At 45.7% G+C, this 112,804-nt stretch carries 136 protein-coding genes, 5 tRNA genes, 2 rRNA genes and 1 pseudogene (2 of these 144 running past the window's edge); 66 read left to right on the top strand and 78 right to left on the bottom strand.

Annotated features, from left to right (window positions below; genetic code table 11):
* Both argS and prf1 read right to left on the bottom strand, forming a co-directional pair.
* Nucleotides 1-1,178: the 5' portion of an arginine--tRNA ligase gene (gene argS / locus KRP56_06760; GenBank protein UAL07509.1), read on the bottom strand. Its footprint begins 541 nt before the window's first position; 1,178 of the gene's 1,719 nt are visible here — the first part of the coding sequence; the start codon lies at nt 1,176-1,178; its stop codon lies off the left edge, out of view.
* A gap of 2 nt (nt 1,179-1,180) precedes the next feature.
* Nucleotides 1,181-2,416 (bottom strand): peptide chain release factor aRF-1, encoded by a 1,236-nt coding sequence (gene prf1 / locus KRP56_06765; protein UAL07510.1) that lies wholly within the window; start codon nt 2,414-2,416, stop codon nt 1,181-1,183.
* Between the two features lie 54 nt (nt 2,417-2,470).
* Here prf1 and pyrH point away from each other — a divergent pair, with 54 nt between their 5' ends.
* Nucleotides 2,471-3,160 (top strand): UMP kinase, encoded by a 690-nt coding sequence (pyrH, locus tag KRP56_06770; GenBank protein ID UAL07511.1) that lies wholly within the window; start codon nt 2,471-2,473, stop codon nt 3,158-3,160.
* On the opposite strand, the gene KRP56_06775 is transcribed toward pyrH, so the two are convergent.
* Nucleotides 3,147-3,848 carry a D-aminoacyl-tRNA deacylase gene (locus KRP56_06775; protein UAL08498.1) on the bottom strand — a complete coding sequence of 234 codons (702 nt, stop codon included), beginning with the start codon at nt 3,846-3,848 and terminating at the stop codon, nt 3,147-3,149. The genes pyrH and KRP56_06775 overlap by 14 nt on opposite strands.
* 202 nt (nt 3,849-4,050) lie before the next feature.
* On the opposite strand from KRP56_06775, the gene KRP56_06780 reads away from it, so the two are divergent.
* Entirely contained in the window at nt 4,051-5,280 is a 1,230-nt protein-coding gene (locus KRP56_06780; GenBank protein UAL07512.1) for a hypothetical protein, read from the top strand.
* Here the strand turns inward: KRP56_06780 and KRP56_06785 are convergent, their stop codons facing one another.
* The gene (locus KRP56_06785) at nt 5,281-6,801 is read right to left on the bottom strand and encodes a phenylalanine--tRNA ligase subunit alpha (GenBank protein ID UAL07513.1); all 1,521 of its coding nucleotides are present in this window, start codon (nt 6,799-6,801) and stop codon (nt 5,281-5,283) included.
* A gap of 4 nt (nt 6,802-6,805) precedes the next feature.
* On the bottom strand, nt 6,806-7,927 hold the full coding sequence (locus tag KRP56_06790; GenBank protein UAL07514.1) for a tryptophan--tRNA ligase: 1,122 nt from the start codon (nt 7,925-7,927) through the stop codon (nt 6,806-6,808).
* A 97-nt stretch (nt 7,928-8,024) separates the two neighbouring features.
* Here KRP56_06790 and KRP56_06795 point away from each other — a divergent pair, with 97 nt between their 5' ends.
* Entirely contained in the window at nt 8,025-8,456 is a 432-nt protein-coding gene (locus tag KRP56_06795; GenBank protein UAL07515.1) for a hypothetical protein, read from the top strand.
* A 3-nt stretch (nt 8,457-8,459) separates the two neighbouring features.
* Here KRP56_06795 and KRP56_06800 read toward each other — a convergent pair whose 3' ends face one another.
* The 32 genes from KRP56_06800 to KRP56_06955 all read right to left on the bottom strand — a co-directional run bounded on the left by KRP56_06800 (nt 8,460) and on the right by KRP56_06955 (nt 27,112).
* The gene (locus KRP56_06800; GenBank protein UAL07516.1) at nt 8,460-9,563 is read right to left on the bottom strand and encodes a hypothetical protein; all 1,104 of its coding nucleotides are present in this window, start codon (nt 9,561-9,563) and stop codon (nt 8,460-8,462) included.
* Nucleotides 9,560-9,898 (bottom strand): hypothetical protein, encoded by a 339-nt coding sequence (locus KRP56_06805; GenBank protein UAL07517.1) that lies wholly within the window; start codon nt 9,896-9,898, stop codon nt 9,560-9,562. The genes KRP56_06800 and KRP56_06805 overlap by 4 nt, the downstream gene beginning before the upstream one ends.
* A 46-nt stretch (nt 9,899-9,944) precedes the next feature.
* Nucleotides 9,945-10,940 (bottom strand): RNA-guided pseudouridylation complex pseudouridine synthase subunit Cbf5, encoded by a 996-nt coding sequence (locus KRP56_06810; protein UAL07518.1) that lies wholly within the window; start codon nt 10,938-10,940, stop codon nt 9,945-9,947.
* Entirely contained in the window at nt 10,934-11,470 is a 537-nt protein-coding gene (locus tag KRP56_06815; GenBank protein UAL07519.1) for an AAA family ATPase, read from the bottom strand. The genes KRP56_06810 and KRP56_06815 overlap by 7 nt, the downstream gene beginning before the upstream one ends.
* Nucleotides 11,471-11,480: 10 nt before the next feature.
* Nucleotides 11,481-12,104, bottom strand: coding sequence for an EMC3/TMCO1 family protein (locus KRP56_06820; GenBank protein ID UAL08499.1), 624 nt, complete (start codon nt 12,102-12,104; stop codon nt 11,481-11,483).
* A gap of 58 nt (nt 12,105-12,162) precedes the next feature.
* A complete protein-coding gene (secY, locus tag KRP56_06825; protein UAL07520.1) occupies nt 12,163-13,701 on the bottom strand; it encodes a preprotein translocase subunit SecY in 1,539 nt (512 codons plus the stop codon).
* 23 nt (nt 13,702-13,724) lie between these two features.
* Nucleotides 13,725-14,147: a 50S ribosomal protein L15 gene (locus KRP56_06830; GenBank protein UAL07521.1), complete on the bottom strand. Its 423-nt coding sequence runs from the start codon at nt 14,145-14,147 to the stop codon at nt 13,725-13,727.
* 11 nt (nt 14,148-14,158) lie between these two features.
* Entirely contained in the window at nt 14,159-14,623 is a 465-nt protein-coding gene (locus KRP56_06835; protein UAL07522.1) for a 50S ribosomal protein L30, read from the bottom strand.
* Nucleotides 14,624-14,625: 2 nt separating this feature from the next.
* Nucleotides 14,626-15,306 carry a 30S ribosomal protein S5 gene (locus KRP56_06840; GenBank protein ID UAL07523.1) on the bottom strand — a complete coding sequence of 227 codons (681 nt, stop codon included), beginning with the start codon at nt 15,304-15,306 and terminating at the stop codon, nt 14,626-14,628.
* 1 nt (nt 15,307) lies between these two features.
* Complete coding sequence (locus KRP56_06845; GenBank protein ID UAL07524.1) at nt 15,308-15,808, bottom strand: 50S ribosomal protein L18; 501 nt, start codon at nt 15,806-15,808, stop codon at nt 15,308-15,310.
* Nucleotides 15,808-16,269: a 50S ribosomal protein L19e gene (locus KRP56_06850; protein UAL07525.1), complete on the bottom strand. Its 462-nt coding sequence runs from the start codon at nt 16,267-16,269 to the stop codon at nt 15,808-15,810. The genes KRP56_06845 and KRP56_06850 overlap by 1 nt, the downstream gene beginning before the upstream one ends.
* Before the next feature lie 2 nt (nt 16,270-16,271).
* Nucleotides 16,272-16,967 (bottom strand): 50S ribosomal protein L32e, encoded by a 696-nt coding sequence (locus KRP56_06855; GenBank protein UAL07526.1) that lies wholly within the window; start codon nt 16,965-16,967, stop codon nt 16,272-16,274.
* Nucleotides 16,964-17,515 carry a 50S ribosomal protein L6 gene (locus KRP56_06860; GenBank protein ID UAL07527.1) on the bottom strand — a complete coding sequence of 184 codons (552 nt, stop codon included), beginning with the start codon at nt 17,513-17,515 and terminating at the stop codon, nt 16,964-16,966. Before KRP56_06860 ends, KRP56_06855 begins: the two co-directional genes overlap by 4 nt.
* A 9-nt stretch (nt 17,516-17,524) precedes the next feature.
* Nucleotides 17,525-17,914: a 30S ribosomal protein S8 gene (locus KRP56_06865; GenBank protein ID UAL07528.1), complete on the bottom strand. Its 390-nt coding sequence runs from the start codon at nt 17,912-17,914 to the stop codon at nt 17,525-17,527.
* Nucleotides 17,915-17,924: 10 nt separating this feature from the next.
* Complete coding sequence (locus tag KRP56_06870) at nt 17,925-18,071, bottom strand: 30S ribosomal protein S14 (GenBank protein ID UAL07529.1); 147 nt, start codon at nt 18,069-18,071, stop codon at nt 17,925-17,927.
* Entirely contained in the window at nt 18,068-18,577 is a 510-nt protein-coding gene (locus KRP56_06875; protein ID UAL07530.1) for a 50S ribosomal protein L5, read from the bottom strand. The genes KRP56_06870 and KRP56_06875 overlap by 4 nt, the downstream gene beginning before the upstream one ends.
* A complete protein-coding gene (locus KRP56_06880; protein UAL07531.1) occupies nt 18,574-19,281 on the bottom strand; it encodes a 30S ribosomal protein S4e in 708 nt (235 codons plus the stop codon). Before KRP56_06880 ends, KRP56_06875 begins: the two co-directional genes overlap by 4 nt.
* A complete protein-coding gene (gene rplX / locus KRP56_06885) occupies nt 19,278-19,652 on the bottom strand; it encodes a 50S ribosomal protein L24 (protein ID UAL07532.1) in 375 nt (124 codons plus the stop codon). Before rplX ends, KRP56_06880 begins: the two co-directional genes overlap by 4 nt.
* A 9-nt stretch (nt 19,653-19,661) precedes the next feature.
* Nucleotides 19,662-20,060 (bottom strand): 50S ribosomal protein L14, encoded by a 399-nt coding sequence (locus KRP56_06890; GenBank protein ID UAL07533.1) that lies wholly within the window; start codon nt 20,058-20,060, stop codon nt 19,662-19,664.
* A 7-nt stretch (nt 20,061-20,067) separates the two neighbouring features.
* Nucleotides 20,068-20,400 (bottom strand): 30S ribosomal protein S17, encoded by a 333-nt coding sequence (locus KRP56_06895; protein UAL07534.1) that lies wholly within the window; start codon nt 20,398-20,400, stop codon nt 20,068-20,070.
* Between the two features lie 4 nt (nt 20,401-20,404).
* Nucleotides 20,405-20,659, bottom strand: coding sequence for a ribonuclease P protein subunit (locus tag KRP56_06900; protein ID UAL07535.1), 255 nt, complete (start codon nt 20,657-20,659; stop codon nt 20,405-20,407).
* Between the two features lies 1 nt (nt 20,660).
* The gene (yciH, locus tag KRP56_06905; protein ID UAL08500.1) at nt 20,661-20,960 is read right to left on the bottom strand and encodes a stress response translation initiation inhibitor YciH; all 300 of its coding nucleotides are present in this window, start codon (nt 20,958-20,960) and stop codon (nt 20,661-20,663) included.
* Nucleotides 20,957-21,160: a 50S ribosomal protein L29 gene (rpmC, locus tag KRP56_06910; protein ID UAL07536.1), complete on the bottom strand. Its 204-nt coding sequence runs from the start codon at nt 21,158-21,160 to the stop codon at nt 20,957-20,959. The genes yciH and rpmC overlap by 4 nt, the downstream gene beginning before the upstream one ends.
* Nucleotides 21,160-21,852: a 30S ribosomal protein S3 gene (locus tag KRP56_06915; protein UAL07537.1), complete on the bottom strand. Its 693-nt coding sequence runs from the start codon at nt 21,850-21,852 to the stop codon at nt 21,160-21,162. Before KRP56_06915 ends, rpmC begins: the two co-directional genes overlap by 1 nt.
* 1 nt (nt 21,853) lies before the next feature.
* Nucleotides 21,854-22,306: a 50S ribosomal protein L22 gene (locus KRP56_06920; GenBank protein UAL07538.1), complete on the bottom strand. Its 453-nt coding sequence runs from the start codon at nt 22,304-22,306 to the stop codon at nt 21,854-21,856.
* Nucleotides 22,307-22,317: 11 nt separating this feature from the next.
* The gene (locus KRP56_06925; protein ID UAL07539.1) at nt 22,318-22,785 is read right to left on the bottom strand and encodes a 30S ribosomal protein S19; all 468 of its coding nucleotides are present in this window, start codon (nt 22,783-22,785) and stop codon (nt 22,318-22,320) included.
* Between the two features lie 5 nt (nt 22,786-22,790).
* Nucleotides 22,791-23,480, bottom strand: coding sequence for a 50S ribosomal protein L2 (locus KRP56_06930; protein ID UAL07540.1), 690 nt, complete (start codon nt 23,478-23,480; stop codon nt 22,791-22,793).
* Nucleotides 23,481-23,489: 9 nt separating this feature from the next.
* A complete protein-coding gene (rplW, locus tag KRP56_06935; protein ID UAL07541.1) occupies nt 23,490-23,771 on the bottom strand; it encodes a 50S ribosomal protein L23 in 282 nt (93 codons plus the stop codon).
* Nucleotides 23,768-24,538 (bottom strand): 50S ribosomal protein L4, encoded by a 771-nt coding sequence (rpl4p, locus tag KRP56_06940; protein UAL07542.1) that lies wholly within the window; start codon nt 24,536-24,538, stop codon nt 23,768-23,770. Before rpl4p ends, rplW begins: the two co-directional genes overlap by 4 nt.
* A 5-nt stretch (nt 24,539-24,543) precedes the next feature.
* Nucleotides 24,544-25,542: a 50S ribosomal protein L3 gene (locus tag KRP56_06945; protein UAL07543.1), complete on the bottom strand. Its 999-nt coding sequence runs from the start codon at nt 25,540-25,542 to the stop codon at nt 24,544-24,546.
* A 245-nt stretch (nt 25,543-25,787) separates the two neighbouring features.
* Complete coding sequence (locus KRP56_06950; GenBank protein UAL07544.1) at nt 25,788-26,114, bottom strand: DUF5611 family protein; 327 nt, start codon at nt 26,112-26,114, stop codon at nt 25,788-25,790.
* A gap of 5 nt (nt 26,115-26,119) precedes the next feature.
* A complete protein-coding gene (locus KRP56_06955; GenBank protein UAL07545.1) occupies nt 26,120-27,112 on the bottom strand; it encodes an archaeosine biosynthesis radical SAM protein RaSEA in 993 nt (330 codons plus the stop codon).
* Between the two features lie 116 nt (nt 27,113-27,228).
* Between KRP56_06955 and KRP56_06960 the strand changes: the two genes are divergently transcribed.
* Together KRP56_06960 and KRP56_06965 are read left to right on the top strand one after the other, a co-directional pair.
* Nucleotides 27,229-28,578: an FAD-dependent oxidoreductase gene (locus KRP56_06960; GenBank protein ID UAL07546.1), complete on the top strand. Its 1,350-nt coding sequence runs from the start codon at nt 27,229-27,231 to the stop codon at nt 28,576-28,578.
* Between the two features lie 6 nt (nt 28,579-28,584).
* Nucleotides 28,585-29,355 (top strand): C15orf41 family protein, encoded by a 771-nt coding sequence (locus tag KRP56_06965; GenBank protein ID UAL07547.1) that lies wholly within the window; start codon nt 28,585-28,587, stop codon nt 29,353-29,355.
* Nucleotides 29,356-29,358: 3 nt separating this feature from the next.
* Here KRP56_06965 and mptA read toward each other — a convergent pair whose 3' ends face one another.
* Nucleotides 29,359-30,249 carry a GTP cyclohydrolase MptA gene (gene mptA / locus KRP56_06970; protein UAL07548.1) on the bottom strand — a complete coding sequence of 297 codons (891 nt, stop codon included), beginning with the start codon at nt 30,247-30,249 and terminating at the stop codon, nt 29,359-29,361.
* Nucleotides 30,250-30,345: 96 nt separating this feature from the next.
* On the opposite strand from mptA, the gene rnhB reads away from it, so the two are divergent.
* The 3 genes from rnhB to KRP56_06985 all read left to right on the top strand — a co-directional run bounded on the left by rnhB (nt 30,346) and on the right by KRP56_06985 (nt 31,454).
* Nucleotides 30,346-30,987: a ribonuclease HII gene (gene rnhB / locus KRP56_06975; protein ID UAL07549.1), complete on the top strand. Its 642-nt coding sequence runs from the start codon at nt 30,346-30,348 to the stop codon at nt 30,985-30,987.
* A 4-nt stretch (nt 30,988-30,991) separates the two neighbouring features.
* A complete protein-coding gene (locus KRP56_06980) occupies nt 30,992-31,324 on the top strand; it encodes an SCP2 sterol-binding domain-containing protein (GenBank protein ID UAL07550.1) in 333 nt (110 codons plus the stop codon).
* Nucleotides 31,325-31,376: 52 nt separating this feature from the next.
* A tRNA-Met gene (locus KRP56_06985) sits at nt 31,377-31,454 on the top strand.
* 89 nt (nt 31,455-31,543) lie between these two features.
* Here the strand turns inward: KRP56_06985 and KRP56_06990 are convergent.
* The 4 genes from KRP56_06990 to KRP56_07005 all read right to left on the bottom strand — a co-directional run bounded on the left by KRP56_06990 (nt 31,544) and on the right by KRP56_07005 (nt 34,704).
* Nucleotides 31,544-31,864, bottom strand: a complete 321-nt coding sequence (locus tag KRP56_06990) for a P-II family nitrogen regulator (GenBank protein ID UAL07551.1) — start codon at nt 31,862-31,864, stop codon at nt 31,544-31,546.
* Between the two features lie 10 nt (nt 31,865-31,874).
* Entirely contained in the window at nt 31,875-33,131 is a 1,257-nt protein-coding gene (locus KRP56_06995; protein UAL08501.1) for an ammonium transporter, read from the bottom strand.
* Nucleotides 33,132-33,361: 230 nt separating this feature from the next.
* Nucleotides 33,362-34,075: a TetR/AcrR family transcriptional regulator gene (locus KRP56_07000; GenBank protein UAL07552.1), complete on the bottom strand. Its 714-nt coding sequence runs from the start codon at nt 34,073-34,075 to the stop codon at nt 33,362-33,364.
* A gap of 104 nt (nt 34,076-34,179) precedes the next feature.
* On the bottom strand, nt 34,180-34,704 hold the full coding sequence (locus KRP56_07005) for a hypothetical protein (GenBank protein ID UAL07553.1): 525 nt from the start codon (nt 34,702-34,704) through the stop codon (nt 34,180-34,182).
* A gap of 104 nt (nt 34,705-34,808) precedes the next feature.
* Here KRP56_07005 and KRP56_07010 point away from each other — a divergent pair, with 104 nt between their 5' ends.
* The 4 genes from KRP56_07010 to gatB are packed head-to-tail and all read left to right on the top strand — an operon-like array spanning nt 34,809 to nt 38,367.
* Nucleotides 34,809-35,357 (top strand): DUF2284 domain-containing protein, encoded by a 549-nt coding sequence (locus KRP56_07010; GenBank protein UAL07554.1) that lies wholly within the window; start codon nt 34,809-34,811, stop codon nt 35,355-35,357.
* A 36-nt stretch (nt 35,358-35,393) separates the two neighbouring features.
* Nucleotides 35,394-35,687, top strand: a complete 294-nt coding sequence (locus KRP56_07015; GenBank protein UAL07555.1) for an Asp-tRNA(Asn)/Glu-tRNA(Gln) amidotransferase GatCAB subunit C — start codon at nt 35,394-35,396, stop codon at nt 35,685-35,687.
* Nucleotides 35,684-37,012, top strand: coding sequence for an Asp-tRNA(Asn)/Glu-tRNA(Gln) amidotransferase subunit GatA (locus KRP56_07020; GenBank protein ID UAL07556.1), 1,329 nt, complete (start codon nt 35,684-35,686; stop codon nt 37,010-37,012). Before KRP56_07015 ends, KRP56_07020 begins: the two co-directional genes overlap by 4 nt.
* Nucleotides 37,009-38,367: an Asp-tRNA(Asn)/Glu-tRNA(Gln) amidotransferase subunit GatB gene (gatB, locus tag KRP56_07025; protein UAL07557.1), complete on the top strand. Its 1,359-nt coding sequence runs from the start codon at nt 37,009-37,011 to the stop codon at nt 38,365-38,367. The genes KRP56_07020 and gatB overlap by 4 nt, the downstream gene beginning before the upstream one ends.
* 57 nt (nt 38,368-38,424) lie before the next feature.
* Here gatB and aspS read toward each other — a convergent pair whose 3' ends face one another.
* Nucleotides 38,425-40,248 carry an aspartate--tRNA ligase gene (gene aspS, locus KRP56_07030; GenBank protein UAL07558.1) on the bottom strand — a complete coding sequence of 608 codons (1,824 nt, stop codon included), beginning with the start codon at nt 40,246-40,248 and terminating at the stop codon, nt 38,425-38,427.
* Nucleotides 40,249-40,325: 77 nt separating this feature from the next.
* Nucleotides 40,326-40,793, bottom strand: a complete 468-nt coding sequence (locus tag KRP56_07035) for an Lrp/AsnC family transcriptional regulator (GenBank protein UAL07559.1) — start codon at nt 40,791-40,793, stop codon at nt 40,326-40,328.
* Between the two features lie 75 nt (nt 40,794-40,868).
* On the opposite strand from KRP56_07035, the gene KRP56_07040 reads away from it, so the two are divergent.
* The 8 genes from KRP56_07040 (at nt 40,869) to KRP56_07075 (ending at nt 46,113) form a co-directional block, all read left to right on the top strand.
* Nucleotides 40,869-42,038: an alanyl-tRNA editing protein gene (locus KRP56_07040; protein UAL07560.1), complete on the top strand. Its 1,170-nt coding sequence runs from the start codon at nt 40,869-40,871 to the stop codon at nt 42,036-42,038.
* A gap of 35 nt (nt 42,039-42,073) precedes the next feature.
* Nucleotides 42,074-42,436, top strand: coding sequence for a nascent polypeptide-associated complex protein (locus KRP56_07045; protein UAL07561.1), 363 nt, complete (start codon nt 42,074-42,076; stop codon nt 42,434-42,436).
* A gap of 4 nt (nt 42,437-42,440) precedes the next feature.
* Nucleotides 42,441-42,671 carry a HypC/HybG/HupF family hydrogenase formation chaperone gene (locus tag KRP56_07050; GenBank protein UAL07562.1) on the top strand — a complete coding sequence of 77 codons (231 nt, stop codon included), beginning with the start codon at nt 42,441-42,443 and terminating at the stop codon, nt 42,669-42,671.
* A gap of 71 nt (nt 42,672-42,742) precedes the next feature.
* Nucleotides 42,743-42,864, top strand: a 5S ribosomal RNA gene (gene rrf, locus KRP56_07055).
* A gap of 225 nt (nt 42,865-43,089) precedes the next feature.
* A 5S ribosomal RNA gene (gene rrf / locus KRP56_07060) occupies nt 43,090-43,211 on the top strand.
* 87 nt (nt 43,212-43,298) lie between these two features.
* A complete protein-coding gene (locus KRP56_07065) occupies nt 43,299-44,078 on the top strand; it encodes an isopentenyl phosphate kinase family protein (protein UAL07563.1) in 780 nt (259 codons plus the stop codon).
* The gene (gene fni / locus KRP56_07070) at nt 44,078-45,151 is read left to right on the top strand and encodes a type 2 isopentenyl-diphosphate Delta-isomerase (protein ID UAL08502.1); all 1,074 of its coding nucleotides are present in this window, start codon (nt 44,078-44,080) and stop codon (nt 45,149-45,151) included. The genes KRP56_07065 and fni overlap by 1 nt, the downstream gene beginning before the upstream one ends.
* A complete protein-coding gene (locus KRP56_07075; GenBank protein ID UAL07564.1) occupies nt 45,130-46,113 on the top strand; it encodes a polyprenyl synthetase family protein in 984 nt (327 codons plus the stop codon). Before fni ends, KRP56_07075 begins: the two co-directional genes overlap by 22 nt.
* Nucleotides 46,114-46,115: 2 nt before the next feature.
* Here the strand turns inward: KRP56_07075 and radB are convergent, their stop codons facing one another.
* The 3 genes from radB to KRP56_07090 all read right to left on the bottom strand — a co-directional run bounded on the left by radB (nt 46,116) and on the right by KRP56_07090 (nt 47,891).
* Nucleotides 46,116-46,772 (bottom strand): DNA repair and recombination protein RadB, encoded by a 657-nt coding sequence (radB, locus tag KRP56_07080; GenBank protein ID UAL07565.1) that lies wholly within the window; start codon nt 46,770-46,772, stop codon nt 46,116-46,118.
* Nucleotides 46,773-46,843: 71 nt separating this feature from the next.
* Complete coding sequence (locus KRP56_07085) at nt 46,844-47,203, bottom strand: hypothetical protein (protein ID UAL07566.1); 360 nt, start codon at nt 47,201-47,203, stop codon at nt 46,844-46,846.
* Between the two features lie 7 nt (nt 47,204-47,210).
* Nucleotides 47,211-47,891, bottom strand: a complete 681-nt coding sequence (locus tag KRP56_07090) for a TIGR00266 family protein (protein ID UAL07567.1) — start codon at nt 47,889-47,891, stop codon at nt 47,211-47,213.
* 59 nt (nt 47,892-47,950) lie between these two features.
* Here KRP56_07090 and KRP56_07095 point away from each other — a divergent pair, with 59 nt between their 5' ends.
* The 3 genes from KRP56_07095 (at nt 47,951) to KRP56_07105 (ending at nt 49,237) form a co-directional block, all read left to right on the top strand.
* Complete coding sequence (locus KRP56_07095) at nt 47,951-48,571, top strand: Kae1-associated serine/threonine protein kinase (GenBank protein ID UAL07568.1); 621 nt, start codon at nt 47,951-47,953, stop codon at nt 48,569-48,571.
* Nucleotides 48,568-49,125 (top strand): RdgB/HAM1 family non-canonical purine NTP pyrophosphatase, encoded by a 558-nt coding sequence (gene rdgB, locus KRP56_07100; GenBank protein UAL07569.1) that lies wholly within the window; start codon nt 48,568-48,570, stop codon nt 49,123-49,125. The genes KRP56_07095 and rdgB overlap by 4 nt, the downstream gene beginning before the upstream one ends.
* Before the next feature lie 39 nt (nt 49,126-49,164).
* A tRNA-Pro gene (locus tag KRP56_07105) sits at nt 49,165-49,237 on the top strand.
* A 206-nt stretch (nt 49,238-49,443) separates the two neighbouring features.
* Here the strand turns inward: KRP56_07105 and KRP56_07110 are convergent.
* Nucleotides 49,444-50,106 (bottom strand): hypothetical protein, encoded by a 663-nt coding sequence (locus tag KRP56_07110; protein ID UAL07570.1) that lies wholly within the window; start codon nt 50,104-50,106, stop codon nt 49,444-49,446.
* Between the two features lie 180 nt (nt 50,107-50,286).
* On the opposite strand from KRP56_07110, the gene KRP56_07115 reads away from it, so the two are divergent.
* From KRP56_07115 to KRP56_07135, 5 genes are read left to right on the top strand one after another with little or no spacing between them, the layout of a single operon-like run.
* Nucleotides 50,287-51,141, top strand: a complete 855-nt coding sequence (locus tag KRP56_07115) for a phosphate ABC transporter substrate-binding protein (GenBank protein ID UAL07571.1) — start codon at nt 50,287-50,289, stop codon at nt 51,139-51,141.
* A gap of 10 nt (nt 51,142-51,151) precedes the next feature.
* On the top strand, nt 51,152-53,107 hold the full coding sequence (gene pstA / locus KRP56_07120; protein ID UAL07572.1) for a phosphate ABC transporter permease PstA: 1,956 nt from the start codon (nt 51,152-51,154) through the stop codon (nt 53,105-53,107).
* 6 nt (nt 53,108-53,113) lie between these two features.
* Nucleotides 53,114-53,872, top strand: coding sequence for a phosphate ABC transporter ATP-binding protein PstB (gene pstB, locus KRP56_07125; GenBank protein ID UAL07573.1), 759 nt, complete (start codon nt 53,114-53,116; stop codon nt 53,870-53,872).
* A 4-nt stretch (nt 53,873-53,876) separates the two neighbouring features.
* Entirely contained in the window at nt 53,877-54,527 is a 651-nt protein-coding gene (gene phoU, locus KRP56_07130) for a phosphate signaling complex protein PhoU (GenBank protein UAL07574.1), read from the top strand.
* A gap of 59 nt (nt 54,528-54,586) precedes the next feature.
* Nucleotides 54,587-55,579: an AbrB/MazE/SpoVT family DNA-binding domain-containing protein gene (locus tag KRP56_07135; GenBank protein UAL07575.1), complete on the top strand. Its 993-nt coding sequence runs from the start codon at nt 54,587-54,589 to the stop codon at nt 55,577-55,579.
* Here the strand turns inward: KRP56_07135 and KRP56_07140 are convergent, their stop codons facing one another.
* From KRP56_07140 to KRP56_07180, 9 genes are all read right to left on the bottom strand, one after another.
* Entirely contained in the window at nt 55,580-56,104 is a 525-nt protein-coding gene (locus KRP56_07140; GenBank protein UAL07576.1) for a hypothetical protein, read from the bottom strand. It abuts the gene before it with no gap.
* Nucleotides 56,105-56,110: 6 nt separating this feature from the next.
* Nucleotides 56,111-57,604 carry a DHA2 family efflux MFS transporter permease subunit gene (locus KRP56_07145; protein ID UAL08503.1) on the bottom strand — a complete coding sequence of 498 codons (1,494 nt, stop codon included), beginning with the start codon at nt 57,602-57,604 and terminating at the stop codon, nt 56,111-56,113.
* 276 nt (nt 57,605-57,880) lie between these two features.
* Complete coding sequence (gltS, locus tag KRP56_07150; protein ID UAL07577.1) at nt 57,881-59,077, bottom strand: sodium/glutamate symporter; 1,197 nt, start codon at nt 59,075-59,077, stop codon at nt 57,881-57,883.
* 180 nt (nt 59,078-59,257) lie between these two features.
* Nucleotides 59,258-60,001, bottom strand: a complete 744-nt coding sequence (locus KRP56_07155; protein UAL07578.1) for a hypothetical protein — start codon at nt 59,999-60,001, stop codon at nt 59,258-59,260.
* Nucleotides 60,002-60,370: 369 nt separating this feature from the next.
* Nucleotides 60,371-60,443, bottom strand: a tRNA-Pro gene (locus tag KRP56_07160).
* Nucleotides 60,444-60,492: 49 nt separating this feature from the next.
* On the bottom strand, nt 60,493-60,684 hold the full coding sequence (locus KRP56_07165) for a DNA-directed RNA polymerase subunit N (protein ID UAL07579.1): 192 nt from the start codon (nt 60,682-60,684) through the stop codon (nt 60,493-60,495).
* A 9-nt stretch (nt 60,685-60,693) separates the two neighbouring features.
* Entirely contained in the window at nt 60,694-61,092 is a 399-nt protein-coding gene (locus KRP56_07170) for a 30S ribosomal protein S9 (protein ID UAL07580.1), read from the bottom strand.
* A gap of 4 nt (nt 61,093-61,096) precedes the next feature.
* A complete protein-coding gene (gene rplM, locus KRP56_07175) occupies nt 61,097-61,522 on the bottom strand; it encodes a 50S ribosomal protein L13 (GenBank protein ID UAL07581.1) in 426 nt (141 codons plus the stop codon).
* Between the two features lie 5 nt (nt 61,523-61,527).
* The gene (locus KRP56_07180) at nt 61,528-61,887 is read right to left on the bottom strand and encodes a 50S ribosomal protein L18e (GenBank protein UAL07582.1); all 360 of its coding nucleotides are present in this window, start codon (nt 61,885-61,887) and stop codon (nt 61,528-61,530) included.
* Between the two features lie 312 nt (nt 61,888-62,199).
* Here KRP56_07180 and KRP56_07185 point away from each other — a divergent pair, with 312 nt between their 5' ends.
* The gene (locus tag KRP56_07185; GenBank protein UAL07583.1) at nt 62,200-63,246 is read left to right on the top strand and encodes an endonuclease IV; all 1,047 of its coding nucleotides are present in this window, start codon (nt 62,200-62,202) and stop codon (nt 63,244-63,246) included.
* A gap of 56 nt (nt 63,247-63,302) precedes the next feature.
* Nucleotides 63,303-63,788: an SIS domain-containing protein gene (locus KRP56_07190; protein UAL08504.1), complete on the top strand. Its 486-nt coding sequence runs from the start codon at nt 63,303-63,305 to the stop codon at nt 63,786-63,788.
* On the opposite strand, the gene KRP56_07195 is transcribed toward KRP56_07190, so the two are convergent.
* Genes KRP56_07195 through KRP56_07210 form a run of 4 tightly spaced genes read right to left on the bottom strand, consistent with a single transcriptional unit; the run spans nt 63,789 to nt 65,784 of the window.
* A complete protein-coding gene (locus KRP56_07195; protein ID UAL07584.1) occupies nt 63,789-64,295 on the bottom strand; it encodes a Mov34/MPN/PAD-1 family protein in 507 nt (168 codons plus the stop codon).
* Nucleotides 64,288-64,773, bottom strand: coding sequence for a ubiquitin-conjugating enzyme E2 (locus KRP56_07200; protein ID UAL07585.1), 486 nt, complete (start codon nt 64,771-64,773; stop codon nt 64,288-64,290). The genes KRP56_07195 and KRP56_07200 overlap by 8 nt, the downstream gene beginning before the upstream one ends.
* Nucleotide 64,774: 1 nt before the next feature.
* Nucleotides 64,775-65,017, bottom strand: coding sequence for a hypothetical protein (locus KRP56_07205; GenBank protein ID UAL07586.1), 243 nt, complete (start codon nt 65,015-65,017; stop codon nt 64,775-64,777).
* Nucleotides 65,014-65,784, bottom strand: coding sequence for a ThiF family adenylyltransferase (locus KRP56_07210; GenBank protein ID UAL07587.1), 771 nt, complete (start codon nt 65,782-65,784; stop codon nt 65,014-65,016). The genes KRP56_07205 and KRP56_07210 overlap by 4 nt, the downstream gene beginning before the upstream one ends.
* A 59-nt stretch (nt 65,785-65,843) precedes the next feature.
* Here KRP56_07210 and KRP56_07215 point away from each other — a divergent pair, with 59 nt between their 5' ends.
* On the top strand, nt 65,844-66,041 hold the full coding sequence (locus KRP56_07215) for a DUF2116 family Zn-ribbon domain-containing protein (GenBank protein ID UAL07588.1): 198 nt from the start codon (nt 65,844-65,846) through the stop codon (nt 66,039-66,041).
* Here KRP56_07215 and folP read toward each other — a convergent pair.
* From folP to larA, 3 genes and pseudogenes are all read right to left on the bottom strand, one after another.
* Nucleotides 66,027-66,824, bottom strand: coding sequence for a dihydropteroate synthase (gene folP, locus KRP56_07220; protein ID UAL07589.1), 798 nt, complete (start codon nt 66,822-66,824; stop codon nt 66,027-66,029). The two genes, KRP56_07215 and folP, sit on opposite strands and share 15 nt — an antisense overlap.
* A 4-nt stretch (nt 66,825-66,828) precedes the next feature.
* Entirely contained in the window at nt 66,829-67,923 is a 1,095-nt protein-coding gene (locus KRP56_07225) for a (Fe-S)-binding protein (GenBank protein ID UAL08505.1), read from the bottom strand.
* 9 nt (nt 67,924-67,932) lie between these two features.
* Nucleotides 67,933-69,165, bottom strand: a pseudogene (gene larA / locus KRP56_07230) (nickel-dependent lactate racemase).
* A 92-nt stretch (nt 69,166-69,257) separates the two neighbouring features.
* On the opposite strand from larA, the gene thiL reads away from it, so the two are divergent.
* Both thiL and amrS read left to right on the top strand, forming a co-directional pair.
* Nucleotides 69,258-70,196, top strand: a complete 939-nt coding sequence (gene thiL, locus KRP56_07235) for a thiamine-phosphate kinase (protein ID UAL07590.1) — start codon at nt 69,258-69,260, stop codon at nt 70,194-70,196.
* A complete protein-coding gene (amrS, locus tag KRP56_07240) occupies nt 70,183-71,196 on the top strand; it encodes an AmmeMemoRadiSam system radical SAM enzyme (GenBank protein UAL07591.1) in 1,014 nt (337 codons plus the stop codon). The genes thiL and amrS overlap by 14 nt, the downstream gene beginning before the upstream one ends.
* Here amrS and KRP56_07245 read toward each other — a convergent pair.
* Nucleotides 71,186-72,049: a hypothetical protein gene (locus tag KRP56_07245; protein ID UAL07592.1), complete on the bottom strand. Its 864-nt coding sequence runs from the start codon at nt 72,047-72,049 to the stop codon at nt 71,186-71,188. The two genes, amrS and KRP56_07245, sit on opposite strands and share 11 nt — an antisense overlap.
* A 56-nt stretch (nt 72,050-72,105) precedes the next feature.
* Here KRP56_07245 and KRP56_07250 point away from each other — a divergent pair, with 56 nt between their 5' ends.
* From KRP56_07250 to KRP56_07285, 8 genes are all read left to right on the top strand, one after another.
* On the top strand, nt 72,106-73,701 hold the full coding sequence (locus KRP56_07250; protein UAL07593.1) for a mechanosensitive ion channel family protein: 1,596 nt from the start codon (nt 72,106-72,108) through the stop codon (nt 73,699-73,701).
* Nucleotides 73,702-73,847: 146 nt separating this feature from the next.
* Nucleotides 73,848-74,270, top strand: a complete 423-nt coding sequence (locus tag KRP56_07255; GenBank protein UAL07594.1) for an Lrp/AsnC family transcriptional regulator — start codon at nt 73,848-73,850, stop codon at nt 74,268-74,270.
* Nucleotide 74,271: 1 nt separating this feature from the next.
* Nucleotides 74,272-75,141: a 4-hydroxy-tetrahydrodipicolinate synthase gene (gene dapA / locus KRP56_07260; GenBank protein UAL07595.1), complete on the top strand. Its 870-nt coding sequence runs from the start codon at nt 74,272-74,274 to the stop codon at nt 75,139-75,141.
* Nucleotides 75,142-75,150: 9 nt separating this feature from the next.
* Nucleotides 75,151-75,930: a 4-hydroxy-tetrahydrodipicolinate reductase gene (gene dapB / locus KRP56_07265; protein UAL07596.1), complete on the top strand. Its 780-nt coding sequence runs from the start codon at nt 75,151-75,153 to the stop codon at nt 75,928-75,930.
* On the top strand, nt 75,927-77,291 hold the full coding sequence (locus tag KRP56_07270) for an aspartate kinase (GenBank protein ID UAL07597.1): 1,365 nt from the start codon (nt 75,927-75,929) through the stop codon (nt 77,289-77,291). The genes dapB and KRP56_07270 overlap by 4 nt, the downstream gene beginning before the upstream one ends.
* Nucleotides 77,288-78,544, top strand: coding sequence for a diaminopimelate decarboxylase (lysA, locus tag KRP56_07275; protein ID UAL07598.1), 1,257 nt, complete (start codon nt 77,288-77,290; stop codon nt 78,542-78,544). Before KRP56_07270 ends, lysA begins: the two co-directional genes overlap by 4 nt.
* Nucleotides 78,541-79,368, top strand: coding sequence for a diaminopimelate epimerase (gene dapF / locus KRP56_07280; GenBank protein UAL07599.1), 828 nt, complete (start codon nt 78,541-78,543; stop codon nt 79,366-79,368). The genes lysA and dapF overlap by 4 nt, the downstream gene beginning before the upstream one ends.
* Nucleotides 79,369-79,373: 5 nt before the next feature.
* Nucleotides 79,374-80,540, top strand: coding sequence for an aminotransferase class I/II-fold pyridoxal phosphate-dependent enzyme (locus tag KRP56_07285; protein UAL08506.1), 1,167 nt, complete (start codon nt 79,374-79,376; stop codon nt 80,538-80,540).
* 67 nt (nt 80,541-80,607) lie between these two features.
* Here KRP56_07285 and KRP56_07290 read toward each other — a convergent pair whose 3' ends face one another.
* From KRP56_07290 to KRP56_07300, 3 genes are read right to left on the bottom strand one after another with little or no spacing between them, the layout of a single operon-like run.
* Complete coding sequence (locus KRP56_07290) at nt 80,608-81,252, bottom strand: hypothetical protein (protein UAL07600.1); 645 nt, start codon at nt 81,250-81,252, stop codon at nt 80,608-80,610.
* A complete protein-coding gene (gene pgk / locus KRP56_07295; GenBank protein UAL07601.1) occupies nt 81,245-82,489 on the bottom strand; it encodes a phosphoglycerate kinase in 1,245 nt (414 codons plus the stop codon). The genes KRP56_07290 and pgk overlap by 8 nt, the downstream gene beginning before the upstream one ends.
* The gene (locus KRP56_07300; protein UAL07602.1) at nt 82,489-83,511 is read right to left on the bottom strand and encodes a type II glyceraldehyde-3-phosphate dehydrogenase; all 1,023 of its coding nucleotides are present in this window, start codon (nt 83,509-83,511) and stop codon (nt 82,489-82,491) included. The genes pgk and KRP56_07300 overlap by 1 nt, the downstream gene beginning before the upstream one ends.
* A gap of 106 nt (nt 83,512-83,617) precedes the next feature.
* Between KRP56_07300 and ilvB (KRP56_07305) the strand changes: the two genes are divergently transcribed.
* The 4 genes from ilvB (KRP56_07305) (at nt 83,618) to KRP56_07320 (ending at nt 88,546) form a co-directional block, all read left to right on the top strand.
* Nucleotides 83,618-85,285, top strand: coding sequence for a biosynthetic-type acetolactate synthase large subunit (ilvB, locus tag KRP56_07305; protein ID UAL07603.1), 1,668 nt, complete (start codon nt 83,618-83,620; stop codon nt 85,283-85,285).
* Between the two features lie 97 nt (nt 85,286-85,382).
* A complete protein-coding gene (gene ilvB / locus KRP56_07310; protein ID UAL07604.1) occupies nt 85,383-87,053 on the top strand; it encodes a biosynthetic-type acetolactate synthase large subunit in 1,671 nt (556 codons plus the stop codon).
* Between the two features lie 105 nt (nt 87,054-87,158).
* Nucleotides 87,159-88,145: a ketol-acid reductoisomerase gene (gene ilvC / locus KRP56_07315; GenBank protein ID UAL07605.1), complete on the top strand. Its 987-nt coding sequence runs from the start codon at nt 87,159-87,161 to the stop codon at nt 88,143-88,145.
* A gap of 23 nt (nt 88,146-88,168) precedes the next feature.
* Nucleotides 88,169-88,546, top strand: a complete 378-nt coding sequence (locus KRP56_07320; GenBank protein ID UAL07606.1) for an AfsR family transcriptional regulator — start codon at nt 88,169-88,171, stop codon at nt 88,544-88,546.
* 1 nt (nt 88,547) lies between these two features.
* Here KRP56_07320 and KRP56_07325 read toward each other — a convergent pair whose 3' ends face one another.
* Together KRP56_07325 and nadX are read right to left on the bottom strand one after the other, a co-directional pair.
* Complete coding sequence (locus KRP56_07325; protein UAL07607.1) at nt 88,548-89,636, bottom strand: Xaa-Pro peptidase family protein; 1,089 nt, start codon at nt 89,634-89,636, stop codon at nt 88,548-88,550.
* A gap of 38 nt (nt 89,637-89,674) precedes the next feature.
* Nucleotides 89,675-90,481, bottom strand: a complete 807-nt coding sequence (gene nadX / locus KRP56_07330; GenBank protein UAL07608.1) for an aspartate dehydrogenase — start codon at nt 90,479-90,481, stop codon at nt 89,675-89,677.
* A 174-nt stretch (nt 90,482-90,655) separates the two neighbouring features.
* Between nadX and KRP56_07335 the strand changes: the two genes are divergently transcribed.
* The 4 genes from KRP56_07335 (at nt 90,656) to KRP56_07350 (ending at nt 93,578) form a co-directional block, all read left to right on the top strand.
* Nucleotides 90,656-91,063 (top strand): archease, encoded by a 408-nt coding sequence (locus tag KRP56_07335; GenBank protein UAL07609.1) that lies wholly within the window; start codon nt 90,656-90,658, stop codon nt 91,061-91,063.
* 38 nt (nt 91,064-91,101) lie between these two features.
* Nucleotides 91,102-91,920, top strand: coding sequence for a phosphoribosylglycinamide formyltransferase (locus tag KRP56_07340; protein ID UAL07610.1), 819 nt, complete (start codon nt 91,102-91,104; stop codon nt 91,918-91,920).
* 10 nt (nt 91,921-91,930) lie between these two features.
* Nucleotides 91,931-93,043 carry a hypothetical protein gene (locus KRP56_07345; GenBank protein UAL07611.1) on the top strand — a complete coding sequence of 371 codons (1,113 nt, stop codon included), beginning with the start codon at nt 91,931-91,933 and terminating at the stop codon, nt 93,041-93,043.
* Nucleotides 93,044-93,134: 91 nt separating this feature from the next.
* Nucleotides 93,135-93,578, top strand: a complete 444-nt coding sequence (locus KRP56_07350; GenBank protein UAL07612.1) for a PH domain-containing protein — start codon at nt 93,135-93,137, stop codon at nt 93,576-93,578.
* Nucleotides 93,579-93,730: 152 nt separating this feature from the next.
* On the opposite strand, the gene KRP56_07355 is transcribed toward KRP56_07350, so the two are convergent.
* The 4 genes from KRP56_07355 to KRP56_07370 all read right to left on the bottom strand — a co-directional run bounded on the left by KRP56_07355 (nt 93,731) and on the right by KRP56_07370 (nt 95,741).
* Nucleotides 93,731-94,000 carry a hypothetical protein gene (locus tag KRP56_07355; protein ID UAL07613.1) on the bottom strand — a complete coding sequence of 90 codons (270 nt, stop codon included), beginning with the start codon at nt 93,998-94,000 and terminating at the stop codon, nt 93,731-93,733.
* A 245-nt stretch (nt 94,001-94,245) separates the two neighbouring features.
* Nucleotides 94,246-94,569 (bottom strand): hypothetical protein, encoded by a 324-nt coding sequence (locus KRP56_07360; protein UAL07614.1) that lies wholly within the window; start codon nt 94,567-94,569, stop codon nt 94,246-94,248.
* 335 nt (nt 94,570-94,904) lie between these two features.
* Nucleotides 94,905-95,408: a hypothetical protein gene (locus KRP56_07365; protein UAL07615.1), complete on the bottom strand. Its 504-nt coding sequence runs from the start codon at nt 95,406-95,408 to the stop codon at nt 94,905-94,907.
* Nucleotides 95,409-95,665: 257 nt separating this feature from the next.
* Nucleotides 95,666-95,741: transfer RNA gene (locus KRP56_07370), tRNA-Glu, on the bottom strand.
* A gap of 169 nt (nt 95,742-95,910) precedes the next feature.
* On the opposite strand from KRP56_07370, the gene eif1A reads away from it, so the two are divergent.
* The 8 genes from eif1A to rsmA are packed head-to-tail and all read left to right on the top strand — an operon-like array spanning nt 95,911 to nt 100,846.
* Nucleotides 95,911-96,243, top strand: coding sequence for a translation initiation factor eIF-1A (eif1A, locus tag KRP56_07375; GenBank protein UAL07616.1), 333 nt, complete (start codon nt 95,911-95,913; stop codon nt 96,241-96,243).
* Between the two features lie 14 nt (nt 96,244-96,257).
* The gene (locus KRP56_07380; GenBank protein UAL07617.1) at nt 96,258-97,061 is read left to right on the top strand and encodes a serine protein kinase RIO; all 804 of its coding nucleotides are present in this window, start codon (nt 96,258-96,260) and stop codon (nt 97,059-97,061) included.
* Nucleotides 97,058-97,603, top strand: coding sequence for a KH domain-containing protein (locus KRP56_07385; protein ID UAL07618.1), 546 nt, complete (start codon nt 97,058-97,060; stop codon nt 97,601-97,603). Before KRP56_07380 ends, KRP56_07385 begins: the two co-directional genes overlap by 4 nt.
* An 11-nt stretch (nt 97,604-97,614) precedes the next feature.
* Nucleotides 97,615-98,853, top strand: coding sequence for a tRNA pseudouridine(54/55) synthase Pus10 (locus KRP56_07390; GenBank protein UAL07619.1), 1,239 nt, complete (start codon nt 97,615-97,617; stop codon nt 98,851-98,853).
* 1 nt (nt 98,854) lies between these two features.
* Entirely contained in the window at nt 98,855-99,148 is a 294-nt protein-coding gene (locus KRP56_07395) for a 50S ribosomal protein L21e (protein UAL07620.1), read from the top strand.
* Nucleotides 99,149-99,170: 22 nt separating this feature from the next.
* Nucleotides 99,171-99,488 (top strand): hypothetical protein, encoded by a 318-nt coding sequence (locus tag KRP56_07400; GenBank protein UAL07621.1) that lies wholly within the window; start codon nt 99,171-99,173, stop codon nt 99,486-99,488.
* 24 nt (nt 99,489-99,512) lie between these two features.
* Nucleotides 99,513-100,055, top strand: coding sequence for a DUF655 domain-containing protein (locus tag KRP56_07405; protein UAL07622.1), 543 nt, complete (start codon nt 99,513-99,515; stop codon nt 100,053-100,055).
* Nucleotides 100,052-100,846, top strand: a complete 795-nt coding sequence (gene rsmA, locus KRP56_07410) for a 16S rRNA (adenine(1518)-N(6)/adenine(1519)-N(6))-dimethyltransferase RsmA (protein UAL07623.1) — start codon at nt 100,052-100,054, stop codon at nt 100,844-100,846. The genes KRP56_07405 and rsmA overlap by 4 nt, the downstream gene beginning before the upstream one ends.
* Nucleotides 100,847-100,849: 3 nt before the next feature.
* Here rsmA and KRP56_07415 read toward each other — a convergent pair whose 3' ends face one another.
* Nucleotides 100,850-101,641, bottom strand: coding sequence for a hypothetical protein (locus tag KRP56_07415; protein UAL07624.1), 792 nt, complete (start codon nt 101,639-101,641; stop codon nt 100,850-100,852).
* 123 nt (nt 101,642-101,764) lie between these two features.
* Here KRP56_07415 and KRP56_07420 point away from each other — a divergent pair, with 123 nt between their 5' ends.
* The 5 genes from KRP56_07420 to KRP56_07440 all read left to right on the top strand — a co-directional run bounded on the left by KRP56_07420 (nt 101,765) and on the right by KRP56_07440 (nt 108,520).
* Complete coding sequence (locus KRP56_07420) at nt 101,765-103,207, top strand: MFS transporter (GenBank protein ID UAL07625.1); 1,443 nt, start codon at nt 101,765-101,767, stop codon at nt 103,205-103,207.
* A 138-nt stretch (nt 103,208-103,345) separates the two neighbouring features.
* On the top strand, nt 103,346-104,122 hold the full coding sequence (locus KRP56_07425) for an epoxyqueuosine reductase (GenBank protein UAL07626.1): 777 nt from the start codon (nt 103,346-103,348) through the stop codon (nt 104,120-104,122).
* A 39-nt stretch (nt 104,123-104,161) separates the two neighbouring features.
* A complete protein-coding gene (locus tag KRP56_07430; GenBank protein UAL07627.1) occupies nt 104,162-105,349 on the top strand; it encodes a redox-regulated ATPase YchF in 1,188 nt (395 codons plus the stop codon).
* 8 nt (nt 105,350-105,357) lie between these two features.
* The gene (locus KRP56_07435; protein ID UAL07628.1) at nt 105,358-107,787 is read left to right on the top strand and encodes a DNA polymerase II; all 2,430 of its coding nucleotides are present in this window, start codon (nt 105,358-105,360) and stop codon (nt 107,785-107,787) included.
* Between the two features lie 112 nt (nt 107,788-107,899).
* Nucleotides 107,900-108,520, top strand: coding sequence for a 50S ribosomal protein L15e (locus KRP56_07440; protein ID UAL07629.1), 621 nt, complete (start codon nt 107,900-107,902; stop codon nt 108,518-108,520).
* A 127-nt stretch (nt 108,521-108,647) separates the two neighbouring features.
* Here the strand turns inward: KRP56_07440 and KRP56_07445 are convergent, their stop codons facing one another.
* Nucleotides 108,648-109,487: a hypothetical protein gene (locus KRP56_07445; protein UAL07630.1), complete on the bottom strand. Its 840-nt coding sequence runs from the start codon at nt 109,485-109,487 to the stop codon at nt 108,648-108,650.
* A 75-nt stretch (nt 109,488-109,562) separates the two neighbouring features.
* Between KRP56_07445 and KRP56_07450 the strand changes: the two genes are divergently transcribed.
* The 3 genes from KRP56_07450 (at nt 109,563) to KRP56_07460 (ending at nt 111,066) form a co-directional block, all read left to right on the top strand.
* Nucleotides 109,563-110,384: a sulfite exporter TauE/SafE family protein gene (locus KRP56_07450; protein UAL07631.1), complete on the top strand. Its 822-nt coding sequence runs from the start codon at nt 109,563-109,565 to the stop codon at nt 110,382-110,384.
* Nucleotides 110,381-110,650, top strand: coding sequence for a DUF1634 domain-containing protein (locus KRP56_07455; GenBank protein UAL07632.1), 270 nt, complete (start codon nt 110,381-110,383; stop codon nt 110,648-110,650). The genes KRP56_07450 and KRP56_07455 overlap by 4 nt, the downstream gene beginning before the upstream one ends.
* Before the next feature lie 140 nt (nt 110,651-110,790).
* Nucleotides 110,791-111,066: an N-acetyltransferase gene (locus KRP56_07460; protein ID UAL07633.1), complete on the top strand. Its 276-nt coding sequence runs from the start codon at nt 110,791-110,793 to the stop codon at nt 111,064-111,066.
* An 88-nt stretch (nt 111,067-111,154) separates the two neighbouring features.
* Here the strand turns inward: KRP56_07460 and KRP56_07465 are convergent.
* Both KRP56_07465 and KRP56_07470 read right to left on the bottom strand, forming a co-directional pair.
* Nucleotides 111,155-111,238: transfer RNA gene (locus tag KRP56_07465), tRNA-Leu, on the bottom strand.
* A gap of 92 nt (nt 111,239-111,330) precedes the next feature.
* Nucleotides 111,331-111,543 carry a hypothetical protein gene (locus tag KRP56_07470; protein ID UAL08507.1) on the bottom strand — a complete coding sequence of 71 codons (213 nt, stop codon included), beginning with the start codon at nt 111,541-111,543 and terminating at the stop codon, nt 111,331-111,333.
* A gap of 188 nt (nt 111,544-111,731) precedes the next feature.
* Between KRP56_07470 and KRP56_07475 the strand changes: the two genes are divergently transcribed.
* Nucleotides 111,732-112,804, top strand: the 5' portion of a protein-coding gene (locus KRP56_07475; GenBank protein ID UAL07634.1) for a hypothetical protein. It continues 271 nt past the right edge of the window; the window shows 1,073 of its 1,344 coding nt (coding positions 1-1,073); the start codon lies at nt 111,732-111,734; its stop codon lies beyond the right edge, outside the window.

Genomic DNA, 112,804 nt, shown 5'->3' on the forward strand with positions numbered 1-112,804 from the left:
ATAAGATCGTCCAAATAGACAACGACGCCTCTTCTGGTGGACATCTTTCCCTCAGGAAGTGAAACGAATGAATAGAACATTGCCTCTGGCATCCTTTCGCATCCCAGGATCTCCAACGCGGAACACAGCTGTTTGGAACCGAGCTTCTGATCCTCACCGAGGACATCTATCACAATATCTGCCCTGCTAAACTTATCAAGATGGTACGCAAGGTCCCTGGTGGTATACAATGTGGTACCATCGGACCTCGTGAATGTGAATTTGGTATTCTTTCCCTGCACACCGAAATCCTTGAGATCTAGGAACCAGGCTCCGTCTTCCGACTGACCGGCATATTTGGATGTCTTGAGTCTCTCGACAATTGCCCTTGCGGAACCATCCGCTATGAAATCCGATTCCCAGGTATATTTGTCAAGAGTAACATTTATGTATGCCAGTGTATCCTTCAAGCCACCGAGCATTATCTCCGCAGTCTGTCTTACCATGGTGATGGTCTCTTGATCTCCAGCCTCGAATTTCCTCAGAAGCTCCGATATGTGCTCCTGTACTGCTGGATCTTCCTCCATCATCTTATTCGCAAGACGGTAATTTGCAACCAATTGATGGTCTGGCTTATCGCGCTCTTCTTTCTTCTCGACCTTTTCTGCAGGAATGTTGTTCACACCCCATGCGAGTATTACCACTTGCTTACCCACGTCATTCACGTAATACTCGGTCTGTATCTCATACCCGCATCTTGCCAGACATCTTGCCAACGTATCCCCTATGATGGGATTTCTGGCCCTTCCAACATGAATGGGGCCGGTGGGATTTGTCGAAGTATGTTCGACATTGATCTTTTTACCTTTGGACGGCAGGGTGCCGTAATCGTTCCCCTTCTCCACTATGTCTTGAAGTGTAGCTTTTACCAGTACATTCTGGTCCATCATGAAATTGAGATACCCGTTCAACGCGGATATGCCTGTTATCAACCCATGCGGAACGATCGCTTCCGAGATCTTGATGGCTATATCCTTTGGAGGCATCCTCATCTCCTTGGACATGGTAAAACAGGGAACAGACAGGTCTGCCATTTCTGAGACCTCTGTTACAAATTGAATTCCTGGAAATCCCATATCTGAAAGTACTTCACTCACAGCCTCTGAGACCTCATCGCTAAACTGATTCTGGACCTTCATATTCATGCCACCTTGTACCTTAGAAGTGCAGCTACACCGCCGAACGCCTTAAGGAGCATATCTCCCTCTTCCGAATCTCCGGAGATCAACTGTAAACGTGCATTGAATGAATCTGCGATCTCAAAGAAGTTGTCAATGAGATCTTCCGAATTGGTTATCTTGACAAGCTGTTGGCACTCTGGACAGACAATGGACTCGTCCGTATTGGCCACGGTCATTACATGAGTGTGCCCGTTAGAACAGACCACCGTCACGCGACTTTTCTTGAGGGTCTCGGATATCAGCAGTACATCCACAGCACCCAGTTCTGCAGCGGCCCTTACCTCAGCCTCTCCGTATGCGGAAAGGCCCCCGTCTTGTTTCCTGATCTCTCTAAAGAGTCTCTGCATGTAATCTTTCTCTATTGTAAGTTGCATGTCCTGTATTGCATCCTGCGCATCATCCACAAGTTCCTTGAGTCCTGATTCGTCGGTATATCCTGTATCGAATAGGGGACTTACGACCTTTTTCTGAAGTTCGTGATGAAGATAATTCTCTTTAACAAAGAAATCCTTTGTAGCGCCTGGCCCTCCAACTAGGATGCCTTGCATCTCCAATATGCTGTCAAGGAAAACAGTGGTCGCATTGTCCGCAACCTTCTTGTAGAATTCGTGAGCCGCGATCTCGATCAATCTTTCAAAACGGACGGACGACTGACCTCCTTGGTGATGCTTTGATGGAACTAATGAATCGAAATGCTTCAATACAGTTATCTTGCTGCCCGAAAGCATACCTATCGTGGCCTCTTTCCTGTCGATAACAATGAGACCGTAGTATTTTTTATCTAAAAGCATACTCTCTAGAGGTTCAGTAAAGAATGTTGAGTCACATCTGTAAAGGAATGCCGTTATCGCCTCTGGGGGTTCTATTACGTATTGGACCATCTTTGTCTGGTCACCTGCGCGAGGTACTTCTCCGCAGAATATGACGACACCATTCGCAGGTGCAGCTTTGTATGTCTTCAAACGTGACATAATGGAGTCTATCGCTCCTGTCACATTCTTCAAGGTTGTCTTTGATTTTATATTGGACGCCTGGGACTGCTCTTCCCTCAAATAGGCCATTACATCGGATATCAATTTGGTCTGTGGGACATAAACAGAAATCAGCTCTGTTCCCCTTCCCTTATAATCTGTGATCTCCTGCATTGCCTTCTTGAAGTCGTATCGTGCTCTATCCACAGTATTTGTTTCGCCCATTTGGCTCACCAATATATTTATCTAAATTGCGCATATGTATTAAATGTATTGTATATGAGCAAAAATAAGGTTGTGGTATCGATCGGAGGATCGATTTTGATCCCTGACAGCAACGATTCTGTTTTCATTAGAAGCTTGGCTGATATGATTAAAGAATTGAACAAAGAGGTTCAGATCGTGATCATATGTGGAGGCGGTAAGATCGCAAGATATTATGCGAATATCTCGTCGGAACTTGGAGCCACCACGTACCAACAAGACATGCTTGGCATAGGTACTACCAGGCTTAACGCTGAACTTTTAGCGATTGCTCTTGGAGATATATCTTCCACAGAGATCCCCCTTACGGCAAAGGATGCCGCCAAAATAAGCGTCCCTGGAAAAGTTGTGGTCATGGGAGGAACAGAACCTGGACACACTACCGATGCCGTCGCAGCCATGGTGGCCAAGGAAATTGGAGCTGATCGCGTCATAAATGCGACATCTGTTGATGCGGTGTATTCAACAGATCCTAAGAAGGACCCAAATGCCGTAAGATATCCCAAATTGACGATCAAGCAACTTGGAGAACTCATATACAAAGATCACGGCGCTGGAAAGTCCAGTGTCTTCGATCCTCTCGGCATAAAGATCGCCACTGAGAATAAGATAGATATCTTGATCGTCAATGGTAGAGACCTGAACGACCTAAGAAACGCCATTTTAGGAAATAATATACATGGAACGTTCGTCAATTCCCATTGATCGGTTCTAGATCTGCAGACCTTATCATATCATAGCCTGCGCCTTCAATGAGATCCACTAAATGGTGTTGCAGAGGCTTCCTGAGAGAATTCCTATGCAGATATACCATATTTGTACCAGTAGAACTAGTGGCATCGTGGAGAATTCTCAATACATCTTCGTCATCCCTGCCTTCGATCTGGTAATTGGGAACCATATGTCCAAAATTCACCTGATATGATAACGCCACCTCGGTAAAACGAGGCGCATAATGTCCTCCGGCAACCCCTACGACATTCGGATAATCGTTCTCACCCATATCTGTAAGGACCTTGGCCAGGATCTCGGCCGCATGTATATTGCCCCAGTTGCGTTCATCCGAACCTATCTCTATGAAAAATGTCGGTTTTTCTAACCAAGGACCGTGATGAGTGACCTCAAAACACTTCTGGAATTCCGGCATATCACAATATTTCGAGATGCATCTCATCGCATCGGTCATCAAGGACGGACAAGGTCTTACCAATCCTTTTTCCTTTCCGCCATAAAGATTCTCGTGATAATTACCTATAGGATGTACAGTAAGTGCTGGGTCTCCCGAAGCGGCAGAATGTTTTGACATAAATATCACTACATCGACATTTATGCCGAACCCACTTGCAACATCATCTAGACCATCGGTAAATATATGCAGGTCCGGCGTAGACAGGATATAATCCTCGCCATTATAGTGGAATTTGTATTTGCCCTGAGTTCCCGCATCTTCCCATCCTCCAATCTTTAGAAGCTGATCCCTCATATTGACTGAGGGGAGGTCGGGTTCACTGCATACGAAGACCTTTGACATGGCACCACTTAATGGTATAGCAATTGCGAAGATGATATAAATCCATGTTCTGATGCTCCGCTCGATGCCGACCGAGAACATAACGATCAGAGAACGTCTCCTTCTTCACCTCAACCGTTTTCCGGAATACAGCCCGGACGAGATTTATAACATACCATTCGACCTGACACAGGATGGGATCGCATCCGTTCTTGGCATATCGCGCGCACATGCATCCCTGGAACTAAAAAAGCTAAGGGAAACGGAAAAGGTCTATGAGTGGCTGGCACATATAAAATCATCAGGTTCCAAACGAAAAGCCTATTGCCTCTCACCTGACGGTATGAGAGATGCGAATCTACTGAAAGAAAGATTCATCTCAGAAGGAGTGTCGATTGGAAGTCTACTTGATATGAAAAGATGCGACCCCAATGTGATGTGGGATGCATTGAGCGCAGAAGATCGCGAGACATTCGGATTGGCCTGCACATTCAGAGAACCGATACCCAGAAGAACAATACCTGATACAAATACTGGAATAATACCTGCTGATTTTGAAGGCATGGTACGGATATCTGAAGAAGTTCGCCGTAAATACCTAGGTGTTGCGAGCAAAGAAAAAATAAAAGACTGGCACAGTCGTGCCGCAGACTGGTATATCGACAATAGTGATAATGAACAGGAAAAATTATTTCATTTATCCTCTGCAGGCAGAGATACTGAAGCCACAAAACTTTTGATCAAAAACGCAGAGAAGTTTATTGAAAATCCCAATGAAGACCTTTTAGAGATCGTTAAAAACATAAATGTACCACCGAAATATAACGAGACGGTACTTGGTATCCGCGCGGTCATCGCTCTGGACTGCCTAAATACCCAGGATGCAGAATTCTGTGCGGACAGACTAGAAGAATACGGATCTATCGACTCGACGATAATACGCTCAGAATCCGATATGATCAACAACGATCCCTACAAAGCCTACGAACGTTCCATTGAAACTTACAAGTCATCACAAACACCAAGTCTTGCACTTGTCACTGCAAAAGCACTTTTCAAAATGAAAAAATACGATGAGGCCGAGAAATTCATTTCAGAGGCCGTAAAAACATTCACCGACTCCGGAGATGTGAGTCATCTGGATGAGATAATGGTCCTCAGAGCAGGTATTGCGCATGCACATGGGAAGAACGATGACTGCATCAGCTACCTGAACAAAGCATTGAGATCTTGCAGAAAGGACTCTTACAGATCGAAGGTCAAGGACATCATATCCAGCATCAATGATGGTAAAGATGATGTCCATTTCCTCTGATCAAAGGATCGGGTTCTTCTTCAAAGTATCCAGATCAGATATGTAAAGTTCCCTAATGTCCTTGATGTTCCATTTTAGCATGGCCAATCTCTCGAATCCGAATCCCCATGCGAGTACTGGACATTTAACTCCGAATGGTTCCACCACTTCAGGCCTGAATATACCGGCACCACCGAGCTCCATCCACTTCCCATTGAAGAAGACCTCCAATTCCAGAGAAGGTTCCGTATATGGGAAATATGCTGGCCTTATCCTTATTTGATCGAATCCCATCCTGGAATAGAACTCTTTGATCATGGATATCAACATGTCAAAATCGGCGTTCTCATCTATCACGAGCCCCTCGATCTGAGTAAATTCCGGGAGATGAGTAGCATCTATGGATTCATTCCTGAATATCCTGGAAATTGAGAATGCCTTTTGTGGCGCATCAGGATGCTCTGCGATATATCTGATGCTGCTGACGGTACTGTGTGTCCTAAGCAATGCCAGTTCCGCCTTATCTCTTGACCAGGTTCCTCCCCATCCGGTAGAACCGGTGTTACCTCCGTGCTCGTGCTCGCATTTCACCTTCATGACGAGTTCCTCGTCATCAATATGGATCGATTTAGGATTCTCTAGATAGAATGTGTCCTGGAGATCCCTTGCAGGGTGGTCCTGAGGTGTGAAAAGAACATCAAGGTTCCAGAATGCTGGCTGAACATATTCAGACGCCATCTCGGTGAATCCCATGTCTGTAAAGAGCCTCCTGACCTCGAAACCCAATCTCGAAAGAGGATGTTTCTTTGCAGGCACCATTGAAGGTGCGAATGTCTGAACATCGTATTTACGGAAATCAACACTCTCCCATTCCCTGTTTTGAATGATACGATCCGTAACATCGGTGATCTGCTTCTTCAGTTCGATACCAGATCTGACGGCCTTATGCCCGTCCGATGTAAGTGTTATCTCTCTGAGGGTTATCATCCTCTCCTGGATCATGCCCTGACGACCTTTTAGGTCTTTTATTATCCTCGGATCGGCGTCCTTTTCCTCCAAAGGCCCCTTTGAAAGAGCTTCGAGTAAAAGCTCGTCCGGCATATTGGATCCTAATGCGGTCTTGCCTGCTGCAGTTAAGATTAGGTATTTGCCGTCACCTTCTTTGACGATCTCCGCAAGACCCTTTCTCTTGAGCCATCCAACAGCGATCTTGTCATCTCCGTTGAGCATTTTCTTAGAAAGAAGATCTAGGTCCATCTTTCCGCCATTCGCAGATATGAATGAAATAGCACGTCTTTCCGGAAGACCCTCGCAAACTATCTTTGGATCTGAGATCTCGAAGAATTTGAAGGATTCTTCCTTCATCTTGACAAGTCCTTTGGACGATAGCCAAGAAGCAGCTCCCATTATCTCTACCTCGAGATCGAATTTACCTGCCGAAATAAGATCCGCTGGAGTACTGCTGCCTCCTGCCTCTTCGAGTGCCAATAACAGTCTTTTCTCATTATAGCTAAGTCCTTCGAGGACGTCCATCATATCCATTTTATCACCATTTGAAACCTTCGAAGGTCATGGAATCCACGACCCCTCTGGCTTCCTCTCTCTTCGCCTGGTGTTCCTCAAGGAACACATTTATCTTGTTCGTAAGCACCATCTTGCATTCGCCACAAAGTATCTCGCCGCGTCTGCATTTTTCAGCCATCTCATTGACCTTTGAGTCATCCTTCTCAAAAAGATAGTAATTGTACTTGAATACTGCACAGACCTCGGGATTACCGCCTTTGGTCTTCTGTTCTTCGACAGTGACACACCCTCCAGTGAATGCTTTTCCAACCTTTTTCTTTACCTCTTTAGGCTTATCGGTCGTATATATCGTGGCCATCGGGTCTGAGGATGACATCTTGTCACCACCGCTTAAACCGGGGAACATCTTGCAATAAAGCATCGCGGGTTTAGGATAGTTGAGTCCTGGTGCCACATCCCTTGCGACCCTGAAATGAGGATCCTGGTCGATTCCGCACGGAATAAGGCATGGAACCTGTTTTCCAGACTGTTCTGTGGGAAGGAACGCGGGTGCAGCCTGTATCGTGGTAAAGAATATTGAACCGATATTGGTAGAATTATCAAATCCGAATACAGCCTTTGCCGTTGAAAAAGTGACCTTCTTTGCCACCTTCAAAGATATTGGATATAGTGTCTTTATACACTCGGAATCCAAGATTATCTTTGTATTGTCCGGATCGAAACCCAAAGCTACGAAATCCAAGGCGTTCTCATATGCAAGACCCCTTGTTTCCTGTAAGGTCAGATCTTTGAAAAGGAACTTTTCATCATCGGTCATTTGAAAAAGCATCGGTACCTTGAACGTATCCTGTATCCATTTGTTGAAGATCCAAGGCATCAGATGTCCCAAATGTGTATTACCTGAAGGACCTCTTCCGGTATAGAGGAAGAACTTATTCCCCTTATCATACTGGTCCAGCAATTGGTTCAGATCCCTATGGCAATAGAATATTCCCCTCCTGAGCATTGGATGGATCTCTCCATATCCTCCAAGTCTTTTCAGTAGACCTTCGTCTATAGGCGTCGTTCCGAAATTCTGCATCAGACGCTCATAGTCGATGTCTCCAGTGACCTCCCAGGGCGTGACCTTGAAATCCTCTGCCATATTTGACCTGGGACGAGTAGCGATAACATCGTTTTTAATGTTTCGAGTGGACTCGCACGATAAATCCCTTTATATGGGAATAACATTCACAATGACCATGTGGAAGATACTCGGCAAGGACACCATCTATCTGGATATCGGAAAGACGGCAAGAGATAGATTTGAGGAATTGGCAGGCAAGGATGACAAAGCCAAGGAATTCAAAGACCTACTTGATAGATCCGAGATAAACTTCATGATCAATGGGGCCACTGAGTACAATACCTTCTTCTTCAAGGTACCGGACGAGTTCACCCCAGAACAGATCCAATTTATGGCCGACGTTACTCTCTCCATCGTACGTGAGAGTACAGTCCCCATGATAGAGGTGGAAAACGTAGAACAAAGGTTCCTGATAATATTCACCAATGATAAGGAACCCGAACTTCTTGGTATCCGTAAGACACCTGGAATGTCATCCGGAGCGATATTCAACCCCATAATTCAATCTTTAGATTCACCTGGAAAATTGAACAGACAATTTGAATGAATCTCATTTACCCGGAAAATTCAATTTTCCAAAATCGGTCTTATCTCTCATGGGGGTGCCTGGAACCTCATCGAAATCTGACCTTTCCTTTTTTTCCAATCCAACAAACAACGGTGCAGGACGTAGGACCATCCACTTGGACTTGATATCGTCGACTATTATGGGCTCGAACATGACATAATAAATCACAGACGTAAAAACGATGACCAGTGCGATCGTCACCCCTGACGTGATGATGTATGCCAAAACAATGAATATATTCGTATTGTTGATCGCGATGACGACAAAAAACAATGTTGCGAATACAGGAAGTGCCATCCTTATGAGCGTTGCCTTTATCCCGTCATAAAATCTGTAATCACGATAATTGGTCTGTATCCTTACATTCAATGATTTGAAAATGGACCATGGAAGTACAAACAATGGTATCAACAACACCAGAGAAAAAACGTACATGGGAATGTTGTAGTTAGAAGAATTACCCATAAAGGCTGGATTCATCGATATGTAGATCCATAACAGCATACCGACCATTAGGGCCAGGAATATCGTCTCCCCCATCTCCCTCCATGGAAGTTTATCCCTGCGCAGATCATAATCCAAGACTATGTTCCTGGTGTCGAGATCTCCGGGAACATTGAACGCAAAAGCGAGAGCTCTGTCCCAAAAACTCAATTTCTTCTTTATATTGATGTACTCAACAATACGGATTATCCTATAGAACATCCACCTCTGTATCGCATTCACCAATGCCACACACCCTGCTGCACCGAGAGTTATGAATAGGACAAGATAGAACAACATGTCAGGTAATTTCAACATCAATATCGCTATTATCACCAGCATGACCGAGATGAACATCCACAACTTGTTGCGGATCATATAGAACGCCCCACAAAAGAAAAAGAGAGATGTAAGCAAAGGTATGCTATTGTACAGAGAATCACCGATCAGGAACTTGTACGCAATTAGTATGACAGACCCCAAAAGTACAATAACTGCGATTATCAGAGTCATCCTGTCAGAAGGGCGAAGGAGTGAGAGACCGTCCGGTATGCTGTCCTTCCAATATTTTCCGTTCCTTCCTTGCTCAAGATGAAAACTCATGATCTTTCCATCCATACATCGAGATCCACTTTAGCCTTATCGCCTGGATAAACACCCAAGATAAGACCGATCTCCTTATTGTCATTGGTCGGGATTGGTCCGTAGCTGAACTCTTTGATGTCCTCTTTATGATATATCGAGGAATTGTCACTATTAGCAAAAACGATTGAAACTGGAATTTCAGATTTCAATTCGAAAAAGATGTATCTCTTTGGTTTAACCTCTATAGTAAATGTTTTAACATTGTCATAACAACCGGGTTTTGTTGGATCGAAATCCCCGATATGTATCTGTTGAACATTGAACACCTGCGTACGTTTCTCAAAGAGTGCCAATTTCCCACCTATTTCCCGATTAACATTCCGATAGATAGGAATTTCGTCACTCTATCGTTATATCTTCTTGAAGTTCATCAAGATCTGTAGAAAATTTCCACATCTTGGGATAATGCCCGCGTTCCATGAAAACACGCTCCGTAGAAACCGCTTTGCCCTGCTCAGTTGCCATTATCTTTGCGGATGACATCTGCATTTTACCTAAGGCGATAAGTTCACCTCTGGCTGTGATCATAGCTACCAACGCATTCTTTCTGATCTCGTCATCGAGCATGTGTATTCCCTGTATGTTAAGATCGGCACCATGACAAACAGCATCTACTGCGGTAGGTTTGACAATGACCTTTGGCAAAGGTTCCACAAGGACCTCCATTGGTTGGATGAGACTCCTAAGCCACTCTTCGCGTCCATCTTGTTGCCAGAATACATACGCATCCGTAATGTCCTGCAATGTCGCTGCTTTCTCCTCTGTCATGATACCAGAACGAGAACGTCTTAGTTCCTCCATGTTCGCACCGCAACCGAGAACTTCGCCAACATCTGTGCAAAGTGTGCGTATGTAAGTACCTGCGTCGCATGAGACCCTAAAAAGCACCTGTCTATCCTTGATCTCCAATATATCTATCTCTTTTATCGTCCTGATCCTGAGCTGTCTTTTCACAGCAGATCTTACCGGTGGAAGCTGATAGATCTTCCCTTGGAATCTTGACATGACATCTCTTATACGTTTCTCGGACCTGTCTGCGTGTATCCTCATCAAGCACACGTATTCCTTATCTGAGGACAATACTACATCCGTCAAACGAACGGCCTTACCTGTGCATATGGGAAGAATACCGCTCACGTAAGGGTCCAACGTACCTCCGTGACTTATCTTATCCGCATGTATAACATCCCTTGCCCATGCAGTTACCTGGTGTGATGTCGGTCCAGAAGGCTTATCCAATGCGATGACGCCGGCACCCAGCAATTCCCCTACGGAACGGTCGGAAGGTCTCTTGCCCCATCTATCGGGTATCGTCTTTGGGTCTTTTATCAACATCTATGGTCCTTTAAAGAATCGAGTATCTTGCGAGTGACCTCTTTAGGGGTCATGTTATCTGTCAAAATAACGAGGTCGTAGACACTGAGGTCTTCGACATCTATATCATAATACATTTTGTAACGTTTTGCCTCGGATGCTTGACGCTCCGCGGTCTTCTTTATCGCTTCGTCAAAAGATTCCCCCTCACGAAGGCCGACCCTCATCATCCTGACCTTCGGGCTTGCACCCAAATATACTTTATAAGCAGGAATATTGTTTCTTGAGAGCATATAAGCGGATAATCTCGATTCCAAAATGATATCCGGATTCGCACGTGCGATCTCCAATATCTTAGAATCGATCGTTTCGTCGATCTTCGGGTCTTTCTCCGCGACCGCACTGAACTCAGCGAGTGTAAGTTTTCTTTCGGCAGCCATTTCACGGAAGAACTGTCCGAAGACCACGGCTTTAAGGCCGAGGGCCTCGGACAGCATCTTACACGTGGTGGTCTTCCCCGATCCGGGAGGACCACTTATGGTTATCCTCATTTGAAGGCCTTCAATATACGACATCCAGTTCCTTCAGACGTTTTTTCAGGAGATAGTATCTTACGAATCTATTCTCCAACTGTCCGATGGGTAAGCTGATCATCGTGTAGATGACGATCCAATACGGCATGAATCCCATTACTGAATTCGCAAGGTTCAACACTCCCCACGGCATATTAATGTAGAGATCCACAGGGTCCACAGTATATGATATGAAGTAATAGACCCAGGCATACACCGGGAGGATGATGACCATGGTGACGGGCATGATCTTCATTTGATCGGTGCTCATCTTCATGGATTTTCCCATCATCTGCGGCTGCTGTTCTTGGAGCTTTTTCAGTTTGAATAGATTGTTCTCTATTCTTGCCTGACGAAGTTCTGCGTTGAACCCCGACTGCTCCTGTTGAACTTTTGCCTGTTCTATTGGATCGGTGATGAATCCCCTGATCACCGTGCTTAGGGTGATCATGATTATACCTGAGATGATCAGAGTGAACACAGGCCATTGACCACCAAAGTCAATGTACTGGAACACTACATTCAACGCTTTACCGATCGGGTCTCTGAACATCATGACGACCATCATGACGACCAGGGCGATCATCATGCCGATCAGGGTGCCCTTGGGCATGGCCGGCACGGCCTGTTGCGATCTCTGCATTTGTTCGGGTGATCCGGGGTTTGCCATCTTAACTCTCTCCTCCGAAGAATCCTCTCATTACTGGATTCATCTCCATCATCTGTTCACGACCGACCGCCTCATAGAAGTGGATCATTATACCCACCGCTAACAGCAATCCTGTACCTGAAGCATTTCCTGTTGTACCTATCATGTCGGCACAAGCCGCCAGAGCTCCTATCAGAGCTCCAGATAGAACCGTGATCGTCGGAATATACCTTTCGAGCACACGTTTCAGTACACGAGGATCCCTACGGAATCCTGGAATCTGCATACCACTCTTTTGGATCTGATTTGCCACTGCTTCCGGACCGAGATTTGTCGTTTCGACCCAGAACTTAGCGAACATTATCGATCCCATCACCATGACCGTACCGTATATCGATACACGACATAGATTCTCCAACGCTCCATGGTCATTACCGTAACTTGCTGGGTCTAGTATCGGCATAAGCCAATCAGTCAGACCTTGCGGGGCCGACAGATACCATGCTATCCCTCCAGACGCCGTAGTGGAATCATCAGCGAAAGATCCGATTATATCGTTATGTCCGATCAATGGAATTCCGCTAAGGAAATCATTGGTATAGAGGAGTAACGCGATCATGCTGATGTTTGCCAACAACGCGGACATCAATATGACCGGGATGTTACTTGAATACATCAATTTGATCGGATACCTTCCTCTGGCACCTCTCGCATTACCGTGTGATAGCGGCAATTCGATACGACTCGATTCTAGATAGACCACCACAAGGAAGATCACTATCGTCCCCACTAGTGCTATCATAGGATTCGGTTGTCCAAGGAATATCGACTCATACCCACCGCTTGCCATCTCCGATGAACTGGTGTTCATCAAGATGTAGATGGCCTTGGGAATTGTTCCAGCAGGCGGATTCGATACGCTCATTACTTCGCTTGCGTCCACCGCATACCAGTTCAATGCTCCTGTGAACACGGCCTGGGAAACTCCCGCGGCGATGAACAAAGAGATACCGCTTCCGATACCCCATTTAGATACCACCTCATCGAACAAGAACACCAGATATGATCCGATGCAGAGCTGCAGGATGATGAGCAGTTTAGATCCGTTCGAACCGAAGGTCGAAACGAAATCATCGGACGGTACCAGGTATCCAAATACCTGAGGTACCGCCTCGACGACTATCATTACTATGACCAACAGTTTCAAAACGGATTGGTAACACGCTTTGTCTTTTTTGTTCGTGAGATCGAGTTTGATTATCTTCGCTCCCACGAACAATTGCATGATGATTGAGGCTGTGACGATGGGCCCAATACCCAGCTGCAGGATCGTACCAGACGCTCCTGCCATGATGGTCCTGTACTGTGCGAACAGATCAAGCGATTCCGACTGATCCAGGCCGTATATGTACACGTTGGTCATTATGAAGTATACGACCAACACGACAATGACCCACATCATCTTCGTCCTGAAGTGCACATGGCCTTCAGGACGCTTGACTGCGGGGAGCCTGTCGCCTAGAGGTTTTACCTTGTACAACAGGCTAGGTTGTTCATCCATCCCAATCTAACTCCTCGATTTGCTTACTCAACAATACTTCCACCAGAGGCCTCGATCTTCTCGCGAGCTTTCGCGGAGATCTCGGCCACTGTGACGTTCACAGCCACGCTGATGGTTCCGTTTCCGAGCAGCTTGTCTATGCCTGCATCAGTTAGGTTGATATTATAGATATCCCCATTCTTCGCTCCGAAGCCCATTTCTACGAAATGGTCAGCCTGCTCCTCGAGTTCCGCAATGTTGAGGGTCGTGTTTGCCTCGACCATGCATTGGGGTCTCTTGAAACCGTGTCTTCCGAAGTGGTCCCTGTCATACTTCAGCATACCGATCTTGCCTGTCTTTCCGAGACCGGCCTGACCGCGTCCACCGATTATACCAGCTCCACGTCCAGATTTCTTTCCACGGCCGTGCGTCCTAGATCCTCTCATTTTTTTGGTTCTGCTTGGCATTTCTTTACACCTCACAGCATCCTGTTGATGAGATCGTTGATGGCCTCTGCCCTGTAACCGAGTGCCCCACCGTTCTGGTAGGAACGCTTGTTGCCTTCAAATCCCTTTACAGGGGGGTGAAGACGGAACACAGGCTTTGCAGCCTCAACATCTCTCAGTTTGTAATCATTCTCAATTATTGCCTTCGAAAGTTCCTCGACTGAGGTGAATTCTGATTTCTCCTTGAGATAATCGTCGGTGATCTCCTTGTCGCCTGCAAGTCTTCCGCGTGCGCGGATCATCGCAGTGAGGGTCTCCTCGCTGATCTCTCCCCAGGTACAGTAATCCTTAACTTTCTGAAGCATTCCATCCGTAGATCCGTTCTCGGGAACAACCACGCAGTGGTTGACCCTTGTAAGGCCTAGAAGGTCCATCGTGTAAGCAATGTTGTAATTGACATCAGGCTGTCCACGAACACGAATTATTGCGTATGTCATCTTCAGTCCTCCTTGTCAAAGTTAACGTCGGTCTCTTCTATCGACAGACCGACTGGTCCCGATACGATACGAAGTCTCTGGATCTGCTCAGCAGTGACTCTCATACGGGACGTCTCTTTGAGCGCCTCGAATGTTGCCATCGCATAGTTGACCTTGGTCTTCGTATTTCCTGTCGCAAATCCCCATGCATCCTTGACACCGGCAAGCGTTAGAAGACTCTTTGCGACATCTCCGACAGCTAATCCGATACCACGTGGTGCAGGTTTCAAATAGACAGTTACAGACCCTGTACGTCCAATGACCTCGTATGGGAACGAGTGAGGCTCACCGCAACCGCACTCCCATGAACCGCATCCTCTTTTGATTTCGATGATGTTCAGTTTTGCGTTGTCGATGGCCTTCTTTATAGAAGGTCCGACCTCCTTTCCTTTCGACCTTCCGATTCCGATGAATCCATCGCCGTTTCCAACGATACACGTCACCGCGAACCTGACCCTCCTTCCGGAGTCGGTCATCCTCTGGACCATGTTGAGGTCGATGACCTCATCCTTCATGTCCGGGAGTAGGATGTCCACGATCTCTGCCTCACGAAGGGGCAGTCTTGTGGCCAATGCGTCGCTCATGGTTGTGATCTCACCGTTGAGCACCATCTGGCCCAATCTTGTCTTAGGGACCCAATCCATTTCACTCAGCCTCCATCTTGTCTTTCAGACCGTTAACTGCGGCCTCGATCGCATCATCGATGTGTTTTCCGTAGAGCCTATCCTCAGTGGGAAGGACATCCTCGGAAACAGGTACTTCAAGTCCCGCATCGACCATACCCTTTACAACTGCGAAGAGAACTCCGCCGCGCTTGGGGTTTTGCATGCCGATGTCGAGAACAGCGTACTCGATTCCTGCTTTGATTGCTCTTTTGCCTGCAAGGTATCCAAGGAGATACGCCGCGGGAATGGTTGAACATGAGTTCTCCCATCCCATCTTGACGAGGTCTTTGGTACTTGCCGACATAATGATTCTGTCGCCCTCCATCCCGAACTCTACGAACTGGACGTTGGTGTTCTTGTTGGACCTTCTGACGACTGCCCTCGCTTCGCGGCTCGTAAGGAGCTTGCGGCGAACGTAGTAGTCAGTACGGCACTCTCTTCTTCTGCGGAACGCAACTTTATATCTTGGTCCTGTAGCCATCAGTTCTCCTCCTCCTTGAGGCAACCTTCGGCGATCATGTGCTGTTTGAGGTTCCTACGAGATTTGTAAACTCCTCCCTTGGCCCTTCTATAGTACAGCCTGTATACGGAGGGAGTGATCTTGCCATCGGCCCTTAGGGTCTTAAGCTCGTCACGGATTGGCCTGATCGTGGCCATCCACCTGCTCTTGTCGGAAACGCGTGCGTTGGCTGTTCCCTTCCTTGAACCGGGTCCCTTCCTCTTTCCACTTGCCTTCTGACCTGCGGCGTATCTTATCCTTCCTTTGGAAGTGCCATTCTTTGCCTTTGCCTTGATAAGGCCGGAATCAATGGCCGTGCGAATATCGCCGCGGGTGATACAGTCTTCGACATCCTCGATCTTATCGGGGTTGATCCAGACTCTATTCTCACCACAGTTCAGAATGTCAGCTGCCATTCTTCTCTGGTTTCTAAGATCGGACATGTTCACACCATCCTGTTGAGAACCCTTATACCGAGCTCTGCAGCCCTGTCCTCTATGACGATTCTTTTCTTGGTCCCTACTGTTCCGCCTATGCGGACAGCCTGAACCTTAGGATTGATGTTCTCGAGACCGTCTACATTGTAGATCAGAACCTCTTCGAACCCTGAGGGGTGAAGTTCCCTTGTAGAGACTGGCCCACGGTAACCGATATCGACCATCGGGGGACGCCTCTTGAGCTGTCTCTTCATCTTGGAGTGAATACCTTTCGGCTTTCTCCATTTCTCTCCGAGTTTGGAGTATCTGAACCACTCCTGTCTCTTGAAAGCAGGCCTACGTCCAGAGATTAACGCTCTTTTAGCCAATGCATCGGCCATCTCTTCGCTGATCTCGGGCTTAGCCTTTACGACATATCCTTCGTTCTCAACGACCTCGACGACTTCTACAGTCTTCTCCTTGGACTCTGACCTCTTGGTCTCCTTCTTTACCTCTGTGGGTACTATTTCCCCGCTGAGGGTCTTTTTCCAGTTCTCCACGGTCTTTGGACCGACACCGGAAAGCGCCTTGATTATCTCCTTGACCTTTGCATCGTCCGACAAGGCTGCCTTGAGCTCATCGACGCTTGTGATGCCGATGCTCTTCAGCTCGGCCACGTTGGCTTCTTTGAGGCCTGTAAGGTCCGTGAGTGTTTTTACGGTCATTCTTTCACCTTGTGGGATTTGTGGACGATATATATTCCGTCCTGGAACGTTCTCTTGTCGAAACCGGGCCTGGAGGTTGCTTTCTCTAGGTTGGCTGCGGTCTGACCACAGGCCTCGATGCTTATTCCCTCTATGGTAACATCAGCACCGCTGACCTTTACCTTACAGTTATCAACTATCTTGGCGTAACGCGGAGCGTGTCCTCCCATGTAGTTGTTGATCTCGACCTGATTTCCTTTTACAGTCACTTTCATCGGGAAGTGGGAGAATACGACCTTAAGACCGTATGTGAATCCTATTGTGACACCTTTCATCATGTTATTGATGTGTGCCACAAAGGTTCCGACCATGGCCTTTTCCTTGATCCTGGGGTACTCGCAGCTAACGCTGATTTGTCCCTCTCCAACTTTCACGATGACGCGAGGGTGCGCGAAGTTTCTGCTCAATTCTCCCTTAGGTCCCTTGACCTTTACTATGTCGCCGTCCCTAGAGACAGTGACACCGCCGGGGATGGCGATAGTGCTTTCGATTTTCCCTGCTATTGTCATTTTTATTCCTCAATAGATGTATGCTAACAACTTTCCGCCTATTCCGAGCTCTTTGGCACGTTCCTGGGTGATAACACCTGCGGTAGTGGTCATGACGAGAACTCCGAAGTCCTGTGCGGGGAGGAACCTCGCTTCGAACTTCTCGATTTCTACGATTTTGACCGAATACCTCGGCTTGATAACACCACAGTCGTTGATTGCTCCTTTGAGCATAACGCGGAATTTACCTGCTTTTCCGTCCTCAATGTACTCGAACTGATTGATGTATCCGTGGTCCTGCATTACTTTCAGCACGCGGCCGATAAGTTTTGAGGAGGGCTGGATAACACATTCGCTCTTTCCGTTGAGAGCTGCATTCTTCATGACGCACATTGCGTCGTTCAATGGATCGCACTGCATTTCTCACACCTCACGAATACTTCTTGAACCCGAGTTCCGGGGCCATATCTCTGAAGCACTGGCGGCAAAGATGCATTCCATATCTTCTGATGATTCCTCTTCTGCGTCCGCAGCGGGTACATCCAATAGATCTGCCAAACTGTTTCTTGGGCTTCACTCTACCACCTCTACTTCATAATTGTCTTTCATATACTGGATCGCCTCATCGCGATCCACACGGTGACCTTTGGAGGCCTTCCTTTTAAGGAGTGCCCTCGTCGAGATCCTACCGCCCTTTCTTCTGAGAACTACGCTTACATCCATTCCAAAGATACCGACATCAGGATCATATTTCATTCCTGCGAAATCAGTATAATCGGAGATACCGAAGGACATGTTTCCCTCTTTATCGAACGAATACTCGTAAACGCGCTGTTCTCTGATAGCAAGAGACTTTCTAAGAAAATCTTCTGCGGCCTCTCCCCTAAGGGTGACCTTACATCCAAGAGGCATTCCGATACGAATACCGAGATCCCTGTTTACATGCTTGGATATTGTCTGGACAGATGCCTGTCCTGTGACCATTTTCAAGACCTTCTGTGCTTTTGCAAGCCTCTCTCCTGCCTCTCCGACACCGATATTCACAGTGATCTTATCGATGTGGAGTTCCCTCATTGCATTCATGCAGAGGCCTCCGGCATTGTGATTTCAACCTTGCGCTCTCCAACTACGAATATATTGCAGTTGGTAGTTTCAGTTCCGTCATCGAAGACGACTATGTTCTCCCCGGATCCTTTGACCACGATGAGATCTTTGACCGTCTTGATCTTTCCAGACTGCGAACCTTTGACTATAAGGACCTTGGCTCCGGATTTAGCTGGATAGTGCTCGATGACCTTCTGGTCTGGAACTTCTATCTTAAGCGTATCTCCTACCTTGTAGTCGTTCTTGTCAAGAATGATGTTCCTTCCACCACTAAGGTTTATCTGGAACTTTCCATCCTTGACCGTCGTCTTGTCCTCTATCCTGCAGAGTTTGACCTTCGCCTCGTCTGCACTGATAGGTACAAGTATGAACTTTCCCTTTTCGCTCAAAAGCATGCGGAATGCCAGTCCCATCTTGGGGATGACGATCGTGTCCATGACTCCAACGGGGGCCTTAGGATTTTTCACGGCCTTTCCGTCAACGATAAGTTCACGGTTGCCTATGATCCTCTTTGCCTCCCTAGCGGTGTCACATACGCCGATCATATCCCTGAGGATTAGAACTGCGGGCATGCTGCTCTCCACAGAGTGTGCTCCGGGAGACTGCTTTGTTGCCCAGACCGAGACCTTCCTCTTGAGGGGCCATGTCCTGGGTGCTGCCAATCTCTTCATGTGATCGCTCATTGTTTAGCCTCCTTATTCTTGGAGAGCGCATCCATCCTCCACGGATCTTCCGTGTTCAACTTTGTGATCACGAGATTTGATGCGTGAATTGGACGGACAACGGCTGTCCCGTCCGCCTGATTGATGGTTACTCCATCGACTGAAACGCGCCCTGTTTTTGTGAATACCTCGAGAACCTTTCCCTCGGTACCACGGATGTCCGCATCACCGCGGAGTACTGCAACGGTATCTCCCTTGCAGACCCTTGCTGTGCGGCCCCCGTACTGCTCGCGGAGTTCAGCGGAGAGGTGTGCTGAAAGCATCTTCCTCTTCTTGTGGGCAGGTGCGTGTGCCTGAGCTTTTCTCTGTACCCTTGCTTTGCTGCTTGCCATATTCATTCCTCACACGATAGTGTTGGCCGTTGCTGCAATACGTGGCCACCTTTCGGCTGCCTCCCTTGCAACAGGCCCTTTTATGTCTGTTCCTTTTGTCTCGCCCGTATCGGTCGTAAGTACTGCGGCGTTATCCTCGAAGAATATCATTGTTCCGTCAGGACGTCTCATTGGGCGTCTCTGGCGTACTATGACCGCAAATACGATCTGCTTCCTCATCGCAGGAGTTCCCTTTTTCACAGATGCGATGACAACGTCACCGACACCAGCTGCGGGGATCCTCCTTGCCACTCCGTGGTAGCCAGGAACGGTAATGATCTCGATGACCTTAGCTCCAGAGTTATCTATAACCGTGAGCTGTGATCCGTTGATGAGTCCTCTTGTCTGATTTCCAGCAATTCCCTTCATCTCTTCATCACTCCTTTTTCTCAACTACTACGAACGACACGGTCTTCGAAATTGGTCTACATTCCATGATCCTTACACGGTCCCCTACCTTGAGTCCAAGGCAAGGAGATGCATGGCATGCATATCTTGCAGATCTTTTCTCGTATCTCTCGTATTTTTTCTCGAATCTAAGGTAATTGCGCTCAACGATGACTGTTTTACTCATCTTGACGGTCGCAACTACACCCTCAATGACCTGTCCCCTGACCGGTAAACTGCCATGGAAGGGGCAGTTCGGGTCGTTACACTCAGATGTGGGGGGAACAACGTCAATTCCAATGTTTCTTGTTTTTGCTGTCATTTTTTCACCTAACCTTTTTTATTCTATCTTCTGGTCGGTGTTGTATTTCTATACCTTTGATGTCTATCTGTATGTCTTGGTATGTGAATCTGAACTCATTGCCTGGCTTTGGTACCATTCTATCAGTTCCGGCCGATTCAATGGTGAACGTGTTTTTTGTCTCGTCGACCACAACCCCGGATAATCCCGAGAATGGTGCTGACAGCACTACCACGTCCAGACCTATGAGTTCAGACCTCATGAATTCGCTTCTGTTCATTTTACCTAACTTCAGTACGGAAGCCCATTTCTTCCAAGACTACTTTCACTTTTTTCTTGTGATCGCCCTGGAGTTCTATACGGCCATCCTTGCATGTTCCGCCGGCAGCACATCTATTTTTAAGCTGCTTGGTCAGATCGTTTATGTTGATATCATTCTCATCGATTCCATCAATCACAGTAACCATCTTACCATATCTGCGGCTATCAACTGAGATCCTAACGCACTGCTGTTCACGTGCGATTTCCTCGCACATGCAGAGTTCCTTAGGCAATCCACATACTGGACAGATAACCATCAGAATTCTTCCTCCTCCTTCTGGACGGTCAGAATGCGCGCAATGTTCAACCTGAGGGCACGGATTATTCCAGGACTGGAGGGGGCACCTCCCATAGCGGAAACTCCTCTCTCGTGCATGAGTTCATTGCGAAGCTCTTTGAGCTTCTGATTACGTTCCTCGACACTCATGTTTCTGATGTCCGCGGTCTTGAGAGAAGTCATTACTGAACCCCTCCTTTGACCGATGTGGGCGCAGAAACTATGCCTTCAGCTTTAACTGGTGTCGCGAACAGATCCGGAAGGAGTGCTGCGGCCTCAGTTTTTCCGACAACCGAAATCTCGGCAGGCAGTTTTGCGTCGGGTCTCATGATCTCCACAGTGACTCCGATGACTCCCATCTTGAGCTTCGCGACCGCGTATCCGTGATCGATGAAGTTTATCTTGGGCTCACCGCAGAACTTTATGTAACCCTCTTTGAATTTTTCCGTTCTGTGTCTCTGTCCGGTTAATTTACCTGCAATTATGATATGACATCCGCGTGCACCCGCATCCATGATCCTACGGACCGTGGAATGCCCTGCTCTACGGAAATGCCAGCCTCTCTCGAGAGAGAAGGCCAGTTTCTCTGCCATGATCTGTGCGTTAAGACTTGCATTCGCAACCTCTTGAACTTCGATCTGAGGATTCTCAAAACCGAATTTCTCTTCGATCGCCAATGTAAGGTTCTTGATCGTCTGACCGCGCCTTCCGATAACTAGTCCGGGTCTCTCTGTGGTGAGGATGACACGGGTTCCCATGGGCGTCCTCTGGACGTCCAGCCCGCCGAATCCTGCACGGCTAACCTCTTTCATGAGGTACTCTTTAAGGAGAACCCTGCGGACGTTCTCGGCAACAAATTTTCTCTCTGATGCCATTTCACTCAACCTCCTCGAGAATTACCTCAATGTTGGCGGTCTCTTGATTCCACTGTGTAGCCCTTCCCTGTGCCCTCGGCCTGTGGCCGGGGATGGTCTGGCCCCTTGCAATTGTAATCGTGGCGATCGCCATATTTGACGGACTAAGTCCTTTGTACTCTGCATTTGAAGCAGCGGACTGTATCACTGCAAGGATCGCCAAAGATGCCTTTACGGGGTATCTTCCGGGTCCGACTCCCTTCTTGTGAGATACACGTTTGTTGTATCTCTTCAGAGGGACAGCCTTCTCCATTGCGATTACTTCCTCGAGCTTTACCACTGCTGTGTCTACCTTCATTCCGCGGATCATACCGGCCACCTCGCGTGCGAACTTGGGGGAGACGGGCTGATCCTTAGCCCTTGCCTTAGCGGATGTGTCTGGGTCTGCAACTGTTGTGTAACCTTTGTTTGTCATACCTTAACACCTCACTTCAGCGGCATGAACTTCGAAGATCTTGTAGCACCGACTCCGGGTCCAGAGTGCTGTGGTGCTTTTCTTGTAGGAATGAACTCCCCAAGGAAACATCCAAGCATTTCGGGCTTGATCTCTACGTTCTTGAATTCGTGTCCGTTGTAAACACTAACGGTCTTTCCTACGAACTGCGGGATTATTGGGAGATCCCTGCGGTGTGTCCTGATGACATCTTCCGGTTCCGCTGCTTTTAGCTTATCAAAAAGCAACTGCTGTTCGTAGTTCAGTCCGCGGAGGTATGTCCTCCTTGACCTGGAAGGAAGGAGACCTAGAATCTCGTCGAAAGACATGGCGAGCAACTCGTCCATGGTGAATCCACGGTACATGAACTCCTTCTTCCTCTTTGACTGGATCGCGGATGCCTTCTTTCTCGATTTCCTTCTGGAGGCTTTTGCCGATCCTGCGATAATTTTCTTTGCCATTGGAATCACTTCCTCTTCTTAGGAGGCAGGAATCCTGCCTTCTGACCAGTAGATGCGGTCCTCTTCTGACAGTTCGGTCCTCCGACATGGGGGTGGCTTCCTCCTCCGTGGGGGTGATCGACTGCATTCATTGCAACTCCGCTGACAACTTTGTTGGCAACGGATCTCGACCTAAGCGTAAGGTAATTCTTACCTGCTTTAGCGAGTGGCTTGTCCCCTCTTCCTCCACCTGCAACTACACCGATAACGGCGCGGCAGTTAGGGTTGAACTCCTTCATCTGTCCGGAAGGCATGAGAATCATAATGCTCTCTCCCCTGCTGACAATTGTTGCGGACGAGCCTGCTGTCTTTGCATACTTTCCTCCGTCTCCGGGTGTTCCCTCGATGTTGTGTACATAACTTCCCTCAGGAATCTTGCTCAACGTCGTGATGTTTCCGGCTACGATCTTGTCTGTTCCTACTGCTATCTGCTGTCCGACCTTGGTCCCTTCAACAGCGATCTGGTAGTCTGTCTTGCCTTGGAAGACAATGACTGCCAGCGGGCTGGTCCTTCCGGGTGCCTGTATCAGATCTTTGATTGTTCCGACCCCATTTTCCATGTGAGGAAGCCTGACATCGTCTACATGCCTGTGGCTTGGGGAACGGTAGTGGGAGCCTCCGCGGCCCCTTCTCTGTGTTCTCAATCTCTTTCCCATATATTCACCTCAGAATACTCCAACCCTCATTCCAACATCTTCAGCGGAGTAACCCTCTGCGAGTTTAATGATGGCATGTTTACCGTCTTTCTGAATTCTTGTCCAAACACACTCGACTTTGACCTCGAAGCGCTCTTCGAAGGCAACTTTCACATCCTTCTTGGATGCTTGCCTGTGAACTATGAACTCGATCTTATTTCCATCCCTGAATTTCTGTGCAGGTGTCCCGGCCATGAAATTCAAGGATTTCTCTGTGACATAAGGCCTTATGAGAATATCGCTCTGCTTCATTCCGTCCACTCTCCTATCTGTGCGATAGCTGATTTAGTATAGACTACGAGTCTTCCTGCATCTCCTCCAGGAGCGAGTATGCCCGCGTTTAGTGTGCCGACCGTTTCGATCTGTACGCCGGGAAGGTTAGATGCACTCTTGAATATGGGCAGTTCCCTGTCGCATACTACAATAAGAATAGATACAGGTGTCCTGTACTTTCTGTTCCTCATCTTTCCCCTTCCTGCACGGATCTTGGTTCCGTCCTTTGCACGCTCAACATCGTATCCTATGCCGATGAGATCTAGGATCTCTCCGACCGCTTTGGTGCTTGTGATATTCTGGAACTCGTCGTCAATAACAACTGGGAACGAAAGAGAATCATCGAACTGATGCCCACGTGCTTTTACACAGTCTGCACGGCCGGTTGCTGCAAGAGCAGACATACGGGCCATTCTCAATTCTTTTCTGTTGACTTTCTGTGCCCATATCCTCTCAGGTAGCGGGGGGTGTGCCCTTCTTCCAGAAACGTTGTTAGGCGACTCTGTCGCTCTCTTTCCATCCTTAACTCTCTGTACACGTGAAACTCCACGTCCCTTTCCCCATGTGCTAACAGAATGTCTCATTCCTGCATTGGGTGATGGTCCGTAGGGCTGCCTTTTGTTGGCTGCCGCCGCGAGAATGGCCTTCTTTATGACGTCGGGCCTGTATTCTGTTGCAAATGCGGCGGGGACATCGATGGTTCCGGAGATCTCTCCCTTGACTGAATAAACGTTTGTCGTTGTCATCTAAATCATGCCCCCTGCTTGGACTCTGTGGACACATAAGTGATCTCAGGTGCCGCTGTGTTTGCCTTCTTGGGTGCTCTTGTTGCATCTCTAAGCCTTATGAGCCTCTTGGTAGGTCCTGGTACGGATCCGTGAATGAGAACATAGGTGTTCCTTATTTCTCCGTAGTTGATGAAACCTCCCTTGGGGTTAATATCTGCCCCGTCGGCTCCCATCTTAACGATCTTCTTGTTACACTCTGTTCTCTGGTGGTATCCCATCTGTCCTGCCTGTGGAACTGTTCCTCTTACGTATCCGGGTCTCTTAGGACCGAGGTTACCGATTCCACGGCGGTGCTTGCTGTTCCTGTGGGACAGAAGTTTTACTCCCCAACGTTTCGTTACACCCTGGAATCCTTTTCCCTTGGTGATTGCGATAACATCGATAAGTGCTCCTTCGAGTGCAAAGTCTGTGATCTTAACCTCTTTTCCGAGGATTCCTTTAGCGTATGCGATCCTTTGTGGAATCGTTCCGCCACCAATCCTAAGCTCCATGATCTCGGGAACCTTCTTGGGGACTCCCGTTACGAGCTTTGGCTGGGTGTATGCGATCACACGCACATCTTCCACGTCAAGGCCAGAATACCTCTCAAAGGAAGCCTCGTTGTGATTCTTTGGAACATTGAGCTTCTTGGAAAGGAGTATATCGACATCCTGTGCCCATACTTCTCCTGCCGTTTTAAGGCCCAAAATTGTGTTCTCATAGAATCTCACTGCAGCTATCCTCATCGGGGGGACCTCGATAACCGTGACCGGTGTCTGGAGTTCCATACCGGATGTGGTGCTCTTTACCCTCTTATCCACGACGAACGCGTGTGTCATTCCTGCTTTATATCCTGCGAAACCCTGTATTTTAGGTGCTCCGCTGATCTCTGGCCACGAATCAAACCTAGGTGTCTGAGACTTTGCTCTCTTCCTGGGACCGTATGCTTGGGATCCTCTCTTTGGACGTCTTCTTTGTGACATATTTCACACATGCCTGCGAGGGTATCTTCGCTAACCTCGCTTTGTATTCGACGAACCGTCTTATGCTCCGACCGTGACGCCTTATTCATCTCGAAAAATTTCGATATGAGTGAACATGGGTTGCAATTGCATTGCCCGTTGCGTCTGGTCAGAGATTAGTCTGTCCAATCTAGGGCATGGTAAGGTCGTCTTGTATATAAAGGCTGCCCTTCTCTATTATAAATAAAGAGAGGGCTTGGAAAAAATCAGATTTCGCCTTTCTTTGCTTTCTGCTGGGCACGCTTCATACGTGCCTTTGCATCGAATCCTGTCGCCTTCTCCGCGAAGACGTTCAGTGTCCTTTTGCTATCGAGTATCGCTGCGTCGGTAAAAGTGGATTTCTTGTCGTTCTCGACCGTGATTTCCATACAGTCCTTGGACTTGATCTTCACATTTATGCGAGCCATGACCCCATAGGAAGATACCAGTGCATCGCCTTCCTGCTTTGCATTACCGAATATCTCTTCCATGAGACCTTTCAATTTCTCCCCATCTATGTTCTTGTACCAACCTTTCTTGATGTCGTAGTCCAATTAGCTCACTCCTTGATTGTCAAATCGCCGTCGAACCCACGTTCGAGGTCGGCTGCTGTGCCCAGTAATCTCTCGGCATCCATATAGTTTTTCCATTTCTCGACGCATGGACATGTAACATCCAAATCTCTGATATTCTGAGAAAATGAGAACTTCTCGATGGCATCTAGCACATTCCTGTCGCACTCTCCACAGTTGTGAACTCCCCTCTGAGACCCCCCTCCCGAAGGTGATGACATAAGACGAGCATTAACAGTGCCAGACAACGTTCTGAATACTTCTACTAGAGACCATATCCAAGGGGACCTGAACTCCCCTCTTCTCCACAATCTTTCAACGTATGTTCCACGCTGAACATTCAAAGGATTTATCGATATCTCATCAGAAAAAGGATCTGCAAACCTTGCAGACCTTACCACATCATCAATGGCCATTCTCTCGGTCATGAATGGAGGCTTCAATAGAAGGTACGTTCTAACAGTAAGGCCTGCATCCTTAATGGCCATTCCTGCTCTTCTGCTGTCCTCCTGTGTAAAACCCTTGTTTATTGAGATCCTCAACACATCTGGATCTGCACTTTCCATCCCCAAAGCAATGGTCATTGTTTTTGGCAAAACGGATAATGTTCCAGGAGTAATAAATTCCGGACGGCTTTCCACCAAGATGCGCTCACACCCGGAAAATTCATTTAAAATCCTATCTCTTACAGACCCAGGTATCTCTTTTTCATCAAGAAAACTACCAGATGTATAAATTTTTACAAACGGTTCTCCTTTGTATTTAGAAACGGCTTGATCTATCTGTTTGTTTAGATCCTCAACTGTCACTTCCCGGACAGATGCTTGCCTGTATCCGCACATCGTGCAACCGCCGGTCTTTGCCCAACAGCATCCGCTTGTACGCATGATCATTACCATCGCATCAACGACTTTTCCGTTAGAAAGATCCTTCTCTTTCCAAAGTGTCTCTAATTCTGACGGCAATCTTTTCTCCTTCATCTTGGTGACTCCGTCGTTCCACACGTATTTCTTGTAATTAATCCTTCGCGGTTCGCGCCCGCGCTCATAAGAAACATTAATAACTGATGGTTTAATGGAGAACCAAGGTAAGCCACATGGCTAAAGAAATCATTATAATCGGTTCGGGAGCCGCTGGAATGACCGCTGCTTCCTCTGCCAGGGCAACAGATGCTTCAGCAAAGATTACAGTTTTTACAGAAGATGAGGATATCGCATATTCTCCCTGCATAATTCCTTGGGTCCTTGAAGGAAAATCAACATGGAAAAACGTCATTATGCACACACCAGAATTCTACAAGAAAGAAAAGAACATTGAGGTCTTTACAAAAACAAAAGTAGAATCTGTAGATGGCGATAATAAAACCCTCGTAGCAGCTGGAAAGACATACAAATACGATTCGCTTGTCATAGCCACTGGCGGTAAGGTATTCATTCCCCCTATACCTGGAGTGGACCTTGAAGGGGTCTTCATGGTAAGGACCATACAGGATGGGAAAAAGATCGAGGCCGCACTTAAGAACTCGAAAAAAGTTGTTATCGGCGGTGCAGGTGTCATCGGACTTGAGATCGCCCTTTCGTTGGTCAATATTGGAAAAGAAGTTACCGTCATCGAAATGATGGACCAAGTAATACCTAGAATTGCCGATAAGGACATGGCTGACCCTATACAGGCCTACCTTGAAAGCAAAGGCGTTAAATTCATAATGAAAGCACCCATACAGGCCGTTAATGGAACCATTAAGGTCTCAAGCATTACTGCCGCAGACAAGACCTATCCTTGCGACATGATCATATTTGCGACAGGCGTGCGCGCAAACGTCGATATCGCTAAACAACTCGGATTTGATCTTGGACAGCTCGGTGCCGTTGTTGTTGCACCCACATTGCAGCCTTACAGAAAAGGACGCCTTGTTCCTGATATATATGTTGCAGGGGATGTAATCCAATGTGAGTCTGCAATAATGCCTGGCCCTACAATGAGCCAGTTGGGATCGTCCGCTGTCAAAGAAGGAAGGGTGGCAGGTATCAATGCTGCAGGAAATAAAGCCCTTTTCGGCCCGGTAGCAAGCCCATGGGTCAGTGTCATAGGCGATAAACAGATAGCTGGAACAGGACTTTCTCTCGGACTTGCATCATGGTACGGCATTAGTGTAGTTGCAGGAAAAGCAACGGGAACAACCCGTGCAAGATACTACCCTGACGGAAAGGAACTGATTGTAAAGCTCCTTGCTGACAAGACCTCGCACAGGATCATAGGAGCGCAGATAATAGCAGGTGAAGAAGCCACCGGTCGTATCGACTGGCTCACATCTGTTGCGATCGAGGGCGTAACCGCAGAAGATTTCCTTGTCCGTGCTGAAAATGCATACTGCCCACCAACATCGATGGTTCAAGATGTTGTTCTGAAAGCCGCAGAGGACCTTTGCCACAAATTTAACCAGTGAGATACAATGGATTTCAAGGAATATAAAAAACTCTATGACGGTCTCGTCATTACCGATGACATAGATAGGTTCATTGCCGAAGGCTATGACTCCAGACTTCTGGAGACGTTATATACCCAGAAGGTCAGTAGAAACGTTAAGAAACGTTTCCACATGGTAAAAAACAATTCCAAGAACATGTTAAGGGACTGGAAAAAAGGACACAGTTTCCTGGAGATAGCGAACACCTACAAATTCCCTCCAATACTCATAATGATGATGATATTCCAAGAAGATGGCGTATCAAAGAAAAAGTTTTGGGAGATCATCAGAGACCCAGATATTCTGGAATGCCCGGAAGCCGCAGAAGAAGTACGTGAGGCTGTGAAGAACGATCTTGTGTATTCTCCGGATGCTAACGAGAAACAAAAGGAAAGAGGTCAATGGGGGGAGTGTTTACTTCAAGGGTGGCTAAACGACCAAGGTATAGAATATCTAACAGAAAATGACATACGCGATGTTGAAGGAAGCACAAAAACACCCGACTGCCTCCTCAAAGAACCGATGATGTATGAGGGCCATAAGATCTTCTGGGTCGAAAGCAAGGCTTCGTTCGGAGATAATGTAGAATTCAGGTTCAATTCCAGAAAACAACTTCTCCCATACACGCAGCTATTCGGGCCGGGAGTGGTCGTCTATTGGACTGGATGTCTCAACGATATGGAATGCCCATCCGACATTTATATCGAAGATATGGAAATACTAAAGAAGAAGTTGAAAAGGATCGAATGTGAGTGATACTCACTGTTCGATCCTTTCTTCCCTTAACTCTCCCATAAAGGCGGTCCTCTCTGCATATGCATTGTGCTTATGAATGGATTCCTCTGACTCACTCTTCACAAATACCTCTACATTGTCTGGAAGCTGTGGGTATTCGGATACCATATTTTTCAAGGTCATCCTTACAACATCTTCAACGAACCTTGGATTGCTGTGAGCATTGATAACAACCTGTCCCTCGTCATCTCTCTTCAACAGCTCATATGTTGGAGATGAGAATGATTTATGAACTAGATTTATCAGATCGTCGGCCTCTACATTCACTTCCCTGTCCATTGTCAACAAAAGTGTACATATATTTCTCTGGTTGTGAGACATCACAGGATGCTCCGTACTGCAATTCAACATTTCGGTAACAGTCTGTTGAGCACAAGGACACGCAGTCATACCTATTACTTCTACACCGATCGTCTTTCTTACATATTTTTCACGTGTTTCATGCGCCTTCGCAATGAGTTTGTAAATCTCGTAAGTCTCTTTTCCGAACGGGGTCTTGCTTTCACAAAAATACTCTGCAACGATATCAACATAGGCGTTCTGTGCATACTCATGATGAACAAGAAGCTTATCGCACATGTCTGCCGCCATATTCTCAAGCCCAGTAACAGGCTTATCAATGCTATTTATGGCAACCTCTTTCAAAACCTCCACGTTTCTTGAAAGATGCGAACCTTTCTGCTCTGCGGGAAGGTCCACAAAAACATCAATAGAACAATTTAGTGCCCCATTTAACTTATTGTTTTTTCCTTCCCTTTTTACAAGTACTGGTTTCCTTACACCAGTAACTCCGACCTTAGTGAGTTTGAAACCGGTATCGCCTTTACCGTATTGAATATCGCATTTCAGAGCCATGTTGTATCCAGAACCGCTTTATCAACTTAAAATATATAAATCTACCATTAAATTGGTCACAATAAAATTATATCGCCCGTAGTGTTGACAAATCTTATGTTCTGTGGTGTGGACGAAGCAGGCAGGGGATCTGTAATGGGGCCTCTCGTCGTCGGTTCGGTTTATGTTGATAATGACAGTGCTTTGAAAAACATAGGTGTTAAAGATTCAAAAAAACTAACCGAAAAAACAAGAGAGAGGATGTATGATGAGATATTGACCTCGAGTAAATTATGTTGTACTGTTATCGCATCCGCTGAGGACATTGATGAAAGAAGAAAAAAACTTTCACTGAATGTTATAGAGCTGGAAATGTTTCAAGAGGCCACCTCAAAGATCAAAGTTGATACTGTATATGCTGATTGCCCAGACCCCAGTGAGATGATGTTCTCCAGTTCACTGTCAGTAAGATTAAACAATACGGATGTTATAGGGAGACATAAAGCCGACGACACATACCCTGTTGTATCTGCAGCATCCATAATAGCCAAAGTGACCAGGGACCGAATGATTGCCGATATCGAAAAAGAATTCGGAGTGAGAATCGGTAGCGGATACCCCAGTGATGATCTGACCATGAACTTCATAAAAGGATGGATCAAAGACAACGGTTGTCCACCGAAACACACACGTTGCTCGTGGGAACCTGTTAAACATCTTATGTCCGCCTCCCGTAACACTAAATTAACAGACTGGTGATCAAATGACAATGCACGACCAAATTCAGACCCTTATCGATAAATTTCACAAAAAAATGGAAAAAAACGAAGACGCCCGAAAAGAGATCGAGCCGATCACAAAAACCTTCAACATAGATCTTGGTGAAGAAAAATACTCCATGATTTTAAAGAATGCACAGATTACAGACTTTGAAGATCACATTCTCCCGAATGCTGATGTAACATTGATCACAACTCCTGATAATCTACAAGCCCTCATTGATGGTACGCTCAGACCGATGAAAGCATACGTCACAAAAAAGGTCACAATAAAAGGAAAAGTGCAAGATCTAATGTTTTTGAAGAAATTCTTTTAAACCATCTTTATTGTGCAAAGTATTTATACCGAGTGTTGCTAGCCTGTGATATAGCGAGGTAGGGTAGCCAGGATATCCCGTCGGGCTCATAACCCGGAGACCGATCGTTCAAATCGATCCCTCGCTACCATTTCCTTTTGAATATTACATTTGATCTTAAATCTGATTTTTTTTAAAAAAAATAATTTGTAAATAGTTTATGGATCGTTATTACTATACTCACTCGGACCTTATCCTTATGAACTTCTCGATCGGCAGGACGATTATCCTTCCATCTCCAGGCTTTCCAGTCTCTGCAGCCTTTATGATCGCATCTATTACTGGTTGCTCGAGAGAATCATCCTCAATGATCACTTCAACCTTGGTCTTATCGAGTTCATCAACGACGAACTCTCCTACCCTGCTTGTGAACTTAAGTCCTGCTTGTGATCCGCGTCCGAGAACATGTGTTATCGTTATACCGTTAACACCTATTCCCTTTAGCGCATCCTTTACCGGCTGACACATTTCTGGACGAATGATTGCTACTATCATCTTCATATCATTCACCTCACATCAGATAGGCCGGCTCCCCGTGCTCTGTAAGATCTTGTCCAACCATTTCTTCCTCTTCCGTCACACGGACTCTCATGAACTTCGAGATCAACCATATGATAGCATAAGACATTGCGAAACAGAACACTATCGTAACTGCTACTGCGATCAACTGTCCAACAATGAGATCTGTTCCTCCATAGAAGAGACCTGCATACTTATCAGTAACAATAGCGGGATTTGCAAAGAGACCTGTTGCGATCGCTCCCCAGATACCACCTACACCGTGAACTGCGAAAACATCGAGTGCATCATCGATCTTGGTCTTATTCCTGAAGAAGCTGACCGCGAAGTAACAAAGACCTCCTGCCACGAGACCGATGACCAGAGAAGCCCAGATATCCACATATCCTGCTGCAGGAGTGATTGCAACCAATCCGGCTATCGCTCCAGCGATCAATCCTAGGACACCGACACGTCCAACCTGAATATACTGTATGACGGCCCATGCCATCATGGCACATGCAGCTGCGATCTGTGAAACAACTACCGCGTGAACCGCTGTACCATTGGCTGCAAGTGCAGAACCTCCATTGAATCCGAACCATCCGAACCAAAGGAACACACATCCCAAGAATGCAAATGGAATGTTGTGAGCACGTGCAGAACGTGTTCTCATACTTCTGCTTCCTACAAATGCCACAATTGCAAGACCTGTTACTCCTGCACATATATGAACGACGGTTCCTCCTGCGAAATCAAGAACAGTTAGATATTGGGCAAAAAGACCGCCTCCCCATACCCAGTGAGCCATAGGCGCATAGACCAAAATGGACCAAAGAGCAAGGAACCACACCATTGTTGTGTATCTTACACGCTCTGCACAAGCTCCGAGGACGATTGCTGCAGTAACGATGGCGAACATCATCTGATAAAATGCGAACTCCAGTGTGTTAGAAGTGATCCCATTTTCAGCAGATTCAGAAAGATTATTCATTAGCATATACTGAAGATTTCCGATGATCGTCCCATCTCCACTGAACGCAAGGGAATAACCTATGATGACCCATGTAAGGGTCATAACACCGATTGCTATCAGAGTTTGTGTGATCATGGATGACATGCTCTGCTTTCTGAGCATACCTCCATAGAACAATGCTATTCCCGGAGCCATGATGAACACCAGTGCGGAACTCACCAAGATCCAGGAGATGCTACCAGAATCTTCTGTACCTTCAACTGTCGCGGCGGTTGCGCCGGGAATCGATAACATCAGGACCGCGATTGCAGATACAACAATCGCCAATGCGGCCATTATCTTGATACTTGTCTTCATGTAATTTCCTCAATTGTACCATTATAAACGGGTTGATTAGACATTTGTCTAATAATATATGAATATTACCTCTCATATGATTACAGTACACAGTATAAATGTACAAATATTAGCATATATACCCAAAAGATTGCCTAAAAAATTAAGAAAATATTAAGCTCTTAAGCTCAACCTTCATAGGCTTTGACGTCAAATAACCCCAATAACATCTCTGTCTTGAACAAAGAAATTATGCCCTCAACCTTTTCCTCGATACCGTCCATAGGAACATCAAAAAGCACACAGAATGTCTTTAAGCAATTTGTTATTCCCTCTGTACAATCTTGAGGGCCCTCGGAATAATATTGAAATACATATCTGCCAAGGACAGCACCGTTGATCATGAGCTTATTTTTCATCTCCTCGGTAGCAACATCCTTATCGAATTCCTTTATGTAATTCAATTCCCACTCAACGGTCTTATCCACCATCGCGTTGAAAACTGGCCAAGTATGGTGCGCAACTGTGAGAAGCTCGGCATATCTGCGATTTACACTTGAAGCATAAATTTCAACACACATCGGGAAAGATATCGCCACTAGAGGGTCCACATCATCTTTTAAAAATGATTTGACCTCTTTTATCACAACATCATAACCATCTAGAATTATGTCCTGCAGGATATCCTCTTTACCATCGAAGGTATTGTAAAGGCTGCCAGCACCAAATCCGGTCTCTTCAGAGATCATACGCATTGTAGTGCTATCATAACCTTTTTCCATAAAAAGTATGAATGCTGCTCTATCTACCTGCTTTCTAAGCTGATAGGAAGGACAGTTCTTAGCCCTGGCCCTAACTGTCTTTTTGTGTTCATTGGAAGGCTTCGCAGCTTTCTGCCTCATAAAAGAACGATTGCTCTTATATGATTTAAATATATAGAATACGGAACACTATGATACATCTGTCCGCGGGACGGACACGATGCCGTCCCGCGATGAATAGTTTTTCAAAGAAGAGTCTTTGCTTCTTCCGGAGAGATCTCCAACGCTTTCAACATATATTCGAGTGCCTTCTTTGCATACGGTGCTCTTGCTTTTGGATCCTCCATGATCTCACCATATGTTGCCATCACATTGTTGAAATATTCAATGGCAAATTCTGAATACAAAGAAGATTCCATGGATTCGTCGATCTGGGCCGCTTCTTTGTACGCTTTCTCTGCTTCGTCATACTTATTTATTGAAATGCAGAATAGACCATAAGATTGGTAATAATCTACCCTATCCCCATCTAATTCAATTGCTTTTTTGTATGCTTCCATTATCTCTTCAGGTGAGACTTTGGCACCAAACATACCCGATGCATAGTTTCCGCACTCGGCTTTGTAATACCAACACTCTGCGTTATTTGGATACTCTTCTACGAGTTTCTTGAACGCTGTGTATGCTTTTTTGAAATCTCCCTCGTCCATTGCCTTCATTCCTGCGGCAAGCTTCTTCTCAGGATTATCGGCTGCTGCCATTGTCATCATTTCTGTGATGTTTCCTCATATTTTAATTCCTTCTACGTGACTTTATATACAATCTTAATCAGACATTGACAATCCTTATCTAACTACAACACAATCATTGACGCATGATAGCGGATATCTGGTCAAAATTAAGTTCCGAACCCGATTTCAATGAGTTCAAAATTAAGGTGATCGCAGCGCCTAGCCCCGATATTCATACCATTTCCACCTGCAGAAAACTCTGCAGACAGAATAGATGCGGTTCTTTCAATAGAAATTGGGGATGCCCTCCCGGAGCCGGGACAGATGAGGACTGTCTCTGGTTGATCCACGAGTACCACAAAGCTGTTGTCATATCCCGCAAATTCGACGATGCAAACATGAAAGATCTTGATTTCATCGACAAAAGTGCGCACAGACATCAGGACATGATACGAAAAATGTCCACTGCCATGAAAAAAGCAGGATACAAAGATGTACTCCCATTATCGGATGGCGGATGCAAATATTGCGGCGAATGCTCATATCCTGATGAGCCTTGCAGGTTTCCTGATCAAATGATACCCTCTGTAAGCGGGTTCGGAATAATAATGGAAGAATATCTTGGATCACAAGGAATTGATTTCAAATTCGAAGATGACGCATTCACACTTTACGGGCTCATATTGTTCTAATCTCCGTTGTGGACACATTTATAACCAAGTCCTCCAATGCGTTCAGTAGGTCTGATCATGGATAGAGAGATCATCGAAAGAGTAGCGCGCGCAGCACATATAGCACTCACCGAAGAAGAACTCGCCAAGTACAGCCAGGACCTAACAGACATTCTGGATTATTTCAAAGTACTTGACGAAGCGCCCGATTTTAAAGGCTCCGGGGTGAATCCGGTAGAGATCGCTGACATCCTCAGAGAAGATGAACCTAGAATGGACATTGCCCCTGATGACCTCCTAAGAGACATGAACACCTATGACAATTACGTTAGGGGGCCCAGATTATCATGAACATGCAATCAGTACTATCATCGTTGGAAAAGACCAACCTAAGATACTCAATGTTCAACGATTTCCTGAAAAACGGAGAACAAGGAAACTCTAAATTCCTATTCTCCGCGAAGGATAACCTAACATCTAAGGATTTTGAAACTTGCAGTGGATCCAGGATCCTTGAAGGATATCATCCGGTTTTCGATGCCACGGCTATAGCTAAGATGCGTGAAGCCGGAGGCAAACTGATCGGTAAAACCAACATGGATGAATTTGGATTTGGAACGTTCTCAACAAATTCTGGATTTGGAATACCTCGAAACCCATTCGACCTCGAAAGATCATGCGGAGGTTCATCGGGTGGATCGGCATGTGCCGCAGCTGTCCTTGAAGACCATGTGTCCCTCGGAGTCTCGACGGGAGGATCGATCTGCTGTCCAGCAAGTTTCTGCGGCGTATATGGTATCGCACCCACTTACGGACGCGTATCCAGATACGGACTTATCGATTATGGTAACTCACTAGATAAGGTCGGATTGCTTTCCGCAAAAGCCTCTGACCTTTCAAAATATCTTCCAATAATATCCGGAATTGATGAAAAGGACCCGACATCATGCGTACAACCCAAACTAGACCTAAAAAAAGAAAAGATCCGCAACATCGCCATACCCAAGGAAGCGATCGATGGTCTCAGCAAAGATGTCATGACCGCATTCCAATCATCCATCGATACGCTTAAGGGAATGGACATTGATGTGAAATTCATTGAGATGCCAGCTTTGAAATATGCAATGCCTGCGTATTATGTCCTTGCCACCTCAGAAGCATCAACCAACCTTGCCAGATACGTGGGCATGAGATACGGACATCAAGACGGGGACCTCTCGCTGAAATTCGACGATTATTTTACATATTTCCGTTCCAAATATTTCGGAGACGAAGCAAAAAGAAGAATCCTCCTCGGAACATATACCAGAATGGCAGGATTCAGGGACAGATATTACGCAAAGGCCCTTAATGTAAGAATGTACGTTATCAACCAATACAAACAGATATTCAATGAATATGATGCTGTTTTAACACCGACCATGCCTTTTGTGTCTCCGAAATTCGAAGATATATCAAAGATGACACCGGTAGAAGCATACAAAGCAGATTACCTGACCGTTCCCGCGAACCTTGCTGGAACGCCTCATCTGTCTGTGCCTTGCGGATATGACGGCAACGGAATGCCGATAGGGATGCAATTCGTGACAGACCATTGGAAGGAAGACCTGCTTCTGACAATGGCTAACGAATGGGACCACACATTCGATATGAAAAGAGCAGAGGTGTCACTATGAAGATAGGATTGGAGATACATGTACAACTTCCGACCAGATCCAAGATGTTCTGTTCCTGCCCTACCACAGATGCTGATGCACCGAACACACATGTATGCCCAACATGTCTTGGTATGCCAGGTTCTAAACCTGTTCTTAACAAAAAAGTACTGGAATACGGAATAAAACTAGCTAAGATGTTAGGATGTACCATTGCAGACACAACATGGTTCTCGAGAAAGACATACTTCTATCCAGACATGAGCAAGAGCGTCCAAATAACACAATATGACAACCCCATCGGATATGGTGGGATGTATTATCTGAACGGTAGAACCCCAATAAGAATAACAAGGATCCATCTGGAAGAGGACCCTGGCAAGACAAAAAGGGTTGGTGAGTTGTCATCCCTCATAGATTATAACAGATCGGGAATACCGCTGGCTGAAATTGTCACAGAGCCTGATCTGAAAACGCCCGCGGAAGCGAGGGAATTCCTTGGACAATTGATCCAAGATATAAGGCATATTATCGATCTTCCGGGAGATGGTGAAAGAAGCATTCGCTGTGACTGCAACATCTCCATGGGCATCGAAAGATGCGAAGTTAAGAACGTTACTGGATTGAAAAATGTGGAACGCGCACTCACATTCGAGATGGTCAGACAGACAAAGATCCTAAAGGCCGGTGGAAAGATCGACCGCGAAACCAGACGTTTTGACGAGGAACGTGGCGTTACAATTTCTGTCAGAAAGAAAGAGTTCGAGGCTGATTACGGATATATAGACGAACCCGACCTCGGAATATATCACGTAAAGGAATTGGCCAACTCTATAAAAATAAAGGAAAGTCCCCTCAACCGGTCCGTAAGACTGTCTAAAGAATATGGACTGGATGAAAAAACTGCAAAACAGCTTATCGCCACATCGATGGAATTGACTGATCTTTTCGAAGAAGTCGCCAAAGCAACAGATGTGCAAACGGCCAAGACATGGATAGCGGGCGTTGTAAGTGCAAACTGGAAAGCATTCGAATGCCGCTGTTCCGAACATTTAGAACAAGATTCGACCAGGAACGGAATACTGGAAATAATATGCAAATACAAAGCTGGGGAAATAACAGATACGGAATGTTCACTGGAAATAAAGGCGTACATGACAGGCAAAGACCCGGAATCAGTACAGACTGAATCTTCCGACCTTGATTCAATAATCGGAGAATTCCTTATTGCGAACCCAGAAATAATAGAGGACTATCGTAAAAACGACAAGGCCATCAACAAAGTCATCGGATATGTAATGAAACGGGCTGGCGGCACGTATTCATCAACGGATGTTGTTTGTGCCGCTAAAAAATTGCTTCAGGAAAAAATTTGACCTTAAAAATATTTAGAATGAGATTACCGGGCCGTTGATAACGACCCGGCATTTATCTCATTGATCCTCGTCAGGCTCCCCTTCGAATTTACCTATGTCCAGGTCTTCTGATGCCAAAGATATTATCTGAAGCTCTTCCAACTTGCTATCATCGATCTTCTCAGGAGAACCGTCGAACAAAGACACTGCTCTCTTGTTCTTTGGGAAAGCAATGACATCACGAATGGACTCTCTGCCTAGAAGTATCGCTGTAAATCTATCGACACCCATGGCGATACCGCCATGAGGAGGAGCGCCATACCCGAGTGCTTCTATGAACCATCCAAAGTCCCTTTCGATCTTCTCGTCCGACATGCCAGTCTTCTTTAGTACAGCTCTCTGAAGTTCGGGATTGTGTATCCTTAATGATCCGGAACCAAGCTCGTTGCCGTTAAGGCATATGTCGAAGCATGCTCCGCCAACATAATCGTCATCCAGATCATTCTCTGGAAGAACGAACGGATGATGGAACGCGTCATATTTCCCGGAGACGGGGTCCACCTCGAACATAGGACAATCCACCATCCAGAAGAATTGGAATACATTTTCCGGAACAAGTCTGAGATCTTCCGCGATCTTCCGTCTGAGAACTCCTCCGCCCTCGTATGTGGCCTTCCAAGGTCCTGCAACTAAGAATATGAGGTCGCCTTCTTTGACGTTCATTGCGTACTTAATGTGCTCTAAAATCTCAGGAGTGAAGTACTTGGTGATATTACTGGTAAGAACACCGTTCTCGCATCTCATCCATGTGAGACCTCCGAGTTTGGCCTTGTTCTTCGCGAAATGAATGTAACGGTCGACCTCGTTCCTTCCGACCTTTGAACTATCCTTGCCCAGATTTATACCAGCAACGATCCCGCCGCTCTTGAGTATCCTCTGGAATATCTCATAGGGAACATCCCTTACAATATCCGTAAGCTTAACGAATTCGAGACCATACCTCATATCTGGCTTATCCGATCCGAATCTCTCCATCGCATCCTTATAGGCTATCCTGGGGAATGGCGTCTTAAGAACCTCATTGTAAAGTCCTTTCCAGATGTATGATATCAAACCCTCGATCATATTCTGTATGTCTTTCATATCAACAAAGGACATTTCCATATCGATCTGGGTAAATTCAGGCTGACGGTCCTTACGCGAATCCTCATCACGGAAGCATCTTGCCACTTGATAATAACGATCCATGCTTCCAACCATGAGCATCTGCTTGAACAGCTGTGGCGACTGAGGAAGAGCATAGAACTTCCCAGGATGGATCCTGGAAGGAACGACGTAATCCCTGGCACCTTCTGGAGTTGATCTTCCCAGAATAGGCGTCTCAATTTCCAGGAATCCGTTTTGCTCCAGATACTGTCTCATTAAATGAACGAATTTGCTTCTGAACTCTATGGCCTGGATCATTTCTGTCCTTCTTAGGTCCAGATACCTGTATTTCATTCTGGTGTCTTCATTTGGAAGAACACCTTCCTTTTGATCCCCGATCTCGAAAGGCGGGGATGCCGATCTGTTAAGAAGTTCAGCCTTTATGATCAGGACCTCTACCTCTCCTGTGGGGTTCCTAGCATCGTTTGTTCCCTCTACTCTTTTTCTGACCGTACCGTTTATCGATACCACCGACTCACGAGTGAAAGTCTTCATAACCTCAGATATCGAATTGACATCCGCCCCATTAGGAAGGTCCTCAGGATCGAAAACAATCTGAGTTATTCCATATCTGTCGGCGAGATCGATGAAAGCCACTCCACCATGATCTCTCGAGAATCTTACCCATCCTTGCAGACAGACCTCTTTACCGGCGTCTGAGAGTCTGAGTTCCCCACACGTGTTTGTTCTTCTCATTGCGGTACCTCAAAGGTATATACTACTCACGCGAAGAACAGCGCAATATAAAACCGTTGTTCTATTATCTGCGCTTATCAGACGTCCATTATGTCAGGCACGTAATCATTGGGGTCCTTTACGATACTTAACACGACTGAAGTATTGGTCTTAAGAACTCCTTTGAGAGAATTTATAGCTTTGACCGTAGAGGAAAACTCCTCACGATCCCGACATGATATCGTTACTATGCAATCCGCATCCCCTGTAACATCGTATATTGCCATGACCTGAGAGATCTCCTTTAGCTCCCTCTGGACCTCAACTACGTCCTCTGAATAAATGTGAACGATTCCCATGTACTCATAACCTAGATTCATATAGTCAACTTTTGCACGGTATCCTTTAATTACCCCTTTGCTCTCTAGATTCTTCACTCTCTGTATGAGTGTGGTCGGGTGTACACCTAATTGCTTTGCTATCTGCCTGTATGAACCTTGACTGGACATGCTCAAAAACCTTATGATGCGTCTGTCCAATTCATCGAATTCCTCGACCTTTACCATGCCTTTTTCGCCTAATTAGACAAATGTCTAATCGCATATTTATTACATGGGATTGCATTGACTTCCATAGATAATATGACAGAAGAGATCTTCAAACGCGACGGATATGTGTTCGAATTCGAAAGCAAGGTCATCTCAAAAAAAGGCGATCTTATTGAATTGGAAAGCACGGCCTTCTACCCTGGCGGGGGAGGTCAGATATGCGATACTGGAACAATACGTGGTGAAAAGGTCACAGAGGTCATATACGAAAACAACAGGATTCTTCACAGAGTGAAAAACAACAATCTCAATCCTGGTGATACGGTATGGTGTAGCGTAGATTGGGAAAGACGCTATGACCTAATGCAAGGACACACAGGGGAACACCTATTATTCTGTTCTTTGAAAAGACAAGACCCAGAACTTGAGATCACAAAGATATACATCTCATCTGAAAGCAAATACGTCATTGTAAATCATGACATAAGCTGGGATAAAATAAAAGAAGCAGTAAAGTTCGCCAATCAGGCCATACGCGATAACCTACCCGTCACAAAGACCCTGATGAACAGAGATGACCCAGATATATCAACTGTAAGAGTAAAGTTGGAACGTATCGAAGAGGAAGAGATATCTGTTGTCGCCATAGGTAACATTGATCTATCCGCTTGTAGTGGCATCCATGTCATGGAAACATCTGAATTGGAATTCCTTTTCGTAGATCGCAAAGTATCCGCAGGAAAGGACGGTGTCGCAATACACTTTAAGATTGGAAATGCAGCAAAGGATGCTGCCATTGAATTAGCGAACATATGCCTACAAGCCACTGAAGAAGCAGAAAGCAAACCAGAACTTTTAGTCCGTACGATATCAAATATCAAACAAGAGATAGAAACAGGCAGGGAGATGCTGAAAAATGCATCAAAACAACAACTGGCACACCTTAAACCCGAATCTTTGAATGGCGTTGATATTTACAGCGGAAAATTTTCTGCAGACAAGAAAATACTTACAGATGCAGCTGAAAATTACAAATCAAAAGGAAACATAGCGGCATTTGTTTCGGTCTCTGATTCTGTATCGATCATTCTAGCCTCGGGTAATCAAAATATAGATTGCAAAAAAATACTCTCTGAAATACTAACTGAATTCGGAGGTCGCGGTGGAGGGAAATCCGATTTCGCACAGGGTGGAATTGAGGATATTTCAAAAGCAGATGCCATACTTGAAAAAATGATAAAAACAATAAAATCCTCCCTATAAAACTTAATTAAGAGAACGACATTAGGTGATGTAACATGGTAGGAATGAAAGGCGTCAACCAACGCCAAATGCAGCAGGCAATGAAAAAAATGGGTATCAAACAATCCACCCTGAACGACGTGCAGGAAGTAATAATACGAACCAGGAATGACGAGATTGTCATAACCAATGCCGAAGTAGTGTGTGTGGACATGCAAGGTAGCAAAAGCTATCAGATATCGGGAACTGAAGAGACAAGACCACTTGGTTCCTACTGTACGACAAACAAATCATTCCCATCTGAGGACATAGATCTCATAATGTCCCAAACTGGCTGTAACAGAGAAAAAGCCGTTGCTGCCCTTGAAACGTGCGACGGACAACCGGCTGAAGCGATAATCAAAATAATGACGGAGTGATAACATGTGCTTGGCAATTCCAGGGAAAATAATCAAAATTGAGGGAGACCTTGCCGATATTGATTTCGGTGGCGTAATAAGACAAGCAAATGTCGCCATGGTGGAAGCGAAAGTAGGTCAATGGGCCGTCATTCATGCAGGTTTCGCCATTGAAATAATGGACGAGGAAGAAGCCCAAGACACAATAAAACTCTGGAATGAGGTTTTAGATAGCGATAAAATAACTTTTTGCTAAACTACTTAGATCAATAAATTTTACTTCATTACCGAAACCCTAATATACTGTCTGTGTATCGCTTGTTTTGGTCTGACGGCCATAGCAGCGGGGAAACACCCGGTCCCATTCCGAACCCGGAAGTAAAGTCCGCTCGCGTACCTTCCTGTACTGTATTGCGCAAGCATACGGGAACTTGGGCACGCTGTCAACCACTTTTATCTCTCTTCTTTATGCATAGCCCATTAATTGAAAAATGAGTTATTTTTAGACAAATGTCCACCACATCGAAATAAATTAAGATGTTTATCGTCTCACGTTTTCAACGTAATCATTCGTAAAAACTAACCATGATCCATATTGATAAAAATGGATCATTCTCATGATCTTCACATACAACCGAAATACTAATATACTATCTATGTATCGCTTGTTTTGGTCTGACGGCCATAGCAGCGGGGAAACACCCGGTCCCATTCCGAACCCGGAAGTAAAGTCCGCTCGCGTACCTTCCTGTACTGTATTGCGCAAGCATACGGGAACTTGGGCACGCTGTCAACCACTTTTCTCTTTCTTCTAAAATAAATTCTACATTTTATCAAACTTGAATCGGTATCATTAATACAATCCTTGTCTTATGGACGTACAATGATACTAATAAAACTGGGCGGTAGCATAATCACCGACAAGACCCAGTATAGGACCTTCAATAAGGATACCGTATCTAGACTGTGCAACGAAATAGCCGATTCCGATAAAGGAACCATAATTGTTCACGGTGCCGGATCATTCGGACATGTTCTTGCAAAACAATACGCCCTCCAAGACGGATTCATGAACTATGGTCAGGTTGCGGCAGTGGCAAAGGTCCAACATGATGTGAGAGAACTGAACTCGATGGTCATTGCAGAACTTCTAAAAGTAGGAATTCCTGCTGTTTCGATCCCACCTGGATCATGTTTCGTCATGGACGATGGAAAACTTGTTACAACTGATACTGAAGCCTTGAGATCTTTAGCGGCCATGGGCATAATGCCTGTAATGTTCGGAGATGTCGTCATGGATAGAAAAAAAGGATTCGGCATATGTTCTGGAGACCAACTTATGGAGATCCTCTGCGACCTTTTCAAACCAGAAAAAGTAATTTTTGTCTCAGATGTGGACGGACTTTATGACAAGGACCCAAAAAAACATCCAGATGCAAAGTTGATTGAATATGTCAGTGCAGATAAACTAAAGACGATTGACAGCAGTATAAGCGTTGATGATGTGACAGGCGGTGTCGGTGCGAAAATGGAAGCAATGCTAAGAATTAGCACTGATAAAAGGGAATGCGTTCTAGTGAACGGTTCGGTTCCCGGAAGATTGTATTCACTTTTGAAAGGAGATAAGGTCATCTCCACTACAGCTAGAGGCGGAATGAAATGATACCCCCCATAAAAGAAAGAAAAGCAGACCATATTGAGATCTGCCTCAACGAGAGGATCGCACCAGGATACTGTTACTGGGACGATGTAAAACTCTTACATAATGCACTTCCAGAATTGGATGCTGACAACATAGACATGACAGCGGATGTCATGGGATACGAACTCGAATTCCCACTTATAGTCACAGCAATAACTGGCGGATTCTCAGGAGCAAAAAAGATAAATGAGAATATCGCAAAAGCATGCTCTGAATTAGGGATAGGTATGGGCGTGGGAAGCGAACGCGCAGGCGTAAAAGGAATAGACCCAGAAAGTTATTCGGTCATAAAAGATTATGACCTTCCCCTTGTAATAGGAAATGTAGGGGCACCCCAACTCGTCCAACAAAAAAGTAAGGACAGATTCTACAAAGAAGATGTGGCCAAAGCAAAGGACCTTGTGGATGCGGACCTCATCGCCATTCATCTGAATTTCCTTCAAGAAACAATACAACCTGAAGGTGACACCAACTCTGTAGGATGTTATGATGCAATCCGCGATCTGGCAAAGGAATATCCCATCATCGTAAAAGAAACAGGCGCCGGAATATCTGCCGATGTGTCCATGAGACTCAAAGGCACAGGTATACAAGGCATTGACATTGCAGGAATGGGAGGTACAAGTTTCTCTGCCGTCGAACTATACCGTTCCATTAAAGCAGGGAACGAAGTAAGATCCAATATGGGGGAGACGTTCTTCGATTGGGGAATACCTTCGCCAGTATCTCTTTTGGAAGCTAGGAACGGCCTTCCCCTGATAGCCTCCGGAGGCATTCTGGATGGTATCCATGTTGCTGCATCTATAGCAATGGGCGCATCTTGCGCCGGCGTAGCACACTGTGTGCTCAGAGAAGCAACGGAATCTTCAGAAGCAGTAAAACAAAAACTAATGCTCATTAAAGAGGAACTGAGGGCAGCAATGATGCTCACAGGCTCCGCAAATATCAAACAACTTTCAAAGACCAGATACGTCATTCTAGGCGAATCGAAAGAATGGTTGGAAGGATTACAATGGACGCAAAAGAATATCTGAACAAAACATCCCTTGAAGTGGATGCAGCAATCAAATCATATATACCTGACGAAGAGCCCATGAAGCTCATTGAAGCATCCAGAAGGTATCCTTACGCAGGTGGAAAAAGGATGCGCCCTGCAATTGTTCTGGCAGCATGTTCTGCTGTAGGCGGCGATAGGAAGAAGGCCATACCTCTTGCTGTGGCCATCGAATACATACACAATTTCACATTGATCCATGACGATTACATGGATGGTGATGAGAAGAGAAGAGGGATGACGACGATCCACGTGGATTACGGTATGCCCACTGCCATACTCGCAGGAGATGCCCTCTTCGCAAAAGCATTCCAAATAATGGCAGAACTAGACATTGATGGTGAAAGGCTAAGAGATGCCCTGAGATATGTCACCAAAGCCGTTTGGGATCTGGCACGTGGACAAGAGATGGATACGGCCAATGAGGGAAAACTTGTCTCTGAGGAAATTTACATTGAGACAATCAGACTGAAGACCAGCGTGCTCTTTGCTGCAGCAGCTGCGGGAGGTGCGATCGTCGGAGGTGCCGATAAAAAGACTGTCAAAGCCATCGATGATTATGCTATGGCCCTGGGACTTGGCTTCCAAATATTCGATGATTATCTCGGAATATGTGGGGATGCATCCAAGACAGGAAAATCCGTCGGAAACGATATACGCAAGGGAAAGTGCACAATACTTATAACGCACGCCATGGCAAATATAACGGATCCAAAGATCAAAAATGAATTCAAAGGCATCCTTGGAAATATGAATGCTGATGAAAAACAGATCACGAGAGCCAGACAGATACTTCAAGATACTGGCAGCATAGATTACGCAAAAGCTAAAGCGAAAGAGAAGGTCGACGAAGCGATATCCAAGATCAAATTCCTTGCACCCAGCGAAGACAAGGACTTCATGATCGCTCTTGCACAATACGCAATAAACAGAGACGTCTGAATTTAAACGTCGCTTATTCCGGTCGCAGTTATGCGATAATTCGCGGTCCTCCCTTCGGGGAGGCTGCGATGCTTTATCACAACAGCAGTCCTGACACCGTTATTCCTTTTATCCAGCCTTATTATCGTCTTGGCATTATGCTGCATCGCGTGTCCGCCAAGGAATTCTATTGTACCAGTCTGCAGATTTGAATACACCTGAGAAGATATCAGGACCGGCACCTCGTATCTCCTTGCGATTCCGAGAAGCACCTCGGTCTGCCTTATGAGATCATTCCTTATCTTTGGGTCATCATGATTCAAACGATAAAATGTGGTCATTGAATCAATTATGACCATGCCGAGAACATCCTTCTCTGCCAATCTTGATATCTTATCTATACGATCGGATTGTTCCTCGAAACTGTGAACTTGGAATACCAGAAGATTCTTCACAGCATCATCTTCGCCGAATATCTGACGTATACGATCGTAAGATATGCCTTCCGCATCAATGAAGGCGACCTTTTTACCACTTTTAACTACATTGAAAGCCAATTGCAGACATATGTTCGTTTTTCCACAACCTCCTTCGCCGTAAATAAGGGTCACACTGCTGTCCTCTATCCCTCCTCCCAATAGATCATCGAGAGCCTGACAGCCGATCGGTACACGCTTCACGCCACATCATAGATGAAGAGATTGATAAAATGACCGAATGGAAAATAAAAAGGAAATGGTTTATTTAAGACTCAATAGAGGTTTTGAAGGTCTTCATCCTTTGACTTGGGCTTATCTTCAGGTTTATCTTCAGACTTGTCCTCAGGATCGAGCTTCTCTTTTACAGACTTGACATCCTTGATGTCGTACTTCATATCCGTCTGATGGGTCTCACCCTTCTTGATGTAATACGGGACTGCCAATAGGCCCATGGCGAGTACTATGATCACTCCGATCACAATGAGGACTATCACTGCGATTATGATTATGCCCACTATGTCCTCCAGTATGCTGGGATTCAAAGCTACATATGCTACGATGGCGATCACGATCAATACGAGTATCAGTATACCGATACCAGACCAAGTTGTACTTTTTCTTTCTTCTGTCATATTAACCTCAGCTGTGATTTGACGGCAAGTAGGGTATTAGAGCTCCAGCAAGATCGGCAAGGGTCATTGACTGTATTATGATCTTTCCCGGTCCAGTCAGTGTGGTGACGAACAATCCTTCTCCTGCGAAAAGAGCTGTCTTTATTCCTCCAGCAGCAGATATGTCGTACTGTACTGTATCTTGCCAAGCGACTGCGTTGGATGTGGATACCTTGTATTTCTCTCCGGCTTTTAGATCGACGATATTGAAATCTCCGCATGCAGCAACGAAAGCGGTACCTGTACCGCTAAGTCTCTGCAAAATGAATCCCTCTCCTCCGAACAACGCAGATCCGAGTTTCTTCTGGAATGCTAGATCCATGTCGACGGTCGTCTGAGCACCAAGGAAACCGCTCTTCTGAACGACCCATGATCCCTTTCCAATATCCAGATCTACTATCTTTCCAGGAGCCCATCCTCCAAGGCCGACAATTCCCGTCCCACCATGAGAGTTATATCTTACAAGGAACAAAGATGATCCTGTAATGGACCTCTTGATACCTTTGAATAACCCACCATCAAGTTTGGCCTCCATTGTCATGTTACCAGTCATGTACCTCATAGCACCGGCAACGGATTGGAACTCCTCGCCTTCATCTATCTGTACATTTACAAACTGCAAATTATCTCCGGTAATTGTGTACCTCATGCCGGAACATCCACCTTCAGGGTATTAAATATTTACACGTGAAGGGCGATCAAGACCCCATGAACTCCCAACCCGTGGCGAGCGGTGCAGAGGCTGAGATCTTTGAAACAGAATTCCTCGGCCGCCCGGCAATGGTCAAGATAAGATCGCCCAAAGCGTATAGACATCCTGATCTGGATCAAAGAATAAGATCATCTAGGATAAAAAGCGAAGCAAGGCTCATGAGGGATGCCAGAAACATAGGGGTCAGAACCCCCATCATCTATGATGTTGACATACAGGACTGCAGTATAACGATGGAGCGTATATCCGGAAGAAAGGTGAAGGACCTTTTAGACGAGGAACCGCAAAAAGCAGATATTATCTGTAGAATGATTGGAAAGGCCGTTGCAGAACTTCATAACGCAGGTATTAGCCATGGTGACCTTACCACATCCAATATGATCGTGATGGAGGATGGCAAATTGTGTATGCTCGATTTTTCTATGGGCTCCTCGAAAATAGAGATAGAGGACATGGGAGTTGACATACGTCTCTTGGAAAGAGCATTCAGCTCCGCACATCCTAAACTAAAAGGTTCCTATGAGATGCTGATCGAGGAATATTGTGCAAAAAAGACCAATTCCAAGATCATCATGAAAAAAGTACAGGAGATCAAGGACAGAGGAAGATACACATGAAACTGGCAGTGATCACATCCAACCCTGGAAAAGTGAAAGAGTTCGAAGAGTCATTAGGTCACCTGGGGATACAGATGGAGCATCTACGCCACCCGTATGATGAGGTGCAGACCTCAGACCTTGAAGAAGTGGTCCGCAAGGGAATGAAAGAAATAAAAAAGGATGGGATCCGCGATTTCATAATAGATGATTCAGGACTTTTCGTTGATTCCCTGAAGGGTTTTCCTGGAGTTTGGTCTGCATATGTTCAGAAGACAATTGGTAACAAAGGCATACTAAAGTTAATGAAAGATGTAGAAGACAGAAATGCTGAATTCAGATGCTGCATAGGTTGCGATATAAAAGGTGAGACGATAATCGTAACAGGAGTGTGCAGAGGAACAATACTGCAAAAGGAACAGGGTATTGGAGGTTTCGGTTACGACCCCATATTCACATATGACGGAAAACTCTCCTTCGCTGAAATATCCACTCAAGAGAAGAATAAATTCTCACACCGCGGAACTGCAATAGATTTTCTTGTCCGTGAAATGAAAGAAAGGAACCTCATTTGACGATACCCTTATCTATAAATTATATTATCCTCCAGATAAGGGTCTATGGGCTAGCCTGGTATACTTGTGGCTTTGGGAGCCATTGACCCCGGTTCAAATCCGGGTAGACCCACTCATACTTTTCTGACTACTCTTTTTTCGTCTTGTTCGTTTTCATTTATTTTGTCCACATTTTTCTGTAAAAGTTTTTTATGATCTTGTAATACTCTCCTCATACCAATACGTATAATCGAATATCTGTGATCCTCAACTGATTTCTAAAATAATATATACGAAAATCACAGAACTCCAAAAGAATCCTTTCAGAATTTATGACCTTCACCCTCCGATATAGGCCGCGAAGATAGATAAAAACAAAGCAAATAACATGATCATCAAACCTTCTGCAAACCTCTTACCCTTTCCAGCCGCAGGATCTATATGAGAGCCTACAAAGAATAACGATATTGAGGCCAGTATTGCAGCGGCATCCAATGCATCGGACCTCTTGTCTATGGTAACAAGGGCTATGATCACAGGCAGTGTTGTCAATAATGTTATGAAAAAACAAGATATGGAGCTGTACATCATATTTTTACGATCGCTCTTCATCTCCGAATGCGTCTCTACCTTACCGTTGATCACTACATCAACGCCTTTGATCTTATCTTCCTCGGCGAGAACATCGAATATCGTACTATCCAGTTCATCATAGATCTTCTGACGGTATTCATCATCATCTCTCTTCTGCCGTATGAGCTTTGCATATCTTTTTTGGGTTGCGACGTCTATCCTATAGAATATTACCATATCTATGGCGCCCCATACGAAATTCATCGCTACGATCATGGTTACGAGTTCCCACGGAGAGATGTATGAAAGAATACCTACCCTTGCAGCTACTATGAATGTTAGGGCCATTACAAATCCATAAAGTATCTCTTGCACAGCCAACTCTGGTCCAGTATATTGCAATAGTTTCTCTGTGATCTTGTGGTTCATACTATGTTACTAAAACACATTACTTATATTTTTTATATTAGTATAAGCAAAAGCGATAATGTAACAAACTATATCCTATATACTGTTTTAGATAAATATATATGATATATAGGATGATATATATTACATCGACATTCAATATATACGATTCCGAGAATCTTTTACTTAAGGTGTAAGACCTTGAACAAGAACATGAAATTACTGACAGTCCTCATTGTTGCTGTCGTCGTGATTGCAGGGGTCGCTTTAGTCCTCAGCAAAAACAACGGTGGCAACAGCGAGAAGACCACGATCGTTATTCAGGGATCCACAACGGTTGCCCCTATAATGCTCGCGATCGAAAGCATTTACGAAGAAGATAACAACGTAGACCTTCAGATCACCGCAAATGGATCTGGTGCAGGAGCAGCCGCTGCCATAAATGGAACAGCAGACCTTGCCATGCTCTCCCGTAACCTAAAAGATTCCGAGACATCTGCAGGTCTTGAACAAACCATCATTGGAATGGATGGTATAGCAATAATTTTCAATAGCTCAGTTACAGGTGTTACCAACCTAACAGTTGAACAGGCCGCTCAGATATTCAGCGGAGAGATCACCAACTGGAACCAGGTCGGAGGAAACAACCTTGACATCAACGTCATATCAAGAGAAGAGGGATCTGGAACCCGTGACGGATTCGAAGCTGCATTACTTGCTGCCGACTCCTCCTATGAATTGGTTGATGACGCCATCATCTGTTCCAGCACAAACGCCATGATGAATGTGGTTGAGAACACCGGTGGCGCGATCGGATACATCAGTATCGGATACATAGACACCACAAACACAGACATCATCGTGTCTGACTTGGACGGCGTAGAAGCCACTGAAGATAATGTTCTCAATGGTACCTACGGAATACAGAGAAACCTTGTAGTCGCAACAATGGGAGAACCTGAGGGAGCAGTAGCTGACCTCATCGATTGGCTCCTCAGCGACGAGGGTCAAGCATACGTTGCAAGTGAAGGATTCATTCCGATCATATCGACGTGAGGTTGACCAAATGACAAACACTCAGGACGGATTCGCAAAAAAGAAGAAGATCGACACGGATGGAATATCCAAATATGTCCTCATGGCGGTCGCCTCTCTGACCGTCCTGATCCTTTTCTTCATTATATTATTCATTGTATACAATTCAACAACTGCGATATCTGACATAGGGTTCTGGGATTTCATAACTGGAACGAAATGGAAACCCTCATCTGGACAATACGGTGCCGCGACTATAATCGTAGGTACTCTGTTGGTCACCGCGGGTGCCATCGCATTTGCAGTACCTGTGGGATTGGGCGCCGCGATATATCTATCAGAAGTTTCGCCTGAACGTCACAGAAGATTCTTAAAACCCACCGTAGAACTGTTCGCAGGGATACCCTCCGTCGTCTACGGTTTCTTTGGATTACTTGTCCTGGTCCCGTTCATGTCTGAACTGTTCCATGGCGAAATGCCGACAGGATTCTCCTGGCTTACAGGTTCCCTCTTGCTAGGGATCATGGCATTGCCCACGATAATCTCTGTTTCAGAGGATGCATTGAAAGCAGTACCTCGCTCTTATAGAGAAGCCTCATTGGCCATGGGTGCCACAAGATGGGAGACCACCAGAAGGATAGTGGTACCAGCGGCCATATCTGGTATATCTGCAGCTGTGATCCTTGGGATAGGAAGAGCCATTGGTGAGACAATGGCCGTCATGATGGTCACAGGAAATGCAGCCATATTTCCAGAACCGCTCTACAATATATTCTCGTTCGTGAGAACGATAACAGCAACATTAGCCTTGGAAATGCCAGAAGTTGTGGTCGGAAGCACTCACTATTCGGCATTATTCTTGCTTGCCCTGATACTGATGATAATAATATTGATTGTGAACTTCACAGCAAAATACATAGTAAAGAAGGTCAAGAAAAAGTTTGAAGGAGATGTGAAGGAAACCCGCATATCTGACTTCCTCAAGAAGGACAATATAAAAACACTGATAGATTCCATGAAACTAGGATTGATCTTCCTAATAATCCTAATGGCAGCATCATTGTTCGTGAACATTACGATTTCAGCTGTCATCGCTTTGGCGATCACCATCGGATCCAAAGTGTTCACGCGGTTCTACAGTAAAGTATCCAGAAAAACAAAGCAGAGGGTCGCTCACACAGGACTTCTCTGCATTGTCCTATTTGTGGTAGCGATGCTGATCGTGATAGTCGGCGATATCACGATTAACGCACTGCCCGCCCTATCCTGGGATTTCATAACCCAATACCCCAAGGATTCTGGTAGATCAGGCGGTATCTTCCCTGCAATAGTTGGAACATTGGAGTTGGTCGCAGGGACTGCCATAATAGCATTGCCTATAGGAATATTCTCAGGAACATACCTTGCAGAATATGCAAAGGACAGCAAGACCACGAATATGATCAGACATGCCATAGACGTGCTTAACGGAACGCCCTCGATCGTCTTCGGACTATTTGGAATGGCAGCCCTGGTGATATACACCGGTTGGGGCTATTCGTTGATCGCTGGGTGTATTACATTATCTCTCATGATATTACCTGTGATAATAAGGACCACCGAAGAAGCGATCAAGAGCGTACCTGGTGAATTGAGAGAGGCCTCCTTCGCCATGGGGGCCACCAAATGGCAGACAACGACCAAGATCGTATTGCCGGCAGCATTGGGCGGCGTTATAACCGGTTCCATATTGGGACTTGGACGTGCGGCGGGAGAGACCGCGCCTATCATGTTCACAGCAGTGGTACTTATGCAGTCCCAATTATCGACATCGATATTCGACCCTGTGATGGCCTTACCGTATTACCTATACTATCTGGCCACAGAAGGTACTGCTGACTCGTCCGTACAATACGCTGCAGCCTTCGTACTGCTGGTAATGGTGCTATCCATGTTCGTGATAGCTTCGATAATAAGAGAACGCAGCGCAAAGAAAAACAAATGGTGAGATCAAATGAGTGAAATAATACTAGACATCCAGAATGTCAACCTTTGGTACGGTGATAAACAGGCACTCTTCGATGTGAGCATGCCTGTTGAGAAGAACAAGATCACCGCTCTCATAGGTCCTTCTGGATGTGGAAAATCGACGCTCCTCAGGAGCATCAATAGGATGAACGACCTGATAACAGGCTGCAGGTTAGAAGGGAAAATGGACTTCCGTGGGGAGGACATATATGATCCTTCCAACGATGTGAATTCAGTAAGAAAGAAGATAGGTATGATCTTCCAGAGACCGAATCCCTTCCCAATGTCCATAAGAGATAACATAACCTACGGACCGAAGATCCACGGCATAGAAGACAAGAAAGAATTGAACGAGATAGTGGAGAAAACACTCCACCATGCAGCACTCTGGGATGAAGTAGGGGACAGACTGGACAAGCCTGCACTATCCTTATCCGGAGGACAACAGCAGAGATTATGCATCGCAAGAGCTCTTTCCATAAATCCAGATGTTCTCCTCATGGATGAACCAACATCTGCACTTGATCCGATAGCGACATCCAAGATAGAGGACCTTGCATGCGAACTCCAAAAGGAATACACGGTGGTCATCGTCACCCATAACATGCAACAGGCTTCGCGTATAAGCGACAAAACAGGCTTCATGTTCATGGGAAAAATGATCGAATTCGGAGATACCGAGGGGATATTCAACAAACCTAAGGAAGAGACCACTGAGAGATACATCACAGGAAGATTTGGGTGAGAAAATGAAGAAATTCGAAGACGATCTTAATAAGCTTATAGAAACCACAAATGAGATGGGTGACCTTTCATTGTCATTATTGGAAAGGGCCATAACCTCATTCAGGAACAAGGATACGGAATTAGCGGATAATGTCATCAAAGATTTCGAACGCGAAACCTTCTTGAACGAGATCATTGAAGAGGATTCAATAAGGATCCTCACACTCTATCAACCGACAGCGATTGACATAAGGACCGTATCGACGATCATGAAATCCATAACCTACCTGGAGAGGATAGGCAAGAACGGCAAGAACATAGCAAAAGTAGTAAAATCGCTTAAAAATCTGGAAGACACAGATATTGTACCTGAGATAGAAGAAATGAGTGACATTGCTCTCGAAATGACGAATATCGCTATAGCGGGTCTTAAAAAAGATTCAACTGAAAATTTTGAAAAACTTAGATGTCTAGATGACAAGATGGATAATCTGAGAGACTCAGCACTCATGAATAGCCTATCCAAAATTCACCAATGTCCAGATAAGATCGATGTGTGCATGTATTACATGTCCATGTCCAGATATCTAGAGAGAATCGGAGACCACACCTGCAAGATAGCAGAGAAAGTAACCTATATGGTCACCGGAAAACATGTGGAGATAGACTCGTAAAAACTATTTACTATATATTTTTAATTTTAACAATATATTATTAAAGAGGAGAATGTGATATGTTAGGCGTGGAAATAAGAAAAATACAGATCACTGGTGGCTCCTCATACATGGTCACTCTCCCTAAGGAGTGGGCGGAATCGGTCAACCTCAAAAAGAATGATCCTGTAAGATTAGAGGTTCAACCCGATGGAAGTCTTCTAATAAGTACAAAGGAACCGACGGAAAAAGCTAGCAGTATCAAAAATATCTTGGCACATGAAGACTCGATATTACTTTACAGACAATTGATTGGAGCATATATCTCGGGACACAAAGAGATCAGAGTCTATTCAGAATCCAGATTATCTGGCGCAGTGACAGAAACAGTCTCGAGATTCACACAGACATCCATTGGATTGGAAATTGTCGAAGAAGACGATGACCACATATTGATGCGGGACCTAATGAACCACAGCGAAATGAGACCTCAAAAAAGCATAGAGAGGATGAGAGTTCTCGTGAACAATATGCTCAACGATGTGTATTCATCCGCTGGAAACGCTTCTGTCCTAATGAACATGGATCAGAGAGACACAGAGGTAGATAGGATCCACTGGTTGATATCCAGACAAGTAAGTATCTATCTTAAGGATCCATGGCTTTGTAAAAAGATGGATGTCCGCCCATATGATGTATCCAGATGTCTTACTGCCAGCAGGATGATGGAAAGGATAGGGGACCACATCGTGATAATCTCCAAGAACCTCATAAGGCTAGAAAGCGATGGAAAAGGTACAGATGTCGACAAAGGCATCAAAGAGATCGGAACCGACATGACAAAATTATTCACTGCTTCTATGAACAGCTGGCTAAAAAAAGACATGATGCTTGCGGAAAATTGCATCGAAGTCTCCAACAAGACCGTCGACAAGATCAAAAAGACATTCAAAAAAATAGAGATAGATACTGATACCGCGTCCCCAACAAACACCATCGCCGCAAGTACCAGGAGAATCGCCGAATACTGCGCCGATATTGCAGAACAAACCATAAACGCCGCAATGGAATGATCAAGAACTATGATCCGATATCTGTTCCGAAGAACCGTGATTATCCACGGTTTTTCTCAGATATTCCATTGTCTGGGTGTATTTACCATCATTATCTACATTCTGGCACATTTTATTGACAACTTGAATGTAGATGTTCATCTCTTCATTGGAAACGCCCTCTAATAACATATCCAATGTCTGGTCCAGATCTTTCTTTAGATCATTAACAATCTCCTTGCCTTTATCTGTTAAGAATATGTTATATTTTCTTGAGTCCTCACAAGGACGATCATCGTATACATATCCTCTATCTTTGAGATATCTTATTGCACGTGTTGTGTTGGCTTTATCAAAAAAAAGACAGTCGGAGAGACCACCTAATGTGTGCTCTCCGGCGTCCAAAGCAAAAAGATATTTGAAATGAATCATTGAGATCCCGTAAAGTTCCTTCGTCTTTGCATGCCTTATTTGAGATTCCCTTTCGAATATTCTCATTGCAACCGGCATGAAAAGCTTCCAGTACTCCTTGAGATCCTTGTCCATTTATGATCACTCCTCGCTTGTTGTTTCATCCGATACTACTTCTTCAATCTCTTCCTTATTTTTTGCTTTGATGAAGAATCCCACGAATAGAAGAATTATCATTATTATTCCACCTACAAAGAAGGCAAAATCGACACTATTGGCAAATGATGTTAGAACACCATCGTATGCAGCTTGACCATATTTAACGAATATCTGTGGAAGATAGTTCAATATCCCAATATCGTGAGGATAATTATTGTAGATCTCCGGAGAAACATTTACTGCCAATTCTGAAGATATCCTCTGCGCGATAAGCATGGAGAATATCGCTGTTCCAGATGTGGCACCTATGGAACGCATAAGGTTCACAGAAGATGTAGTCATTCCCATCTCATCAGGTCTGGCACTGTTCTGAGTCACCACCATTACAACAGACATCATGCATCCAAGTCCCAATCCAAGGAAGAAGAGACACCAGACCATGCCCATTACATCTCCTCCATATTTGAGTCCCGACATCATCCACAAAGATGCAAAGGTGATTATTGGACCTGCAATAAGCCATGGTCTATAACCCGTACGATTCAACAAGCCTCCACTCGCAAGAGATGTTATCATCATACCTATAACAAGTGCCACAATCACTTCTCCGGCTTCCAGTGTAGTTAGTCCGTAAACATAGATCATGAACATCGATGCGTACGTCATTGCCCCCATCATGCCGATACCGAATATCATCATGAATATCGCGCATGCCACCAGAGTACGGTCCTTGAATATGTGTGGAGCGAGAACTGGGTCATCAGCTTTTCTTTCAACGATTACAAACGCAACTAAGAGTAGTATCGCAGCTGCAATCATTGCAAATGCTTCGATACTGACCCACTGTACCTCATCTCCTCCCCATTCCAAGAATAGCAACAGAACGATCAAGAAAGCTGAAAGGATTGCCATCCCGATATAGTCTACCTTATGAAGGGCATCAACATTCGCACTGGGGAATTTCTTTAATGTCAAAGCCAGAACGATAATGGCTAGTGGAACATTCACATAGAATACCCAACGCCAGTCCATATATTCTGCGATGTAACCACCTAGAAGGGGTCCTATGGCACTTCCGATACCGAATATCGCACCCAACGAACCCTGTATCTTACCTCTTTGCTCCGGAGAGTAAAAGTCACCGACAGCTGCCATTGCAACTGGGATCAAAGTACCTCCTCCGAGTCCCTGTATAGCGCGGAATATGATCAGTTGGTCCATTGAAGTGGACATTCCTGCAAGAACCGACCCTCCAATGAACAATCCAAGTCCGAGGAAGAACAACGGTTTTCTTCCATAATGGTCAGACATCTTTCCACTGATTGGAATCATTATGGTCTCGCATAGCATGTACGCTGTGATCATCCATGCATAAAGTTCCATACCGTCAAGATCTGCGGCAATGACTGGGGCGCAGGTCCCGACAATGGTCCCATCCAGACAGGCGATCAGCATCCCAAGCGATAACCCAATCATTGTAATTTTACGTACCTTTGGGTCTATATTGGCCCAGGTCACATTTGTTTGCATATATTTCCCCCATTACCCGAAATATCTCGAGAACGTTGTCCCTGATCAGGTATCGATAATGGCGTCCATCACAATAGAGTATAAAAATATGTTGATTCCTCAACTTAAATTACTACTATACAAAAATACAATTCATCGTAGACATAAGACGTATAAAACTTTCACTGTGTACGTAACAATATTTACAAAAATAACCTGACAACTGAATAATGATCTACATTTTTATAATACATATAAGAATCCAGTTATTATAACAATATTTATGAGGTCTATAAACACACTGCCAACAAGTGGTACAACAAAATATGCCTTGGGCGCTATGCCGTATCTTTCAAAAAGCGCATCCATATTTACCATGGCATTTGATGTTGTACCGAGGCCGAATCCTGATGTCGCTGTGACCATTGCCGCCGATTCATAATTTTTACCTGTTACTCTAAATATGAAATAATAAGCGAATATTGCAACGAATGCAACTTGTACAGCTAATATCAAGAACATCGGTGCCGCTAAATCAGATATTTGCCAGAGCTTAAGATTTGTTAACGCCATGGCAAGGAACATCGACAGTGATATCCATCCCAATGTTTCGATCTCTTTGGACGGGACTTCTTTTTTCAACGCATCAGCACCATTACGGACCAAAACGGCGATTAACATCGCACCAATGTATATCGGAAGTGTAACGCCAAGATCATCCAGACCATCATAGATCACTGTTCCGACGCCTATTGTAATCGCAATCAGTATCAAAGCTATGAGAAATCTGTTCTGATCTATCTGCGGCCCGCATGCATCATGATGACCGAACCCCTGAACTTCCTTTATGTCCTCTTCAGAAGGCTTTAGATCATTTTTTTCTACGAGCCTTCTTGCTAAAGGTCCGCCAACAAAACCACTGACCATCAATCCGAATGTTGCGGCGGCTATCGCAACAACAGTTGCCCCTTGCACACCATATGTATCTTCTAAAAGTGGCCCAAATGCAGCTGCAGTACCGTGCCCACCTATCAAACTTATCGAACCCATGGCAAGACCGAGTCTGTCGTCCAAACCAAGTACAGAGGACAGTAACACACCGATGATGTCCTGGGACAATGCCAATAATGCAGCTGCAGCGAGAAGGATCAGTACTAACTTACCTCCGCTTTTAAGCATACGAAATGACGCCATGAACCCTATAGAACAAAAAAATGTGATCATGAAAAGTGTCTGTAATGTTGTATCAAAAACGAATTCCAATACGCCTGCAGAATATAGGACAAGATGTAAAAAAGCAAAGATCAAACCGCCCACAACCGCAGCAGGTATACAATATTTACGTAATGTGCCAGATCTCTTGACCAATAAAATACCTAAAGCTAAGACCAAAGCAGCTACTGCTGCCGTTTGATACATGTCTAGCTGAAGTGTGAACACGAATTAGACTAGGTCTTACCAATAAATAAAAAGACTGCAACAAATTTTAATTCGATCAAATAAGGAAAATATGAGTGGCCGTACATATCTGCATAAAATATGATCCAACAGTAAAAATTAAAAATATCAATAAAATAACTTACTGGGTCATAGAAGATCAACATCTTTTCGTTATAAGAATTAACGAAGCATTACTGCGCTTTTGACCTCTTCTTCTGTTCTCTCGGTTTTACTCATTTTAACATCGAAATCTTCCGCAGTTATAACTACGCAGTATGTATGGTAAGAAAAATACCAACTATACTCCTTACCGTACACTTTGACCTTCAAACCGTTTTCCTTACCCCAGGCTTCTTCCCTCTTTATGTCAAGAGGGTGATACGGATGATACACAACGATGATATCTCCATTTATATTCATAAATGAAGATTTATGATCTATATTTGGAGGTATATTTTCGCCGTTGCTATTTTTTTTATACCCTTTTATTCCAGTATAGGCTAAGCCTCTCGAAAAATAAACGATATCATTATCCTCAATGAATTTACCTAGCAATTCCCTATCGAATCCTGGGTCTGAATCCCCATATAATCTGATCTTTTTTATTGAAGTCCAAAATCTAGTCGAGTCATCAATTTCTATTCTTATATGAAGGATGTCCTTATAAGAAATATTCAACATATTTACTGCATCTATCGGAATTTCTACAATCATTTGTTTTCCCCGGACTATTGGTTTAGAAGTCCACGAGCGAGAAATTTCCTCATCAAAGATTTTTTCCGTTTGAATTTCAACATACATACCATCCATCGGAGTGATCTTCATATTTCTCACTGCCTCTGATGGCAAGAATAATGCTTTTTTAGATCCAATCACACAGACCTTTGCAGTCCATGTCCAATATTTAACTGGTATATCGTCCAATATTTGATGTAATACTTATTTGATTTATATACTTATGTATTATTACTTCATTTTAATAAATATATACATTCAATATAATAATTATTTGTATAAAAAAATTAATTGCTAAAATGTGACAACCTTAAACATATAATCTCGCCTTTCAAAGAATTATCTTTGTTTGTATCAACATGATATTCTGTTTTCCTTGTGTGTTAGTGCCACAGCACTATGGAAATATCTGTATTGAAGCTCCATTTGTTGATGATATACAATCAATAATAAAAATTGAAAAAGCATAGATAACAATGATACAAAATTGGAATCTGAAATAGCGATCTAATAAAATCGATCATTAATTCAAAAATCAAATACTGAAAAAGGAATAAGTGGGCCCGTCCAGATTTGAACTGGAGTTACTTGCACCCCAAGCAAGAAGGATACCAAGCTACCCCACGGGCCCTGTATTTCGGGGATAATAAGTTTTGGGTTAAAAGGTTTACCCAGGAAGTTTATCCGAGGGGCGCGATCTCGCCGATGAGATCAGCATGAGATACGATCATCCTGCGACAGCAGTATCTGTCGAATCCCATGTCGTCGAGGACCTTTGAGGGATCCTCACCCATTCCGACGCGCTTAACGTACTCGGGGTAGGCAGAGCCTACGACCTTTCCGCATGTGAAACATCTCACCGGTATTATCATGATATCGCCTTAACGGTATGACTTCTGCTTCTTGGCACGTGCACCGTGACCGAGTGGGTTCTTCGGCAGTTTCCTTCTGTCATCGTTGACAATGAGTGTTCTGTCATACGCCCTGAAGACCGCTTCAAGCTCCTCATCCTTGTAGAATGCTACGAGCCCCTTTGCGACTGCTGTCCTCGCAGCTGCAGCCTGTCCCATGACTCCGCCACCGTTTATTATGATGGCGATATCGACCTTGGCCACTTTGTCTGGAACGAGTTCCAAAGGCTCTTTGATCTTGAGCTTTGCGAGTTCGGGTGTGAAAATCTCTAAAGGAATCTTGTTGATTGTTACCTTACCAGTTCCCTCTTTTACAGAGGCCCTTGCAACGGCCGTCTTCCTCTTTCCGCTTGTGTTTACGCAATCCATAAGATCATCTCACATTGGATCCCAGGAATTTTGAAACGGCTCCTAGGGTTGTGTATTTACCGGTGATTTCCCTTACTGCCTCCTGAGGCCTAACCATCTCGCAATCTACGAACTGCTTAGGAACCCCAACGAAGACGTGAAGTCTCCTGTAGGCATCCCTTCCAGTAGATGTTGTCCAGGGGATCATTCCTCTGACACATCTCTTGAAAAGAAGGTCTGCCCTGCGGGGGTAGAAAGGTCCTTTCCTTTTTGTTGTATCTCCGCAATCAACCTTCATTTTGAAGCTTGCGAATGTGACTTCCTTCTCTCCGGTGATCACTAGATATTCTGCGTTGAGAACGACGACCTCTTCGCCGCTCATTATCATCTCAGCGACATTACTCGAAAGTCTGCCGTAGATGAGGTTCTTTCCGTCGATAACTGTAACCATCCGAATCACCTCATGATCCTGACCTTAGTACCATGGGGATTGGCCTCCATGATCTCTCTGAGGGTCATAGTCTTACCGCCAGCGGCTTGGATGCCTGCCTTTGCTGCATCCGAAAAGTCGTACGCTGCGACGGTCAATTTTTTTGTAATGCTTCCTGCTGCAAGAACTTTTCCGGGGACGATTACCATCTCTCCGTCCTTTGCATACATCTCTAATCTGCTAAGATTCGCCTCGGCCCAGTTACTCTTTGGTTTTTCGAGCCTAAGCGCGATGTCTCGCCAGATTGGAGCTTCTGTCTCCCTGGTCTTTGCCTTAAGATCGAAGATCAAGGCAATGAGGTGGGGATTTGTCTTTGTTGTGCTCATTTTACTGACTCTCCCGACATTGGGTAACCGTCGTAAGTGTAGGTTGTTTATAAAACTATCCCGCACTGATTCTCAATAATAGAAGGATCTATGATCAACAGTATTGGACCGTAACCCTGTGCACGAAACCAATTGCGACCACACATCAGGATATCTCGATAGCCTTCCTTGAACCGGATACACACGTCACAGATATAATATTGGCGAAATTCAGAGACCATGTGCAGTGTTATTTTACCACTTACATGTAGCGCCTTATGTTAAGATAAATTTAATACCAACCCCTGCTTACAGTGACCTTACCGTGATATCATGATAAGATTCGGACCCGCCGGAATACCGCTGTCCTGTAAAGGACGCACACTTAAAGACGGTGTAGAGGACGTCCATAACCTCAGCCTAACTGCACTAGAGATACAGATGGTAAGGGCGAACGCCTACAAGAGGTATCCTGAAGAAGAAGAAGTGGGCCTCACGATGAAGGATATTACGGAAGGCTTTGTCGTGGAAGTCTATAGAGATGGAGAAGCCTTAATGCCAGATGAAGAAATTGCAGACGAGGATGAACTCGTCTTCATGCCGTCTGGAATCACAGATTTCTTTGGAGAGCTTTACGAAGTTGGCCATATGGCCAAAAGATTGGATGTTGGCCTGTCCCTACATACTCCTTATTACATGGACCTCGGTTCGAATTCAGAATTAACAAACGTATGCATGGATTCCATAAGACATGCAGGACTTATCGTTGACGCTCTTGACGGAGAGGTCGTTGTTACCAATCTGGGACTATATACTGGAAAGATACCTGATGAAGAGATAGATGCCAACATATACAGTAATGTTGCAGATCTTATGGAATGGTGGCAAGGCATGAACCTCAAACCAAAGCTCGGTGTGGAAATAACCGGACAAAGATCTGTATTTGGATCTCTTGATCAGGTTCTGGACCTATGTTCGGAAATAGATGGGGTCGTTCCTGTTATCAATTTCCCTCACTACCATTCACGCACAGAAGGGTCACTTCTGGAAGTGGATGATTTTGCAGATATTATCAAACAAGTTGAACCTTACTATGGTAAAGACAACATTCATACAGCATTCGCTGGTGTAGAACACGAAGGTGGCTACGAAAAAAGACTCACCCCTATCAAAAAGGGAGACCTCAAATTCGAGCCTCTCGCTGAAGCACTCTGTGAAGTACAACCGAGTGCGACCATTATCTCAAGCTCTCCTCTACTGGAACATGATGCCATGTACATGAGGATCATAAATGAGAGGGTCCTCAGCAAGAGAGTTGCAAAACAGATCAAAGAGAGGAAAAAGGCGGAGGCGGCTGCTACCGCATCTCCAGAGGCGTGATCTTGGAAGAAAACATAAGATATATCAACGACTGTTGTAAAACAGCAGTCAATTCCATATCTAGTGACAGCATCCAGGAATTGATAGATCTTATAACCAAAAAAGAAAAGATTTTCATTTACGGGTCCGGAAGATCTGGTTTGATCGGGCAGCTTTTTGCCGTTCGTCTTGTGCAATTAGGATTCAATGTCTATTTCGTAGGAGACATGACGACGCCCATAATAGGAAAAAATGATCTTACTATTCTCATATCCAACACTGGACATACAGTATCGGTCGTACAGACAGCAGATATCGCTCGTCGTATCGGATCTCATGTTGTATCTGTAACATCTTCCCCTTCCAGCAAACTGGCTCATATTTCTAATTCAAAGATAATCATAAACGTGCCAAAAGATTCTAAATCCCCAGAACTGGCCCCGTTGGGAACAATATTTGAGGACAGCGTACTTCTATTTTTCGATTCACTTGTACCTGAACTAATGAAAAAAATGAATGTATCAGAAGATGAAATGCGCAAGAGACATGCGATCTGGGTATGATCATATGGATTCCATGAGCACCATCTGTGCATCATTTTGCTGACCGTCTTTACATATGAATGCCTTTATGGTCCCATCCGAGGGATCTATAACTATTGCAAACCCCGTATCCTTTCCGAATACACCCATATGCGTATTGATATCCGTCTCTGACAGATAACATCCAAATCCTGGATGAGAATGATACCATCCAACAACCATCCTACCTTGAGAACGGTCCATTCCATCAAACAGGCCTTCGAAAGAATCCCTGTTGAACCTTACTCCGACCTCATTGGAATCCAGAATTGTAGTGATTATATCCGCAACGACCGCATATTCTCCCAGATCATCACGATATACAGTACCCATCATCAGGCCCATTACCTCTTTATCATCAAGATAACCTGTATCGGCATGATCTGCCATCATTTCCAGGATAGCCTCTGGCATGAAAAGGGTTGCACCTTTGACCTTACGAGGACGAAATTCCAGTACATTTTCTTCTGAGGACAATATCTTAGGCATCATTATCACCAAAATTAACACTTGCATTGAATTTAGGACGATTCGTTTGATACCATTTCGCTGCAAGAATACATGACTCTGTTCCATATGGGTTCATTGGATTAGGGTCCGAAAGTAACTGTTCAACCCCTTTCACAAATGATAAAAGCGTGGATCCGAAGGACCAGTTGTCCAATGTCTTGACACATACGTGTCCTCCGTCTTCCGGGATCATTATATTCGGATGGAAGATCGGTGTAAGCCAACGTGCTCTAGGCCGCTCATATGGATATTCCTGAGATATGGACATCATGAAAGAATGATCGCTTCTCATCTCATCCTCTGATATCCTAACAGAAATGTTTGACAGGCCGATACGTATCTCGATCGGAAACTGAACATCGTCTTTAACAAATGGTATCCTCAGATTCAGATAATCATTGAGGTCGTTGATCTCGTTGTTTATCCTCCTTATTAGGACCGGCCTTACAAGCCCCATATCACATTCCGCCTTCTGGATCCGGGATCATTTCGATCACGTCATCCTCGGAAATATTGATCTCATTGACGGTCTGACTTTTGTTGAGTAGCTTGGAACCTTTCCTTAGAACATATGCTCCAGCATTCTTTCCCCAATATTCTGCTGCAGTATCGATGATATCTTCAACCGATTCGTATGATTCCAACTCCATCCTTATCGAAGAATTGTTGAGCGTGTTAACCACAGTTATCCTTACTGTCATTTAGATCCCCCATTATCATGATTTGGACAACAGGGATCGATAGATAACTCATATGTATCCATGCTCCCGGTCTCTCCATTATAATACATGACGTTATGGATGCACATATCCTTTCTGCCAGATAATATCTTCATCGCTTCACGCACCTGTGCAGCCGCAATTATCGATGTGGTCGTTATCTCTGATGCTGTTTTAGGTTGGAATAACATGCCATTCCCCGTGCATGAGAAACGTTGATCCAAGATCTGCATATGGCTGCAGTTCATCATACACTCCATGCACGCGGTATCTGATAGTATCACCTGTACCTTACCCCTGAATCCATCCGTCGCTCCGTCTATATATGGCACTTTGTGATATTTTGCATGGGAATTTACATGAAGCCTTGCAGAAATATTATCTAAACATCCAAAGATTATATCATAATCCCACGATTCAAGATCTTGGACCTTGGATACCACTGACGTCAAATTTACATCTGGATTTAACTCGGCTGCTCTTTTTACAAGAATGTTGGATTTGAGGGTGCCTTGATCATCGGTGTCTCTAAAAAATAGGCAACGACTCAAGTTAGAAACTACGATCTGATCCATATCAACAACTGTAATATTACAAAATCCTGCCAAGGCCATGCATTTTACTACCTCATTGCCTAATGCCCCGGCTCCTACGACCAAACATTTGGCATCATGCAACCTATCCACATCTAGCCAGCTTATACGTCTCATCCTATCATAACGATCACTGTCATATTCCCTTACCCTCATACATGACAATGGTCATACCGCAATAATAATTTTAATACAGTGAAGACGATGAAGTGGCCATGGTCTCACTTCCTGAACACGATCACTGCAAGAATTGCGGCGACCCTGTACCATTTGACATGGAATACTGCTGCATGGAATGCTACAATGAATATCAGAAGAGACAAAAAAAGGAAAAAAAGAAAGAAATGATGTTCTGGGGCATAGCCTGTCTCAGTGTAGTGGTGATAATCATTGTAGCATTACTGTTGAAGTAATGCGTCCAGTGTTGACGAGACATCGTGAACACGTATTATATCGGCACCTGCCTTGGCCGCCAGCTTGGCAGCTTCCAAACTTGCATCATCACGACTGATTCCAGGGAATGCCTTTTCCAAGAATCTTTTTCTCGATGCTCCGACAAGAACAGGATATCCTCTCACAAGATGGGAACAATTCTGCAACAGTTGTAGACTTTGTTCATGTGTAACGCCAAAACCTATGCCGGGATCTATGATTATGTTCTCTTTACGAACACCAGCCTCCAAAGCCGCTTCGATCCTGAATGTGAGGAAACGCTGAACTTCCGATATTATGTCCCCTTTGAAAACATCTTCCGCCAGGGTCTTTGGGTTTCCGTGCATGTACATTATGACCACTGGAACCCCTGAAGATGCGGCAACTTCCAACATCCCCTCTCCCCTCAATCCAAAGACATCATTTATCATGGAAGCACCAGCATCGATACACGCCTCTGCCACCTCTGCTTTCATGGTATCTACAGATATTGGGACATCAGTCAGCCCGGAAAGTTCTCCGATCATTGGAAGTATCCTATCCAATTCCTCATCCGCACATACTGGATACGAACCGGGACGTGTCGACTCTCCACCGATGTCAATTATATCGGCACCTTGATCGATCATTTCCAGGGCATGCGTCAAAGCATCAGCTGAATTCAAATATCTGCCCCCGTCCGAAAAAGAGTCGGGGGTGATATTCACTATTCCCATCATCAGTGGTCTGTGCCTCGAACGAGCCAAAGATTTCCAATCTGTCATCTTATCACAGGTGGCTGTCTACCAATTCCACAAGGTCTACAACCTCTACCTTCCTGTCACCTTTGGCAGATGCCAAGTTCGTCACACAGAAAGGACAGGTGGTAACGATGATATCCGCAAAGGATGCCTCATCGAGCCTAGAACCTGCAATGGCCATCGCTGTCTCTGGATAAGCGGCCCTTACTCCGCCACCTCCCCCGCAACAGTGACTTGTAGAACGGTTGTAGGCCATCTCCTTGAAATCCACCCCGGGGAATTTCTTTATTACCTCTCTCGGTGCGTCGTAGACATCGCAATGCCTTCCGAGATGACACGGATCGTGATATGTTATCCTTCCCTTCAATGGTTTTAACTTCAGGTCCTGTTTGGCAAGGAACTCGGTCATGTGAAGGACCTCGAACGGCACATCAACATATTTTGGATATTCATGCTTGAACATCCTGTAACACCCGGCACAGGACAGTATCAGTGTCTCTACGCCTTGTGCCTTTATGGCCTCGACGTTCTTCTGCATGAGTTTAGTTACCTCTGCCTGATCGACACCTACCCTTTGAAGAACAGACCCGCAACATACCTCATCCAATGTTGTATAGTCCACTCCTAACTTATCAAGTATCGAAATGGATGCGGCCGATGTCTTCTTCGATCTGTATGTGGCCGTACACCCGGCAAAGTAAGCATACTTAGCTTTGTGTGGCTTGCGGCCCAGCGTCTCTGCGACGGATTTCTTCTCATTGAATGGGTTACCATTAGAAAGAATACTGTCCACCATCGCCTTGTGCTTCGGAAGCATGTGGCCGTTCTTGACAAGGTCTGCACGGCATGTCTCAATAATATCCACGATGTTTACCTTGGAAGGACATCTTCTGACACAATCCGCACATGTTGTACATGTGTACATGTTCTCAACAACGGAATCATCGGCTTGTATGTCTCCGTGCAGAAGACCATATGTGAGCACGATACGTCCTCTCGATAGTGCTGAATCCCATCCGATCGCTTTGAATGACGGGCACACGCTCTTGCAGAATCCACACATCGTACATGTGTTGAGTGCGTTGGAAACCTCTTTGATCTTATCTGCTTTGAAATCCTTCATATGCTCTACCTTGGGTATTGTAACACTTCCGTCCATGAGTATTATGAATGTCGCATTCTTTTTCCATTTGAGTGCGGCCTTTACCGCTTCGTCAACAGATGAAAAAGGCGTAATATTTGCCGATCTTATTATCTCTGGATCTAGGTCGGTGACCGCCCAGATATCAGCCCATGTAGCGATCTCCGCCATCTTTGCCGCTTTGTGATATCCTAGTTTGTATTCTGTATCAAGATTGTTCAATACATGTTTCGGATCCTTCGATGTGGACAATTGCTTCAGGAATGTAGAATGACCTATACCTTCCCTGCACTTTGACACCATTATGATCTTGCCGCCCTCTTTGAGAGCCCATTTTCCATTATCCAATGCCTTTTGTGACTGGTAAAGATCTACATCCATTGGATATGGTGCAACCGAAATGACAACATCCGCCTTTTCTGGAATGGGTACGCAGAACACATCTTGGGCCCACTCAACGGCCTGATCGAATGCGGGGTTTAAATCTCCGGATGCGACCTTGTAAATGTGCTGATGTCTATCCAACACCATCTGGATCGAGAATATTGCCTTCCCCTTGATCACTTCGAGTGCATCCATCATATCTTCGTGAACGGGATTGCCTTTAAGAACCAATGATTGTGCCGACTTATTCATAGCAAGCTTATGATTCGCCTCGATGGTCTCATAAGAAGCGACTCCTGGAAGGAAAGATTTCCTTCCACCGGTGAATCCTGCGAAGTAATGAGGTTCAACACTGGTTATTATGACCAGACGGTCAGCCTCGACCGCGATCTTATTGACGTTCATGGGAGTGCCGTTCTTTGACTGCCCCAGATATATGCACTCGGATTTCTTTGCGTCATGCGCTATTATACGGTCCTTGAGCTCTGGATACAAAGACCCAAAAACGAAGTCGTACTCCTCTTCGGTCATGTCTCTGTGAGTTCCCGTGGCCACGAGATATCTGGCCTTTTTGAGGTCCATCCTCTTGGAAAGTGCCTGAAGCACCTTTGCTGTAGGCGTAGGACGGGTCCCATCGTTGACGATGAACACAATATCCTTTCCGCCCTCGAGAAAACTCGTAAGTGAATCGTATCCAATAGGACTATCGATAGATCTGTTGATCACATCATCAGCATTACCGCACTTGACATCCTTGGGATAGAATGTACCGATATAGGCTTCATCGGGAATCTCTGTCCTTTGAACACAATCCTTTCCGTATTTCACGTCTACAATCATTGAGACCAAACACTGAATTACGCGACCGTATTAAAGCATATTTGCGCGTGATAGGAAATAGTATTTGAACAGCAATCACATTCAAAGGAACAATGGTCTCTCTGAAAGATGTGGGTGAACGGACGCTTATCAGCAACATCAAGAAGATCATAAGACCTGCACCACAGATCGGACCCGGAGATGATGCGGCAGTAGTGAATATAACCGATAAGGTCGTAATTACGACAGATACTGTCACCATTGAGAGACACAAACCTCAGAACATGACGTGGGAACAGTTCGGATGGACGGCCGCCGCGGTCAATCTCAGCGACATAGCCAGTATGGGAGCCAGACCAGTAGGGATACTTGCTGCACTGGTATTGCCTGAAGACATGGACGAGAACGACCTTTATGACATCATGAGCGGAATGGATCAATGCGCCGAATTCTGCGATACATACATAGTGGGCGGCGATACCAAATTCGGACATGGATCCGTAACAGGTACCGCTATCGGAACCCTTGATGGAAGAGCGCCCCTGATAAGGTCCGGAGCAAAACCAGGAGATATGATCGCTGTGACCGGAAATCTGGGATCTGCCGCTGCCGGATTCTATGCGATAGAGAACGACATCGATGACGAGGAAACAACCTTTGCCCTGCTTGTGCCTGTTCCCAGAGTGGATGAAGGGATGATGATGTCAAAATCTGGTGCGGTAACCTCGTGCATGGATCTTTCAGACGGCCTTGCAGAAGCAGCCAGAGCTATATGCTCGGCTAGCCATGTAGGGATGGAGATACAGATGGAATTTCTCCCGGTACTACCTAACGTGGACGATATAGCATCCCAACTTCAAATGGACAGAAAGGACCTTATCCTATACTGGGGTGGGGACTACGAACTCCTGTTCACATTCAAAAAGGAAAAAATAACCGATCTTTACAAAGCCGGCCTCGCCTTCTCCATCATAGGAATGGTAACCAACGAGGATGGCCCGTACATATTGGAAGATGGCAAAAGGACAATGATGAAAAATGGCCAATATTAACCCAAGCATCGAGGCCAAATACTACCACCGCGACGGAGACATATATGTCTGTGACCTGTGCCCCCATAGGTGCAGGATACCTGTAGGCGGTCTGGGAAAATGCAATGCTAGGAAAGGCGAAGAGAATTTCCTTTCCGCTTACAGTTACGGCAGAGTATCTTCGATATGTGTAGACCCAGTTGAGAAAAAACCACTTTACCACTTCTATCCTGGAAGCATGGTCTTTTCCATCGGAGGGATCGGATGCAACATGTCCTGTAAAAATTGTCAGAACTATGCGATATCACTCTCTCCCACCGGGAAAAAACGCACAACATACGAAGACCCAGAAGAGATAGTAGCACTCTGCAGAAAAGAAAAGATGGACGCTATTGCGTTCACATACAACGAACCCATGATCTGGTACGAATATATACTGGACATAATGAGGTGCGACCCAGATCTCAAATGCATTATCGTAAGTAACGGGTTAGTGAACGAAGAACCCCTCAGAGACCTTTGTAAAGTAAGCGATGCTATGAATATCGATATCAAAGGCTTCACCGATGAATTCTATATGAAGATCTGCGGAGCACATTTGGAAGATGTGCTAAGATCTGTCAAAATAATATTCGAGGAAAAGGTCCATGTAGAATTGACCTATCTTGTGATACCGGGCCTTAATGACTCAAACAAAGAAGTAGAAAAATTCTGTATCTGGGTAAGGGATAATCTATCACCAAATGTACCTGTGCATTTCACAAGATTCCATCCCGACTTCGAGATGCTAGATATACCGATCACACCGATAGAAACGGTATTGGAATGTCAGAATATCGCAGAGAACTGCGGATTGAATTATGCTTATGTCGGCAATGTAATTACAGATGATGCTTCTGACACTTATTGTCCGGAATGTGGAACTGCTGTGATAAAGCGCATAGGCTACTTGGTGAACATTGTAGCACTGGACGGCATGAGATGCTCCTGCTGTAAGACCAAACTTCCCATCATACGCTGACCAAGAATAGCGGATTTCCTACCAATACTAGTATGACCGCCACCAATGTCAAAGGTATCATAAATGGCACCATAGGCGTCACCCATATCCTTGTATGCCCTGCATTCTCCAAACGATCGTATATGTCCTTTGGGTCGTCTGGCACATCACATTTTGCCAACTCTCCGTTTTCAAAATCATACATAGGCCAAACGTGAGAATTTCTTGCCTCTCCGATGTCCATCATATAACCAATTGCCATGCCTTTGCCCTTATCCCCCCTCAAAGAATTCAAAACAAGATAATAGACGCAAAGAAGGACCACTAAGAAAGCTCCGATGAAAAGAGAGGAGATCGCGAATGTGAATATGTCACTCAACAAATTTCCGGGAACGGATATGACAGGTAAAAAGAACATACTGGGATATATGGGAAACAACATTGCCAGGCAGATCAAACATTTTGTATCGGCACCTCCCTGAAGTATGCCAAAAATGTACATCCCTGCGAAGACGATATAACTCAAAGGTACGGAAACCCATGCCACAAGATACGGATTGCCTAAACCGTACATATTATACAAAGGCAAGATGAATAATATCGCCATGATGAAATAAAAGGGTACCAACAATTTATCAGAATCCACAAAAAGATCGATCAATATCATGAATGAACCTATAGCCAGACAAATATATTCCCACCTAAGTTCATCCTCAATTATACACATGATCGTAAAGCCAATTATTCCGGCAGAACCCAGTATCATCCAATGTTCATCGGATACTTCACGTTCTTTCCAATCACTTATGCTTGCTGATACCATCACAACAAGCATTACTGCAAAAAGAACAAAAAATATCCAATCCGTTTCCATGTCTCTCCCCTACCCATCAATACCATTTTATGTTAAAATGGCTTGCCCGTAGACCAATGAGGTCAAAGAGGGCAATTATCGCACTTTCCATTATGGCTCTTCTTGCCACAATAGTAGTGTGCCCTATCGCTACTGCTGACGCTACTGACGAAAGTGATGTAAGCCTCATAAGTACAAGTGAGAAATTTGAGATAGAGTCCTCGTACACATACGTTCTTTATGTAATCGTAGCAAACAATCTGGAGTACCAAGAGGATCCTAGTTTATCCAATCAACGTTGGATATCGATCACTATCGAATCCGTGGACAATGTGACTGGTGTATCCAGTGAGAATAATTTCATACTTGCAGGGCAGGAAACAAAGGAGCTGACGATCACCCTCACAGCCGATAGATATTCATCCTCGGGTACATTCGATCTTGTTATATCGCTTCAGATACAGTCCCTTGATTCGGACGACACTACAATAGTATACAATGAATATACATTCCAGATGACTGTATCCTCATCCCTGGACGACGGAGAGAGTTATAACAAGATCATAGGTATATTCGTCAATCCTTTTCCAAGTCCCTTTAACAGCCCTCTCGCGACCGCTGTGATATCCTTCTTCATCGCATTGATTATCGGAATGATAATAATAATGATAGTCGCACCTATTTTGATGAAGATCATCTTCCACGGCTACACAAAAGAGGAAAGGAAGAAGTACAGAAGAAGTCTCGAGAAATTCCTATCTCTCATCGCAATACTATATTCAATAGATCTTTCATTGGCCATATACGGAGCGCCAGTCGATGTAATATCGACCTTCAAAACTTGGAGCTACGTGCTATACATATGCCTAGGGGCGACAATAGCCTGGAATCTGTACAAGGCATTCATAACATACACATTGACCAGGATCCACAATGAGATCGTACTTGGTGATGTGGATGACCTATATCCCGACGAACCCAGCGATCTTGAGCCGCTATTCCATCTGATAGGAAAGATCATAATATCCCTAGTTGCCGTCGCAGCGATATTAACGAGTTTTGGATTCGACATGGCAGCTGTCATAACAAGCGCCGGATTGGTCACCCTTGGAATCACATGGGGTGCACAGAGTGTTCTGAACCAGTTCTTCAGCGGAATCGTATTACTGACAACACGTCCATTCAAAACGGGTGATCTGGTACAAGTCGGGACCAGCGAAAAAACTTACAAGGTCAAGAAGGTCAGTGTCATGAACACGACCTTCGAGAACTGGGCCAATGAGGATGTGATCATCATGCCCAACAACTCGGTCGCATCATCTGCGATAACGAATCTGACCGGCAAAAGCCTGGTCTACAAGATACACGTCTTCATGACCGTTGCATACGGAACAGACCTGGACAAAGCCAAACAGATAATGTTGGACATCGGAAGAACCCACGCGGAAGTCATCATCGATGGTTCGGTAGAACTCCCCTACGTAAGAGTGACCGCATTCCAAGATTCCTCCATACAGATAAGATTGACCGTCTATGTCAAAGATTATAACAACTACTCCAAAGTCGGGGCTGAACTTGGTGAAGAGATCTACAAGAAATTCATGGCAGAGGGCATAAACATACCCTACCCACAAATGGACGTCCATGTAGACTATGTACACAACGACGGATAAACCCCTTCTCAGACATTTTTGTTTATAATCTTCGTTTATTGTTTTCGAAGAGATGCTCACGCTTAATAAGAGTTTATATAGTATAATTTGGGTTATCCGCAACAGATTTACGAAAAACGAAAATCTGACGAAGTACGGTGACAAAAATGATAGACAACCTTGACAAACACATCCTGGAGATCATGAAGAAGGACTCCAGGTGCCCGTTCGTAGAGATAGCCAGCCAATTAGGTGTATCCGAAGGGACGGTAAGAAGCAGGGTACACAGGATGACAGAAGAAGGTATAATCCGCGGATTTACCATTAAAACAAGCTCGAAGAATGTCAAAGCACTTGTAGAGATAAGGATTGACGTCAACACAGACACCGAAGCTATTGCAAAAGAACTTGCTGGGTATGAAGGCGTTACTGAAGTATTCGAAGTCACCGGAGATCAAGATATAATCGCCATAGTTGATGTGGAGTCATCCCAGAACCTTAATGAGATAATAGAAAGGGTCCGCCGTTATGACAATATATTGAGTACTCGTACTCGTCTTATCCTCAAAGAACATTTCGGAGATAGTTAAGATGTTCAAAGGCACGTCGACCGCGATCATCACCCCGTTCTCCAAGAACGGATCTGTAGATGAGGACAGTCTCAGAAGATTGGTGGATTTCCAGGAAGAGAATGGAGTGAACACACTAGTACCCTGCGGATCAACAGGAGAATCAGCTACACTTTCCCACGAAGAACACGTGCATGTAATCCAGATCGTGATGGACCAGGTCAAAAGAGCAAAGGTCCTAGCAGGAGCAGGCAGCAATTGTACGTCTGAAGCAGTTATGCTGAGCAGAAGAGCAGAGGACCTAGGGGCTGATGGCATATTGTCCATATCACCTTACTACGTCAAGCCCACGCAAGAAGGCATATACCAACACTACAAGACAATAGCCGAAGCGATTGACATACCTCTTGTACCTTACAATGTACCTGGAAGAACGGGATCCAACATCGACGCGGACACCACGTTGAGATTGGCGAACATAGATAACATCATTGCAATAAAGGAAGCAAGCGGTAATCTTTCGCAAATCGAAAAGATTATTAGGAACAGACCCGAAGGTTTCGAGGTCCTTAGCGGTGACGATGCACTAACCTACACCCTTATGTGTAAGGGGGCCGACGGGGTTATCTCCGTTGCGTCGAATTGCTGCCCAGATAAGGTCTCCAATATGGTAAATCTGCTCATGGAAGACAAGAAAGCAGAAGGCGAAGCGATAGACAAATATCTGCATCCTCTTTTCGTTGCACTATTCGTAGAATCGAATCCGATACCTATAAAATACATAATGGAAAGACTCGGATATGGGAACGGATGCCCACGTCTTCCTCTTCTTCCCATATCGGAAGAAGCAAAGAAGAAGATAGACCCTGTCTTGAAACAAATGGGTCTCTGAGTTGATAAAATGATAAATGTCGTCGTAGGGGGCGCGACAGGCAAATTGGGAAGCCTGGTCTGCGAACTGATTATTGGATCCGAAGATATGAACCTCTCCGGTACTATCGTCTCGGCCTCTGGTGGAAACATAGGTAAAGAACTGTACCCCGGTATCATAGCTAGAGGGCCTGATTCTCTCAAAGAACTGCTCAAGGATGCTGATGTTTATGTGGACCTAACCACACCCTCGGCAGCATCCAAGATACTCGTGGATATCCCGAATACGGGGGCTAACATCGTCCTCGGAACCACTGCTGTGCCAAAGGATATCATCGACGAGATGTCTGCTAATGTTGCCAAAAACAACACCTCGGCACTCATCTCAGCTAATTTCGCCGTCGGAGTGAACGTATTCTGGAAGATGTGCGAGATCATGGCAACATATCTCGATGATTACGACATCGAGGTTATAGAAGCGCACCACAGCGCCAAAAAGGATGCCCCCTCAGGTACCGCTATGGAAGCAGTAAAAAGACTCCAGGCGGCAACCGGCATTGAGAAGACAGTATGCGGGAGGGAAGGTGTCACCGGTCCGAGACAAAAAGAGATCGGTATCCACTCCATCCGTGCCGGTGACATCATCGGTGACCATACGGTGATCTTCGCAAAGAACATGGAGCGCTTGGAACTGACACATAAGGCCATATCTCGCGAGGCTTTGGCGAGAGGATGTGTCACATCGATAAGATGGATGGCCTACAAGAAGGACGGAAAGGTCCACAGCATGAACGAGGTGTTAGACCTATGATCACAGTCATGAAATTCGGAGGCACAAGCGTAGGGTCTCCAGAAGCATTGAAGAGAGTTGCAAGTATAATAATCAACAGCGAAGGCCAAAAAGTGGTTGTAGCATCAGCGATGTCTGGTGTGACCAATTTCCTTGTGAGTGCCGCTGAAACAGCAAACGAGAAGGAAAAAGAAAAGGTAATTGATGATTTCAATGAGAAACATCTAGATGCCGCCAAGAAACTCTTCAACGAAGAGCAACTGGCTGCGTTCATGAAAGAATACAATATCAGGTTCGATAAGTTCAGGAAACTGATCATGAACAAGAAGGCAGCAGAGGACCCCTTCTACAAGGATAATGTATCCTCTCAGGGAGAAAGGTTCTCCACCCTCATACTTGCACATGTGTTGAAATCCATGGGACAAAAGGCAATCGCAATGACCTCCGAAGATTGCGGCATAAGCGCGGAAGGAAGGCCTTTGAACGGAAGCGCCATGTTGAGCAAAACGGAAACGCTGATGACCATGAAGCTCAAACCTGTCGTCGAAAACAACATAATACCCGTGATCACCGGGTTCTATGGAATAAACGATGAGGGGAAGGTCCTGACCTTCGGAAGAGGTGGCTCAGATTATTCCGCTGCGGTGGTAGCAAATGGTCTCAATGCAGATATGCTTGAGATCTGGACAGATGTGAACGGTTTCATGTCAGCAGACCCAAGGGTGATACCCGATGCGGTAAGCATTGACGAAATGAACTACGCAGAAGCTGCAGAACTGGCATATTTTGGCGCCAAGGTGCTCCACCCCAGAACGATAGAGCCTGTTAGGATGAAGCATATCCCTCTCAAGGTGAAGAACTCGTTCAAACCTGAAGACCCGGGAACACTGATACATCATCTAAAGAAAAAGACAGACGAAATGCTGAAAAGCGTGGCTGTAAAAACAGACCTATCCATCATATCGATAAGTTCCGCAGAGATAGCATACAGGCCAAAAATGGTCGCTAGGATCATCGAGAAGATGTCCGAGAACGACGTAATCATCTATTCAATATCAACATCACTTTCCACAGTAGCGTTCCTGATACACAACAACGATGTCAAGATGACAATGATGAAGTTGAACACACTGGAACCAGGTGACATTGAGAGAATAGAAGTGAAGAGCGATGTTGCACTGGTTTGCGCCGTTGGGGACGACCTGCTATCAAGATGTGGAGTATCTGGAGATATCTTTACTGCTGTGAAAGAAGCAAGGGCGAACGTCGAGATGATATCCGAAGGGGCATCTGATGTTTCACTCAACTTCGTGGTTCCGATGTTCAGAGTGACAGAAGTAATCAAGATACTCCACAAGAAATTCGTAGGTGAAAACATATGAGGGATTTCGAAGGAAAGAGCGGAATCATGATGTTCGGCGGAATGCCAGTAACAGAAATCGCTGATAAGTTCGGCACGCCAGTATACGTCACCGACGAACAGATGCTCAGAGAGAACTATAGGAATCTATACGGTGCATTCTCGAAATACATGAACACCAAGATACATTATGCCTGCAAGGCTAACACCAGTTTGGCCATACTAAGCATATTGAATCAAGAAGGCTGTGGCATTGATGCGGTGTCTGTAGGAGAGGTTATGACCTGCATCAAAGCAGGAATTCCCCCTGAGCGCATAATGTACACTGGTGTAAACGTAAGTAACGCCGAACTCAAAGCCGTAACCGACATGGGTGTGATGATAAACGTCGATTCCAGATCTGAATTGGAAAGACTGTCGAAGATCAACAAAAACCTCCCCATCTCATTCCGTGTGACCCCGGGGGTTGGCTCTGGACACAGTGATAAGGTCATAACAGGCAAAAAAGGCTCCAAATTCGGAATACCCAAGGAAGAGGTCATACAAACATACCTCAGAGCAAAGGAACTTGGATTCAATATCAAAGGCATACATGCACACATCGGCTCCGGAGGACAATCGGTAGAACCCTTCATGGAAATGATGGATGTGCTTACCGATACCGTGAACGAACTGAAGGAGAACGGCATAGAACTGGAGTTCATAGACATGGGCGGAGGCATCGGCGTCCCCTATAGAATGAATGAGGAAGAGATGGACCTCGATGAACTGGCCATGAATGTGACCGATATCATAACCGAGAACACCGATATCAAGACGATCATCCTAGAGCCCGGAAGATACATCATATGTGATTCCACCATACTTCTAACAAGGTGTGTCGACGTCAAGGATGCGGGGACCAAGAAATACATCGGCGTGGACGCTGGCTTCAACACGCTCATCCGTCCGGCAATGTATGATTCCTATCACTACGTCGCCATAGGGAACAGATTCGGAAAAGCGGCGACCGATAAATACGATATCGCCGGGCCCATATGCGAATCTGGGGACTTCCTTGCACATGACAGGGCACTGCCTACACCCGAGGAAGGAGATGTCGTTGTCGTGTACAATGCGGGAGCGTATGGATTCACCATGTCAAGCAACTATAATTCGAGACCTCTCTGTGCAGAAGTGCTGGTAAACAACGGCAAGGCGGATCTCATACGCGAAAAGGAGACCGTCGAAGAACAGTGGAGACACCAGATTATACCCAAGAGGCTCATAAAATGATCTTCTGGAAATACCATGGCATCGGCAATGACTTCATCTTATTGGACGGCTCCAAAGGAGACCTGAGTATAGATACGGAATTCTGCAAGAAGTATTGCGACCGCAACTTCGGCATTGGGGCAGACGGAGTGCTCTATCTCCTACCAGGGGAAGGGACCGACATAACCATGAGGATAATCAACGCCGACGGTTCCGAAGCAGAGATGTGCGGCAACGGCATCAGATGCATAGCCAAACATGCATACGATTTCAACATAGTGAAAAAAGAAGAATTCACCATCCATACACTCGCCGGAAACATGAAGGCGAAGCTTAACATAGAGAATGGAAAGGTCTCTACGGTGCAGATAGACATGGGCGCCCCCATACTGGATGCGAAAAAGGTCCCGATCAATGCAGATGGAAGGTTCCTAGATCAACCGTTCCAAGCAGATGGCATAAGATTCAAAGCAAATGCCGTATCCATGGGAAATCCCCATTTCATAACATTCTCGGACCTTTCCAACGAGCAGGTCAGAAGATTGGGACCCATCATAGAATGCCATCCATTCTTTCCCAAGAAGACCAACGTCGAATTCTGCAAGATAAAGGATGGAAAAATATACATCACCGTATATGAGAGGGGTGCGGCATGGACCCTGGCCTGCGGGACAGGGGCGTGTGCCACAACAACCGCTGCAGCGATCAATGGATTGGTGCCTTTCAATGTGCCGATCGATGTTCACCTACCCGGAGGATGGCTAAAGATAACGGTCGACAAGGACCTTACTTATGTACTCATGGAAGGGCCAGCAGAACTAGTTTACGAAGGAAAACTCAATTAAGTGATATCATGACCAAATTCGAACAATCGGAAAGACTCCAAAAATTACCGCCTTATCTGTTCGTAAGGCTGGAAGAACTCACTGCTTCCAAGAAGAAAGAGGGATGGGACCTCATCGATTTCGGCATAGGGGACCCTGATCTTCCAACGCCAGAACCTATCGTCGATGCATTGAAAAAGGCCGTAGAGATCAATTCCAATCAAAAGTATTCGTCATCCCAAGGAGAAAAAGACCTTAGAGTGGCAGTGGCCAAATGGTACAAGAAAAGATTCGATCTGGATATCGATCCTGATAAGAATGTTTGCATAACCATAGGTTCTAAAGAAGCGATATTCAACATATCTCAGGCATTCGTGAACTGCGGTGAAACAATAATCGCTCCAAGCCCCGGATACCCAGTTTACTCTGGAGCTTCGACCCTGTTCAATGAAGCCAAATGCGTTCTGGTACCTCTAAAGGCGGAGAACAACTGGCTCCTTGATATGAATGAATGCCCCAAAGGGGCGAGGATGTTGTATATCAACTATCCGAACAATCCCACCGGAGCGACATGCGACAAGAAATACCTGAAAAATGTGTATGACTGGTGCGAGAAGAACAAGACCATCCTTTGCTACGATAACGCCTACTCGGAAATGTGCTATGACGGTTACAAGGCCCCCTCGATACTTGAGATCGGCCCTGATGCCATAGAATTCGGATCGTTCTCCAAGACATTCAATATGACCGGATGGAGACTCGGATACGCCGTCGGTCATCCAGACCTCATCGCGGGATTGAAGAAATGCAAAGGACAGATCGATTCAGGAGCGCCCATATTCATACAGAAGGCCGCCATCGCAGCACTTGAGATGTATGGACCAAATGGAGAGATCCCTCAAGTCGTCCAGAACAGCATGAAGGAATATGCACTCAGAAGGAAGGTGCTCGTGGACGGTCTGAGAGAACTAGGGTACGAAGTTACCATGCCCAAAGGGACCTTCTATATCTGGTTCGACTGTGGAATGCCCTCGTTCGATTTCACAGCAAAGATGGTGGACCTCGGCATCGTCGTAACACCTGGATCCGGATTCGGTGAATCTGCGGAAGGATACATCAGGATGACCGTGACCGAACCTGTCGAAAGGATCAAAGAAGCACTCGCCAGAATGAAGAGAGGCAGTTATCTTTAAACTTGAAGGGGGAATTCCCCCTGAAACCACTTAAAAAAGATCTTTTTTATTAAAATTCTACGATGACTCACTTGTAAGAATCGATATGTGACTGAATGGATGCGACCAATTTCCCTATGTGTATCCCGTCCACAAAAGAATGGTGTACCTGCACTGAGAACGGCATCACCGTTCTTCCGTTCTTTTCATAGTATTTTCCCCAATCGAACATGGGGACCGCATTATCCTTCTTACCTGAATCTGTATGAGATATGTGAGTGTAAGACACCCAAGGCATCGATGAAAAAACAAATACATCGTTACTAGGCGACCCAGTGAAATATTCCTTCTGATCCTTTATAACATCCGACGCCGCAGATATGTATTCGCACATAGAATCATGCATTGGGACCTTTATCACCTTGAATAGGTCTTCGCCGTCCTCGATGTATGTGAACATCGTTCCTATCCTTTCATAAAGAACGACCTTTCCATCCAAAAACCGATATCTGAACTCTTCGATCCCATTTGCACATTCAGCGACCGTGTGAACGAACGCCAGCGTGAATGAGATGTCCCTTCTTCTGACCATTTGGAGGAAATCTGTTATATCGAGATCTAATGTCACACAGTATTGAGGTTGAACACAGTCCCTGAACGCGGCACAGTGTTGAGAGCGTTTCCAATTCTTTGTATCGATCTCGATATATTTTGACGTGCTTATATCAATCATCTGCCTTGAAGACCTTTTTGGACTGCTTCAACGCTTCTATCACAGGCATGGGCTCTCTCAGAAGGAATGCCTCGAGCGCCCCTCCCCCTGTACTCAGATAGGACATCCTGTCTGCATAGTCGAACTTCTCAGCCGCCCCTGCGGTGTGTCCTCCTCCAATGACAGAAAGCCCCTTGCTATTGACCATGGCCTCCATCAATGCCCTTGTACCAACCTCGAAACCGGGTTTCTCGAACATTCCTGCAGGACCTGACATGAAAGAGGTCTGAGATGATTCGATGACCTTCTGGAACTTCTCGATGGATTGATCTCCTATGTCCAAAGCAGGTTCGGGAGTTGGCATGTCACCTATGTTGACGGATACACGCTTTCCGTTCCTTTCGACCGCCACATCCACAGGCAGCAAGATATGAGAACCGTATTTGGAAATGACCGCTCTGGCAGTATTGATGTTCTCGGGAGTGAGCTCTTCCTTCAAAATGGCACTACTGGCCTCACCGATATCCACCCCCCTGGCATATAAGAATGCGTTACCGGCCAGACCGACTATGATCACCGTGTCGGCCATATCATGCTCCATCACCACATCGATCATATGCGGCACATCACCGAACTTGGCCCCTCCAAGAATGAATACTGAGGGACGACGAGGGTTATTGAATATGGATTGAAGGGCATAGAGTTCTCTGGCCATCAATCTTCCAGATGCAGAGGGGACCTTTATCTGGAATCCAACAAGGGAACATTGGGAACGGTGGGCGGCTCCGAAAGCATCACACACATAGTAATCGATCAAAGGCGTCAACTCTCTTACGATCTCGCCCTCGGCATGGACATACATGTCCAACTCCTCGCTCTCTGAGTCTATCTCCCTGACATTCCCCAAAAGAAGGACCTGTCCGGGTTCCAATGCTTTGATCGCCTTCTTGGCCTCATCGCCGATGACATCATTGACGTATTTCACCGGTATATTGAGATTTCTCGAAAGCTTCTTTGCGTGCTGCTCCAGGCCTATGCAATCCCACTTTCCTTTCCTTGATTGGTGTGCCAGGATCACGAGTTTGGCCCTTTTGCCAATAAGTTCCCTGACCGTAGGGACTATCGACCTTATCCTGACATCGTTTATTATCTCCAATTTATCCTTCGATATGGGGCAATTGATATCCACCCTCAAAAGGACGGTCTTGTCCTTGAAATCAAAGTCATCGAGCGTGTAAAAGTCGTGTTGCGTGTTCATCACCCTTTGTTGGGGATGTGCATGGAATCATTGGTCTTCTTTACAGACCTCGCCACATCCTCATCCAACTTGCACATTGATCTTATACAATCTACATTCTCTGGAACAACATCGGATTCCTGATGGACGCCCTGATAGTAGTAGAGCTTGTTGCCGACCACCTTGACACCGTCCTCCCAGATCACGATCTCATACATGTCGGACCTGTCCCTGCCGATATCTCTTGCCATCTCCATGACCTCTGCTGTGGTCTTTATCCCGTCCTTGCTCTTGACCATCCTGACCCTGGGAGAGGACCTGAAGACGTTCAGTACCTCTTCTGTGGTCGTCTCTCTGGAAAGCTCAACGACGACGGTATGCATATGCATCAGAGTTGTGGATGCCTTCACTGCCATGGTGTTTATGTTGAGCCACGGCATTATGCTCTGCACATCCGGACCATGATGGGTGGGAAGCTTGACCGAGGGCTCCAATCCGTTGATGGGGCCGGTGACACTGTCTCCAGGATCGGCCGCTCTTCTGACGATCGTAACGTAAATGTTCTTGATCTTGAATTCCTTGTCTATCGGGAAAAGGGTCCTGAGAAGACCTGTTGTATTGCAAGAGACGACACGCGAGAACTGGGCGCCCCATGATTCACTGTAATTGGCAGTGGAATTGAACGATATGCCTGTAAGCCCGTGGTCCTCGCCTCCCTGGAATATTCCTTTGATTCCAGCTGCGGCATACTCCGCCTTATACTGTTCACCAAAATCACCTGGTGTACAGTCCACCATGATATCGATCCTATCGTAAAGGTCTTTGATGGTTCCAGCATATTTCACATTAGCTTTATTGAATGCATCAACGCTCGTTTCTGGAATGTAAACATCGAACCCTTTCTCTATGGCCATCAGTGTCTCGAAGTTGGGCCTTGTCTTGGTGACCCCCACGACCTCCATGTCCTTCTGGAGACTGACCGCTGTGGCAACTCTTTTTCCAATGGTTCCGTATCCGTTAATCCCGACCTTTACTTTCGCCATATAGTTTCCCTGCATAGGTCAAATGGTCTACCCATAAAATAATCTTACGTGACTCGCACGCGACAAATTATTAACGGAACAGCCAATACTACCCCGAGGATTCCAAATGAAAGGATCTAGAGCACTGCTGAAAATGCTGGAGGACAGAGATGTAGAATACGTCTTCGGATATCCCGGAGCCACCGTCATTCCTATCTATGACGAGATCATAGATTCGTCCGTAAGGCATGTACTCGTCAGACACGAGCAGTGCGCCGCGCACATGGCAGATGCCTATGCCAGGGCCTGTGGGATACCTGGTGTCTGTCTATCCACCAGCGGTCCTGGTGTCACCAACCTTATAACCGGTGTCGCCACCGCATATGCAGATTCGTCGCCTATCATAGCCTTGACCGGACAGGTCGGAACTGGATCGCTGGGACTCGGTGCCTTCCAAGAGATAGATGCATACAGTCTGATGATGCCAGTCACAAAACATAACTATCGTGTTCTGAGCCCAGAGAAGCTACCGCATATACTCGCAGAAGCCTGGGACATATGCCAGACAGGCAGACCTGGACCTGTCCACATAGATCTTCCCGTCGATCAGCTTAATGCTGAGCTGGATGAGAGATTGCTTACCGAGGAATATGGCATCAAACCCATAAGGACGGATGTCTCTGAATTGGGTCAGGCCGTCAAATGGATCCGTGAAGCGAGACAACCGGTCATGATGGTCGGGGGCGGTGCCATAACCGGAAATGCCAGTAAAGAGGTCATAAGACTTGCTGAATTGACGAATATACCTGTTGTCACACCGATGATGGGGATAGGCATCATTCCATGGGACCATCCGCTTAACATGGGGCCGCTGGGAATGCATGGCAGGATGCCGGCGCTCGATGCATTCAGCCATGCGGACCTGATCATCGCCATAGGGACAAGATTCTCTGACAGGACATACAGTCCACACACGGCCCCAGGTGAAAAATGCAGGGTCATCCACATCGATATAGATGCCACCGAGTTCGGCAAGCACAACCGTGAGTCCGTCAACCTTCTATGCGATGCAAAGAAAGGGACACAGTTGCTTATCGACGCATTGAGCGGATACTCGGACCAACACACGACCTGGGACAGGACCGTGGAAGAATACAGGAAGCGCTGCTGCTGCAATTGCAACCTCGACGCTGATCCCATAAATCCGAGAAGGGTCATGTACGAGATAAACAAGCTCATCGACGACGATATGATCATAACAACGGATGTCGGACAGAACCAGATGTGGGCGATGCATCATCTCCACATAAAGAACCCAAGACAGTTCATTTCTTCTGGAAGCATGGGCACAATGGGATTCGGACTTCCTTCCGCACTCGGAGCGAAGGCCGCAAAACCGGAAAAGAATGTCATGACGATAGTCGGGGACGGAGGACTCCAGATGGTCATACAGGAACTTGCCACATCGGTCGCAGAGGATTTCCCCGTCGTCATATGCCTGTTGAACAACGGATGGTTGGGGATGGTCAGACAGCATCAGAAATTCTTCTGGAACAAACGCTACAGCGGTGTCGAACTTGATGCAGACCCAGACTTCTGTATGATAGCGAAGGCGTACGGTGCCAAAGGCATACGCGTCGAAAAACCGGGAGAGATCGGCGATGCCCTTAAAGAGGCATTGGACTGCGGAAAGACATGTCTTGTCGATATACCTACGGACTGTGAGGCCGATATAACCCCGATGATCCCTGGAAACAGATCGGCCAACATCATCAAGGGTGACTGCTCTTACTAAATCACTTAACGGGACGGTCGATGACCGTCCCATTTACCTTTTTCTTCTGTAATACTTTTAATGGATGACGTTAATCCGGTCTCAGAAGGTTCATTGTATGAAAGGATCAAGAGCACTGCTAAAAACGCTCGAGGACAGGAACGTCGAAACCATGTTCGGCTACCCGGGAGGAGTAGTCATCCCGATATACGACGAGATACTCGACTCCTCGATCAGGCACGTGCTTGTAAGGCACGAGCAGTGCGCCGCACACATGGCGGATGCCTATGCCAGGGCCTGCGGGATACCGGGTGTTTGCCTCGCCACCAGCGGTCCGGGGGCGACCAATCTCACAACTGGTATCGCCACCGCATATGCAGACTCCTCCCCGATGCTCGCCATAACAGGACAGGTGGGAACTGGCTCCCTCGGCCTTGGTGCCTTCCAAGAGGTCGATGCGTACAGCCTGATGATGCCTATCACAAAACACAACTTCCGTGTTCTGGACATCGACAAGATGCCGAACACCATAGCCGAAGCTTGGCAGATCTGCCAGACAGGCAGACCTGGACCCGTCCACATAGACATACCAGTGGATCAGGTCAATTCACAGATAGATGAGAGACTCATAAACGAGGCCGAACACAGCATCAAACCTCTAGCGACCGATATATCTGGACTCCAGGAAGCAGCAGATTGGATAAGAATGGCCAACCGGCCTGTGCTCATGATCGGAGGAGGAGTGATAACTGGTAACGCCTGTGCAGAGGTCCAGAAATTGGCAGAGATGACCAACACCCCCATCGTGACACCGATGATGGGAATAGGTGCTGTCCCTTCAAAACATCCCCTCAACATGGGACCCCTGGGTATGCATGGAAGGCTCAGCGCTCTCGAGGTCTTCAAGAATTCCGATCTCATAATCGCGATCGGCACCAAGTTCTCGGATAGGACATTCAGCGCTCATACGGATCCGGCAAGTTGCAAGGTCATACACATAGACATAGACGCGACCGAATTCAGCAAACATATCAACCATCCGTCCATCAATCTGCTTTGCGATGCAAAAATAGGAACACAGATGCTCATAGAAGCACTCGGTGGGTATACTGATAACCATGCTCAGTGGAACGCGAAGATCAGAGAGGCGAAGAAAAGATGTCCCTGTGATTTTGACTACGGATGCTCCCCTATTGTGCCCCAGAAGGTCATGCATGAACTCAACAAATTCCTGGACAAGGACATCATAGTTACTACCGACGTCGGACAGAACCAGATGTGGGCGATGCACTACCTTGACATAAGACGCCCGAGACAATTCATATCCTCAGGAAGTTTCGGAACGATGGGATTCGGATTGCCCTCGGCCATAGGTGCCAAGGCCGCAAAGCCCGAATCCAAGGTGGTCACCGTTACCGGAGATGGTGGACTTCTGATGGTCATACAGGAACTGGCCACATCTGTCGCCGAGGACCTGCCTGTCGTCATCTGCCTACTGAACAACGGATGGCTCGGAATGGTCAAGCAGTGGCAGAATCTGTTCTGGAATTCAAGATACAGCGAAACCAAGCTTGATGCCGACCCAGACTTCGTAAAGGTCGCCGAGGCATTTGGAGCCAGAGGCATACGTGTAGAAAGGCCAGGCGAGATCGCCGATGCGTTCAAACAGGCATTCGAATGTGACAGGACATGTCTCGTCGAGATCAAGATCGATCCCGAAGAGAATATAACTCCGATGCTGCCGCCGAATTCCCAGCTCCCAATAATCAAAGGCCGCTGCAGATTCTGACCGAACTACGGTAAATGACTCTTGGTTTCAGTGTAAGCAAGGCCTTGTACATGCGATATATTTTAGTGTGATAAGGAGTTGGGTCTACCAACACTAGGTGTAATTATGCACATTTACCACGATGCAGATGTGGACATCAATGTCCTCAAAGGCAAGAAGATCGCAGTCCTCGGATATGGGTCCCAGGGAAGGGCACAGGCCCTTTGCTTCCATGATTCCGGCCTCGACGTAACAGTCGGAGCAAGGAAAACAGGAAAATCTTGGAACATCATAAAAGAGGATGGACTCAAGGTCGCAGAGTTCGCAGATGCGGTCAAAGGCGCAGATGTTGTCATGATGCTTCTCCCCGACGAGATCCAGCCTGACATATACAAGGACTATGTAGCACCCAACCTTAAAAAGGGCGCAGCACTCGAATTCGCACACGGATTTGCTATCACGTACAAGCTCATCGTCCCCCCTAAGGATATCGATGTCGTCATGATGGCACCGAAATCCCCTGGAGCAATGGAAAGGGTCCAGTTCCTTGAGGGATTCGGAGTTCCAGCACTTGTCTGTGTCCACCAGGATGCAACCGGCAACGCGAAGAAGATCGCATTGGCATTGGCAAAAGGCCTGGGGGCCACACGTGCCGGTGTCTTCGAGACCACCTTCGACAACGAGACAAAGACCGATCTGTTCGGAGAACAGGCCGTTCTGTGCGGTGGACTGACCGCCATGATCGCAGCAGGCTTCAAAACCCTGGTCGATGCGGGTTACCCACCTGAGATGGCATATTTCGAAGTACTTCACGAAACAAAACTCATCACCGACCTGATCAACAAGGGCGGATTCATGGGAATGTGGGACGGCGTCTCGAACACAGCAGAGTACGGAGGAATGACGAGAAGGGACAGGGTAATAACACCTGAGTCCTACAAAGGCATGAAATCCATCCTCGGCGACATAGAGTCCGGTAAATTCAAGGACGACTGGCGCGCAGAGTGGCACGCAGGCCTTGTGAACCTCAAGAAGATGGAGTCTGACGAGAGCAAACTCCAGATAGAGGTAACCGGAAGAGAGATCAGACATCTCTTCGAGAGGAAGAAATAAACAATAACTGACCAGGTGATGTCGTGAACAATATCAGAATCCGTACAAGAAGCGGCGATTATGCCGCTGAACTCGACGATTCAGATATCTCCAACACCATCTGGTTATCCTTACCTTTTAGAGCCCAGATAAATATGCTGGGCAATCAGATCTATTTCGAGATGCCTCTGGATACCGATATAACCGGAGAGAAAAAGACCGTCTTCGAGATCGGAGACATCGCGTACTGGCCGAAAGCAAATGCACTCTGCATATTCTTTGGCCCTACACCTCTGAGCGGTGATGACGGCCTCCCTGTATCCAAGTACCCGCTGATAAAGATCGGAAAGATCACCAGCGATTGTTCTGACATGGAAGACTCTGGCGACAGACAGAAGATCACATTAGAACAATCATTCTGAATCAGACGATCGTGAGATCGTGATCGAAACTCGTGAGTCTTTCGGCTCCGTTCTTTTTTACCAGACACGTATCCTCTATCCTTATGCCGCCAATGCCTGGAAGATATATTCCGGGTTCTGCGGATATGACATTCCCTGAACGCAGGATCTGTTCTGATTTTGAATATATCGATATGTCCTGATGGACCTCCATGCCGATACCGTGTCCGAAGGTGTGGATGAACCTTCCATTGAACTCGCTTTCATCTATGATCTTTCTCGCGATTATATCCGCCGCGCTCGCATCGGCACCATCACGATATTCCAAGAACCCTGCCTGCTGAGCATCCTTGACCAGGATATAGGCACGTTTGAGGACGTCCGGAGGTTCTCCGAAGAAAACAGTACGTGTCATATCGGAACAATATCTTTCGTATTTGGTTCCGAAATCGAAAAGAGCCACGTCACCTTTAATCAATTTCCTGTCCGTGGGACTGTGATGCGGTTTGGACGCATTTTCTCCAAAGGCGGCGATCGTCTCGAACGCGTTGCCTTCTCCTCCGAGCTCCCTCATCCTGCTGTCGATGAAGAACCCCATGTCCTTCTCCGTCATACCCTCGCGAAGTGCGTCTGGAATCTCCCTGGCTACCTTGGATGATATTTCACATGCCCTCTTGGTGGCCTCGATCTCCCTCGCATCTTTCACTGCGACCGTGTCGGATATGCCCTTGCCGACATCCAATATCTCTACTTCGCCCGCTACTTTTTTTACGTACTGAACTGCCGCATATGTTGCGTTATGGTAGTTGAAACCGATCTTCTTTGAGTCGCCCAGTATGCTCTTGATGATGTTGTTCTTATCCTCGCGGGTCTTGTATACATGGACCTCACCTTTCCCGGCCCTAGCTGTCTCCTCCTCAAGGGATCCTGTTATGACGTGCAGGCCCCCGTTCTTGGTGACTATCGCGATCGACCCCTCAAAACATCCTGACATCTGCTCTGTGAGATACCAAAATGTAGAATCGAGAAAAGGTTCCCCATCATTGAGGATCACGACGGCATCGAGGCCGTCGCAGTTAGAAATAAGCCTCTCGGCCCTTGAACCGGACATAAAAAGAAGATGATAAAGGTTTGAGAAATAGGTTTGTATCAGATTCCGAACCATTCGCCTCTGACTATCCTTTTAAGCGCAGATATTGCGGATAAAGTGGCAAGGTGAGAGGTCTTGGGATTATCGGACTCAGGCACATTATAAGTGTGACATTCCATCTCCCCGAACTTCCCTTTGACCTTGAGATCGTGGGAATTGCTCTTTATCGCCGGGTCAAGAACCACGGTCACTTTCGTATCATCAAATCCGATACCAAGGAGACTGACCGTAGCGGCCACATTGACATTCTTGGGGAATATCCTTACTGCTTCCCTTGCAGGACCGGTATATATCACGGTCCTCTCGGTTATCGTATTGACATCGATGCCCTTGTCCATCAGATACTTGACATCCGCAAGCGACTTGGGGCCTTTCGTGGTTATCAGTTCTACGGATTCTATCTCGTCCACGGAGGCAGACCTCAACCCATCCGTACCGCAAAGGGCACCTGTCGGGATGTATATCTTCGCCCCGCTCACTTTTGCCCTGTCGAATACCATCTTTCTGAAATCATCATCGACCAGAGAACCAACTGACATTATCATCATGTCAACACCTCTGGCGATCACCATTGGAAGGATCTGTTTGGCGGCATCCTGTGTTGCAGCCTCGATAACAAGATCGCAATGATACAACTCTTCTTCGACAGAATTGATGACGACGGCCTTGTTCATGCTAGCCGCGACACTATCGGAAACGTCCTTGCGGATATCCATCAGGTATATCCTCCTGACCTCCTGCATCTGATCGGCGGCCCTAGCAAGCTTGGAACCGATGGAACCACATCCAATAATCGTTATGCGCATAAGCGGGGACACAGAATGCGTTATATTAAGAATTTGCGGGTTTGTCATACGAAAATCGTAATTAAATTGTAAATACCAACAATTTAACATCATATTTTCTTCGATTTATGGAACTCACATAGAAAGCCAAAGCTCCAAGAATAGATTATCTATGAATACACACTTCCGGATGATGTGAGAAGATACCAGGTCATGGACCATACGGCCGACCTAATGGTCAAGGCATACGGAAAGGATCTCGAGGAATGTTTCGCCAATGCGGGATATGCTCTCTTTGACCAGACAGTCGACCTTTCGACTGTGGATGTCGTCCAATCCATTCATTTCGAGATATCGAGTGAGGTCGTGGAGGACAGACTATATTCCTTCCTCTCCGAACTGTTGTTCATAGAGGACTGCGATAACCTGATACTCAAGGAATTCGAGGTCAAGTTCGAAGGAGAGAAGGTGATATGCGATGCCAAGGGAGAATTACTGGATCGTGACAAGCACCGTCTGAAATCGGAGATAAAGGCCGTTACTTACCACATGATGGCCATCGATCCCGATACGCCATCGGTCACCGTCATCTTCGACGTTTAACTTATAATAGTCCCACTACTTACAGAGGAAGGATATTCATGCTCAAACTAGGTTGGTTCTCCACAGGCAGAGGCCCGGGTTCCCGCAATCTTCTAAAGACCGTCATGGATAAGAAGAAGAATGGCGAACTTGATGTGGACATCTCTTTTGTATTTTGCAATTGGGATAATACTGAGGAACCCAATCCTAAGAAAGAACAGAGACAGATGTTCTTCGACATGGTGAGAGGATACAACATACCTCTGATCGCAGAATCATGGAAAAAATACAGACCTGACCTGTTGAAGACCGACGAGGTCGCTTGGAGGAACGAATATGGAAAGATCCTTAGGAAAAGGACCGAAGAATACGGATTCGACCTTGGCATACTAGCAGGATACATGCTTTGGATGGACGACGAGACATGCGACCGTTACGATATGCTCAACCTCCACCCGGCATTGCCTGATGGCCCGAAGGGGACATGGCAGGATGTCATCTGGCAGCTCATAAAGGAAAAAGCGGACAGACAGGGAATAATGTTACATATCTGTACCAAAGAATGGGACAGAGGAGATGCACTCACATATTGCGGGTTCTCGATAAGAGGCAGAGAATATGATACACTCTGGAAAAACATGGATGAAAAATTGAGAACGACTACCCTCGAAGAGATAATCAAGAATGAGGGTACCGACGAACCGCTGTTCAATAAGATAAGGGAGGAAGGCGCGAAACGCGAGCAACCTCTCATCGTCTCGACGATAAAACTCTTCGCAGACGGAAAAGTAACGATCAAGGACAAAAGACTATACCATAACGGTGTAAAACTTGATCATCCCTACGACCTCAGCAAAGAGGTAGACGAATCGATCTGAGGAATGAAAAATGGCAGAATACGACCCAATGGAAGAACTTGGATTCATCCACGACAAACAACTGGTCTGCAGCTGTCTCGGATTCCTGCACACCAACAACAGTACAAGAGACCTATGCAGTAAATTCATAAGGAACGGAGACAAATTCTACGACCTTATAGCCAGATATGAGGACGTCTCCTCGTATGTCCTCAACAGGAAGGACAACAGATCAGGCAACACCATGAGGTCCCTGACACCTTTTCTCAAAGCGTTCGGAGCAACGGACTACGCCATGCTGCAATGTTGCAAGGAATCCCTTAGGCTCATGCCAGAGGCAAAGAAGGTAATGAATTACCTCACTGACGTACTCCCCACATTCGTATCCACCTCATCCTACGAACATCAAGTGATGGCGCTATGCGAAGCATTGGAACTTCCCATAAGCATCTGTGACTACAGCACCGTCGACATGGACAGCTACGAAATGAGCCGCTCCGAAGGACGCTCCATCAGGGACTTCGCAAGCAAGATAGATGCTCTGAAGGTCCCTAGATCCGAATACAGACTCAACACCCCGGTGGCACTCGACAAGGATGAGACGAAACTCATAGAGGTCATGGACGATATCTTCGATAACAAGATCAAAGAGCTTGAATGCAACTCGATGATGACCGGAATGAAGTCCGTCGGTGCGAATGAGAAAGCATACGCCCTGCTCGACATAAGAAAAAGGACGATGATCGATTTCGACGGGACCGCTTACATAGGCGGAGACCTCATGGATTACCAGGCCATGGACCTCATACGTGACGGAAGCGGCCTTTCACTTGCATTCAACGGAAGCGAATTCGCCGTTCACGGAAGCAATATAGCGGTCATGTCCAGAGATTGCACCGTCGCGGCAGTACTGGTTGAAGAATTCTACAATCAAGGCATCGAGGCCGTTTACGACCTCGTGAGTAATTGGGACAGAACCTCACTTAAGAAGATGGACTGTCCGGACAGGGCCCTTATGGACACCATGCTGGCTGCCAACCCTCGCAAGCTTCCGGAGGTCTACATCGTGAACAGGAGCAATGTCACTGAGATAGCGCTGAAAAGCGATACTTACCGGAAGAAACTACTCAGAAGCAATTATTGATTAAAACATTTGTTTTACAAAAAACGATCGGATCCATTCCGATCGCTCCCTCTTAATAAAAACTATATAGAGATAAAATTCTACAAAGAATATGGACCGCATACCGAGATATAGGCTGAAAATAGATGCTGCCGTGTGTGTATCCACCTCGATCATCATCTTTGTGATCTCGTTGACATTAGGATACATATTCAAACTAAATTTTGAATCCCTACTGATCAGAACCGGTATTCTTTCCATATTTTTACCGATAATCTTTATCATTATCGCTTCCCGCGCAAACCTCGTATTCTATGATAACATGCTGATATTGAATTGGGGGGTCATGAGAAAAGAAATGATGTATTCCACGATCACAGAGATAGACGTCCCAGGAAATTTCTGGATCGCTTATGGTCTGTCCGTAAAAACGATCCAAGTAAAATGCGGAAAAAGAAAGGTCTCGTTCGCTCCCGCGGATAAGGATGAAGTTTTAAAACTGCTAAGAGAACGTTGTCCACAAGCATATTTTAAGATCAGGGGAATTAACGCCTAAATAAACACACTTGCTCTTATTAGACCGAAAATGTCAATAGAACAAAGGTTACCAGGAGTGCCATTCTCCTGGTCGTTACATAGACGTCCATGATGGGGATCTACATATCGAATCAAAATTGTTTTATTGCATTGCCTTTGTTTTTACGGCCATTACACAAATTCTATACTGTAATTGTTGTTTTTATCAAAATAAGTCTCTACATACGTATCTTTTTGAACATCAATTTTTGTCGTTATCTTGTCAAACAGATTCATCCCGATACTTAATTCATGTATTCCTTTGTCTACTTCTATCTCTAAGATTTCATTCAACAATATCAAACCACAGTACTTATCATCAATCCATATCCTAAATTTTTTATTCAAATAACACCCGTTGGTCCAAGTGATATTTATTGATGCCCTATCTTGTTCTTCCATCTCTGTGATTTGCACATTGTTTTCACATTCTAGTATAGATGATTCTATGCACCTATCTGTTTGTAACTTATATTTGGAATGCGCGCTCATATTACCGTCTCATATTTGTACATTTAATCGGACCTGAAACCATATTTTATTGCTTTACTTTCAAAAACACAGGATAAAAACATTCCAGAACAAACGCATTCTGTAATTTCAATCCAGTTTTCTATAATCATGATCTCATCGGATGGCCCTTTGATTCATTCCTTCATAACATTACACTCTGCTTCCAACGGTGCGCTAAAATTTGTATGCATTCGGGTAGACCTGTCATTCAATATCTCCTGTAACTTTTCTGCATATTGAAGAGCTGTCAATCCTTTTTCGGTTATTCGAATCTCCTTTACGTTATACTGTCCGTGTCTAGATTCGAATATCAAACCATTTTCGATCATTGCATTAATTCTATTTTTTTGCGGCATACCTTTATTATACAGTTTACTTTTCTGAACATATTGGTTGTCTGCAACTGTCCTTAATGTATTGATCATAAATTCATCCAAAGTTAAGTTTAATGTTTCCATAGAAACTAATTAATGTGTTGATTAAAATTATCTTCCTTCTTTTTAGTTCCTTACAAAATTAATATGTGCTTAAATTAATCGTTCATTAAAAAAAATTTTGAATTTAGATCGGAAATATCTCTATCTTTGAAACATGTTTTAATCTTTTACTTTCCATTCATTAATTATATTTAAGCTTTATCCAGATGCTCAAATTTATTTCTAAATTGTTCATATGTTTAACATATTGCCTAATTGATTTATCAACTCCGATGAATACAAAAATTTGGTCAGTATAATTCTTTAAACATACACTATTGAATATTGGCTATAACAAAAAATAAAAAATAAATTGTTTATGGTAATTGTTCTTCTAAATGATCCAAAGACTTGAAACTTTCGACCTTCAATTCGCATGGTCCATAGACCGATTTCAACGGTTTCTCATATGGTGATTTCTTGAGATCCAAACAGAATATCTTATCGGGGGATTGTGGTTTCCCCTCGAATCCTATCATTATGTAGACCTTTTCCCCTGTCGTCTCCATGATCTCTTTGTATTTTTTAAATTGACGAGGGTCACAAAATTGAATCGAACCGTCGGGAAAAGCACCAGAACGGAATTTACATTCCACCCAGAAGCCTTTGTTTGTCTTTTTGTCCCTGAAGTGATAATCTGGATTTTTGCATTGTTCCACCCCTTTTCCGTCCGGATCAGATGTGCCTACGGAACTTTCGATCAACTCGAAATTCTCTTCAGGGAACATTTCAAGAGCACGTTTTTCAAAAAGATTTTCTTTTGCATGCGGGTCCTTTGTCGCCGCTTTCATCTTTGCTTCTACGTTCGTTAAAAACTTCATTGTACCACTAGCTTTTTGATATGATCCCTCATTTGATCATTTGGGAAATCATTCAAAGATGTTGATATCAAATGGGTGCAGAATACTTCTATTATTTATGATTTGTACTCAAATCCTATAAAGAGTAAATACGAAATCGACTTTGCTACCGCAGTGTCTAATAAGCTCTAAAAATCACATAGATCATAAGAACTAAATATATTGAAGACCAACAATTTAAAAAAATCAGTATTTTTGACTAATCTAGATAAAAAGAATGGTGCTCCAGTCGGGATTCGAACCCGAGTGTCGGCCTCGAAAGGGCCGAATGATTGGCCGCTACACTACTGGAGCTTATCCGGCCATACCATGATTTGGTTAAAATACTTTTTTGTGGGGGACGCACTATTGTGTCGCTCTTCCCAATAAAATCTTTCAAATTAAAGCCCGTAAGCTAACCCCGTAGTAAAGGAAACCTTTATAATAGTCGCGCAATCATGTGAGCGTTAACGGAGAAAGGAAAATGACCGCAGTAGAAGGACCATTCGAGAGTTCTGACGAGGATGTATCACGCGTACGCCTCCCCAACATAAAAGAGGGGGAGATGTTCGGGATAGCCGACCAGCTTCTCGGAGCATCAAAAATCAAAGTAATGTGCGAGGACGGAGTATCACGTGTAGGACGTATACCAGGCAAAATCAAGAAGAGAATGTGGATAAGAGAGGGAGACCTGCTCATAATCTCACTTTGGGACTTCCAAACTGACAAATGCGATGTAAGATTCAGGTACACCAGGACCCAAGCTGTCAACCTCAGCAAGAAAGGAAGAGTACCTAAGAACCTCGATATATTCTGAAAGAGTGAGAATCGATGCCCTCTTACGACGAGAAATATGCATTCCTTGAGAGACGTGTCGATGCACTCAAGACCAACAAGACCGGTGACGAAAGACAGACCGACGGAGAGGTCTTCGATAAAAAGACCCTCCTGACGATATACGATCTGATGACCGGGGGCTACATCGATGCCATCCATTATCCAATCTCCACGGGTAAAGAGGGCAATGTGTTCTACACTGAGGACGAGAACCGTGAACCTTTCGCACTCAAGATATTCAGAACATCGACATCCACCTTCAAAAGGGTCACAAGATACATCGAAGGGGACCCCAGATTCAAAGGCGTAGCGGGAAACCGCTGGAAAATGATCTACGCATGGGTCAACAAAGAATTCAGAAATCTGCAAAGATACTCTGAAGCAGGCATCCCTGTACCCGAACCTGTCACATTCGAGAAGAATTGTCTTCTCATGGAGTACATCGGGGACGAGAACGGACCTGCACCTCAACTCAAGGACTATCCCATGGATAACCCCACAGAGATGTACGATGAGGTCGTATCCTTCATTATCGACGGATGGCAAGACGCACATCTTGTGCACGGTGACCTTAGTGAATATAACGTCCTCATACAGAACGGACAACCAATACTGATCGACTGCGGACAGGCTATGACGAACGACTTCTTCAATGCCAAGGACCTGTTGATAAGGGACATTAACAATATAAACCGCTTCTTCAAGAACAAAGATGCGGAAACCATAGATCTGGAAACAATAATCAACGAGACGATCAACGGATCAAAGGACGACGAAGAGGAGGATGAGGAAGAATGAGGTCAATCAGAATACCGGCCGACCGCGTAGGTACCATAATCGGAAAGAACGGGGAAACAAAAAGAATGATCGAACGTATCGCCGGAATAAGGATGAAGGTAAATACCGAAGGTGAGGTCACATTCAATGAGGAAGCAAAAGGAGTTGACCCCCTCAAGGCCCTACAGCTGATGGATGTCATAAAGGCCATCGGCAGAGGGATCAATCCTGATAAGGCTACAAGACTCTTCGAGAACGACGAATATCTGGAGGCCATAGACCTCAAGGATCTCGTAGGCGACAGGCCCAACCAACTCGGAAGGGTCAGAGGAAGGCTCATCGGAACGGACGGTAAGACCAGACAATTGATAGAGGACCTTACCGGATGTTGTATGTCCGTTTACGGTAATACGGTGTGCCTGATCGGTAATTCCGTCAGCTTGCCTGTGGCCAAACATGCAGTGGAATTGATATTGAACGGAAGCGAACACGCGACCGTATACCACTATCTAGAGAGTCAGCGCCCTAGACTCAGAATTTCAGAAATGGGCTTCGATATCTAAAGTGAGAATCAATGGAAGACTGGATCAAGGATAATTTAGAGACCGCGAGAAAATTAGCGGATCTGGGTCTTTGCGACCACTGTCTCGGCAGGATGTTCGGCAAGATCGGAACAGGGATGACCAATGACATGCGCGGCAGAATGCTCCGCAATGCCTTAGAAGAAGAAGGCAAAGCTGTTCCAGCACCAGATTTCTGTCCTCTTTGTGAGAACGTGTTCGACATGATGGAAAGATTCTCCGACGAAGTTGCCGACAAGATCAACAGCATCGAATCTGACAATTTCCTTGTAGGGTGCAGGGTAGAACCCGATACCTTGGAGAAAGAGAAGAAGATCTGGGAAGAATACGGTATCGAGAGCGGAGAGAGCATAAAGACCGAACTCAACCGTGAGATAGGCAAACTGGCACTGCCGAAGATAAACCGTGCGGTAGAGTTCAAACAGCCTCAGATCGTCGCATGCATCGACACAAGATTTGCCAATGTGGAACTAGATATTGCGCCCATTTTCATAGCAGGACGCTACAACAAACTCAGCAGAGAGATACCACAAACGATCTGGCCGTGCAGAGTCTGTCATGGAAAGGGATGTCCCAGATGTCATGATACAGGAAAAATGTACCAGACATCTGTCCAAGAGATCATCGGCGACATAGCCCGCGATATGTCCGGTGGAGAAGAACATTTCTTCCACGGAATGGGCAGAGAAGATATCGACGCGTGTATGCTGGGAGAAGGAAGGCCGTTCGTTCTGGAGATCAGTAACCCACACAAAAGGGACATTGATCTAGACGAATTAGAACTTAAAGCCAACCAATCGGATTTAGCAAAATATAACAGTTTGTGCTTTGTTCCTAGAGAGACGGTACAACGCTACAAAGGGGCCGATCCCGACAAAACATATCGTGCAATCGTGAGATCACAGGGTAAGGTTAATAAAGAAAGAGTGATTGAGGTTGCTTTAGCGTTCAAAAATGTCAACATCGACCAGAGGACTCCCCAGAGAGTTGAGCACCGTCGTGCCGACCTCATAAGAAAGAGGAAAGTCCATTGGGTCGAGGCGGAAGTAACGGGCGAAGATACTTTTGAATTGACACTTAGCACGGAATCTGGTACATATATCAAAGAGTTCGTGTCGGGTGACGATGGAAGGACCAAGCCCAATTTCTCCGAGACATTGGGGATCCAGTGTAAAGTGGAGACCCTCGATGTATTAGCCATCGACTATCAAGAACTACCAATGAGGGATTAAAATGCAAGCATCCAGAGGAACAAGAACAAAGACCCGCCAGGTCCTGAAGAAGAAACCAAGGGCGAGTGGACTTTCACCAATAACAAAGGCCTTCCAGACCTTTGACAGCGGAGAAAGGGTCAACATATTCATAGACCCAAGCGTCCACAAGGGAATGCCCTTCTCAAGGTTTCACGGCCTCACCGGAGTCATAATCGGCCCCAGAGGAGCAGCGTACGAAGTCAGTGTCAAAGCTGGAAACAAGACAAAGACAGTCGTAGCTCGTCCTGAGCACCTTGTAAGAACAAAAATTTAAACACGATAAACGAGGGAAACACATGTCCGAACATTACATAAGCCTGGCTGAGGTAAGAGATCTCCTCATTGCAGAAAACGAGAAAAGAGAACTTCTTACTACGCAAAAGGCTGCCATGGAACATGCAAGGGCTGTTTCCCTTCTCACTGTCGAACAGTCAAAGAAACTCGTAACGGAGATCATGGAGATTCACGAGATCCCAGAATCCGTTGCAGTGAAGATGGCTGATCTTCTTCCCCAATATCCTGAAGACATCCGTGCTATACTTTCCAAAGAGAGAATAAACCTGGATGTGGCGACTACCGACCGTGTTATAGAGATAGTCGCTAAATACCTGTAATTACATTCTCGGCCAGGGATTACAGTGGAAGAATACGCATACATTCTAGATTATTTGCCTCAGGGCACACCCAGCGGCAATTTCGGTAAAAAGGAACCCCTATGCTACGCTGTAGGGGATGAAGAGTTCAAACTCTTCGAACTTGTTCCCAAAAAGGGAGTGGTTATCGGAGATAGGGTCTACATAGGCAAAGATAATGCCAAAAGGACCGCCATAGACCACGTAAAGAGACGCATCAATTCAACCGAGCTTTCCCGCGCAGCGGACGCAGAGCTCGAATACGCAGTAGATGGCATTGTTGTCGCCCACCAGGACAGGTTCATAAAATTCTACAACGAGGCAGAACCGATCTCGATGCGCAAGCACTTGCTCGAGGAACTTCCTGGACTTGGAAAGAAGACGATGCAGGCCATCATCGATGAGAGGACGAGGAACGGAGCATTCAAGGATTTTGCAGATCTCAGCAAGAGAGCTGGAGTCAAAACCCCGGAAAAACTGATCGCAGCACGTATATTGCTAGAGATCAGAGACCCCGACAGAAAACGCTACCTCTTCGTATCCAGATGAGCAAAAATGAAATGGGAAGACTGATCGCCGAAACAGGCATCACCCCCAAAAAAAGCAAAGGTCAGAATTTCTTGATTGATGACCGTGTGGCCGAACGTCACGTAACTTATGCTGGAATCTCCAAAGAAGAAGAAGTTCTAGAAGTGGGACCAGGCCTCGGTGTGCTGACAAAAAGGCTCATCGAGGTCTCCGACCACGTCACATGTATAGAATTGGATGATATTCTCGCGAATTACATACAAGGAACATACGGCGATAGGTTGACCCTTCTGAGAGGGGATGCCGTTAAGTTGGAATTCCCTCATTTTGATAAATTCGTCAGCAACCTTCCCTACAGCGTTTCGACACCGATAATATTCAAACTTCTGGATTACGACTTCAAAAAAGCCATTGTGATGGTACAGAAAGAATTTGCTGACAGGATGGTCGCAGATGTCGGAAGCCCTGACTATTCACGTCTCACCGTGAATCTCTTCTTTAGAGCTGAATGCAAAATATTGGAAAAGGTGCCCCGCTCCAGATTCAATCCTGCTCCGCAGGTCGATTCCGCCCTGGTCGAGATCTTGCCTAGGCCTGCCCCGTTCACGGTCAAGGACGAGAGACTGTTCTTTAAGGTCACAGAGGCCACCTTCAATCACAGACGCAAGAAGATAGGCACATCTCTGAAGGCTGCTAACCTTATTCCAAAAGAGACGATCGTCCCATATATGGACGAACGCGTCGAGAACCTGAGGCCGGTCGAGATAGGCGAGATCGCAGATGCGATATATGATCTCAACAACAGGTCTTGAACCTCACAGGGAATGTTCACTGACCTCGCCGATTAAATTTTTTATTGCGCCTTTCTGCATCATTGTGATTATCGGCAGTTCAAAAACGACCCCGGTCTGCTCGTCCTTGTCGTAATATGTCAATATGGAGCGCTTTCCATCCACTATAACCAGCATCTCGACCCTGAGCTGCGTTCCCTCTATAGCACTCTTGCTCATGAATAATGAATGGTACATTTCTGCGAATGTATCATTGTCGATGGTCGGATTTATGAACCGAACATTTGGCATATCCTCCTTGAAGGACGAGGGAGACCCCGGAGACACACATACGACGTCGATCGAATCTTTCAATGCTTTCAGGTCGTCGATGAAAGGACGTATCGCTGAGACCCTTGGGCTTACTATCATCAGCTCTTTCTTTGCTTCTTTCATCATATCGGATATCTGTTTTTTGATTGATATGCTTCCTTTGATATGCCATACGGGAAATGTCTTTTGCTTGGCACTCACACTGCGTTCGCTCAATTCCTTGGATATCAATAACACGGATTCTTCGAATTCGTCCCTCATGATGTGGAGAAGACGCTCTACTGGTATCGCCCTGTAACTTTTCGGCCTACTTTGGAATACCTCGACATACCCTTTCTCTTCCATCAGGTCCAATATGTCATATATGCGGGTCCTAGGCACCCCGGATTCCTCGTGTATCTGCCTGGCCGTTCCTTCTCCCAAACCTACCAACGCGACGTATGCCATGGCCTCATACTGAACCATGCCTAATCTTGTGAGCTCATCTACGACATTATCTTTCATTGTAACCCTTAAAGTTACAACATTAATTAATATAATTTTTACGTTGAAGTGATAGCAGAATGGATTTGTTCCCAATCAGAACAGATTATGAACTTTGATACTGAAATGGAGAGCTGAAAGAGGATGAATAATATTATGCACAGATCAAATGGCAGCAAAACTGATGCCGATAGGTATGCAACAAAATTATTGCTGACGATGACCGCGGTAGCCTTACTTGTCAATTATGTTGAAACGATGGTCATTCCGGGGATCCCTACCATCCAAGACGAGTTCGGTACGACCGCAAGTCTTGCATCGTGGATCACGTCCGCATTCCTTATCGTCGGAGCGGCCACAGCCCCCCTGTTCGGTAAACTAGGCGACATATACGGGAAGAGAAAGATCTTCATAATCGTACTTTTGATCTACATAGCAGGCCTGATATTCGCAATAGTCTCAACGTCGATATACGAACTCCTTGCCGCAAGAGCAATACAGGGAATGGGCTTTGCCGTGGTGCCTCTTGCTTTGGCACTTTTAGCAGATAAATTGCCTCCTGAGAAGATAGGCACAGCACAAGGAATAATCAGCGCAACGTTCGCCATAGGAGCTGTATTGGGACTGATAATCGGTGCATATATCGAAGAGATGCATGGATGGCGTGATGCCTTCCTAATGGCATTGATACTGAGCATTCTTCTGCTCATATTCTCCCTCAAGATCATTGAAAAAGATGTTCCTGGAAACAAGACGAAAGTGGACTATGGCGGGGTCGCATTCCTCATAGTAGGGATCACCCTCTGCATGGTCTACATAACCGAGGGTCCCTCGAGAGGATGGGATTCGATGGACAACCTTGCATTCCTCATACCTGGAATCATCTCTCTGTTGCTTTTCTTCATCTACGAAGGAAGGAAGAAGGACCCTCTGATCCCGTTGCCCCTTCTGAAAATAAGGAACATATTGATGGCAAATCTGATAGGCATATTCTCGATGATGGCGATGTTCCTCGTGTTCTTCGGGGTCACATACTATACACAACTTCCAGAACCATACGGACTTGGGATGAGCACGATCGAATCCGGACTTACCATGGCACCCGCGGCCATTTTCATGTTGGTGCTCGGACCCATTGCGGGACGTGCCGTATCCCGTATCGGCCCCAAACCTCTTCTGATCATAGGTTCACTGCTCGGCGTAACCGGCATGTCCATGTTCATGATGTTCCGCGGAGATTCCACGGCCGTGATGATAGACCAGATCGTTACCTTGGCAGGAGTCATATTGACCATGATCCCGATCATCAACATAATCACCATATCGACACCGAAAGAGAACAGCGCCGTCAGCCTCGGATTCAACACCTCCATGCGTGATATCGGAGGCGCCATAGGTCCTGTTATCGCCACTACGATAATGACCTCTTATGTCGTGTCCGTTGTGTTCGCGAGCGGTGTGGTGGAGTTCCCGTCCTCGACAGCGTTCGATATCGTATTCGCAGCAGGTGTGGTGATAATGGTCACATCGTTGATATTGAGTCTGTTCGTCAAGAACTACTCCTTTAAATCGAAAAAGAACGAGTGATCATAAAACAAACACAAAACATCATTGAAATCTGGTATCGTCGAATCGTCCGTAAAGATGATTTTACGATACCGGCCATTTTTCATAGTATCTATTTCGTATCGATACCCATTATATGTCACAAGCCAATTCTCATGCATGGACGGGTCCGAATTATTTGACCAGATAAAGAAGGTCTCCCGCGGATTGGGCATAGTTGACATATCTGTAGCGTCAACGGATCTTTGGGAAACCGACCCAATAGTGAAAGACAGGATCAAAACCGGGAACAGACCAAAGGACATAATGCCATCGGCCAGATCCGTGATCGTTATCGGCATACCCATCCAACGGGCCATACTCGAGACCGCGCCGTCAATATATTATCATCAGCTTTACGACACGGTAAACAGGGCACTCGACGATGCAACTGAAAGGATCGCTCTTGAATTGAATATATTGGGGCATGAAGCCATATTCGTACCCAGGGACGGATATCATGGAATTGCTGGTCTGAGAGTTGTTCCAGCATCCTTTTTCTCACACAGACATGCCGCATATCTTGCAGGTATGGGAACATTCGGTTACAATAATACGATACTCACAAAAAAATACGGTCCGAGGATAAGATTCTCATCGGTGATAACTTCCGCAGAACTTCCATCATCAGAGCCGATGAGCTACAATCTGTGCATAAAATGCAAAAAATGTACACGCGATTGCCCGGTTGGAGCAGTACCAGACATAAATTATCCCAAAGGCATTACACAAAAAAACAAATGTGTAGAACATTCCGCAGAGCTATCTGAGCTGGGAATATCTCCGTGTGGCATTTGTATCAAAACATGCCCTGTGGGTATGGACAGCAACGACACTGTTCCAGACCAAAAATTCATAGATGATGCAAAAAGCTATGTTAAGCCGCTTAAACAGTGAACAAAGATATAACGACGGAGCCTATACAGGAGTGATCACATGCAGATAGGGATCGTAGGAAAACCAAATGTCGGAAAATCCACATTCTTCGGTGCAGCAACCATGGCACCGGTCGAAATAGCAAACTATCCATTCACGACGATAGAACCCAATAAAGGCATAGCTTATGTTCGTAAGCCGTGTCCGTGCAAAGAACTCGGTATACAATGCACCCCGCACAATTCCCTCTGCATTAACGGTACCAGGATGGTACCAATAGAGCTTCTGGATGTCGCAGGACTTGTTCCGGGTGCATGGGAAGGCAAAGGCCTCGGAAACAAATTCCTAGATGATCTCAGACAGGCGGATGCTCTCATCAATGTCGTTGATGTCAGCGGATCCACGGACCTGGAAGGCAACCCGGGAGAACCTGGGAGGTTCGATCCCACAGAAGATGTTATTTTCCTCAGAAGGGAGATCGAACTCTGGATGAGAGAGATAATAAAGAATGGACTCGGAAAGATAGCCAGACAGGCAAAGATGCAGGGGACGAAACAAGAGGTCATCATTCAAGAAAGATTGGCCGGCCTGAACATCACAGAAGGAGATATCAAGGAAGCACTCAGAAAGGTCGAACTTCCTGCTGACCCTACCCTCTGGGACGACGAGGTCCTCCTTAAATTATGTATCGAGATCAGGATACTTTCCAAACCTATGATCATAGCGATGAACAAATCCGACATAGCTCCTTCAGAGAACATAAAGAAAGTGCAATCCATGGGAGACATGGCCGTACCTACACTTGCCGAGACCGAATTGGCACTCAAAAAGGCATCCGCTGCCGGGATCTTGGAATATCTTCCCGGAGATGCGACCTTCACCATAAAACCGGGTGCAAAGCTCAATGACGCTCAGAAAAAGGCCCTGGGATACATGGCAGATAACATGAAAAAATACAACGGAACAGGGATCCAGACCTGCATAGAGGAGGGTGTCTTCAACATGCTTGATCGCATCGCCGTCTATCCTGTGGAGGACGAGACCAAGTTCACCGACCATTTCGGAAGGGTCCTGCCTGATTGTTTCCTTGTTGCCAGAGGATCGACCGCCAAGGACCTTGCGTACAAGATACATACGGACCTCGGAGACAAATTCATCAGAGCCATAAATGCCAAGACCAAACGTACCGTAGGTTCGGACTACGTGTTGCAGGACGGCGACATCATAAGAATAGTCGCCAACAAGTGAGGTTCAAAATGGGAACATGGGATGTCAGACTTCTAAGCGCTTCTTATGCCAGCGATGAGAACGAGAACGTATATCTGGAACTCTTCGGGAAGACCCGTGACAAGAAATCCATAACCATCCTATGCTTTGACTACAAGGCCTACTATTATGTGGTTGACCCCAACGATGCGGTCGAAAAGATACTTAAGAATGACCCGGACGTGGTCTCATTCTCTCCCGACAGGCTATATTACAAAGGGGACTACCACAATGTCCTGAAAGTTACAGTAAAATTCCCATGGAAGGTACCGGAATACAGGAACAACTGGAAGAATGCGGGATATCACGTTCTTGCCGCCGACATACCATTCCATCACAGATTCATCTACGACATGGACATGAGTTCATGCATAAAGGTGACAGGGGATTCCATCGACAAGAACTATGCTACCGATGTCATCATAAAAATGACGGGCTTCGAAAACATAGATTCTTTCGACCCAGGTCTTAAGATCCTCTCGTTCGACATAGAGAACAGCGTGGAGCACGGTTTCATCTACACAATATGTTCAGTAATAGGTGAGGATGGGAAGATCCGGGAATGCGATGCGATACTGGGCCCTGAGAAGAAGATAATAGAAGACTTCTCAAAACTCATAGAGGAAGAAGATCCAGACGTGATAACTGGATATAACATCGATAACTACGATATCAGAAAGATATTGGAAAGGGCAGAGATCAATAAGATGAAGGATGCCCTTCCGTGGGGACGCGATCACGGACAGCCCAGGATCGTAAGCGAGAGATTCTGGAGAGTAAAAGGAAGAATGATCACCGATGCCTGGTGGGCGGCGAAGAAAGAATTGCGCCCTAAACAGGAAACTCTCAATGCAGTATCGAAACAGGTATTGGGAGAGACAAAACTTGATGTCGACCCTAAACACATGGACGAGGAATGGGCTAAAGATCAGGCAAAAGTAATAAAGTATTGTTTTAAGGATTCGGAGCTGGCACTCAAGATATTGTTACATGTTGGAACACTCAGAAAAGGAATGGACCTCGCCACTGTCGCAAAGCTTCCTCTCGAAGATGTTCTCACCGCCGGGTCCTCTCAATTGGCTGATTCCCTTCTCATCCGTGCGGCTGATAGGAATAAGATCGGCGTCCCGCTCATGGGAAGGAGGAACGCGGACAGTGACCAAATAGAGGGAGGCTACGTTCACACTATGACCCCTGGTCTTTACCACTGGGTCTGTGTAGAGGACTTCAAGTCCATGTATCCATCGCTGATAATAGCTAAGAACATCTGTTTCACGACCCTTTCACCAGAAGGAGAGATCTTAAGCCCATCTGGAGCAAGATTCCTTGCCCCCGCGAAGAGGGTAGGGATCTTGCCCGGCATACTTTCCGCCTTGATGAACCAGAGGGACAGCATAAAGAAGAGGATGAAATCCACATCCGATCCATATGAACACCAGTACCTTGACGGTCTCCAGGCAGCAGTGAAGGTCCTGATGAATACGTTCTATGGTGTTTTCGCATCCTCATTCTATAGATTCACCGACAAGAACATCGGAGCGGCCATCACAGCCTTCGCCAGAGACAACGTCAAATCCATCATCAAAGAAGTAGAATCCGAAGGAGTTTCGGTGATCTACTCTGACACGGACTCGGTCTTCATGCAATCACCTTACAAGAATCTCGAAGGTTCCGTAAAATTCGGAAATGAGATGTCCCAGCGCTTCTCCAGGGACGGTGGGACGCTGGAGTTCGAAAAACTCGTAGAGCCTCTTTTCACACATGGAAAGAAGAAGAGATATGTCGGCAAGATAGTCTGGCCGACCACCGAAGACGAACTTCTTGTCAGAGGCTATGAGATAAGGCGTTCAGACTCTTTCGATCTGCAGAGCAATCTTCTGATGGAGGTATTCAAGGAGATACTCGATGAGGACGACGAAGGCGCGGTCGCACTTGTGAAGAAGACAGTTCAAGATGTCCTTGCAGGGAAGGTTGAACCTTCAGAACTGGTGATATCGAGGACGTGCAAAGGCCTTAACGATGCGTACGAGAACCCGGAAAGAATGGCGAACGTCCAGGCCGCCAAAAAATTGATGAAACTGGGTTACAACTTCATACCCGGTATGAAGGTATCGTGGATAGTCACTGACGCAAAGAAGACACCTCAGGAAGTGGAACCATACGTCAGCGGCGTCGAATTCACGGCCAAACCGGATTATGAATACTATGCTGAACGTCTCGCGCAGATGGCCTCGAGAGTGACCGAGGTATTCGGATGGACGGAGAAGGACCTGCTCTTGGGAAGTCAGCAAAAGACCCTTTTCGACAGTTTCGGTCCGTCTTCCGATAACAGATCCAAAACAGATGTCAAGAAGGAACCCCCGACCGCCCCGAAAAAACCTCAACAGAGGAAGAATGCAAACCTCGACGACTTCTCCTGATCCTTCGAATTGTCCTACTATTTAAATACGAGATTATCATCAACACTTCTTGCAGAGTCGATGTACTCTGTCGGAAATGTGCCCAAAAGGTGAATCCGCTAAGGTGATTATTATGAGCGATGAGACTCAAGAACAGCGCCCCGTCAACGGTAAGAGCATGTACTCTTACATCGCAGACGCGTGGAAGAACCCCCACAAGGGATATGTTAAAGAACTGAACTACGAGAGAAGGATCCAGTGGAGAAGAGAGGATAATTTCCTCCGCATCGAGAGGCCAACCCGCCTCGACAGGGCCAGAGCTCTCGGATTCAAAGCAAAGCAGGGATATGTTATCGTCAGGGCAAGGGTCAGAAAAGGAAACTTCCAGAAGAGAGCTATCACTGCAGGAAGGAGGGCAAAACGCCGCGGTATAAATCAGATGACCGTCGGTAAGAGCCTCCAGAGAATGGCAGAGGAAAGGACAGCCAAAAGATACCCCAACCTCGAAGTCCTGAATTCCTACTGGGTAGGAGCAGACGGACAGCAGGAATGGTATGAGATCATCCTCGTCGATCCAGCACACCCCGTTATCAAAGCAGACCCCAAGATCAACTGGATCTGCAGCAACGTGAACAAGAACCGTGTATACCGCGGACTTACTGGTGCCGGAGTCGCAGGTCGTGGACTCAGAAAGAAGGGTAACGGCGCGGAGAAATCCAGGCCGTCCATCAGGGCAAAACAGTACAGAAAGTAAACCTGTCCTCAAACACTTTACAATTTATTGGTCCGCCCTTTTGGGCGGACCTCACTTACAAAATAAAAGATTCTGAAAAGAATCGCTAAAAATGATTTTGAAAGATCGTTAAGATAATTGTTTTCTTTCAATCTACATCCGAGATCAATGCCATCATCTCAGACACCTTCTCGTCACTCATGCCGATCGTCGGGAAGAACACGGGAAGTCCGTAATTGGAAACATCGACGGTCTCGAGGTCCTTTAGCGATGTACCCCAAACATACCCGTATATCTTCTTCGGGTCATCCTGATCGTTATCTATCGCTCTCAATTCCGGATCGTACTTTTCCAAAATAGAACAGTCTATGTCGCTTCTGACAATGACCTTGCAACCGCGCTTCATCATCAACCAGGCAGAGACTATACCGCGATCGTCGTGAACTTCGGCAACGACGCGCCCCTGTGTGCCCATCGGTAGTCCCGCGTGACATCTTATGTATGAATCGAATATGTAGGTCTTATTGTTCCTAACCTCGACGTAGAATATCTTCTCCGGATGAGTGAGATCCACCTTAAGCCCCTCATTGGACTCGAATATGGCCGATCCGGCCTCGCGCCCGACATCCATACTGGTGAATTGATGATGATTGCCCTCACGCCTTGCCCTCACGGCAAACGTCTGTCCCGGAGAGATCCTACCCTGTGAATATTTTGCAGCCGCCGCACATATGTCATCCATATTTGCAGTTGTGATGTCTGCGATCGACATGGATGCTATGCCGAAGACCTTCTTGAGCGATCTTGCTGCGGCAACTAGATCTGTGGATTCGACAAAAAATCTTGCCTCTCCTTTAGTGACAATGGCCTCCAGTCCATCGGCGGCGAGCATTGAAAGCATGTTCTCTTTCAATCTGTTCTCGAATTTCACCCTTACAGGTATACTTTTGAGACCTATCTCCGCGTACCTTACGAGAATTACTGCCACGCAATAGGGTTAACAATAGACGATATTAAGAGTTTTCACATGAAAAGTTAAAAGGGATGTGAGCATCAATACTTCATGGACCCCATCATAGTGTTCGCACTCGTCATTGTGGGCATATTCGCCGGTGTGATAGGCGCGATGTTCGGGATGGGGGGAGGAATAATCTTTGTTCCTTTTTTGACGATAATCTTCGGTCTGTCCGCCAGCGAAGCCGTGGCTGTGAGTCTTGTCGGGATCGTAGCTTCATCAGTCGGTGCCGCATCTTCCTATGTGAAAGAAGGAAGATCCAACATCAGGCTTGGATTGCTGCTAGAGACCACGACCGTCATAGGTGCGATAATTGGTGCGCTGTTGGCCGGAATAATGTCCAATTGGATGCTCCTATGTGTTTTCTCGGCGATGCTCATCTACAGCGCCTTGCACATGTTGATCCACAAGGAGCATGTGGTCGAACCTGTTGAAGATGACAACGGGCCTCTGGTCTTCCAATACGAAGATGAAAAAGGAGAATCACACAAGTACAAAGTGGATAACGTCAAGGGCGGACTTGCTGGATGCGCAGGCGCTGGAGTATTGGCCTCCATGACCGGCGTGGGTGGAGGTGCAATTAAAGTTCCTATAATGAACATATACATGCACGTACCGATAAAGATCGCAAGTGCGACAAGCAATTATATGATCGGGATAACGTCATTGTCCGGAGCGATAATCTTCTTCATGAACGGCGATGTGCTCCTCGATTATGCTGCAGGAATAGCGATAGGCGCCTTCATAGGTGCGTTGATAGGCGTGAAGGTCTCAGGTTGCATAAAGACGAGCTCCATGAGAAGTTATCTTGCGATCATCCTATTGATCGTGGCCGCCGTAGAACTCATGAAAGCAGGAGGGTTGCTATGAATCCCTCGAAGACGACAGCCTTCGTACTAAGGCTCTTCGTCACTGTGGGAATAATAGTGATGGCTGTAGGACTTATACTTTCAGAACAGGAATACGGCAACACCGTACTTTGGAGCGGCATCCTAATATTGATCTGCGCACCGCTTTTCGGAATATTGACAACGCTGTTTTCCCTCATATCCGAGAAAGATTGGAAATGGGCGAAAGTGGCAATTGTACTGATAATAATCATTACGGCAGATGTCGTAATATCAATCCTTCTCTAATAAATATAAAGAGTGCCATACATTCAGAAAAGGGAGCATTATGGATTTCTCAATAATTCAAATTGCCATAACTGCAGTTCTTATCTGCATCGCCGCCTATGCTCTGTTACGCGCCGTAAAAAGTGAAAGGGCGTGATCGGATGGGACCCGAACTTATCTATGAGGACACCGAGTGCGGTGGTCGTTTCAAACTTATGCTTAATGGTGCTGAGATAGGGTATGTCACATTCGTCAAACTATCTGAGAACATGATCGATCTCAACCATACGGTCGTCAAAAAAGATCATGAAGGACATGGTTACGGAAAACTGCTTGTGAACGCCGTGGTGGAAATGGCCAACAAAAAAGGCCTGATAATCATCCCAAGCTGCTCTTATGCAGAACACATCATGAAAAAGACCAATGAAGATTTGTAAATTCATATTTTAATGATGATTTGGTCAGATGATGTCCTTATGTTCGGACCAAAACGACCATATGGAAAACGCAGATAGAACATATGAGTGCAAGGGATGGGATTTGAACCCAAGAACCACTAAGGATTAGGCCCTGAACCTAACGTCGTTGACCAGGCTTGACTACCCTTGCAACCGGTACGCCTATTGCGTCATTGTAAATAAAAGTGATTGTGCATACCAGTCTCCTGATATGCAATGTTTGAAAATTCAGTACAGGCCTGATTAGGCTTTCATGATCTTCATCCATCCACCAGACTCGTAGATAGCAAGACCCCTTTTCTTGATTATAGTCTCGAATTCGACCCAGTCGATAACATCGAGCCTGTTGTTCTTCCCTTTCGTGAACTGCACACCGCTGGTACCCTTGACCTTACCGGGCTTGAGTCCTTTGTTGTTCGCGATCGTCTTTGCTTTTGCGATATCGATCTTTTCCATGACCATCTTTTTCCCTCCCTCATGCGCCAGGCATGCTGAATGAAATATCCAGATGTTCAATATTTAAATGTTGTCCGAAAAACTGGCCATTCACAGCCATTTTTAAAAATTTTTTACATACAAAGGATAGCCAGGGAAGAACATTCTAATGACAAATAATATCAAGACGATAACCTCTATCTAACCCTATGGGAGAAGAACCGGTCCTCGACCTAAACTCTGCTCGGAATATGTCAATGAGCCCAGAGGAGGTCTTGAAATTCGGAAAGGTATTCGGAAAATTAGGAATATCTGTCGTTATCGGTAGAGACTGCAATCCTGGCAGCATGATGATGATGAATGCGTTCGTAGCTGGGATGCTGTCGGTCGGTACCGAGATATGGGACGCGGGCATCATGCCTACGCCCGCGATCGCATTTGCATCGAAAAACTTCGATTTCTTCGTAATGGTCGGAACACCGGACAGAACAGGCGACCTTCCTAAGGGAAAGATATACAATAAAGACGGATCGCCATTGGATAGGGATTCCCTGAGGGACATCATAAGAAGATACAACGACAATGATTTTCAATTGCAGCCCTACAACAAAACGGGAACCATACATCAAATGAACATGATCGCACAAAATTACATCGAGTACATATCTGCCTCTCACAACGGACGCAGAGCCCCCATAATACTGGATTGCGGATGCGGAAGTACATCCCTATGTGCTCCACATGTACTTGCGAAGATAGGATGCGACCTTATATCCATCAATGCCCAAATAGACGGAGATTTCAGACCCAGGCCTCCTGGAATATCCAACACCGATATTGCTAGCACGAATGAGATCGTAGCATCCAACACAGGAAGCATCGGTATAGCCCTTAACGGAGACGGAACTCATCTGGCCCTGATAGACGAAGCAGGACGGTATGTCTCCCTGGAAGAAATGCTCGCACTCGTTTTGCTGCATACCAAGCCCTCTGTGCTGGTCCTACCTGTGGATATGTCGGCCGTGATAGACGACGCGTTCTATGGTACACTCGATGTTAACCCGAATTTAAAAAATGCAGCCTCACACAAAATAATCAGGACCGATGGAACATTGGAATCCACCACGAAAGCCCTCAAAGAAGAGGGGTCCGGGATCGGCGTGACGAATGACGGAGCGTTCATATTCTCTGAATCCTCGCTATGTCCAGATGCGATACACACCAGCATAATCATCTCCGAGATCGCCAGCAAGAACAGTATAAGAGATATAATCTCATCACT

The organism is Candidatus Methanogranum gryphiswaldense (assembly GCA_019262145.1).
GTDB classification, from domain to species: domain Archaea; phylum Thermoplasmatota; class Thermoplasmata; order Methanomassiliicoccales; family Methanomethylophilaceae; genus Methanogranum; species Methanogranum gryphiswaldense.

Excerpts from the sequence above, each read along its gene's own strand:
- KRP56_07450 (UAL07631.1), top strand. The coding sequence starts at position 109,563 with ATGGACCCCATCATAGTGTTCGCACTCGTCATTGTGGGCATATTCGCC.
- KRP56_06890 (UAL07533.1), bottom strand. The coding sequence starts at position 20,060 with ATGAAGGGAATTGCTGGAAATCAGACAAGAGGACTCATCAACGGATCA.
- KRP56_07270 (UAL07597.1), top strand. The coding sequence starts at position 75,927 with ATGATCACAGTCATGAAATTCGGAGGCACAAGCGTAGGGTCTCCAGAA.
- rsmA (UAL07623.1), top strand. The coding sequence starts at position 100,052 with ATGAGCAAAAATGAAATGGGAAGACTGATCGCCGAAACAGGCATCACC.
- KRP56_07045 (UAL07561.1), top strand. The coding sequence starts at position 42,074 with ATGGTAGGAATGAAAGGCGTCAACCAACGCCAAATGCAGCAGGCAATG.
- thiL (UAL07590.1), top strand. The coding sequence starts at position 69,258 with ATGGTCTCTCTGAAAGATGTGGGTGAACGGACGCTTATCAGCAACATC.
- KRP56_06840 (UAL07523.1), bottom strand. The coding sequence starts at position 15,306 with ATGGATTGGGTCCCTAAGACAAGATTGGGCCAGATGGTGCTCAACGGT.
- KRP56_07215 (UAL07588.1), top strand. The coding sequence starts at position 65,844 with ATGGTCTCACTTCCTGAACACGATCACTGCAAGAATTGCGGCGACCCT.
- KRP56_07365 (UAL07615.1), bottom strand. The coding sequence starts at position 95,408 with ATGAAGTTTTTAACGAACGTAGAAGCAAAGATGAAAGCGGCGACAAAG.
- KRP56_06850 (UAL07525.1), bottom strand. The coding sequence starts at position 16,269 with ATGTCCGATCTTAGAAACCAGAGAAGAATGGCAGCTGACATTCTGAAC.
- KRP56_07145 (UAL08503.1), bottom strand. The coding sequence starts at position 57,604 with ATGATTGGGTTATCGCTTGGGATGCTGATCGCCTGTCTGGATGGGACC.
- KRP56_07380 (UAL07617.1), top strand. The coding sequence starts at position 96,258 with ATGCCCTCTTACGACGAGAAATATGCATTCCTTGAGAGACGTGTCGAT.
- KRP56_07460 (UAL07633.1), top strand. The coding sequence starts at position 110,791 with ATGGGACCCGAACTTATCTATGAGGACACCGAGTGCGGTGGTCGTTTC.
- dapF (UAL07599.1), top strand. The coding sequence starts at position 78,541 with ATGATCTTCTGGAAATACCATGGCATCGGCAATGACTTCATCTTATTG.
- KRP56_07350 (UAL07612.1), top strand. The coding sequence starts at position 93,135 with ATGGACCGCATACCGAGATATAGGCTGAAAATAGATGCTGCCGTGTGT.
- pstA (UAL07572.1), top strand. The coding sequence starts at position 51,152 with ATGACAAACACTCAGGACGGATTCGCAAAAAAGAAGAAGATCGACACG.
- KRP56_07010 (UAL07554.1), top strand. The coding sequence starts at position 34,809 with ATGATAGCGGATATCTGGTCAAAATTAAGTTCCGAACCCGATTTCAAT.
- pgk (UAL07601.1), bottom strand. The coding sequence starts at position 82,489 with ATGAACACGCAACACGACTTTTACACGCTCGATGACTTTGATTTCAAG.
- KRP56_07000 (UAL07552.1), bottom strand. The coding sequence starts at position 34,075 with ATGAGGCAGAAAGCTGCGAAGCCTTCCAATGAACACAAAAAGACAGTT.
- rpl4p (UAL07542.1), bottom strand. The coding sequence starts at position 24,538 with ATGACAACGACAAACGTTTATTCAGTCAAGGGAGAGATCTCCGGAACC.
- rnhB (UAL07549.1), top strand. The coding sequence starts at position 30,346 with ATGTTCTGTGGTGTGGACGAAGCAGGCAGGGGATCTGTAATGGGGCCT.
- KRP56_07180 (UAL07582.1), bottom strand. The coding sequence starts at position 61,887 with ATGAGCACAACAAAGACAAATCCCCACCTCATTGCCTTGATCTTCGAT.
- KRP56_07040 (UAL07560.1), top strand. The coding sequence starts at position 40,869 with ATGACAGAAGAGATCTTCAAACGCGACGGATATGTGTTCGAATTCGAA.
- prf1 (UAL07510.1), bottom strand. The coding sequence starts at position 2,416 with ATGGGCGAAACAAATACTGTGGATAGAGCACGATACGACTTCAAGAAG.
- KRP56_06780 (UAL07512.1), top strand. The coding sequence starts at position 4,051 with ATGCCGACCGAGAACATAACGATCAGAGAACGTCTCCTTCTTCACCTC.
- mptA (UAL07548.1), bottom strand. The coding sequence starts at position 30,249 with ATGGCTCTGAAATGCGATATTCAATACGGTAAAGGCGATACCGGTTTC.
- KRP56_07355 (UAL07613.1), bottom strand. The coding sequence starts at position 94,000 with ATGGAAGAACAAGATAGGGCATCAATAAATATCACTTGGACCAACGGG.
- gatB (UAL07557.1), top strand. The coding sequence starts at position 37,009 with ATGAAGATAGGATTGGAGATACATGTACAACTTCCGACCAGATCCAAG.
- KRP56_06820 (UAL08499.1), bottom strand. The coding sequence starts at position 12,104 with ATGCCCAAGGGCACCCTGATCGGCATGATGATCGCCCTGGTCGTCATG.
- KRP56_07390 (UAL07619.1), top strand. The coding sequence starts at position 97,615 with ATGGAAGACTGGATCAAGGATAATTTAGAGACCGCGAGAAAATTAGCG.
- KRP56_07425 (UAL07626.1), top strand. The coding sequence starts at position 103,346 with ATGGACGGGTCCGAATTATTTGACCAGATAAAGAAGGTCTCCCGCGGA.
- KRP56_07395 (UAL07620.1), top strand. The coding sequence starts at position 98,855 with ATGCAAGCATCCAGAGGAACAAGAACAAAGACCCGCCAGGTCCTGAAG.
- KRP56_07075 (UAL07564.1), top strand. The coding sequence starts at position 45,130 with ATGGACGCAAAAGAATATCTGAACAAAACATCCCTTGAAGTGGATGCA.
- rplX (UAL07532.1), bottom strand. The coding sequence starts at position 19,652 with ATGGCAAGCAGCAAAGCAAGGGTACAGAGAAAAGCTCAGGCACACGCA.
- KRP56_07245 (UAL07592.1), bottom strand. The coding sequence starts at position 72,049 with ATGGAAACGGATTGGATATTTTTTGTTCTTTTTGCAGTAATGCTTGTT.
- KRP56_06855 (UAL07526.1), bottom strand. The coding sequence starts at position 16,967 with ATGACCGTAAAAACACTCACGGACCTTACAGGCCTCAAAGAAGCCAAC.
- folP (UAL07589.1), bottom strand. The coding sequence starts at position 66,824 with ATGACAGATTGGAAATCTTTGGCTCGTTCGAGGCACAGACCACTGATG.
- KRP56_07095 (UAL07568.1), top strand. The coding sequence starts at position 47,951 with ATGAACTCCCAACCCGTGGCGAGCGGTGCAGAGGCTGAGATCTTTGAA.
- KRP56_06845 (UAL07524.1), bottom strand. The coding sequence starts at position 15,808 with ATGGCTACAGGACCAAGATATAAAGTTGCGTTCCGCAGAAGAAGAGAG.
- KRP56_07035 (UAL07559.1), bottom strand. The coding sequence starts at position 40,793 with ATGGTAAAGGTCGAGGAATTCGATGAATTGGACAGACGCATCATAAGG.
- ilvC (UAL07605.1), top strand. The coding sequence starts at position 87,159 with ATGCACATTTACCACGATGCAGATGTGGACATCAATGTCCTCAAAGGC.
- KRP56_07015 (UAL07555.1), top strand. The coding sequence starts at position 35,394 with ATGCGTTCAGTAGGTCTGATCATGGATAGAGAGATCATCGAAAGAGTA.
- KRP56_06865 (UAL07528.1), bottom strand. The coding sequence starts at position 17,914 with ATGCAGTGCGATCCATTGAACGACGCAATGTGCGTCATGAAGAATGCA.
- amrS (UAL07591.1), top strand. The coding sequence starts at position 70,183 with ATGGCCAATATTAACCCAAGCATCGAGGCCAAATACTACCACCGCGAC.
- KRP56_06810 (UAL07518.1), bottom strand. The coding sequence starts at position 10,940 with ATGTTGATAAAAGACCCAAAGACGATACCCGATAGATGGGGCAAGAGA.
- KRP56_07430 (UAL07627.1), top strand. The coding sequence starts at position 104,162 with ATGCAGATAGGGATCGTAGGAAAACCAAATGTCGGAAAATCCACATTC.
- KRP56_07400 (UAL07621.1), top strand. The coding sequence starts at position 99,171 with ATGTCCGAACATTACATAAGCCTGGCTGAGGTAAGAGATCTCCTCATT.
- KRP56_07195 (UAL07584.1), bottom strand. The coding sequence starts at position 64,295 with ATGCCTAAGATATTGTCCTCAGAAGAAAATGTACTGGAATTTCGTCCT.
- KRP56_07110 (UAL07570.1), bottom strand. The coding sequence starts at position 50,106 with ATGAACCACAAGATCACAGAGAAACTATTGCAATATACTGGACCAGAG.
- KRP56_07050 (UAL07562.1), top strand. The coding sequence starts at position 42,441 with ATGTGCTTGGCAATTCCAGGGAAAATAATCAAAATTGAGGGAGACCTT.
- ilvB (UAL07603.1), top strand. The coding sequence starts at position 83,618 with ATGAAAGGATCTAGAGCACTGCTGAAAATGCTGGAGGACAGAGATGTA.
- KRP56_06800 (UAL07516.1), bottom strand. The coding sequence starts at position 9,563 with ATGAGTTTTCATCTTGAGCAAGGAAGGAACGGAAAATATTGGAAGGAC.
- KRP56_07415 (UAL07624.1), bottom strand. The coding sequence starts at position 101,641 with ATGAAAGATAATGTCGTAGATGAGCTCACAAGATTAGGCATGGTTCAG.
- aspS (UAL07558.1), bottom strand. The coding sequence starts at position 40,248 with ATGAGAAGAACAAACACGTGTGGGGAACTCAGACTCTCAGACGCCGGT.
- KRP56_06965 (UAL07547.1), top strand. The coding sequence starts at position 28,585 with ATGGATTTCAAGGAATATAAAAAACTCTATGACGGTCTCGTCATTACC.
- KRP56_06980 (UAL07550.1), top strand. The coding sequence starts at position 30,992 with ATGACAATGCACGACCAAATTCAGACCCTTATCGATAAATTTCACAAA.
- KRP56_07360 (UAL07614.1), bottom strand. The coding sequence starts at position 94,569 with ATGGAAACATTAAACTTAACTTTGGATGAATTTATGATCAATACATTA.
- KRP56_06955 (UAL07545.1), bottom strand. The coding sequence starts at position 27,112 with ATGAAGGAGAAAAGATTGCCGTCAGAATTAGAGACACTTTGGAAAGAG.
- KRP56_07455 (UAL07632.1), top strand. The coding sequence starts at position 110,381 with ATGAATCCCTCGAAGACGACAGCCTTCGTACTAAGGCTCTTCGTCACT.
- KRP56_06990 (UAL07551.1), bottom strand. The coding sequence starts at position 31,864 with ATGAAGATGATAGTAGCAATCATTCGTCCAGAAATGTGTCAGCCGGTA.
- KRP56_07185 (UAL07583.1), top strand. The coding sequence starts at position 62,200 with ATGATAAGATTCGGACCCGCCGGAATACCGCTGTCCTGTAAAGGACGC.
- KRP56_06830 (UAL07521.1), bottom strand. The coding sequence starts at position 14,147 with ATGCCAAGCAGAACCAAAAAAATGAGAGGATCTAGGACGCACGGCCGT.
- phoU (UAL07574.1), top strand. The coding sequence starts at position 53,877 with ATGAAGAAATTCGAAGACGATCTTAATAAGCTTATAGAAACCACAAAT.
- KRP56_06785 (UAL07513.1), bottom strand. The coding sequence starts at position 6,801 with ATGGATATGATGGACGTCCTCGAAGGACTTAGCTATAATGAGAAAAGA.
- KRP56_07420 (UAL07625.1), top strand. The coding sequence starts at position 101,765 with ATGAATAATATTATGCACAGATCAAATGGCAGCAAAACTGATGCCGAT.
- KRP56_06995 (UAL08501.1), bottom strand. The coding sequence starts at position 33,131 with ATGTTATCGATTCCCGGCGCAACCGCCGCGACAGTTGAAGGTACAGAA.
- KRP56_06925 (UAL07539.1), bottom strand. The coding sequence starts at position 22,785 with ATGGCAAAGAAAATTATCGCAGGATCGGCAAAAGCCTCCAGAAGGAAA.
- KRP56_06920 (UAL07538.1), bottom strand. The coding sequence starts at position 22,306 with ATGACAAACAAAGGTTACACAACAGTTGCAGACCCAGACACATCCGCT.
- pyrH (UAL07511.1), top strand. The coding sequence starts at position 2,471 with ATGAGCAAAAATAAGGTTGTGGTATCGATCGGAGGATCGATTTTGATC.
- KRP56_07345 (UAL07611.1), top strand. The coding sequence starts at position 91,931 with ATGGCAGAATACGACCCAATGGAAGAACTTGGATTCATCCACGACAAA.
- dapA (UAL07595.1), top strand. The coding sequence starts at position 74,272 with ATGTTCAAAGGCACGTCGACCGCGATCATCACCCCGTTCTCCAAGAAC.
- KRP56_06915 (UAL07537.1), bottom strand. The coding sequence starts at position 21,852 with ATGGCATCAGAGAGAAAATTTGTTGCCGAGAACGTCCGCAGGGTTCTC.
- KRP56_07470 (UAL08507.1), bottom strand. The coding sequence starts at position 111,543 with ATGGAAAAGATCGATATCGCAAAAGCAAAGACGATCGCGAACAACAAA.
- KRP56_06860 (UAL07527.1), bottom strand. The coding sequence starts at position 17,515 with ATGACAATAGCAGGGAAAATCGAAAGCACTATCGCCATCCCCGGCGGT.
- KRP56_07325 (UAL07607.1), bottom strand. The coding sequence starts at position 89,636 with ATGTCCGGTTCAAGGGCCGAGAGGCTTATTTCTAACTGCGACGGCCTC.
- rdgB (UAL07569.1), top strand. The coding sequence starts at position 48,568 with ATGAAACTGGCAGTGATCACATCCAACCCTGGAAAAGTGAAAGAGTTC.
- nadX (UAL07608.1), bottom strand. The coding sequence starts at position 90,481 with ATGCGCATAACGATTATTGGATGTGGTTCCATCGGTTCCAAGCTTGCT.
- KRP56_07210 (UAL07587.1), bottom strand. The coding sequence starts at position 65,784 with ATGAGGGTAAGGGAATATGACAGTGATCGTTATGATAGGATGAGACGT.
- KRP56_07170 (UAL07580.1), bottom strand. The coding sequence starts at position 61,092 with ATGGATTGCGTAAACACAAGCGGAAAGAGGAAGACGGCCGTTGCAAGG.
- rplW (UAL07541.1), bottom strand. The coding sequence starts at position 23,771 with ATGAAGCAGAGCGATATTCTCATAAGGCCTTATGTCACAGAGAAATCC.
- KRP56_07140 (UAL07576.1), bottom strand. The coding sequence starts at position 56,104 with ATGGACAAGGATCTCAAGGAGTACTGGAAGCTTTTCATGCCGGTTGCA.
- KRP56_07290 (UAL07600.1), bottom strand. The coding sequence starts at position 81,252 with ATGATTGATATAAGCACGTCAAAATATATCGAGATCGATACAAAGAAT.
- KRP56_06880 (UAL07531.1), bottom strand. The coding sequence starts at position 19,281 with ATGAGCGATCACATGAAGAGATTGGCAGCACCCAGGACATGGCCCCTC.
- KRP56_06790 (UAL07514.1), bottom strand. The coding sequence starts at position 7,927 with ATGGCAGAGGATTTCAAGGTCACGCCCTGGGAGGTCACTGGAGACATC.
- KRP56_06895 (UAL07534.1), bottom strand. The coding sequence starts at position 20,400 with ATGACAGCAAAAACAAGAAACATTGGAATTGACGTTGTTCCCCCCACA.
- KRP56_06900 (UAL07535.1), bottom strand. The coding sequence starts at position 20,659 with ATGAACAGAAGCGAATTCATGAGGTCTGAACTCATAGGTCTGGACGTG.
- dapB (UAL07596.1), top strand. The coding sequence starts at position 75,151 with ATGATAAATGTCGTCGTAGGGGGCGCGACAGGCAAATTGGGAAGCCTG.
- KRP56_07435 (UAL07628.1), top strand. The coding sequence starts at position 105,358 with ATGGGAACATGGGATGTCAGACTTCTAAGCGCTTCTTATGCCAGCGAT.
- KRP56_07225 (UAL08505.1), bottom strand. The coding sequence starts at position 67,923 with ATGAAGGATTTCAAAGCAGATAAGATCAAAGAGGTTTCCAACGCACTC.
- KRP56_06815 (UAL07519.1), bottom strand. The coding sequence starts at position 11,470 with ATGAGGATAACCATAAGTGGTCCTCCCGGATCGGGGAAGACCACCACG.
- KRP56_06875 (UAL07530.1), bottom strand. The coding sequence starts at position 18,577 with ATGAATGCAATGAGGGAACTCCACATCGATAAGATCACTGTGAATATC.
- eif1A (UAL07616.1), top strand. The coding sequence starts at position 95,911 with ATGACCGCAGTAGAAGGACCATTCGAGAGTTCTGACGAGGATGTATCA.
- KRP56_07005 (UAL07553.1), bottom strand. The coding sequence starts at position 34,704 with ATGATGACAATGGCAGCAGCCGATAATCCTGAGAAGAAGCTTGCCGCA.
- KRP56_07385 (UAL07618.1), top strand. The coding sequence starts at position 97,058 with ATGAGGTCAATCAGAATACCGGCCGACCGCGTAGGTACCATAATCGGA.
- KRP56_07250 (UAL07593.1), top strand. The coding sequence starts at position 72,106 with ATGAGGTCAAAGAGGGCAATTATCGCACTTTCCATTATGGCTCTTCTT.
- KRP56_07065 (UAL07563.1), top strand. The coding sequence starts at position 43,299 with ATGATACTAATAAAACTGGGCGGTAGCATAATCACCGACAAGACCCAG.
- rpmC (UAL07536.1), bottom strand. The coding sequence starts at position 21,160 with ATGACTTCTCTCAAGACCGCGGACATCAGAAACATGAGTGTCGAGGAA.
- KRP56_06960 (UAL07546.1), top strand. The coding sequence starts at position 27,229 with ATGGCTAAAGAAATCATTATAATCGGTTCGGGAGCCGCTGGAATGACC.
- KRP56_06945 (UAL07543.1), bottom strand. The coding sequence starts at position 25,542 with ATGTCACAAAGAAGACGTCCAAAGAGAGGATCCCAAGCATACGGTCCC.
- KRP56_07020 (UAL07556.1), top strand. The coding sequence starts at position 35,684 with ATGAACATGCAATCAGTACTATCATCGTTGGAAAAGACCAACCTAAGA.
- rplM (UAL07581.1), bottom strand. The coding sequence starts at position 61,522 with ATGGTTACAGTTATCGACGGAAAGAACCTCATCTACGGCAGACTTTCG.
- KRP56_07135 (UAL07575.1), top strand. The coding sequence starts at position 54,587 with ATGTTAGGCGTGGAAATAAGAAAAATACAGATCACTGGTGGCTCCTCA.
- KRP56_07090 (UAL07567.1), bottom strand. The coding sequence starts at position 47,891 with ATGAGGTACACAATTACCGGAGATAATTTGCAGTTTGTAAATGTACAG.
- KRP56_06795 (UAL07515.1), top strand. The coding sequence starts at position 8,025 with ATGTGGAAGATACTCGGCAAGGACACCATCTATCTGGATATCGGAAAG.
- KRP56_06930 (UAL07540.1), bottom strand. The coding sequence starts at position 23,480 with ATGGGAAAGAGATTGAGAACACAGAGAAGGGGCCGCGGAGGCTCCCAC.
- KRP56_07085 (UAL07566.1), bottom strand. The coding sequence starts at position 47,203 with ATGACAGAAGAAAGAAAAAGTACAACTTGGTCTGGTATCGGTATACTG.
- KRP56_07440 (UAL07629.1), top strand. The coding sequence starts at position 107,900 with ATGAGCGATGAGACTCAAGAACAGCGCCCCGTCAACGGTAAGAGCATG.
- KRP56_07300 (UAL07602.1), bottom strand. The coding sequence starts at position 83,511 with ATGGCGAAAGTAAAGGTCGGGATTAACGGATACGGAACCATTGGAAAA.
- KRP56_07340 (UAL07610.1), top strand. The coding sequence starts at position 91,102 with ATGCTCAAACTAGGTTGGTTCTCCACAGGCAGAGGCCCGGGTTCCCGC.
- KRP56_07205 (UAL07586.1), bottom strand. The coding sequence starts at position 65,017 with ATGACAGTAAGGATAACTGTGGTTAACACGCTCAACAATTCTTCGATA.
- ilvB (UAL07604.1), top strand. The coding sequence starts at position 85,383 with ATGAAAGGATCAAGAGCACTGCTAAAAACGCTCGAGGACAGGAACGTC.
- pstB (UAL07573.1), top strand. The coding sequence starts at position 53,114 with ATGAGTGAAATAATACTAGACATCCAGAATGTCAACCTTTGGTACGGT.
- secY (UAL07520.1), bottom strand. The coding sequence starts at position 13,701 with ATGGATGAACAACCTAGCCTGTTGTACAAGGTAAAACCTCTAGGCGAC.
- lysA (UAL07598.1), top strand. The coding sequence starts at position 77,288 with ATGAGGGATTTCGAAGGAAAGAGCGGAATCATGATGTTCGGCGGAATG.
- KRP56_07255 (UAL07594.1), top strand. The coding sequence starts at position 73,848 with ATGATAGACAACCTTGACAAACACATCCTGGAGATCATGAAGAAGGAC.
- KRP56_07165 (UAL07579.1), bottom strand. The coding sequence starts at position 60,684 with ATGATAATACCGGTGAGATGTTTCACATGCGGAAAGGTCGTAGGCTCT.
- KRP56_06835 (UAL07522.1), bottom strand. The coding sequence starts at position 14,623 with ATGACATACGCAATAATTCGTGTTCGTGGACAGCCTGATGTCAATTAC.
- KRP56_07200 (UAL07585.1), bottom strand. The coding sequence starts at position 64,773 with ATGGGGCTTGTAAGGCCGGTCCTAATAAGGAGGATAAACAACGAGATC.